This is a genomic window from Parasphingorhabdus sp. (assembly GCF_039968395.1).
In the GTDB taxonomy this organism is placed as follows: domain Bacteria; phylum Pseudomonadota; class Alphaproteobacteria; order Sphingomonadales; family Sphingomonadaceae; genus Parasphingorhabdus.
On sequence record NZ_JBDVPV010000001.1, the window covers coordinates 570320 to 685662 of the forward strand.

99 protein-coding genes and 1 tRNA gene (1 of these 100 cut by a window edge) are annotated in these 115343 nt (G+C 54.2%); 48 read left to right on the forward strand and 52 right to left on the reverse strand.

The features are described from left to right. Positions 1 to 51: 51 nt before the first annotated feature. Positions 52 to 417, forward strand: a complete 366-nt coding sequence (locus ABJI30_RS02800) for a hypothetical protein (RefSeq protein ID WP_348015386.1) — start codon at positions 52 to 54, stop codon at positions 415 to 417. Between the two features lie 78 nt (positions 418 to 495). Further along, positions 496 to 735: a hypothetical protein gene (locus ABJI30_RS02805; protein WP_348025367.1), complete on the forward strand. Its 240-nt coding sequence runs from the start codon at positions 496 to 498 to the stop codon at positions 733 to 735. 13 nt (positions 736 to 748) lie between these two features. Here ABJI30_RS02805 and ABJI30_RS02810 read toward each other — a convergent pair whose 3' ends face one another. Both ABJI30_RS02810 and ABJI30_RS02815 read right to left on the reverse strand, forming a co-directional pair. Beyond that, positions 749 to 1849 carry a serine hydrolase gene (locus tag ABJI30_RS02810; protein ID WP_348015388.1) on the reverse strand — a complete coding sequence of 367 codons (1101 nt, stop codon included), beginning with the start codon at positions 1847 to 1849 and terminating at the stop codon, positions 749 to 751. A gap of 151 nt (positions 1850 to 2000) precedes the next feature. Next, positions 2001 to 3242, reverse strand: coding sequence for a phosphatidylserine/phosphatidylglycerophosphate/cardiolipin synthase family protein (locus ABJI30_RS02815; RefSeq protein ID WP_348015641.1), 1242 nt, complete (start codon positions 3240 to 3242; stop codon positions 2001 to 2003). Between the two features lie 145 nt (positions 3243 to 3387). Here ABJI30_RS02815 and rpoZ point away from each other — a divergent pair, with 145 nt between their 5' ends. Then, positions 3388 to 3738 (forward strand): DNA-directed RNA polymerase subunit omega, encoded by a 351-nt coding sequence (rpoZ, locus tag ABJI30_RS02820; protein WP_348015389.1) that lies wholly within the window; start codon positions 3388 to 3390, stop codon positions 3736 to 3738. Between the two features lie 36 nt (positions 3739 to 3774). Here rpoZ and ABJI30_RS02825 read toward each other — a convergent pair whose 3' ends face one another. The 8 genes from ABJI30_RS02825 to ABJI30_RS02860 form a co-directional block, all read right to left on the reverse strand. Then, positions 3775 to 4611, reverse strand: a complete 837-nt coding sequence (locus tag ABJI30_RS02825; RefSeq protein WP_348015390.1) for a sterol desaturase family protein — start codon at positions 4609 to 4611, stop codon at positions 3775 to 3777. Positions 4612 to 4675: 64 nt separating this feature from the next. Continuing rightward, positions 4676 to 5047, reverse strand: coding sequence for a hypothetical protein (locus ABJI30_RS02830; RefSeq protein ID WP_348015391.1), 372 nt, complete (start codon positions 5045 to 5047; stop codon positions 4676 to 4678). Positions 5048 to 5119: 72 nt separating this feature from the next. After that, positions 5120 to 7075 carry an ATP-dependent zinc metalloprotease FtsH gene (gene ftsH, locus ABJI30_RS02835; protein WP_348015392.1) on the reverse strand — a complete coding sequence of 652 codons (1956 nt, stop codon included), beginning with the start codon at positions 7073 to 7075 and terminating at the stop codon, positions 5120 to 5122. 168 nt (positions 7076 to 7243) lie between these two features. Then, on the reverse strand, positions 7244 to 8191 hold the full coding sequence (tilS, locus tag ABJI30_RS02840) for a tRNA lysidine(34) synthetase TilS (RefSeq protein WP_348015393.1): 948 nt from the start codon (positions 8189 to 8191) through the stop codon (positions 7244 to 7246). Positions 8192 to 8218: 27 nt separating this feature from the next. Further along, the gene (locus ABJI30_RS02845; RefSeq protein WP_348015394.1) at positions 8219 to 9097 is read right to left on the reverse strand and encodes a hypothetical protein; all 879 of its coding nucleotides are present in this window, start codon (positions 9095 to 9097) and stop codon (positions 8219 to 8221) included. A gap of 120 nt (positions 9098 to 9217) precedes the next feature. After that, the gene (locus tag ABJI30_RS02850) at positions 9218 to 10090 is read right to left on the reverse strand and encodes a RodZ domain-containing protein (protein ID WP_348015395.1); all 873 of its coding nucleotides are present in this window, start codon (positions 10088 to 10090) and stop codon (positions 9218 to 9220) included. Positions 10091 to 10215: 125 nt separating this feature from the next. Then, a complete protein-coding gene (gene ptsP, locus ABJI30_RS02855; RefSeq protein WP_348015396.1) occupies positions 10216 to 12498 on the reverse strand; it encodes a phosphoenolpyruvate--protein phosphotransferase in 2283 nt (760 codons plus the stop codon). A gap of 94 nt (positions 12499 to 12592) precedes the next feature. Beyond that, a complete protein-coding gene (locus ABJI30_RS02860) occupies positions 12593 to 12751 on the reverse strand; it encodes a YdcH family protein (protein WP_348015397.1) in 159 nt (52 codons plus the stop codon). Positions 12752 to 12947: 196 nt separating this feature from the next. On the opposite strand from ABJI30_RS02860, the gene ABJI30_RS02865 reads away from it, so the two are divergent. Next, positions 12948 to 13145 carry a DUF465 domain-containing protein gene (locus ABJI30_RS02865; protein ID WP_348015398.1) on the forward strand — a complete coding sequence of 66 codons (198 nt, stop codon included), beginning with the start codon at positions 12948 to 12950 and terminating at the stop codon, positions 13143 to 13145. Between the two features lie 183 nt (positions 13146 to 13328). Beyond that, on the forward strand, positions 13329 to 13784 hold the full coding sequence (locus ABJI30_RS02870) for a DUF1465 family protein (RefSeq protein ID WP_348015399.1): 456 nt from the start codon (positions 13329 to 13331) through the stop codon (positions 13782 to 13784). A gap of 29 nt (positions 13785 to 13813) precedes the next feature. On the opposite strand, the gene ABJI30_RS02875 is transcribed toward ABJI30_RS02870, so the two are convergent. After that, positions 13814 to 14917, reverse strand: coding sequence for an alkene reductase (locus ABJI30_RS02875; protein WP_348015400.1), 1104 nt, complete (start codon positions 14915 to 14917; stop codon positions 13814 to 13816). A 151-nt stretch (positions 14918 to 15068) separates the two neighbouring features. Here ABJI30_RS02875 and ABJI30_RS02880 point away from each other — a divergent pair, with 151 nt between their 5' ends. The 4 genes from ABJI30_RS02880 (at position 15069) to ssb (ending at position 18557) form a co-directional block, all read left to right on the forward strand. Beyond that, positions 15069 to 15734 carry a COQ9 family protein gene (locus ABJI30_RS02880; protein WP_348015401.1) on the forward strand — a complete coding sequence of 222 codons (666 nt, stop codon included), beginning with the start codon at positions 15069 to 15071 and terminating at the stop codon, positions 15732 to 15734. Positions 15735 to 15821: 87 nt separating this feature from the next. Continuing rightward, positions 15822 to 16088, forward strand: a complete 267-nt coding sequence (locus tag ABJI30_RS02885) for a FeoA family protein (protein ID WP_348015402.1) — start codon at positions 15822 to 15824, stop codon at positions 16086 to 16088. Between the two features lie 2 nt (positions 16089 to 16090). After that, positions 16091 to 17950, forward strand: a complete 1860-nt coding sequence (locus ABJI30_RS02890; protein ID WP_348015403.1) for a ferrous iron transporter B — start codon at positions 16091 to 16093, stop codon at positions 17948 to 17950. Positions 17951 to 18023: 73 nt separating this feature from the next. After that, positions 18024 to 18557: a single-stranded DNA-binding protein gene (ssb, locus tag ABJI30_RS02895; RefSeq protein WP_348015404.1), complete on the forward strand. Its 534-nt coding sequence runs from the start codon at positions 18024 to 18026 to the stop codon at positions 18555 to 18557. A gap of 65 nt (positions 18558 to 18622) precedes the next feature. On the opposite strand, the gene ABJI30_RS02900 is transcribed toward ssb, so the two are convergent. From ABJI30_RS02900 to ABJI30_RS02930, 7 genes are all read right to left on the reverse strand, one after another. Then, positions 18623 to 19900 (reverse strand): alpha/beta hydrolase, encoded by a 1278-nt coding sequence (locus ABJI30_RS02900; RefSeq protein WP_348015405.1) that lies wholly within the window; start codon positions 19898 to 19900, stop codon positions 18623 to 18625. Further along, positions 19893 to 20417 carry a hypothetical protein gene (locus ABJI30_RS02905; protein ID WP_348015406.1) on the reverse strand — a complete coding sequence of 175 codons (525 nt, stop codon included), beginning with the start codon at positions 20415 to 20417 and terminating at the stop codon, positions 19893 to 19895. The genes ABJI30_RS02900 and ABJI30_RS02905 overlap by 8 nt, the downstream gene beginning before the upstream one ends. A 137-nt stretch (positions 20418 to 20554) precedes the next feature. After that, positions 20555 to 21061, reverse strand: coding sequence for a L,D-transpeptidase family protein (locus ABJI30_RS02910; protein WP_348015407.1), 507 nt, complete (start codon positions 21059 to 21061; stop codon positions 20555 to 20557). Then, on the reverse strand, positions 21058 to 22134 hold the full coding sequence (ribA, locus tag ABJI30_RS02915; protein WP_348015408.1) for a GTP cyclohydrolase II: 1077 nt from the start codon (positions 22132 to 22134) through the stop codon (positions 21058 to 21060). The genes ABJI30_RS02910 and ribA overlap by 4 nt, the downstream gene beginning before the upstream one ends. After that, entirely contained in the window at positions 22135 to 22929 is a 795-nt protein-coding gene (gene xth / locus ABJI30_RS02920) for an exodeoxyribonuclease III (protein ID WP_348015409.1), read from the reverse strand. It abuts the gene before it with no gap. Between the two features lie 288 nt (positions 22930 to 23217). Further along, entirely contained in the window at positions 23218 to 23847 is a 630-nt protein-coding gene (locus ABJI30_RS02925; protein ID WP_348015410.1) for an outer membrane lipoprotein carrier protein LolA, read from the reverse strand. A 69-nt stretch (positions 23848 to 23916) separates the two neighbouring features. Next, positions 23917 to 26217, reverse strand: coding sequence for a DNA translocase FtsK 4TM domain-containing protein (locus ABJI30_RS02930; protein ID WP_348015411.1), 2301 nt, complete (start codon positions 26215 to 26217; stop codon positions 23917 to 23919). Between the two features lie 206 nt (positions 26218 to 26423). Between ABJI30_RS02930 and ABJI30_RS02935 the strand changes: the two genes are divergently transcribed. Further along, the gene (locus tag ABJI30_RS02935) at positions 26424 to 27656 is read left to right on the forward strand and encodes a UbiH/UbiF/VisC/COQ6 family ubiquinone biosynthesis hydroxylase (RefSeq protein ID WP_348015412.1); all 1233 of its coding nucleotides are present in this window, start codon (positions 26424 to 26426) and stop codon (positions 27654 to 27656) included. Positions 27657 to 27685: 29 nt separating this feature from the next. On the opposite strand, the gene ABJI30_RS02940 is transcribed toward ABJI30_RS02935, so the two are convergent. Further along, positions 27686 to 28285: a TetR/AcrR family transcriptional regulator gene (locus ABJI30_RS02940; RefSeq protein WP_348015413.1), complete on the reverse strand. Its 600-nt coding sequence runs from the start codon at positions 28283 to 28285 to the stop codon at positions 27686 to 27688. A gap of 75 nt (positions 28286 to 28360) precedes the next feature. On the opposite strand from ABJI30_RS02940, the gene ABJI30_RS02945 reads away from it, so the two are divergent. After that, positions 28361 to 29317, forward strand: coding sequence for an MBL fold metallo-hydrolase (locus ABJI30_RS02945; RefSeq protein WP_348015414.1), 957 nt, complete (start codon positions 28361 to 28363; stop codon positions 29315 to 29317). A gap of 79 nt (positions 29318 to 29396) precedes the next feature. Here ABJI30_RS02945 and ABJI30_RS02950 read toward each other — a convergent pair whose 3' ends face one another. Together ABJI30_RS02950 and ABJI30_RS02955 are read right to left on the reverse strand one after the other, a co-directional pair. Continuing rightward, positions 29397 to 30164 (reverse strand): SDR family NAD(P)-dependent oxidoreductase, encoded by a 768-nt coding sequence (locus tag ABJI30_RS02950; protein WP_348015415.1) that lies wholly within the window; start codon positions 30162 to 30164, stop codon positions 29397 to 29399. 84 nt (positions 30165 to 30248) lie between these two features. Next, the gene (locus ABJI30_RS02955) at positions 30249 to 30929 is read right to left on the reverse strand and encodes an OmpA family protein (RefSeq protein WP_348015416.1); all 681 of its coding nucleotides are present in this window, start codon (positions 30927 to 30929) and stop codon (positions 30249 to 30251) included. Positions 30930 to 31109: 180 nt separating this feature from the next. Here ABJI30_RS02955 and ABJI30_RS02960 point away from each other — a divergent pair, with 180 nt between their 5' ends. Further along, a complete protein-coding gene (locus ABJI30_RS02960) occupies positions 31110 to 32408 on the forward strand; it encodes a hemolysin family protein (RefSeq protein WP_348015417.1) in 1299 nt (432 codons plus the stop codon). Positions 32409 to 32435: 27 nt separating this feature from the next. Here the strand turns inward: ABJI30_RS02960 and ABJI30_RS02965 are convergent, their stop codons facing one another. The 4 genes from ABJI30_RS02965 to purD all read right to left on the reverse strand — a co-directional run bounded on the left by ABJI30_RS02965 (position 32436) and on the right by purD (position 37388). After that, positions 32436 to 33080 (reverse strand): hypothetical protein, encoded by a 645-nt coding sequence (locus tag ABJI30_RS02965; RefSeq protein ID WP_348015418.1) that lies wholly within the window; start codon positions 33078 to 33080, stop codon positions 32436 to 32438. Between the two features lie 172 nt (positions 33081 to 33252). Further along, positions 33253 to 33987 carry an OmpA family protein gene (locus ABJI30_RS02970; RefSeq protein ID WP_348015419.1) on the reverse strand — a complete coding sequence of 245 codons (735 nt, stop codon included), beginning with the start codon at positions 33985 to 33987 and terminating at the stop codon, positions 33253 to 33255. 210 nt (positions 33988 to 34197) lie between these two features. After that, the gene (locus ABJI30_RS02975) at positions 34198 to 35985 is read right to left on the reverse strand and encodes a von Willebrand factor type A domain-containing protein (protein ID WP_348015420.1); all 1788 of its coding nucleotides are present in this window, start codon (positions 35983 to 35985) and stop codon (positions 34198 to 34200) included. A 113-nt stretch (positions 35986 to 36098) separates the two neighbouring features. Continuing rightward, entirely contained in the window at positions 36099 to 37388 is a 1290-nt protein-coding gene (gene purD / locus ABJI30_RS02980) for a phosphoribosylamine--glycine ligase (protein WP_348015421.1), read from the reverse strand. Between purD and xseA the strand changes: the two genes are divergently transcribed. The 3 genes from xseA to ABJI30_RS02995 all read left to right on the forward strand — a co-directional run bounded on the left by xseA (position 37387) and on the right by ABJI30_RS02995 (position 40087). Further along, positions 37387 to 38877, forward strand: a complete 1491-nt coding sequence (gene xseA / locus ABJI30_RS02985) for an exodeoxyribonuclease VII large subunit (protein WP_348015422.1) — start codon at positions 37387 to 37389, stop codon at positions 38875 to 38877. The genes purD and xseA overlap by 2 nt on opposite strands. Positions 38878 to 38955: 78 nt before the next feature. Further along, a complete protein-coding gene (locus ABJI30_RS02990; RefSeq protein WP_348015423.1) occupies positions 38956 to 39162 on the forward strand; it encodes a DUF2093 domain-containing protein in 207 nt (68 codons plus the stop codon). Between the two features lie 4 nt (positions 39163 to 39166). After that, positions 39167 to 40087, forward strand: coding sequence for a M23 family metallopeptidase (locus tag ABJI30_RS02995; protein ID WP_348015424.1), 921 nt, complete (start codon positions 39167 to 39169; stop codon positions 40085 to 40087). Between the two features lie 28 nt (positions 40088 to 40115). Here the strand turns inward: ABJI30_RS02995 and ABJI30_RS03000 are convergent, their stop codons facing one another. Beyond that, positions 40116 to 40682 carry a hypothetical protein gene (locus ABJI30_RS03000; RefSeq protein ID WP_348015425.1) on the reverse strand — a complete coding sequence of 189 codons (567 nt, stop codon included), beginning with the start codon at positions 40680 to 40682 and terminating at the stop codon, positions 40116 to 40118. Positions 40683 to 41071: 389 nt separating this feature from the next. Here ABJI30_RS03000 and ABJI30_RS03005 point away from each other — a divergent pair, with 389 nt between their 5' ends. The 3 genes from ABJI30_RS03005 to ABJI30_RS03015 all read left to right on the forward strand — a co-directional run bounded on the left by ABJI30_RS03005 (position 41072) and on the right by ABJI30_RS03015 (position 44977). Then, positions 41072 to 44059: a TonB-dependent receptor gene (locus ABJI30_RS03005; protein ID WP_348025289.1), complete on the forward strand. Its 2988-nt coding sequence runs from the start codon at positions 41072 to 41074 to the stop codon at positions 44057 to 44059. A gap of 180 nt (positions 44060 to 44239) precedes the next feature. After that, positions 44240 to 44548, forward strand: coding sequence for a hypothetical protein (locus ABJI30_RS03010; RefSeq protein WP_348015427.1), 309 nt, complete (start codon positions 44240 to 44242; stop codon positions 44546 to 44548). 102 nt (positions 44549 to 44650) lie between these two features. Further along, positions 44651 to 44977 (forward strand): hypothetical protein, encoded by a 327-nt coding sequence (locus ABJI30_RS03015; protein WP_348015428.1) that lies wholly within the window; start codon positions 44651 to 44653, stop codon positions 44975 to 44977. An 81-nt stretch (positions 44978 to 45058) separates the two neighbouring features. Here the strand turns inward: ABJI30_RS03015 and ABJI30_RS03020 are convergent, their stop codons facing one another. Both ABJI30_RS03020 and clpB read right to left on the reverse strand, forming a co-directional pair. Continuing rightward, positions 45059 to 46105 (reverse strand): hypothetical protein, encoded by a 1047-nt coding sequence (locus tag ABJI30_RS03020; RefSeq protein ID WP_348015429.1) that lies wholly within the window; start codon positions 46103 to 46105, stop codon positions 45059 to 45061. Between the two features lie 37 nt (positions 46106 to 46142). After that, positions 46143 to 48737 carry an ATP-dependent chaperone ClpB gene (gene clpB / locus ABJI30_RS03025; RefSeq protein WP_348015430.1) on the reverse strand — a complete coding sequence of 865 codons (2595 nt, stop codon included), beginning with the start codon at positions 48735 to 48737 and terminating at the stop codon, positions 46143 to 46145. Positions 48738 to 48897: 160 nt separating this feature from the next. Here clpB and ABJI30_RS03030 point away from each other — a divergent pair, with 160 nt between their 5' ends. The 3 genes from ABJI30_RS03030 to ABJI30_RS03040 all read left to right on the forward strand — a co-directional run bounded on the left by ABJI30_RS03030 (position 48898) and on the right by ABJI30_RS03040 (position 53461). Then, positions 48898 to 51087, forward strand: coding sequence for an acylase (locus ABJI30_RS03030; RefSeq protein WP_348015431.1), 2190 nt, complete (start codon positions 48898 to 48900; stop codon positions 51085 to 51087). A gap of 213 nt (positions 51088 to 51300) precedes the next feature. After that, positions 51301 to 51915 carry a PEPxxWA-CTERM sorting domain-containing protein gene (locus ABJI30_RS03035; protein ID WP_348015432.1) on the forward strand — a complete coding sequence of 205 codons (615 nt, stop codon included), beginning with the start codon at positions 51301 to 51303 and terminating at the stop codon, positions 51913 to 51915. 208 nt (positions 51916 to 52123) lie between these two features. Continuing rightward, positions 52124 to 53461, forward strand: a complete 1338-nt coding sequence (locus tag ABJI30_RS03040; RefSeq protein WP_348015433.1) for a serine hydrolase domain-containing protein — start codon at positions 52124 to 52126, stop codon at positions 53459 to 53461. Positions 53462 to 53498: 37 nt separating this feature from the next. Here the strand turns inward: ABJI30_RS03040 and nadB are convergent, their stop codons facing one another. Further along, positions 53499 to 55091, reverse strand: coding sequence for an L-aspartate oxidase (nadB, locus tag ABJI30_RS03045; protein ID WP_348015434.1), 1593 nt, complete (start codon positions 55089 to 55091; stop codon positions 53499 to 53501). Then, on the reverse strand, positions 55088 to 56023 hold the full coding sequence (locus ABJI30_RS03050) for an ABC transporter ATP-binding protein (protein WP_348015435.1): 936 nt from the start codon (positions 56021 to 56023) through the stop codon (positions 55088 to 55090). Before ABJI30_RS03050 ends, nadB begins: the two co-directional genes overlap by 4 nt. Positions 56024 to 56194: 171 nt before the next feature. Between ABJI30_RS03050 and ABJI30_RS03055 the strand changes: the two genes are divergently transcribed. The 11 genes from ABJI30_RS03055 to ABJI30_RS03105 all read left to right on the forward strand — a co-directional run bounded on the left by ABJI30_RS03055 (position 56195) and on the right by ABJI30_RS03105 (position 63641). Further along, positions 56195 to 56719 carry a DUF4402 domain-containing protein gene (locus tag ABJI30_RS03055; RefSeq protein WP_348015436.1) on the forward strand — a complete coding sequence of 175 codons (525 nt, stop codon included), beginning with the start codon at positions 56195 to 56197 and terminating at the stop codon, positions 56717 to 56719. 90 nt (positions 56720 to 56809) lie between these two features. Further along, on the forward strand, positions 56810 to 57334 hold the full coding sequence (locus ABJI30_RS03060; protein WP_348015437.1) for a DUF4402 domain-containing protein: 525 nt from the start codon (positions 56810 to 56812) through the stop codon (positions 57332 to 57334). 71 nt (positions 57335 to 57405) lie between these two features. Further along, entirely contained in the window at positions 57406 to 57618 is a 213-nt protein-coding gene (locus ABJI30_RS03065; RefSeq protein WP_348015438.1) for a zinc-finger domain-containing protein, read from the forward strand. An 80-nt stretch (positions 57619 to 57698) separates the two neighbouring features. Beyond that, positions 57699 to 59126: a metalloprotease TldD gene (gene tldD / locus ABJI30_RS03070; protein ID WP_348015439.1), complete on the forward strand. Its 1428-nt coding sequence runs from the start codon at positions 57699 to 57701 to the stop codon at positions 59124 to 59126. A gap of 22 nt (positions 59127 to 59148) precedes the next feature. Next, complete coding sequence (locus ABJI30_RS03075; protein ID WP_348015440.1) at positions 59149 to 59682, forward strand: DUF924 family protein; 534 nt, start codon at positions 59149 to 59151, stop codon at positions 59680 to 59682. 1 nt (position 59683) lies between these two features. Continuing rightward, positions 59684 to 60187: a CPBP family glutamic-type intramembrane protease gene (locus ABJI30_RS03080; RefSeq protein ID WP_348015441.1), complete on the forward strand. Its 504-nt coding sequence runs from the start codon at positions 59684 to 59686 to the stop codon at positions 60185 to 60187. Between the two features lie 14 nt (positions 60188 to 60201). Continuing rightward, a complete protein-coding gene (locus tag ABJI30_RS03085) occupies positions 60202 to 60762 on the forward strand; it encodes a pyridoxamine 5'-phosphate oxidase family protein (RefSeq protein WP_348015442.1) in 561 nt (186 codons plus the stop codon). Positions 60763 to 60768: 6 nt separating this feature from the next. Then, positions 60769 to 60987: a DUF2007 domain-containing protein gene (locus ABJI30_RS03090; RefSeq protein ID WP_348015443.1), complete on the forward strand. Its 219-nt coding sequence runs from the start codon at positions 60769 to 60771 to the stop codon at positions 60985 to 60987. 19 nt (positions 60988 to 61006) lie between these two features. Continuing rightward, positions 61007 to 61831 carry a patatin-like phospholipase family protein gene (locus ABJI30_RS03095; protein WP_348015444.1) on the forward strand — a complete coding sequence of 275 codons (825 nt, stop codon included), beginning with the start codon at positions 61007 to 61009 and terminating at the stop codon, positions 61829 to 61831. 133 nt (positions 61832 to 61964) lie between these two features. After that, positions 61965 to 62303, forward strand: a complete 339-nt coding sequence (locus ABJI30_RS03100; protein ID WP_348015445.1) for a P-II family nitrogen regulator — start codon at positions 61965 to 61967, stop codon at positions 62301 to 62303. Between the two features lie 18 nt (positions 62304 to 62321). Continuing rightward, complete coding sequence (locus ABJI30_RS03105) at positions 62322 to 63641, forward strand: ammonium transporter (RefSeq protein ID WP_348015446.1); 1320 nt, start codon at positions 62322 to 62324, stop codon at positions 63639 to 63641. A 200-nt stretch (positions 63642 to 63841) separates the two neighbouring features. Here the strand turns inward: ABJI30_RS03105 and ABJI30_RS03110 are convergent, their stop codons facing one another. Both ABJI30_RS03110 and ABJI30_RS03115 read right to left on the reverse strand, forming a co-directional pair. Then, complete coding sequence (locus ABJI30_RS03110; protein WP_348015447.1) at positions 63842 to 64048, reverse strand: helix-turn-helix transcriptional regulator; 207 nt, start codon at positions 64046 to 64048, stop codon at positions 63842 to 63844. 2 nt (positions 64049 to 64050) lie between these two features. Then, entirely contained in the window at positions 64051 to 64575 is a 525-nt protein-coding gene (locus tag ABJI30_RS03115; RefSeq protein ID WP_348015448.1) for a hypothetical protein, read from the reverse strand. 129 nt (positions 64576 to 64704) lie between these two features. Between ABJI30_RS03115 and ABJI30_RS03120 the strand changes: the two genes are divergently transcribed. Further along, the gene (locus tag ABJI30_RS03120; RefSeq protein WP_348015449.1) at positions 64705 to 65433 is read left to right on the forward strand and encodes a CPBP family intramembrane glutamic endopeptidase; all 729 of its coding nucleotides are present in this window, start codon (positions 64705 to 64707) and stop codon (positions 65431 to 65433) included. A gap of 188 nt (positions 65434 to 65621) precedes the next feature. On the opposite strand, the gene ABJI30_RS03125 is transcribed toward ABJI30_RS03120, so the two are convergent. The 7 genes from ABJI30_RS03125 to recQ all read right to left on the reverse strand — a co-directional run bounded on the left by ABJI30_RS03125 (position 65622) and on the right by recQ (position 73800). Beyond that, positions 65622 to 66950, reverse strand: a complete 1329-nt coding sequence (locus tag ABJI30_RS03125) for a cytochrome P450 (protein WP_348015450.1) — start codon at positions 66948 to 66950, stop codon at positions 65622 to 65624. Between the two features lie 155 nt (positions 66951 to 67105). Next, complete coding sequence (locus ABJI30_RS03130) at positions 67106 to 68698, reverse strand: GMC family oxidoreductase N-terminal domain-containing protein (protein ID WP_348015451.1); 1593 nt, start codon at positions 68696 to 68698, stop codon at positions 67106 to 67108. 26 nt (positions 68699 to 68724) lie between these two features. Continuing rightward, positions 68725 to 69627 (reverse strand): sterol desaturase family protein, encoded by a 903-nt coding sequence (locus tag ABJI30_RS03135; RefSeq protein WP_348015452.1) that lies wholly within the window; start codon positions 69625 to 69627, stop codon positions 68725 to 68727. Between the two features lie 76 nt (positions 69628 to 69703). Continuing rightward, positions 69704 to 71032 carry an energy transducer TonB gene (locus ABJI30_RS03140; protein ID WP_348015453.1) on the reverse strand — a complete coding sequence of 443 codons (1329 nt, stop codon included), beginning with the start codon at positions 71030 to 71032 and terminating at the stop codon, positions 69704 to 69706. A 65-nt stretch (positions 71033 to 71097) separates the two neighbouring features. Further along, positions 71098 to 71643, reverse strand: coding sequence for a TIGR01244 family sulfur transferase (locus tag ABJI30_RS03145; protein WP_348015454.1), 546 nt, complete (start codon positions 71641 to 71643; stop codon positions 71098 to 71100). 1 nt (position 71644) lies between these two features. Further along, a complete protein-coding gene (locus ABJI30_RS03150) occupies positions 71645 to 72013 on the reverse strand; it encodes a hypothetical protein (protein ID WP_348015455.1) in 369 nt (122 codons plus the stop codon). Further along, positions 72010 to 73800, reverse strand: coding sequence for a DNA helicase RecQ (gene recQ / locus ABJI30_RS03155; protein ID WP_348015456.1), 1791 nt, complete (start codon positions 73798 to 73800; stop codon positions 72010 to 72012). Before recQ ends, ABJI30_RS03150 begins: the two co-directional genes overlap by 4 nt. A 171-nt stretch (positions 73801 to 73971) precedes the next feature. Between recQ and ABJI30_RS03160 the strand changes: the two genes are divergently transcribed. Both ABJI30_RS03160 and ABJI30_RS03165 read left to right on the forward strand, forming a co-directional pair. Then, positions 73972 to 75252: an SDR family oxidoreductase gene (locus ABJI30_RS03160; RefSeq protein WP_348015457.1), complete on the forward strand. Its 1281-nt coding sequence runs from the start codon at positions 73972 to 73974 to the stop codon at positions 75250 to 75252. A 17-nt stretch (positions 75253 to 75269) separates the two neighbouring features. Then, positions 75270 to 75728, forward strand: a complete 459-nt coding sequence (locus tag ABJI30_RS03165; protein WP_348015458.1) for a DUF2269 domain-containing protein — start codon at positions 75270 to 75272, stop codon at positions 75726 to 75728. Between the two features lie 62 nt (positions 75729 to 75790). Here the strand turns inward: ABJI30_RS03165 and ABJI30_RS03170 are convergent, their stop codons facing one another. From ABJI30_RS03170 to ABJI30_RS03185, 4 genes are all read right to left on the reverse strand, one after another. Next, positions 75791 to 76543, reverse strand: a complete 753-nt coding sequence (locus ABJI30_RS03170) for a DUF1036 domain-containing protein (protein WP_348025290.1) — start codon at positions 76541 to 76543, stop codon at positions 75791 to 75793. A 56-nt stretch (positions 76544 to 76599) separates the two neighbouring features. Beyond that, positions 76600 to 76959: a hypothetical protein gene (locus ABJI30_RS03175; protein WP_348015460.1), complete on the reverse strand. Its 360-nt coding sequence runs from the start codon at positions 76957 to 76959 to the stop codon at positions 76600 to 76602. A gap of 65 nt (positions 76960 to 77024) precedes the next feature. Next, a complete protein-coding gene (locus tag ABJI30_RS03180; protein WP_348015461.1) occupies positions 77025 to 78362 on the reverse strand; it encodes a hypothetical protein in 1338 nt (445 codons plus the stop codon). Between the two features lie 176 nt (positions 78363 to 78538). Beyond that, positions 78539 to 79207: a hypothetical protein gene (locus ABJI30_RS03185; RefSeq protein WP_348015462.1), complete on the reverse strand. Its 669-nt coding sequence runs from the start codon at positions 79205 to 79207 to the stop codon at positions 78539 to 78541. 138 nt (positions 79208 to 79345) lie between these two features. Between ABJI30_RS03185 and ABJI30_RS03190 the strand changes: the two genes are divergently transcribed. Then, a complete protein-coding gene (locus ABJI30_RS03190; protein WP_348015463.1) occupies positions 79346 to 80365 on the forward strand; it encodes a hypothetical protein in 1020 nt (339 codons plus the stop codon). Positions 80366 to 80409: 44 nt separating this feature from the next. Then, on the forward strand, positions 80410 to 80814 hold the full coding sequence (locus ABJI30_RS03195) for an MliC family protein (RefSeq protein ID WP_348015464.1): 405 nt from the start codon (positions 80410 to 80412) through the stop codon (positions 80812 to 80814). A 6-nt stretch (positions 80815 to 80820) separates the two neighbouring features. Here the strand turns inward: ABJI30_RS03195 and ABJI30_RS03200 are convergent, their stop codons facing one another. Then, a complete protein-coding gene (locus ABJI30_RS03200) occupies positions 80821 to 82830 on the reverse strand; it encodes a sensor histidine kinase (protein ID WP_348025368.1) in 2010 nt (669 codons plus the stop codon). Between ABJI30_RS03200 and ABJI30_RS03205 the strand changes: the two genes are divergently transcribed. The 7 genes from ABJI30_RS03205 (at position 82830) to ABJI30_RS03235 (ending at position 104966) form a co-directional block, all read left to right on the forward strand. Further along, on the forward strand, positions 82830 to 83486 hold the full coding sequence (locus ABJI30_RS03205; protein ID WP_348015465.1) for a response regulator transcription factor: 657 nt from the start codon (positions 82830 to 82832) through the stop codon (positions 83484 to 83486). The genes ABJI30_RS03200 and ABJI30_RS03205 overlap by 1 nt on opposite strands. Before the next feature lie 447 nt (positions 83487 to 83933). Then, entirely contained in the window at positions 83934 to 98342 is a 14409-nt protein-coding gene (locus ABJI30_RS03210; protein WP_348015466.1) for an Ig-like domain-containing protein, read from the forward strand. A 15-nt stretch (positions 98343 to 98357) separates the two neighbouring features. After that, positions 98358 to 99851 (forward strand): TolC family protein, encoded by a 1494-nt coding sequence (locus tag ABJI30_RS03215; protein WP_348015467.1) that lies wholly within the window; start codon positions 98358 to 98360, stop codon positions 99849 to 99851. Positions 99852 to 99870: 19 nt separating this feature from the next. Further along, positions 99871 to 100833, forward strand: a complete 963-nt coding sequence (locus tag ABJI30_RS03220; RefSeq protein ID WP_348015468.1) for an efflux RND transporter periplasmic adaptor subunit — start codon at positions 99871 to 99873, stop codon at positions 100831 to 100833. Next, positions 100814 to 102208, forward strand: coding sequence for an HlyD family efflux transporter periplasmic adaptor subunit (locus ABJI30_RS03225; RefSeq protein WP_348015469.1), 1395 nt, complete (start codon positions 100814 to 100816; stop codon positions 102206 to 102208). Before ABJI30_RS03220 ends, ABJI30_RS03225 begins: the two co-directional genes overlap by 20 nt. Then, a complete protein-coding gene (locus ABJI30_RS03230) occupies positions 102205 to 104355 on the forward strand; it encodes a biotin/lipoyl-binding protein (RefSeq protein WP_348015470.1) in 2151 nt (716 codons plus the stop codon). Before ABJI30_RS03225 ends, ABJI30_RS03230 begins: the two co-directional genes overlap by 4 nt. 179 nt (positions 104356 to 104534) lie before the next feature. Continuing rightward, positions 104535 to 104966, forward strand: coding sequence for a hypothetical protein (locus tag ABJI30_RS03235; protein WP_348015471.1), 432 nt, complete (start codon positions 104535 to 104537; stop codon positions 104964 to 104966). A 258-nt stretch (positions 104967 to 105224) separates the two neighbouring features. On the opposite strand, the gene ABJI30_RS03240 is transcribed toward ABJI30_RS03235, so the two are convergent. The 3 genes from ABJI30_RS03240 to recJ all read right to left on the reverse strand — a co-directional run bounded on the left by ABJI30_RS03240 (position 105225) and on the right by recJ (position 107596). Beyond that, positions 105225 to 105299: transfer RNA gene (locus ABJI30_RS03240), tRNA-Glu, on the reverse strand. A 131-nt stretch (positions 105300 to 105430) separates the two neighbouring features. Beyond that, a complete protein-coding gene (locus ABJI30_RS03245; protein ID WP_348015472.1) occupies positions 105431 to 105814 on the reverse strand; it encodes a VOC family protein in 384 nt (127 codons plus the stop codon). 15 nt (positions 105815 to 105829) lie between these two features. Beyond that, complete coding sequence (recJ, locus tag ABJI30_RS03250; RefSeq protein WP_348015473.1) at positions 105830 to 107596, reverse strand: single-stranded-DNA-specific exonuclease RecJ; 1767 nt, start codon at positions 107594 to 107596, stop codon at positions 105830 to 105832. A 102-nt stretch (positions 107597 to 107698) separates the two neighbouring features. On the opposite strand from recJ, the gene ABJI30_RS03255 reads away from it, so the two are divergent. Together ABJI30_RS03255 and ABJI30_RS03260 are read left to right on the forward strand one after the other, a co-directional pair. Next, entirely contained in the window at positions 107699 to 108649 is a 951-nt protein-coding gene (locus ABJI30_RS03255) for an MBL fold metallo-hydrolase (protein ID WP_348015474.1), read from the forward strand. Positions 108650 to 108672: 23 nt separating this feature from the next. After that, the gene (locus tag ABJI30_RS03260; RefSeq protein ID WP_348015475.1) at positions 108673 to 109164 is read left to right on the forward strand and encodes an NAD(P)H-dependent oxidoreductase; all 492 of its coding nucleotides are present in this window, start codon (positions 108673 to 108675) and stop codon (positions 109162 to 109164) included. Here the strand turns inward: ABJI30_RS03260 and ABJI30_RS03265 are convergent. The 3 genes from ABJI30_RS03265 to glpX are packed head-to-tail and all read right to left on the reverse strand — an operon-like array spanning position 109161 to position 111968. Then, a complete protein-coding gene (locus ABJI30_RS03265) occupies positions 109161 to 109745 on the reverse strand; it encodes a uracil-DNA glycosylase family protein (RefSeq protein WP_348015476.1) in 585 nt (194 codons plus the stop codon). The two genes, ABJI30_RS03260 and ABJI30_RS03265, sit on opposite strands and share 4 nt — an antisense overlap. Further along, entirely contained in the window at positions 109745 to 110968 is a 1224-nt protein-coding gene (locus ABJI30_RS03270) for an alpha/beta hydrolase (protein ID WP_348015477.1), read from the reverse strand. Before ABJI30_RS03270 ends, ABJI30_RS03265 begins: the two co-directional genes overlap by 1 nt. Before the next feature lie 25 nt (positions 110969 to 110993). After that, positions 110994 to 111968, reverse strand: coding sequence for a class II fructose-bisphosphatase (glpX, locus tag ABJI30_RS03275; RefSeq protein WP_348015478.1), 975 nt, complete (start codon positions 111966 to 111968; stop codon positions 110994 to 110996). 63 nt (positions 111969 to 112031) lie between these two features. Here glpX and ABJI30_RS03280 point away from each other — a divergent pair, with 63 nt between their 5' ends. After that, positions 112032 to 112511: a hypothetical protein gene (locus ABJI30_RS03280; protein WP_348015479.1), complete on the forward strand. Its 480-nt coding sequence runs from the start codon at positions 112032 to 112034 to the stop codon at positions 112509 to 112511. 17 nt (positions 112512 to 112528) lie between these two features. Here the strand turns inward: ABJI30_RS03280 and ABJI30_RS03285 are convergent, their stop codons facing one another. Next, entirely contained in the window at positions 112529 to 113827 is a 1299-nt protein-coding gene (locus ABJI30_RS03285; protein ID WP_348015480.1) for a homoserine dehydrogenase, read from the reverse strand. 131 nt (positions 113828 to 113958) lie between these two features. Further along, positions 113959 to 114807 (reverse strand): hypothetical protein, encoded by an 849-nt coding sequence (locus ABJI30_RS03290; RefSeq protein WP_348015481.1) that lies wholly within the window; start codon positions 114805 to 114807, stop codon positions 113959 to 113961. A 263-nt stretch (positions 114808 to 115070) separates the two neighbouring features. On the opposite strand from ABJI30_RS03290, the gene ABJI30_RS03295 reads away from it, so the two are divergent. After that, a protein-coding gene (locus tag ABJI30_RS03295) for an energy transducer TonB (RefSeq protein WP_348015482.1) crosses the window boundary here: on the forward strand, positions 115071 to 115343 show its beginning. 384 nt of this gene lie beyond the right edge of the window; only the first 273 of its 657 coding nucleotides appear in the window; it begins with the start codon at positions 115071 to 115073; its stop codon lies off the right edge, out of view.

Genomic DNA, 115343 nt, shown 5'->3' on the forward strand with positions numbered 1-115343 from the left:
TTTTCTTCTCCGTACGTTTGGTTTTTTGAGGAATATTAGAGGGTTTACCCAATGAAAAAAGTTACAACATCAATCGTTCTTGCTGCGGCTCTCGGCCTGGTAGCATGTTCTGGCGCAGAAAATGCTGAAGCCGGTGCTGAAGAAGCTGTAGAAGGCACGGAAGCAACTGCTGAAGAAGCTGCTGAAGATGCCATGGACGCTGCTGAAGGTTCTGCAGACGCCATGGGCGAAGCTGCTGCTGAAGCAACCGAAGAAGCTGGCGAAGCAGCCGGTGAAGCTGCTGAAGGTGCTGAAGGCGCCATGACAGACGCTGCTGACAAAGCCAAAGGCGTTGCAGAAAAAGCTGGTGAAGCTGCTGAAGCTGCCGGTGAAGCTGCTGACAAAGTTAAAGCTGCTGCCGACAAAATTGGCGGCTAATCGCTTTTAGAGTTTATGAAAAAGGGCTGCCTTCGGGTGGCCCTTTTTTTGTGCGCAACAGGAATAGATGGAAAAGCGTTGAAAATTGTCTATTTTCACAAAATGACCAGTCTTGGAGCAAAGTTTGTGACCTTCGCGCTGCCGGTGTTCGGCGCGTTACTGCTTTCCGCTTGTGGTCCGGCCGAGAATGATCCGGGACCCGGCGGTGTGACGGTTGGTGAAGCAAGGGCGCTTGATGAAGCAGCGGAAATGCTTGATGAGCAGAACGCGCTGCTGACGGAACCGGGCCCTCAGGCAACTGACAGTCCGGTCGAGTAGGCGTTATTTCAGATCAGGGCCGATGATATCGTGCAACGGCGCGGGTCACGGACTGCATAAGGCGCATGCGCTCTGGAATGGGGGCAGTCGTATTACCTAGCATGACAGCAACCGCATAGCGCGTACCATCCGGAGCGGTCATGATTCCAACATCATTATAGCCGGTTGAAACCGCGCCAAGAATCTGCCCCGTTCCGGTCTTGTGCAAAAACTCCCATCCATCAGGGACGCCGGCCTTCAAACGGTTTGGTCCGCTGCGCGTGCGCGACAATATCGATTGCAGCAGACGCGTCGAATTGCTCGAAAGCAGTTTACCGCGTGCCAATTTGTCAAATGCGCTGACAATCGCTCCGGGGCTTGCCCCGTCAATCGGATCAGCAAGATAGTCCGCAAGCGCCTGTTTGCGCCGTTCCAGCGGCAAATTGGCGCGGGCAGTGTAGAATTTCCGGCCTTTTGACAGGTCCTGATTCCACTTCAGGCCAGCGATCTGGCTTTGCATCAAGCGTTCACCCGGGCCAAATTTGATTTTTCCCAGCCGGCTGCGACGAATAAAATCATTTACCGCATCTGGTCCGCCCGCATGTCGGAGCAGCGCATCATTTGCCGTGTTGTCGCTAAACGCCAGTGCTCTTTCGAGTAAAGTGTAGACGGATTTGGTCACGGTGCCATTTTGCGCGACTTCTTTTGCAAGCGGTTGATAAAACAGCGTCAGATCATCTGGTCCAATGCGGATCGGATCGGAAAGCGAAACGCGACCCTGGTCAACTTTATGGAGAACCGTCATGGCGACCCAAAGTTTCGAGACGCTTTGTTGCGGGAAGTTCTCATCGATGCGATGACCTATTTCCCAATTTCCATCTATGCGTTTCACCGCAATTCCGGTTTTACCCGGAAAACTCTTCCACAGGTTGAAAAGCTCGCGTTCCAGCGCCGGGTCCGCGCGGCTTTTTGAAGCAATTACGGCAGGCTGTGGTCGCGGTGTGGAAGTCCGGGGCGCGGGAGGCAAGGTTCTGGGACGCTCAACAACGACCGGCGCGCCATTTTGGGAAGGTGCCACACAACCGGCCATTGTGCCGAGTAAAACCATCATCATCAGAGTTCGAATATATGTCATAACTGCCAAATCATTCCCTGCTCGGGCTACCCACTTGTGGCTGGCAACCCATACTACGCAACCCGGATGCTATCCTACGTACGATGAGAACGGTTAACAGAGCCAAAACGCGGGTTTGCGATGAACGATTCCCCGCGTGCGACAAACCGGTTCAAGACTGCTGATCAGGCGCTTTTGCTTCGGCAATGCGATCCGTCTTGCGCAAACCGAAATTAAATCTTCGGCTCACCGAATAATCCAGCGTGTTCACAAGGAAATAAGAGAGGACCCAGCGAATGCGATTTAACAGAGATTTTCGGGATTGATGGAGGTCATTGGTAATGGGCTCGGCTTCTTCGATCATGCCGCCGACAAGTTGCCGCGCGTGCGCCGCAAAAGCACTGTCTTCGATTCTGACCATCATTTCGACATTGATAAACAGGCTTCTGATGTCAAAATTGGCAGATCCGACATAGACCGCATCATCGATAATCACCATTTTCGCATGCAGACGCTTGGCCCCATATTCAAATATCGAGGCATTGCGTTTCAGAAGATAGCCGTAGAGTAATCTGCTGGCGCCGATTGTTGCTGCATTGTCCGTTTTGCCCGGCAGCAGCAATTGACTTTCTCCACCCAGCTTCGACACACGTGCAATCCGGCGCAGCAATCCCTGCCCAGGAGAAAAATAGGCAGAAACCAGATGCAGGCGAGATCCTGCTTCAATGTCTTTTTTGATAGACCATGCCCAACGGCTCAATCGGTTGCTTGGCCCGCCAAGGAGCCAGCGAAAACTGCCCTGGCCCGGATCCCATTTGCGAACCATCCGCTGAAGAGCCAATATGTTGCCATTATCGTTGCGCACCCAATCAGACAGTTTTTCATACCAGGCTGTCAGCGTCTGTGTTTCCGGACCTTCGATGACGATCCCGATATCCTCCCAGTCAGCGTCATGATCCTTGTCGCTGTCTTCCGCTTTCAGCTGATCAAAGTAATTTTTGGTGAGATTGAATCCGCCGATAATGGCTCGACGATTGTCAGCTATGGTCATTTTTTGATGGTTGCGAACAAGATAGCTGGTGGAAAAACGGGGGCTGAAAACGCCGAATTTTACTCCGGCACCGATCAGGGGGTCAAAGAAGCTCTGCGGGCTGCCGTTCGATCCAAAGCTATCGACCATTAACTCGACAGCCACGCCGCGCTGGCAGGCCTCTATCAGCTTTGTGAGGACCAGCCTGCCAATCGCATCATCGTCCACCATGTAATAATAGAGCTGCAGTGACTGTTCTGCGTGGTCGATCAGTTCGATCAGCGCATCGAGCCGATCCCCGGCCTGATGCACAAGTTTCAGTCTGTTTTCTCCAACCGTGAACCATTGCGGCCGGTGATCTGTTGGTGAAATGACAGCATCCATATTCACGGCTTAAAAGATTCCCCGTAAAGCCGCAATTGTGCAGGCACAAAGGACCTCAGACCACGATCAGTTTGTTGACAAAACGAGAGGTAAACTCTAGACGCAGGCCTCATTTTCAAGAATTTTAGAGAATCAGGAGCGCCTTATGGCTCGCGTTACCGTCGAAGATTGCGTGGATAAAGTCACCAACCGGTTTGATTTGGTCCTTTTTGCTTCCCAGCGCGCACGGGAAATTTCCGGTGGTGCGGAACTGACGATCGACCGCGATCGCGACAAAAACCCTGTGGTATCGCTGCGGGAAATTGCAGAGGAAACGGTGAACCCTGGCGATCTCGAAGAAAGCCTCGTTCAATCTTTGCGCAAGGTGCAGATTGATGACGATGATACGCCGGATGAAATCGGTTCGATCAGCCAGTCAGCAGAAGCACTTCGCCTGACAGCAGCAGCGCCGCCGCGCAGCGCCGGTGTCCCGGGTGATTATAACGGACGCAGATAAGCTTTTATCCAGATTGGATCGAAATGGGCGACACTCTTACGAGCTGTCGCCCTTTTCTTTGGCAGTGGGCCGTTCTTCGGGCAGAAATGGAACCACCATCGCCCAGCCAAGATTTGCTGGTTTTTCCGTCTGATATTCGTTCAGTCCAAGCACCATGTCGCGATGCCCGTCCCGGGGTTGGGCGACATAGGTCCCGAACAGGCGATCCCAAAGCGTCAGGAAGAAACTGTAATTGCTGTTCGTTTCCGCAACCCGGACCGAATGGTGCACACGGTGCATATCGGGGGTAACGATCCCCCATCGAACCAGTCTGTCTACGTTTTGGGGAAGCCGGATATTGGCATGATGGAACATGGATGAGGCATTGAGTATGACTTCAAACAGGAACACCGCAAAGGCCGCCGGACCGACAAGGACAACACACAGCAATTTGTAAGCCATGGACAAGACGGCTTCGACGGGATGAAAACGGGCGCCGCTGGTGACGTCAAGATCGCGATCTGCATGATGAACCTTGTGAAAACGCCACAAAATCGGAACTTTGTGGAATGCGACATGCTGCGCGTAAATCATCATGTCCAAAAGCACGAAGGCGATGATGATTTCGGCCCAGACAGGTAATTCGACCCAAGCCAGCAGGCCCCAGCCGCGTCCGGCTGCATAGTCTGCCATCCCGACTGCCAGTATCGGCATGACCAGACGCAATGCCAGCGTGTTTACGACAACCAGAGAAATGTTGGTGAACCAACGCATCCCTTTTGGCACGACGCGTTTTTTGCGGGGGAAGGCGATTTCGAGAACGGCCATGAGCAGGAATATGCCGGCAAATGCGCTTAGTCTGACAATGGCTTCATATTGATCCAGAAAGGACATTGGCTTTTGTCGCAGCTAAGACAGGCTGAGGCAAGGGACGAAGTCAATCGGTCCCATATACATCTCAACAGGGGTATTTTATCTTCATGAAGTCGTGAAAGGCTCTTTCAACCTCGATACCCCTGTTTGCCGCGGGGATCGTTTTGAGATGAGCAAGAAACTCTTTGCCATTGAGTTTTCCTTTGCCCTTTGGCGGCGGGCAGCTGGGTGGAGTTTTTCCAGCCGCTCGCGCCGCCAGGATATCGGTTCGGTAATTTCGGGTGACCTTTTTCATTTCCGCCATCACCGGCTTGCGGTGTTTTGAAAACATCGCTCCCATCCCGGCGTTCATCAGTTTGTCGGCCTTGGGCAGGAATTCTGATACCGGCATTGCAGAAAGAGGTGTCGCGGCTAGCAGCATCGCCAGGCCCGTCAGAAATTGGACGGAATGTTTCATAAAAAAGGCCTCTTTTCCATATAGGTTAGAGGCCTTTTGTAATCAGTTTAATGAACCGAAATTGAACTGCGCTCAGGCGCCCTGCGGTTTGGGGTCGCCGCTGAACGGACCTTTGCGGTTTTTCCCGGCTTTCGGGATCGAAGTTCCGACCGAGGGGACAGCAGAAGGTTTGATGACATCGCCATCAGCCCGCTCGAATTTGCCTGTTTCGATCAGCTCGTCAATTTCTTCACCCGACAGGGTTTCATATTCCAGCAGTGCATTGGCTAGCAGGTGCAGCTGCTTTTCGAATTTGGTCAATACATCTTTGGCGCGGTCATATCCGGCATCGACGATCCCGCGAATTTCCGCATCAATCAGTTTCGCCGTTTCATTGGACATGTGAACGCGCTGGGACTGCGAGTAGCCAAGGAATGTTTCACCCTGTTCCTCTTCATATTGCAACGGACCCATCTTGTCCGACATTCCCCATTGGGTCACCATATCGCGCGCCAGCTTGGTGGCATACTGGATGTCGCCAGAAGCGCCCGATGATACTTTCTCGTAACCGAAGATGATTTCTTCCGCGACGCGGCCACCCATGGAAACGGCCATATTGGCGTGCATCTTGTCACGGTGGTAGCTGTAATTGTCACGTTCCGGCAGACGCATGACCATGCCGAGCGCGCGTCCGCGCGGAATGATTGTCGCCTTGTGGATGGGATCAGAAGCCGGTTCATGAACAGCAACCAGCGCGTGTCCTGCCTCGTGATAGGCGGTCATTTTCTTCTCGTCTTCGGTCATGACCATCGACTTGCGTTCCGTACCCATCATGACTTTGTCTTTGGCGGCCTCGAACTCATCCATGGCAACCATGCGTTTGCCCCGCCGTGCAGCCATCAACGCGGCTTCATTGACGAGGTTGGCAAGGTCTGCGCCGGAGAAACCGGGCGTACCGCGAGCGATCGTCCGGGTGTTGACGTCGGGTGCGATCGGCACCTTTTTCATATGCACTTCAAGGATCTTCTCGCGACCTTCAATATCGGGGCGCGGGACCACGACCTGTCGATCAAAACGACCCGGACGCAGCAAGGCGGGATCGAGAACATCCGGACGGTTGGTTGCGGCAATGATGATGATACCTTCATTGGCTTCAAAACCGTCCATTTCGACCAGCAACTGGTTCAACGTCTGTTCGCGTTCGTCATTGCCGTTGCCAAGACCGGCACCGCGATGGCGACCGACGGCATCAATTTCGTCGATGAACACGATGCATGGCGCGTTTTTCTTGGCCTGCTCAAACATGTCGCGAACACGGCTCGCACCAACACCCACAAACATTTCGACAAAATCAGAACCGGAAATGGTGAAAAACGGCACACCGGCTTCCCCGGCAATTGCCCGTGCAAGCAAGGTCTTGCCGGTACCGGGAGAACCGACGAGCAGCGCGCCCTTTGGAATCTGCCCGCCAAGCTTGGCAAAGCGGCCGGGGTTTTTCAGAAACTCGACGATTTCTTCCAGCTCTTCGCGCGCTTCATCAATACCGGCGACATCTTCAAATGTGACTTTGCCTTGTTTTTCGGTCAGCATCTTGGCTTTGGACTTCCCAAAACCCATCGCCCCGGAACCACTTCCTTTTTGCATCTGGCGCAGCACGAAAAATGCGATACCCAGAATGAGAATGAAGGGCAGGGACTGAATGAGGAGATATTGCCAGATGCTCGGTGTTTCTTCTGCCTGGCCGCTGTAATCCACGCCGTTTTCATCGAGCAGTTTGACAAGACCCGTGTCGTTTCCGACCGGAGTGGTTGTGAACTTGTCGCCGTTGGTCAGTTCGCCGGAAATCTGATCGGGAGCGATGGCGACGCTTTTCACGCTGCCTTCTGCAACCTGTGCGCGGAATGAAGAGTAGCTCATCGCAGTTCCGGCTTCGGCTGTGGTTCCGGCTCCAAACATCGAGACCGTCAACAACAGGGCAATGATGACGCCCGCCCAGATGAGCATGCTTTTCATCCACGGATTATCCTTGGGATCCTGTTCGTCATTCATGATTGTTCGCGTCCTGTTGTTCAAACGGACCAGTGCCTGTGTCAGACTTCTGGCAGGGGTTATATCTTATAAAGATAAGTGTTTTGCGCATAATGACAATGTCATTAGCTATGTTTTTAACCGATTGGCCGGGAAATCAGCGATCTTGTGGTAAAAAAACTACGGATTTCATCTATCCCGGCGCTTTGGCGCGGGCGAGAAAGTCCATGTTTTGCCACCCTGACACAAGACATCGCCGATTGTGATCTTCTCATTATGTTGCAGCGCCAATATCGTGCGCTCCAGTTGTGCGCCGCGCGGAGAAACGGCTGGCTGGCAAATATGCAGGCATTTCAGAACCAGGCGGCGGATTATCTCATGCGGAAAATCAGTGCGATCAAGCGTACATCCGGCATCCGTCTTGTGCACATGCTGGAGGCTGAGTTCGTCAATCATCCATTGCAAGGCTGTTCGGGCATCATCCAGTGCAGCTGCGCTCTGGCTGGCTAGGCTGACATCAAATCCGTTCAATTCCGACAATGCCTTGCGAATGCGCACCCGGTCAAAGCTGTTGTCCGCATTGGAAGGATCTTCCACCGGAATGATGTTTTGAGACTTTACGAAATCTGCCAGCATGGTCTTGGGAAAGTGCAGCAAAGGCCTGACTATATTGCCGCGTCTCGACCGGATAGCCGACATTCCGTCGATGCCGCTGCCCCGCAAAATTCGCATGATCAACGTTTCCAGCTGATCATCGGCGTGATGCGCAGTGGCCAGCCAGCCAATCGCATTATTTTCTGCCCACTTGTTGAGCAGGGCATAGCGGACTTTGCGCGCTTCTGATTGAATGCTGCCGCGAATGGGAATGGTCGGTTTGAGTATCTGGTGCCGAATATTCTTGTCGGCGCAGATGGCGGCTACAAATTCACACTCCTGATGTGCCGCCGGACGCAATCCGTGATCTACACTGGCCGCTGCGATCCGGTCCGGGAATGTGGCATTTGCCAGTAGCAGCAGCGCGAGACTGTCGGGTCCGCCGGAAACGGCCAGCCCCAACTTTTCATCATTATCAAAAAATCCGGGAATCAGTTGCGCGATTGCATCGCTAAATCGCGCGATGATGTCCGGGTCAGGCATGACCGGCAATGCGCAAGACGGGCTGAATCATTTGCAATTGGCTGCCTTTTTGCCGCTTGCAATCCGGCTGCTGAGCCGCCCGGCGGCCTGATCCGGATATACATCCTGCAATTCCGCCAATACCCGGCATGCATCATCCTTCTTGTCGAGTTGCACCAGCGCGGTGCTCAGAAAATACAGACTGTCAGCAGCACGGCCACCGCGCGGTTTTTTCTGATAGTTTTCATAAAGCGCTACGGAGGCGAGTGCAGGCTTGCCGTCATCGAGATAGGCTCTGCCCAGAAGATTCTGGGCGAAGCTGGCCCGCCGATGATCGGGATGATCTGCTGCAGCTTTTTTTAGCTGGGTTTGGGCTTCGGGATAAAATTTGGCCTCCCATAGGCGATATCCATAAATATAGGCATCTTCGCCCGCGTCTCCGGTATCAGGCATGACAATCGCAGCCACTCCGTCAACCCGTTCGGGGTCCGGCGCTGCAGTCGCGCTGTTTTGTACCGGCGTGCTTTCGGACACCGCGCTTGTTGCGCCAGATGCCGTAGCTCCAGCAGCTGGTGCCGCGGAACTGGCTTCGATTGCCGACAAGCGGTTTTGCATTTTTGTCAGTTCAAAACCGTTTTGTTCCACCTGATTTGTGAGTGAAGCCAGGCTGCGTTCAAGCGCATCCACGCGGGTGATCAAATCGGAAACTGCCGATGTCGTATTCGAAGCCGCAGTTGTCGCTTCGCCGTCCGGTGCGATGTCAGGTTCGAAAAACCGGGATGTACCGCCGGGAAAGACCTTGCGCTGAACCGCGCGCATTTCCTGCTCAAGTCGGTCCACACGTTTGTCGACACCATTATTTTGTGCCGCTGCCGGCGCAGACACCAGCAGACTTGAAGCTAATAGGGACAGAATAACGGACTTCATGCTGAGCCTCCTGGATGACAAGCGAGTATTTGGTTTCTGTTAACCATATATGATGTTGAAAAGTAAAGTGGCTTGGCCGGGCTTGATAACCCTGGACACCGAAATTTTGGACGATCTTTCCTATTCGTTCGAAGTCGATCCCGGATTTGCGCTGTCCGATTGATCGCCAGTATCGGTTGAACTGGTGTTGGCACGCGCGACAAGCGCAGCTGCGCTGATCCCGACATCCTTGATCGTCCGTTCTGCGGTTCCCAGTGCAGGCACGACATTGCCGTCAATGGTTACGGTCAATGCATCGGGCCGTCCCGTCAAAATTTGAGGGCCGGCAGCATCTGCCGGAACAGTATAGGTTTCGCCGGCGGCCATTTCCTTTTCGAACATGCGTTCGCCATTTTCATCGTAAATTTTGAGCCAGACCGTTTCGGTTGCGGTCAGAACCACTGTTCCCGTGGCTGAGGGCTGTGTTCCGCCCACGGTCTGGGCATTTCCATCCTCGCGAACCTCAGCTGTGTTATCCTCTGCAAATTCAGTTGGGCCGGAAATGTCATCGAAATCAGCTGGCTGCAAAATAACCGTCCGCCAAATCACATATCCGACCAGAATGACGCCGCCGAGGCCTGCTGCCACGAGAGCGAGCGTCCGCGGCGGGATGCTGCTGGGATTGGCAGGAGAATATCCCGAGGTTTCCGGCTGATAGGCGGCATGCCCCTGATTATCCATTTCTTCACGCAATTGCGTGCCGATGGTCGCATCACTCAGTCCAACCGCGCGCGCATAGGATTTGCCGAAACCAATTGCATATGTGCGTCCCGGCAGGGCATCAAAATCACCAACTTCGATCGAAGATAAATGACGCTGCGGAATCCGTGTTGTCTTCGCAACTTCTTCAATGGAAAGGTTTTTCTGCTCGCGTGCCTGGCGCAACAACTCACCCGCGCTATGCAGACTCAATTCCGCGCCGTCGCCCGTGTTTTCTTCTGTATCTTCGGCCATAAAACTCTCCGACGGCCGGTTCGCTGTGCGACCCTATCCCTCAACTGCCCTTAGAAAAGCCATCTGGACGCCCAAATGTCAATCACTATCAACTGGCGACGGAATCTGTTTATGTAAAATCGGGTCTAACCGAGGTCGATTTGCTGTTCGCGGGCCCATGTTTCCAGTGTGGAGCGTGAATTCTTGGATGGTTGCGCAATCAGAGTCTGCATGAGTGCGGTAATGTCCGCCAGATTGGTCGAGCGGATCATTGCCTTGATCGGACCAACCGATGCCGGAGTGATGGAAAGACTTGTTATGCCGAGGCCCAGCAGTGCCAGCGCCTCCAGCGGTCTGCCGCCCATTTCCCCGCATACGCCCAGTTGAATGTCCAGCGAGTCCGCCTCGCGGGAGAGGCGCCCCAGAAACCGCAAAATGGCAGGGCTGAGCCAATCGAAGCGTTCGGCCAGTTTGGGATTGCTGCGATCTGCCGCGAACAGAAACTGGGTGAGGTCGTTGGTGCCAACCGACAGGAAATCCAGGCGAGGTGCGATCAGGTCCAGGCATTCAGCAAGTGCAGGTACTTCCAGCATGGCGCCATAGCGAATGGACACCGGAAGCTGCTTTTTGCGCTTCTTGAGGAATTCCAGCTGTTTTTCGAAAACCGCTCTCGCTTCGTCAAATTCCCAAGGTTCGGCGATCAGCGGAAACATGACATTCAATTTGCGACCAGCCGAGGCTTCGAGCAACGCCCGGGCCTGCACCTTCATCAACGCATCACGCTCCAGTCCAATCCGAACCGCGCGCCAGCCCATTGCCGGGTTTTCTTCTTTTTGTTCGCTCGCCTGAAAATAAGCCAGCGGCTTGTCGCCGCCAATATCGACTGTTCGAAAAACAACCGGCTTGTCGCCAGCTGCATCGAGGACATCACGATAGAGACGCAGCTGACCGGAGCGCCCGGGCATTGCAGCGGCCACCAGAAACTGGAATTCCGTGCGGAACAGCCCAATGCCGTCGGCGCCGGTCAGTTTCAGCATGCCGACATCATCACGTAGTCCGGCATTGATATTCAGATCGATCCGCGTCCCATCGAGTGTGACTGGCTCCTTGTCGCGCAGCGCCATATAGGTTGCGCGTTTTTTCTGGCTCAACTCCACCTGCGCCTCGAAGGATTCCTCCATCGACTGATTGGGACGGACGAACAGAATATTGTCATCCACGTTAAGCAGCAGGTGATCATTCTCGCGGACGTTCTGACGAATATTCTGAACCTGACCCAGAATCGGAATGCCCATTGCGCGCGCGATAATCGTGACATGGGCGGTCAGAGAACCTTCTTCGAGCACCACGCCTTTCAGTCGGCGGCGATCATATTCGAGAAGCTCGGCAGGCCCCAGATTGCGCGCCAGCAGGATCGTGTCTTGCCGCAGTCCAAGCGTCGCTGCGGTTCCCATCTGTCCGGAAACAATGCGCAGCAGACGGTTCGCCAGATCTTCCAGATCATGCATGCGATCGGCGAGCAACGGGTCATCAATCTGGCGCATGCGCATCCGCGTATGCTGCTGCACGCGTTCAATCGCGGCTTCGGCGGTAAGACCGCTATCAATTGCCTCGTTGATGCGTCGACTCCAGCCTTCATCATAAGCAAACATCTTGTACGTTTCGAGCACTTCTTCATGTTCGCCGCCGACCCCGAATTCGGCCTGGTTGGTCATCAGGTCAATCTGCAGACGCATTTTGTCGAACGCAGAGTAAACCCGGTGGCGCTCCGCTTCGGTATCTTCCGCAACCGTATGTTCAATTTTTACCCGCGGCTGGTGGAAGACAGCATAGCCACTTGCCTTGCCCTTCACCAATTGTAGTCCGCTTAATCGAATGGCACCGCTGTCCGTTGCTTCGGTCGCCTCCACGGAATTTTCGTCAATCAGTTCGGCATTGGAGATGAGTTCTGACAATACCATGGCAGCCGTCTGAAAAGCCTCGATTTCTTCTTCAAGATATTTGCGCGGCTCGATATGTTGGGCGCACAGGACGCCAACCGCCTTCTGATTGCGTATGATCGGAACGCCTGCAAAACTGTGAAATTTTTCCTCGCCGGTTTCAGGCCGGTACTGGAAATCGGGATGAGCGGCCGCTTCGTCGAGGTTCAGCGTTTCTACATTTTTTGCGATGTAGCCGGTCAGGCCCTGTCCCAATGCCAGTTTTGTCAAATGGACTGCTTCCTGATTCAATCCGTGTGTCGCATAAAGTTCGAGCACCCCTTCACGGCGCAAATAAATCGAACAGACTTCGCTGCTCACCGCATCGGCAATGGTATCGACGACCTGGTTCAGCTTCGACTGTGCATTGGTCGAAGAGGCCATGATCTCTCTCAGGCCGGTGAGGATGTTGCGCGCAGTAACGGGATCGGGGGTGGGATTAACGTCCATCGGCAAAGCCTAGCAGAAACCAATCGGTCAAGCGACACGCAATAGCTGCAGCAAGGGTGATTTTATTGCCGCCAAAGCGGCACGAGTTTGAAGTTCAGGCCTCGGCCAGCATTTCTTCCTTCAATCGGAGCTTTTCTTTTTTCAGGCTGTGGATGCGAATCGTATCTGGGACGGGTCTTGCTTCTTCATCACTAATTTTACGGTCAAGAGCTTCGTGTTTTCCGCGCAAGGCTGACACATGATTCTTATCCATTATATTCTCCAAGATAGATGAAAATTAGGGTGATGAAAGTGGTTGCGGGTGTCCCTTTCTGCGTTCCGGCCAGATTTATGAATCCAGTCCGGTTGTTCACGATCCGATTTGTCTTGGTTTCGACAACGACCGTGAATAGAGTGAAGATGACAAATTTATTGCAGACAGGCAAGGGTGAATTAGGTCCAATATGGGGATGAGCGATGAAGAGTTGCGGCAACGGCTTGAGCTGCTGAGAATTGAACATCGCGACCTCGACGAAGCCGTCAGGGCGCTGCTGGAATCCGGCAATCAGGATCAGCTTCGGGTTGCCCGGCTGAAAAAGCGGAAGCTGCAACTGCGGGACCGCATCATTCTGATTGAGAACCAGCTGATCCCGGATATACTTGCCTGACCTCAGAGGCCTGGTTCGGGTCAACTAAAAGCCGTGTTTCCCAACCAATGCCGATTAACCGTTTTCGTCAACCCGTTAACCTGCTGTGCCTTGGCGTGTCACATTGAAACAACCAGATAATTAACCTTATTCGCTTCACATTTTAACTGTCCTTCCAGGCAGGATAGTTGCTATGACGCTTTCATGTCGGACAGCGAAACACTTCTTACGCCCAAACTTCTGGACGCACTTTATACCGAAGCCATGGTGCTTGCGGACGAAGCGCGCTCCTATTTCGAATCGGGGCGCTTCAATGACGAATGTCCGGACGACGCCGAATTGTCGGTTTCATTTTCCTGTGAGTCGCTCAAAGTCACAACGCGTCTGATGCATTGTATTGCCTGGTTGTTGAATCAGAGAGCCTTGCATGGCGGAGAATTGACGGAAGGTGAGGCGTGGCATCATGACCGCGCACTGGGTTATGCTGCGGCCAGTGACGATGGCATGGTCGCCTATTTTCCGGAAGAGGCACGCCAGATTGTGATGGCCAGCGAAGAACTTTTCTATCGGCTGGAACGGCTTTCTGCAAAACTTCAAACCGAAATGGAAGAAGAACCGGCGGTCCACAATCTGTTCCGCCGGCTTGAAAGTTCATTTTAGATCAGGCTGTTTGAGCCGAATCGAGATCGTCAGGCCGACGCGCTCGTCTTCTGCTGCTCCATCGTCGGATAATCGATATAGCCTTCTTCGCCCTGGCTGTACCAGCTCGGGGTAAAGTCGATCGGATTCAGTTCGGCGCCTGCGCGGAATCTTGCCGGCAAATCAGGATTGGTCATGAACGTGCGGCCAAAGCTGATGGCGTCGGCATTGTTTTCGGCCAGTGCTTCAGTCGCATTGTCATAAAAATAGTCGCTGTTCAGAACGAGCGGCTTGTTGAACACCGGCCGGATGTCGGGGCTGACGCGCGGCACATCTGTATTTCCGTAAGTGCCATGTGCCGGCGGTTCGCGCAGTTCAAGAAACGCTATCCCGATATTGTCGAGCAATTTTGCGGCGGCGGTGAAAGTTTCAATCGGAGTCGCATCATCAGCGCCCTGGGAATCTCCATTGGGGGACAGGCGAACAGCAACATGATCACTGTCCCAGACGTCGACCAGACGCTGAGTGACCTCGCCAAGCAAGCGGATCCGGTTTTCGATGGAGCCACCATATTCGTCTTCGCGGAAGTTACAGCCAGAGCGAATGAACTGATCGATCAGATAGCCGTTGGCGCTGTGCAGTTGCACTCCGTCAAAACCGGCCTTTTTCGCGTTTTCTGCTGCATTGGCATAATCATCCAGCAGACCCGGAATCTCGTCTTTTTCCAGTGGGCGTGCTTCTTCGTAATCCCGTTTGCCCTGATACGTGCGCACGCTTCCCGGTGCGGTCGTCGCCGAAGAGGAAACGGGCTTTTCACCGTTCAGAAAGTCAGGATGAACGATCCGGCCCATGTGCCAGAGCTGGCATATAATCCGTCCGCCAGCCTGATGAACCTGTTCGATAATCGGTTTCCACGCTTCAGTCTGGGCGTCGTTCCAGATTCCGGGTGCGAAGGGGGTGCCGAGGCCTTGCTGGCTGATACCGGTGGCTTCTGAAATAATCAGCCCCGCTCCGGCGCGCTGGGAATAATATTCGCCCATCATTGGTGTCGGGACAAAATCCATGGTGGAACGGCAACGGGTCAAAGGAGCCATCAGCATCCGGTTCGGAGCTTCGATAGCCCCCAGCTTGATGGGGTCGAATAATGTTGTCATGAAAATGTCCCTGAATGGAGTTTGATTGTTAACTGCACAGTTAAGAGGACCGGTATCGAAATGCAATGCTTTGAAAGCGCATATATTCTGCCTATATTGATAGCCCCCGATTGATGGCTTATTCACAGCCAAGCCAAAACAGGAGTCGCTAATGTCTGCCAGTCTGCCTGAAGATCCTACACTGGATGAAGTCCGCGTCTGTCTCGCGCCTTCTCTCGCCGCACAAGCCGCCTTTGATGGCTGGAACGAAAAGGCAGTCGCGTCGGCGGCTGATCAGGCAGGGGTAGACAAGGATCTTGCAAAACTGGCGTTTAACGATGGCATGGTCGACATGATCGCGGCCTGGTTCAATTCAGTCGATGAGCGCATGGCTGAAAAATATTCGACCGAAGAGCTGGGTGCGATGAAGATTCGGGAACGGATTACCAATCTGGTTCTCGCCCGCCTTGAAATTCTGGAACCCGATCGGGAAGGATTGCGCAGGGCACTCGCCATTCTTGCCGCGCCGCCCAATGTTCCGCTGGCCGCAAAACTGGGGTGGGGGGCTGCCGACAAGATGTGGCGACTGGCCGGCGATACGGCGACTGACTATAATCACTACACAAAACGGACGTTGCTATCCGCAGTCTATGGTAGCACGATCAGTGTTTTCCTTGACGATGAAAGCGAAGAATATTCGGAAACGAAGGCCTTTCTTGACCGGCGGATCGAAAATGTGATGCAGTTTGAAAAGATCAAGGCCAGGATTACCCGTCCGGGAGCGGAGCGGTTCAGCATGGCAAGATTTTTCGGTCGATTGCGCTATCGGAATTTGTGAACTTTATAGAAACCCGTTCAATAAAAGACTCGCAAGCCGCTTCCTATAATGATAATCACTCGCAACTAATATGTTCCGAGTTCGATCATGACCACATCAACATCTACCCGTATCACTCTCGATCGCCTGTCCATGCGTCAGTCAGCGGAGATTTCGGCGATTGACTGGCACTCCATGTCAGAAACGGAAGGGCGTCGGTTGCGAGCGCTTGGTCTTGATGAGGGCGTTGCAGTTGAAAAACTGCACAAGGGCATGTTCGGATTTAACGACCCCATTGCCCTGAAAGTCGGACGAATGATGATTGCTGTGCGCAAATCACATGCCATGGCCATTTCGGTCACCATATCGGCCTGACCATGACAGAAGCAGCTCCCCTCATTGTCCTCGCGGGCAACCCCAATGCAGGCAAAAGTGCGCTGTTCAATGCCCTGACCGGTGCGCGCCAGAAGATTGCAAACTATCCCGGCGTGACCGTCGAGCGCAAATCCGGGCATTTCGCATTGCCCGATGGCCGGCCCGCAGAACTGGTGGATTTGCCCGGCAGCTACAGCCTGGATCCGACCAGCCCCGACGAAGCCGTGACCCGCAGTGTGATCATGGGAATGCAGGATGGCGAACGCCAGCCCGATGCCATTGTCGTTGTGCTGGATGCGGCCAATCTCGACAATCATCTGCGTTTCGCACTTGAGATCATTGCCCTTGGCAAGCCCGTCGTCGTGGCGCTGAACATGATGGACCTGGCGGAACGTGATGGTCTGACGCTGGACCCGGCGAAGCTGGAAGAGGCGCTGGGTGTTCCCGTTGTGCCAACGGTGGCCGTGCGGCGGCGAGGACTGGAAGAATTGTCGAGCGCGGTAGAAGCGCGGGTGACACTGGGCAGACAGGATGAAAATGTCGTTGTCGCCAAAGAACGCGATCATGGCCTGCGCAAACAGGCCCAAAAAATTGCCGGTCAGGCGATTGTTTCGGAAACTGCGGGGCGCCGCTGGTCAGAGCGGGCGGATGCGATATTCCTGCATCCGATCGCCGGTCCGCTGATCCTGCTCGCGACCATGTTCGTCATGTTTCAGGCAGTCTTTGCCTGGTCCGAAGCCCCGATCGGCTGGATCGAAGGCGCGAGCGAGTGGGCTGCAGCTGGTGTCGAAGCCAATCTCGGTGAAGGATTTCTGCGCGATTTTATCATTGAAGGCGCGATTGGAGGCGTTGGTTCGGTCGTGGTCTTCCTCCCGCAAATCCTCATTCTGTTCCTGTTCATTTTATTGCTGGAAGCCAGCGGCTATATGACCCGTGCCGCCTTTATCATGGATCGGTTGATGGCCAGCGTCGGCCTTTCCGGTCGTAGCTTCATTCCGTTGCTCTCTTCCTTTGCCTGCGCCATTCCCGGCATCATGGCGACACGCAGCATTGCTGATCCGAAGGATCGGCTGACCACCATATTGGTCGCGCCATTGATGACCTGTGCTGCCCGGCTTCCGGTTTATGCGATCATTATCGGCGCGTTCATTCCGGCACGCGATGTTGGTCTGGGTGTCGGACTACAGGGACTGGTTCTGTTCGGTCTTTACATTTTCGGTATTGTCGGCGCGATGCTTGTCGCGCTGGTGTTGCGCAGCACCGTCGCCAAGGGACCGAATAGCGGTTTCCTGATGGAGATGCCGAAATATCAGTTACCCCGCATCCGGGACATCCTGCTGGGCCTGTGGCAGCGCGCTTGGATATTCCTGCGCCGGGCCGGTACGATCATCTTTGCGGCAACTGTCGTGCTGTGGCTGATGCTGACCTATCCCAAGGTTCCGCTCGACAGTCCGGTAAGCCAGGTCGATTATTCCGCTGCGGGACGGATCGCCAATGTCATCGAACCGGTGGTGGCGCCGATCGGTTTCAATCGCGATATTGCGCTCGCCCTGATCCCGGCCATGGCGGCGCGCGAAGTGGCTGTGGCAGCACTTGCCACGACTTACGCCATCGATGCTCCGGATGAAGAAGCCGAAGCCAGATCGCTGACCGAACGCCTGCAAAGCCGCTGGTCATTGCCGACCGCTCTGGCCTTTCTTGCATGGTTTGTTTTTGCGCCGCAATGCATCTCGACCATCGCGGTGACCAAACGGGAAACCAATGGCTGGAAATGGCCGATGTTCATGCTCGGCTATCTTTTTGCGCTCGCTTATGTTGCGGCCGGGATTACATATTGGAGTGCCGTCGCGCTCGGTCTGTAAAGTCCTCTTTGATTGCCAAGATGCTCGGTCTATAGAGTCCCCGAGAATCGAAAAATCACTTGAGGAATTTGAAATGGCCGGCGGCATCAACAAAGTAATCATCGTAGGCAATCTGGGCAAAGATCCCGAAGTCCGCACGTTCAATAATGGCGGCAAAGTCTGCAATTTCAGCGTCGCAACGTCCGAAAGCTGGAAAGACCGGCAGACCGGAGAGCGCAAGGAAAAGACCGAGTGGCACAATATCTCGATCTATAATGAAGGCCTGGCCGGTGTCGCGGAAAAATATCTGCGCAAAGGCAGCAAGGTTTACCTCGAAGGCAAATTGCAAACCCGCAAATGGCAGGATCAATCCGGCAATGACCGCTATTCAACCGATGTTGTGCTGCAGGGTTTCGACGCAAAAATGGAAATGCTCGATAGCCGTCAGGGCGGCGGCCAGGGCGGCCAGGGCGGCGGTTCCAACGATGGCTGGGGCGGCGGCGGATCATCCGGTGGCGGCCAGGGTGGTGGTTCCAATGACGGCTGGGGCAATACCGGCGGCGGATCTGGCGGCGGCCAGGGCGGCGGCGCATTTGACAGCGATCTGGACGACGACGTTCCGTTCTAGGGGGTAGCGTCATGTCCGCTTGGGCGCAAAAAAGGACACGTCCCAATAGCGCGATTGCCGTCCATTTATTGTAAAAAATCTCGAACCAACCTTAAGTACTCATCTGGGTTCTCTCCATAAATCATGTGGCCTGTACCTTCCACTGCAATGAATTTGGAATTAGGAAAAACCGAAGCATATTGTTTGGCAACAGCCTCTTTTTTGTAGTCGCACGTACCTCTGAGAACGAGCACAGGTAAGTTGGTTTTCTTCAAAACGGGTTTCGGGTCATCAGTTCGATTGATCAACGTTTTTCCTGTCATTCGGCTTGACCAGAAACCATAGCCATTAGAAGTTGCTTTAACTTTGGTTGGATCGCACATTGTCAGCGGCAAGTAATGTTCATTGGCGATCTTGTCGAAAAAAGAGCCCATTTCCTGCTCTGGCGCAAATCGAGCCGCTGCCTCCGGATTAATGTCGGCCAAGATTAATGCTGTGAAGAGTCGAGGTTTCTCAATTGTTGAGTCAAACCTCTTCTTCTGTTCCTTATTCATTTTTTCATCCAAGTTTCCATCAGCGATTTCGGTCCAATCGGGGCGATAGATCGGGCCTGGACCCGAGAATATGATCCGAGAAACATCATTTGGATATTTCGCCAAGTAATTGGCCGCAAGGGTAGCGCCCCATGATGATCCAATAAGTATAACTTGATCAGAGCCAATTCTATCGCGGATAGCTTTCAGATCATCAATATGCCGGTCTAGTGAATATTCTGAAATATCGTTCAAGCGTGCCGAGAGACCTCCGCCAATTTGATCATAAAAATATACATCATGACCGTTGGCGGTGAGTTTGGAATAGACGTCCACCATCGGTTCGAAGGAGACGCTATATGCACCGGGTCCGCCATGCAAGATGATGATCGGACGCTTTGTCTCGCTTGTTTGAGCACTATATTTCCGCACAACTATCTTTGAACCAGTCGGCAAATCCCAAAATTCGGCACCTTTAACACTGGCCGCAACAAACTGATCTGCTTTGGGCACGAGTGGCTGCAAGATGAAACAAACCACCAGTCCGCCAAGCGCCATGGTCAATATACCTGTTTGTATAATCATGTAGAGTTTTGGCTTTTCAAGCTTGAATAGTTTGCCGGACATATAGGAGCCTAGTGCGATGGTTCCTGCAGCGAATAATAGTCCTAAAACCATCATTACAATCGGCGAATTTAGCATCAATGCACTAGCGAAAAATGCTGCAGCAAGTGCGAAGAGGCCCAGAATATATGCTATGATCTGTAACAGGCCTGCTCCGGCAAAACGAGCGAACCCCACTTTGGTAGTTTTCTGTGATGATTCACCCATGTGCTGTTTCCAACTTTGCTTCGTCGGAAGTTGTTTTAAGCCGTTCCATCATGGAACGCTGTGACAAGGCTTTTTGAGCGGCATCAAGCGCCACTCCGAGGTTAAAGCCAAGCTCATTGTTGAGGTCATCGAAGACATTAATCGCTTCGCGGCATCGCGCTTCAATCAAAACGACTTCTGCCGCACCGCGTTTTGTGAGATGAAAAATTTTGCGCCTCTGATCATTGGGATCTGGCTTGCGTTTGATGATTGAAAGGTCTTCAAGCAATGTCGTACGTTGCGCAGTCAATTGATGCTGCTCACCAAGCCCTCTGGCAATCTCAACCAAAGAAGATGGACCATTGTGATCGATAAACAATATGGTTGATGTGGTGCGAGAAGGTGCTGTTAGTCCCACATCCTGGAAAAACTCATCGCCCTGCCTGCCGATAAGTTCAGTCAGTCTAAGTGCTCTTGCACCAACAAAGGCCTCATCGAATGACAGCCGTTCATAAAACGGGCGATTTTTCAGTTCCATAAACGACTCCATATATTATGTTTATAATTGCGCAATTAATTGCATAAATTCACATATGTCAATATGTGCTGCAGGAACTCTAGCGTCTGCTTTCAGGTTGAAGCAGCCTTCCCGCTAAATCTCATGCAAACACCTGCCTAAACAATCTCCATGACATCACCCGCCTTGAGCCTCGGCAACAAGATATCCATCGCGTCACGCGCTATCGCCACACAACCTTCTGTCGGCTTTGCTTCATTCCAGATGTGAAAGAAAATCGCGCTGCCTGATCCCGGCACCGACGGTGCATCATTATGGCCGAGGATCACGATAATATCGTAAAGCGGATCATCGCGGACAAGGGCTTCGGCGCTGAATCGGTGGGGCAGGGCTATGGGCCGATTATAGGCCGGATCTGCCGGGTCATCGGACCAGCCATCCTGCGCGCCTGTCCATCGCCAGGGCAGGCTGATATTTTGCACAGGCCTGGAGCGACCAGGCCGGAACAATATCGTGCGCAGGGGCCATCGGCCAAGTGGTGTGTATCCATCGCCCTCGCGTTTGTTCGCGGCTGGACAGGCCCCGCTTCTGCCGATGCTGCAAGGGATGGTCATGTCTTCGAAAGTCAATGTGAGCGCAGCGGTATCGACCTTGATTACGCTCAAAGCTTGTGGCCCGTCCGATCCCGTTTGGTGTCGAGATAAAATTCATTATGCGGATTGGCTGCGATCTTCACCGGCAGCCGTTCTTCAACGGCAATGCCGCTGGCTTCGAGACCCTGCACTTTTTCCGGATTGTTGGTCAGCAATTTGACCTTGGGTATGTTCAGCAAGTCGAGCATGCGCGCTGCCGTCGAAAAATCGCGCGCATCAATCGCAAATCCGAGTCGCTGGTTGGCATCAACGGTATCAAATCCCTGATCCTGCAACGCATAGGCGCGCAGTTTGTTGATCAGGCCAATGCCGCGCCCTTCCTGACGAAGATATAGCAGCACGCCCCAACTGGCTTCGCCCATCTGGCCCAGAGCCGCATGGAGCTGTGGCCCGCAATCACATTTAAGGCTGCCCAGTACATCGCCCGTCAGACATTCACTATGGAGCCGCACAACCGGAGTTGAGGCATCGCGCTCGCCAATGACCAGTGCGATATGATCGGTGGCGTCGGCATCGCTGCGAAATCCGTAAATATGGGCATTGGCATTGGCGGCAACCGGCAGCTTTGCATGGGTGCTGATCGTCAAGGCATCCGAATCCGCAAAAGCCGCCACGTCATCGGGAGACACGCAGTCTTCTGCAGGCTGGTCGACGATCATGAAGGCGGGCAATATCGCGCCATGCCGCGCGAGTTCCATCGCGGCGATAGCGGCTTGTGCGTTCTGCAGCTCTTCGCTGCGGAATGGCCCCTTCATCGGATATTGCATGTCGAGGACCGGATCGACAATCGCCGTGATTTCGGCGGCGGTGACCGGTGTGTTCAGGCTGATCTGTACCGGCAATTCCGGATCACCTGCTGCGCGCTGGTTCAACAGTTTGAGAGTCGCTGCCCGACTGGAAGATATCAGTAATCTGACTTCGTTTTGCCCGGTCAGGTGACTGCTCAGATCAACCGTCTCGACCGGAAGCAGATTCAACGTTTCGTCGCCGACTTCAATCGTGATCGGCCACCCGCGGCGTAGGGCATCAATGGCCCGCGCGGCGCGTCTCGCCGCCTTGTTGTCAGGGACAGCCGTTCCCGCCATTCAAAATTTGAATTCGGTGATGAGCGGCGCATGGTCCGAAGGCTTGGTCCATCCCCGGCTATCCTCGTGCACGACATGGCTCACGGCTTTGTCTTCCAGCTCCGGACTGACCCAAACATGGTCGAGCCGGCGCCCCTTGTCCGATGCGCGCCAGTCACGGGCCCGATAGCTCCACCAGGTGTAGAGGCGTTCTGGATCAGGAATGAACTTGCGTCCGATGTCCACCCAGCCATGCGCATCTTGCAGTTTTTTCATGACATCAATTTCAATCTGGGTGTGGCTGACGACATTGACCAGCTGTTTGTGACTCCAGACGTCGGATTCAAGCGGGGCAATGTTGAAATCCCCCAGCAAGACGGTTGGCGTTTTCAATTGGCCTGACCAGTCTGTCATGCGCTGATAGAAATCCAGCTTCTGACCAAATTTGGGATTTTGTTCGCGGTCCGGAATTTCGCCGCCGGCCGGTATATAGACATTTTCAATGCGGACGCCGTTTTCGAGTATTGCGCCGACGTGCCGTGCCTCACCGTTATTCTGCCAGTCAAACCGGTTATGTTCGTGCATCGGCACCCGGCTGATCATCGCGACACCGTGGTGCATGGGCTGCCCGCATAATATCTGGTGATTATATCCCAGCCGGCGGAACATTCCCTCGGGAAACTGCTCGTCGCGGACCTTGGTTTCCTGCAGGCACAGAACGTCGGGTGATTCTTCGGTCAGAAAGCGTTCGACCAAATCGATTCGCGCACGGACGCTGTTAATATTCCAGCTCACAATTTTCAGGGTCTCACTCATAGTGAATGTCCTAGCCATGCTTGCACGGAAACCCAAGCCTAAAGGCATGATGAACCATTGATATTTTTGATGATTTTGAACGAAAAACCCCCACCTCCGGGGGCATTTAGGAGGTGGGGGCTAACTCGCGTTCGTCACGCTTAGGATGCTCTGAAGTTTGTAAAGCCAGGTAACAGGGGGAAAACCTGACCGCCTCATCTCATCCTGTTTCCCTTATACGGGGCCGTTTCTGTCGCTTAGATGAACGAAAGATAACCTGCTTTCGCCTTATCGGGGCGGGGCCTCAGTTCATCGCCTGCGGCCACGATTCTTTCTGGGATCGGTCCATCTGAAGGTACTATTGGCGACAGGAACGCCAAATTTTTGATCCGAAAGCCGGATCGATGTCCGGTTATTCTTCGAATCGAGCGATACCCAGCCATCCAGTCGCAGCCCGCCCGGTGATCCGGGAGACTTCACAAAGACCATTGTAATTATGCCATATTCCGGGCGCTTGGGATCCCGTACTTCTACGCTGAGAACATCGGGATTTCGCGTCGAGATCATCTTGCCGTATTTCGACAGATCCCGTTCGGGGTTCAGCAAAGCGCCCAGCGGACTGTTCCTGATCGGCCAGCGCTGGACCTGATTTACATCATAGTCGATCATGGTCAGCGACTTGCCGTTACCGACAATCAGCAGATTGGCTTCCTTGCCATATTGAAAGCGAATGCGGCCGGGCTGTTTCAGGGTCAGTTTGCCGGACAGGCTTTGACCCGAGCGGTCTGTCTGGGTGAAATTGGCGGTCATTGTTGTCATCGCCCGCAAATGAGCGGATATCTTGTCGAGATTGTCTGACGGGCTTTGCTGTGCCGCAACGGGCAGGCTTGCAGTCATAGCCAAAGGCGCGGCCGCAATTGCAAAAGCATATTTCAACATGTTGATAACTCCTGAAAAACTGACTGCCAGCCTATACAAAACTGATTGAACAGCGCCTGAATTGCCGAATTACAGCATTTCGCCATTTTGATCGCGCAACACTTCCCGGCGGCCGATATGATTGGGCGGGCTGATGAATTGATCGTCTTCCATCCGGTCAATGATCCGGGCAGCCGTGTTGTAACCGATCCGCAATTGGCGTTGCAGCCAGCTCGTGGACACTTTCTGGCTTTCAAAGACTATCTGGCAGGCCTGCGCATATTGGCGGTCTTCCTTGTTGTCTGACAGATCGGCCCCGTCCAGAGCAAAACTTCCATCTTCCGGTTCTTCGGTTACGGCCTGGATATATTCAGGCGATCCCTGCGCCCGCCAGTGGTCGGCGATCATCCGGACCTCGTCATCCGACACAAACGGACCATGCACACGGGTGAGCTGTTTTCCGCCTGGCATGTAAAGCATGTCGCCCTTGCCCAGCAGTTGCTCTGCGCCTTGTTCGCCCAAAATCGTACGGGAGTCGATTTTGGATGTGACGTGGAAGGATATCCGGGTTGGCAGATTGGCCTTGATGACACCAGTGATGACATCGACGGATGGTCGTTGGGTTGCCATGATCAGGTGGATACCAGCTGCACGGGCTTTCTGTGCCAGCCGCTGGATGAGAAACTCGACTTCCTTGCCTGCTGTCATCATCAGATCCGCCAGCTCGTCAACGATGATGACAATTTGCGGCATCACCTCATATTCCAGCGTTTCTTCTTCATAGATCGGACGTGACGTTTCGGGGTCGTAGCCGGTCTGGACCTTGCGTCCCAAAGGCTGGCCCTTGGCTTTTGCCGTTTTGACCTTTTCATTGAAATTGGCGAGATTGCGGACCGAGATGGAAGACATCATCCGGTAGCGTTCTTCCATTTGTTCCACGGCCCATTTCAACGCCCGGATGGCTTTGGCCGGTTCGGTGACGACGGGCGCCAGCAAATGCGGGATATCGTCATAGGTGCTGAGCTCCAGCATCTTGGGATCGATCATGATCATTTTGCACTGATCGGGGGTCAGCCGATAGAGCAGCGACACGATCATGCAATTGAGACCAACGGATTTACCCGAACCAGTCGTACCCGCGATCAGCAGATGCGGCATGGGGGCGAGGTCGGCGATAACCGGATCGCCAGAGATATTCTTGCCCAATATGATCGGCAATTGCCCCGATTGATCGGCAAAGCTGTCGCTGCCGATCATTTCGTGGAGAGACACCATCTCCCGGTCTTTGTTCGGCAATTCGATACCCATGACCGTCCGTCCGGGAATGGCTGCTACCCGGGCCGACAAGGCGGACATGTTGCGCGCGATATCTTCGGCGAGCTGGATAACCCGGCTGGCTTTGATGCCCGGAGCCGGTTCGAGCTCGTACATGGTCACAACAGGGCCGGGGCGGACGGCGTTGATCGTGCCCTTGACGTGAAAATCGTCGAGTACCGATTCCAGCAAACGCGCATTACGTTCCAGACCCGCTTTGTCGATAACGTTATTGGGCTGTTCTTCGGCCGGCGTCAGCAGGTCGATCGAAGGCAGGGAATAGGGACCAAAAAAGTCGCCCTGTTTGCCTTTGCCCAGGCTCGCTTTTTTCGGCGGCAATGCACGATCGCTGATTTCCGGTGGCGGCCGGTTGTCAGGCTCGACCGATTTGCGCGGTTCGGGCGCTTTCTTGGGTTTGGCGGGTGCATTGGCTTCCGGCTCAATTACAAGGCCACTGTCCGAATTGCTCTTCAGGCGGGGCAGCTTGAATTCAGGCATCGAGAATAGCGGCCGGTCGAGGCGCAGGCTGAAATAGCTGAGTACCAGACCGCCGGTCAACGTGACAGCCGTCAGCAGGCCCGATACAAGTCCGCTCCAGCTGGTTGAAATGGCGTTTAATCCAGCCATTGTAAGCTTGGCGGTCAGCAATCCTGCCAGCCCGCCCGGACCGGACGGGAGCTCCGCCTGACTATCCGGGAACCAGAGAGACAGCGCGCTCGCAACCAGAAATATGCCCAACAGACACCATAGAAACTGTTTTCCCCATTCCGGCTGCGCCACATCGCGCCACAGGCGATGAGCAAAAACCAGAATGAGTGGAAGAAAAATGACCACAGGTATGCCGAAAAGCGACAGGAGCAAATCGGATGAATAGGAGCCGATCACGCCCATCCAGTTATGTTCCACACTTCCTGCAGATGTGTTGAATGAGGGATCGCTCGGGGAAAAGCTGACGAGCGCGAGGAACAATATCATTGCAAGCAATACCAGAAGCACCGCCCCGATCAGCGCAGTGCTCCGCAAAAGGCTGGACCGCATGATTTCGCGCCAATTTGCTTCTTTTGCTTTGCCGGCCATAATCTACTCCCGGGGCTGCTCGACCGGGCGCGAACTGCCGCGCCCGTGTTAACCACATGTTCCTTTGCGCGAATCGGGGAGTCCCCGTCAAGTTTTGTCGCTGTTCTTTCCTGTTATTTTGACTCGCAACATCCGGTATTTGCATCTGGCTATTGCGCGGTGTCGGGGTTATCTTCAGCCGATGATAGGTCAAAGCGGGATGAGTTATGAACACGGCTGATAAAATGAGCGATGTGGTTATCCTGGGTGCGGGATTGATTGGCCTCACTCAGGCTTTGACTCTCGCAGCTCACGATTTGCGTATCATTGTTGTTGATCGTGCTGATCCCGCGGACTTGCTCGACCCCCGGCAGGATGCCCGTGTATCTGCGATTAACAGCGCCAGCTGGAAAATGTTTGAAGCGATTGGCCTGACAGATGAACTTGCACCGCATGGCTGTCCAATCAATCAGATCATAATCAATGATGGCCTGAAGCCCGGCAGACTGGACTTCACTCCGGACGAAAGTGATGGACCACTGGGCAACATGCTTGAAAACGGTCTTTTGCGGCGGGTTTTATTCGCAGCCGCTCAGGCTGATCGCCGGATTGAATTGATAATGTCTTCGCAGGTCAATTCGGTTGAACGGACTGAATATGGGGTTTCGCTGGTTCTCGACAGCGGCGATACAATCCGTGCGCCTCTGCTGATCGCTGCGGACGGCCGGGGTAGTGCCATGCGCGAGCAGGCCGGAATTGTAATGGCCAAATGGCAATATGATCACAGCGCCATTATCTGCACGGTTGCGCACGAGCAGCCGCATGGCAACACCGCGTACGAGATTTTCTATCCATCAGGGCCATTTGCGATCCTGCCTATGCGCGACAATGACGCCGGTCAGCATCAGTCAGCGATCGTCTGGACCGTGGCGCGCAAGGATGGACCGGCTCTGGCCAAAATCAGCGCGCGGGCTTTTCAGGCTGAATTGATGAAAAAGTCGGGCGGGTTTCTAGGTGAAATGTCGATATTGTCAGACAGGGCGACTTATCCGTTGGGATTTCATCACAGCGCCGATTTGACCGCCGAACGACTGGCTCTGGTCGGTGATGCCGGTCATGGTATCCATCCCATAGCGGGGCAGGGCTTGAATCTGGGTTTGCGCGATGTTGCAGCCCTGACTGAATGTTTGGTTGATGGCGCGCGATCAGGCCTGGATCTTGGTGATGCACAAATTCTCGCCCGATATGACCGCTGGCGGGGACTGGACAATCTGATGGTGTCGGCTGCGACCGATATATTGACCCGCCTGTTTGGATTGCCAGGAGATACTTCGTCTGCGATCCGTCGCATGGGTATCGGTTTGGTCCAGCGCATTCCGCCGCTGAAATCCCAGTTCATGGCCGAAGCACGCGGTGAAAGTGGTGACCTGCCCAAATTGCTGATGGGCGACCTGGTCTGACTGCCGAAAATTGCGCTTGCCTGATTGGCTCAATGGATCAGCGCGGCGAGCTTCTTTGCAATATCCGATAGTTGCTCTCGTGACAGGCCCATTCTGGCGCGCACGGCCAGAGCGAATATCAGGCTGCTGATGTGCGTGGCGATCTCTGTTGGGGACTTTCCAATTTTCTTTGCGTCGCGTTCGTAGCGGGATGACACCACTTCTTCGAGCGACGTCTCCAGAGACAGGGTGAAGCTGGTGAGCGTATCTCGAATATTTGCATATTGAGACGTTGCCGGAAGCGCGGTTCCGATCAGCAAACAGCCAATGGACGGGTCTTCAGGGCGGGAGTAAAATTGGGCCGCTCCCTGAAACAGGTCTTCTACCGCTTGGTCCAGCGATTTCGCATTTGAAAAGCTTGCGACGATAAATTTGTGCGCCTGGTCGGCATATTCACTTACAACACGTTCAAATAGTGCAGTCTTGTTGCCAAATGCGTTGTACAAACTGGGCTTGGAGAGACCCATGGCCGCCGCAATATGTTCATAGCTGGCCGCTTCGAACCCGTCTTGCAGAAAGGCCTGAGCGGCACGATGCAGGACATCTGCATCATCAAATTTTCGGGGTCGACCTACCATTTTATTCGCCATCGTACAAAATCCTTGACTCCATTTTTTATTTATGTACGCTAAAGTACATAATAACAAGTGCGAAGGATTTTTATCATGAAAGGTCGCTGGATTGGTTTGGGTGTCGCACTGGCTGCAATAGCTCTCGTGGCAATTGGCATGTCGCTGGGATCAAAGGGCATTCGCAAAGAGATTTTTGCGCAGGCAATGCCGGAAAGTTACTTCGCGGAATTTGTCCGGATCAAGCCCGACCTCTATCAGGTTTCCGGATCAACCTATGCTTTCGAGAGAGAATTCGCCCGGTCGATGATTTTGCGAACTCCCGAAGGTGTGGCGGTGTTTGACACATTTGATACCCCGCACATGACAGCGCTCAAAACCACACTTGAGGCTGAATTTCCCGGTGAACCGGTGCGTTGGATCATCCTGTCTCACAATCATCTTGATCACACCCGCGGATCGGATGTCTTCCCGGAAGCCGAAATCATCGGGCACAAGGACGTAAACACGCTGGTTTCCGATTGGCCAAAGGTGAACAAGGATGTCGCGAAGGTAACGCGCGAAATCTCCGGTGATCAGACATTGACGCTTGGAGGAATAGCAGTCGAAGCGCTCTATATGCCATTTTCCCATTCATCCACGATGTACGGTTTTCACATTCCTTCGGACAGCACGGTTTTCGCGCCTGACATGATGTTTGTAAATGCGGTGCCACCATTTGGTTTTCCGGACTTTTACTATCCGGGTTATGTTCGCGCACTGGATCGGCTGATCGCCATCGATGCCAAAAAATACATCCCCAGTCACATGGATCGGGGGACGCGTGATGACTTGATCGCTTTTCGCAATATGACGGTCGAATTTCAGGACGTGGTCGAAGATGAATTCAACAAAATCGATCCTGAAGACTTTATCAGAGGTGAGGGCCTGCGCGTTGCAATTCGATCAGCTTATGACCGGCTGGAACCCAAATATGGAGAGATTCACGGATTTAATGACATGTTCGTTCCGAAATTCGGGCGGCACCTTGCCGGAACATATCTCGGATATTAGCTTTTGGCCGAAATTTTGGGTTTTGGCGAACCGCTGTAATCATGGCTCATGTCAAAGAGTGCGGGGAACTTGTAAATTTCTACCGTGGCCCCTGTCCGTCATCGACCTTGATCACCGTTCCCGTTACCGCTTCGGATGCGGGTGAGACCAGATAGAGCAATGTGCTGTCCATCTGATCAGTCTGGCACATCCGTTTGCGCGGGAAGTATCGTTCAATGTCTCCCATGCGATCAACCATGCCATCCATCATTTCGGTTGAAAATGCGCCGGGCGCGATGCCGTTGACGTTGATGAAGAATCGCGACCATTCTACTGCCAGCGCTTCTGTCATTCTGGCCAGTCCGGCTTTTGTAGTCGAGTATAGAGCCGCGCCATTGCCGTCATAGTGAAAGGCTAGTGTGGATGCGATATTGACGATGCGTCCAGGTTTTTTGGCCTTGATCAGCGGCCGTGCGACTTCGTTAGAAAGAATATAGGCGCTGCGCAAATTTGTATCGAACACATTGTCGATCAGTTCGCTCGACATGTTGATGGCGCGCTGGGCGTCGGGAATGCCGGCATTGTTGATCAGGATATCCGGCTGGCCGAGGGCCTCCGCCACGGCCGGCACAATGGCCTTGAGTTGATCCGCGTCCCGCACGTCGAGATCAAAAGCCTGCGCGGTTCCGCCATCGGCTGTGATCTGTTCCACCAGCTTGTCCAGCTTTTCCCGCCGCCGCGCCGTGCAAGCCACTTTCGCTCCGCAGGCAGCCAGCACACTGGCAAACCGATGGCCGAAACCGGATGAAGCACCGGTGACAATCGCGGTACTGCCGGTGAGGTCAATGGAGAAATTTGGCGTGGTCATTATCGGGCATCCTTGTCCTGTTCAACAAGGGGGATGCCCGATGGACCATTGCTATTGCAAGTGGAGAGTCAACCAAACCGGGATTTAGCTGTCCAGATCCTGTTGCTGGATGGGAACCACCTTCAGCTCCACCCTGCGATTGGCAGACCGGCCTTCTTCGGTGCTGTTGGTCGCGATTGGCTGGCTCTCGCCATAGCCACGCGTTTCCATCCGCGCACGCTGCACGCCGCTGTTGGAAAGAAAATTCGCAACCGAGCCTGCCCGGCGCTCCGACAGGGATTGATTATACTCGTCAGTCCCGGTGCTGTCCGTGTGGCCATAGACGTCGATATAGCTCTTTTCATATTCGGACAATGTGTTGGCCACGGTCAGCAGTGTTTCCTGAAATTGAGGCTGGATCGCCGCGCTGTTGACCGGAAAGGTCACGTTGGCCGGCATGTTGAGGATCAGATTGTCGCCATCGCGCGTAACGTCAATGCCGGTTCCTGCCGTTTGCTCACGCAATTTCTTCTCTTGCTCGTCCATGTAATAGCCGACGCCAGCTCCGGCGAGACCACCCAGGCCCGCACCAACAATTTTGGCCGTCCGATCATTGCGTCCGCCGATAATGTCACCGAGCAGGTAACCACCCAAAGCGCCGCCAATTCCGCCCAGGGCAGCTTTGGAAATCCGCTGATTGCCGGTTTCGGGATTTGTGACACAGCCGCTTGTGAGTGTCAGTGCGCTGGCAGACAGGGCGGCGGTTATGATGTGTTTCATATTCATAATCTGTACTTTCTCAGTTACTTGCGTCAAAGGGATCAAGCTGATTTCGCGAGTTATTTCCTTATATCGCCAGATAAATGAACCAGAAATGATGAACCGGAACTGACAGCAAGTTTGATATTTTGTAAAACATGTGCCTAAAGAGCTGTTCGCGCTCTTTTCGCTTTTCAATTGGACAATATGACTCCTTTTCCCTGGTTTGATGTCGCAATCATTGTCGCACTGGTGCTCGTCAATGGCGTGTTCGCCATGTCCGAGCTGGCGATTGTTTCTGCACGCAAAGCGTCTCTGCACAGTCTGGCGGACAAGGGCAGTCGCGGCGCACGTGTGGCCCTGCGGTTGGCCAGCGATCCAGGCAAGTTTCTGTCGACGGTGCAGATCGGCATTACCCTGATCGGTATCGTCGCTGGCGCATTTTCAGGTGCAAGTCTTGGCGGGCCCGTTGCAGAGCGTCTCGCCGGACTGGGACTGGAACCAGATTTGGCGGCCACGGTTGGATTCGCTTTGGTGATCGGCCTGACAACTTACGCGTCTCTGGTTATCGGCGAATTGGTACCGAAGCAGTTTGCCCTGCGCTCATCGGAAAAAATCGCGGTCATCATGGCGCCTTCGATGGATTTGCTGGCACGGATCGCCGCGCCGCTTGTCTGGCTGCTGGATGGCACCAGCGCGCTAATTTTCCGCATGATGGGCTTGAAACGAAACCAGACCAATCATGTGACGGCGGACGAGTTACAAATGGTTTTCGCAGAGGCGACGCAATCGGGCGTCATTGAAGAACATGAGCGCGCTGTGATTGCCGGTGTTGTGCGCATGGCTGACCGTCCGATTCGCGAGGTCATGACGCCGCGAACCGAAGTCGACTGGCTCGACATATCTGCGACGCGGGAAGATATTTACAACATGCTGATTGAATCGCAGCATAGCCGCTTTCCCGTGGCGGAGGGCTCTGTCGACGAGATCATGGGCGTCGTTGTCGCACGCGATATTGTCGCGGCACTTCTGAGCGGCGAGGTTCTGGATCTGCGGCAACTCATGCACTCACTGGAAAAGGTTCCGGATCAGCTGGATGCTCTCGATGCTCTGGATATCTTGCGGGAAGCTGATGTTCCGATGATATTGGTGCATGACGAATACGGGCATCTCGAAGGCATTGTGACGCCCAATGACCTGTTGAGTTCGATTGCGGGCGAGTTTGTTTCGGATCAGGATGAAAAGACCCAGCGCAGTCTGATAGAACGCGCGGATGGCAGCTTCCTTGTCGCCGGTGCCATGTCAATCGATGCGCTGGCGGAACGGCTAGGGATCAAGCTGCCGGATGATCGGGACTATGCGACCGCTGCCGGACATGCGCTGGCACAGCTGCGACATTTGCCGGAAGAGGGCGAAACGTTCGAAGATCAGGGCTGGGCATTCGAGATTATCGATATGGACGGCCGGAAAATTGACAAGATGATTGTTCAGATGGTGAAAGCCTGATCCGAGAATCGTGCTGTCTGATCCGGTTTAAAGCTTGCCGTATTTCTTCTCGAAACCGGCAATGTCATCCTTTGCCAGATATTTGGCCTGATCAATCCATGCATCCCGGGTAATTCGGCCGCTGAACGTCTCCAGATACTGGTCAACCTCCGCAATTTCAGGTGCTTTCCAAGCGGCTATCTGATCAAAACGGGTGACACCCAGATTGTTGAGCAACTTGTTGAGTTTTGGTCCGACACCCTTGATCAGTCGCAGATTATCCGGTGCGCCCGCGGCTTCCGGAATTTTTGGTTTCCCGGCTGGCGGCGGGGAAACTGCTGCTACTGCGGCAGGTTTCTTTGTCCGTGGTTTTGGCGCTGGTTTTGCCGCTGCTGCAGCCACTGGTTTTGCTGCCGGTTTGGCTGGTGGCTTCGGCGCGGCTTTGGCAACGGGTGCAGGGGCCGGGGCTGGTTTGGCCTCCGGCGCAGGTTCCGCTGCTACTGGAGCAACTGGTGCCGGAGCGGATTCGGCGGGCACGGCTTCACCGGCCCTTTCGAGCAGTCCGTCATCGGAATCAAAGCGATCCGCTCTTTGCTCGCGTCCGGATGCGGCCCAGGCCCAAAAAGCAGTCGCCACGCCAATCAGCAGAGCAATCAGAAACAGCAGCCAGTTTGCGGATATCAGCGATATCATTATTCTAAATCCCTATTTTCAAACACGTATAATCACATGGCCTGACCCGGACGAGACAGGTTATTGTTCAGATATCGTCCCGTTGACGACCCCAGATGGCCCAGCCAATACCGAGGCCAATTGCAAAAGTAATCAGCAGGAGCAACAGATTTTCAAGTAGAAGTGGCATGGTTTATTTCCCCTGTTGCGCGTTGGCATCATTACCCGAGGTCGAAACCTTGAACTCGATTCGGCGATTGCGGGCATCCGCTTCTGGTCCGCTGCCTTCGGCCAGAGGTTGCTCCGAGCCATAACCCGTTGCAGTGACCTGACTTTCTGAAATTCCGCGCTCGATCAGGCCGGACCGTACACGGTCGGCGCGTTCCTGCGACATGCTCTTGTTGATTTCGGCATTGCCGTTGCTGTCGGTATGTCCGCCAATTGCAACGGAAAAATCGGAACAGGTTTTTAGCGCAGCTGCAACGGAATCTATGATCTTGTTAGAAGCAGGTGATACATAAGCGCTGCCGGAACGAAAATTGAGCTTCTCGCCGGCAATGGCGTTATCAACGCTGGCCTGGCAGGCGTTCGCGCCATCGTTGCTCGTCAGAGCAGGGGCACCGCCTCCCGAAGCCGCCAACGGCGCAGCACCCTTCCAATTTGCTCTAGAAACGCCCGCAATTGCTGAAACAGTGCCGAGAGCCTTCTGCTTGATTTCATCTCTGACATCGCCGTCCAGAGTTGCACGCCGGGAGAGTGGATCGCGCGAGAAACTCGCCGTAACCCCCTCAACCCCTTGAGCTGCGAGCTCGGTATTTACGGATTCTTCCAGACCGGAAATATAGGACTCACCAGATATCGCATGCCCGACCAGCGCCAATAGCGCGGTTGCAGCTGCTCCCGTGAGTATCTTGCCGCCAACTTCCATTCCCGAACCCCTGTGTCTGTTCGCACCGTCATATGTACAAGGTCATTTGTACAATCGCGTAAAATGGAGGATTATGCCGGACGAGTCCAGTTCCGAGAACCTGATTCAGAACGAATTTTGGGACGAGGCGAGACTATTCTGTCCCCATATGAGACAACTCATTAGTAAATATGGTTAACCGGTCTTTGGCGAGCGGCAATTCCGGACCAGTCAACTTCTCGTCTGACCCGCAGCCAGGGAGTTGAGTTGGCGAAATTCCTGCCGCCAGTAATCACCACCAGATCCGGTTAACAGATTGATATTTTTATGGCCATAACTCCCGAGATATTTATCCCCGCGCAGCTTCTGGCCGAACGCAGCAACTGCAATTGCAAAAGCCATGTCGCCGCGCGGCGCTGATGCTGCCCGCAGCTCGGCAGAATCAATTTGGCGCGTGATCAGTTTTGAATTCTTGCGGTTGGGCAGCTTGTAGCGCAGTTTGATGTTCGCCATTTCTCCGTTCAGGCCCGGGCGCCGCTGCTCCGTCCGGTTGCCGGGATAACGGCGCTCGGGAAGCCAGCCCGATGCACCGGTCGGCATGATTTCGTACAGCGCAGTAACCTGATGCCCGGCTCCGATATCACCTGCATCAATCAGATCATTGTCAAAATCTTCCTCGGCCAGCAAACGGTTTTCATAACCGATCAGGCGATATTCCTTCACATGTGCCGGGTTAAACTCGATCTGGATTTTTACGTCCTGGGCGATGGTGAACAGGGTTGAACTCAGTTCATCAGCGAGCACTTTTTTCGCTTCCATGGCACTGTCGATATAAGCGTAATTTCCATTGCCGACATTGGCGATGCCTTCCATCAATTCGTCACGTATGTTGCCGGTGCCGTAGCCCAGCATGGTCAAAGTCACGCCGGTTTTACGCTGTTCCGAGACATATTTCTTTAACTGTTCGGTGTTTGAAGTGCCGACATTAAAGTCGCCATCAGTGGCCATGATAATGCGATTGATACCATTGCTCAGAAAATTGTCCCGCGCCGTCGCATAAGCCAGCTTCAGAGCATCGCCGCCTGCTGTCGAGCCCGATGCATAAAGACAATCCACGGCCTGTTTGACATGTGCCTTGTTGGACGTTGGAGCCAGTAACAGACCTACAGTTCCGGAATAAACGACAATTGATACACGATCATCACGCCGCAGTTCATTGGACAGGGCCGTCAGCGTGGATTTCACCAGAGGCAATTTGTCCCGGCTTCCCATCGATCCGGAAACATCCACCAGAAAAACAAGATTGGCACGGGGGCGCTCATTGCTGCCGACATCATAACCGCGCAGGCCAATTCTCAGTAATTTGCTGCTGTCATTCCAAGGGGTTTTGGCCATGTCGGTGGTGATGCTGAATGGCGTGTCGCGATTCCGGGGCTTTGGATAGTCATAGCGGAAATAGTTGATCATTTCCTCGGTCCGGACTGCTGCTTCGGGCGGCATTTGTCCATCATTCAGAAAACGGCGGACGTTCGAATAGCTTCCGGTGTCGACGTCGACTCCAAATGTCGACACGGGTTCGTCAGCCACCCGTTTTATGCTCGCGACATTCTTGCCGTCATAGCGCTCGCGATCCTCAAGCTGCGGGCGTGGCCGAGGCAGGGGATAGGGGGCAATGCGCGTTTCAGCCGCGACTGCACCGCGCGCGATTGATTTCGATACGCCGGATGCGGGCGGAGGTGACGGTGCAACCGGAGGCGGAGGGGCGGGAACAACCGAGACGGGTGATGACTGCCGCATCGTATTTGAAACCCTGCTGCCGGTGACACCAATCTGACCGCGCCGCGCCCTGTCATTCCGGTCTGAAAAAATGCTGCAATTCACGGGATGTGGACGTTGCAGCAATTTGGTCTCGGGTTGTGCAATAGTTCTGGCATTTAGCGGGAGCGCCGATGGGCTTCCGATCAATCCGAGTACCACCAGACTACAAAGGCCCTTCGAAACAAAATTGAAGCGGTGCATGATCATTCTCCCACAATGCTCGACCCGGACAAAACGTGCCTGAGCCAAGCTGACTGGAAAATGAACCAATGATATAAAGTTACATTATGTTGATCGTGTTCGTCCGCGCAGAATTACTGTTCGCGGGCAACTTGTCGCCAACCAATATCGCGGCGGCAGAAGCCCGATTCGAAATCGATTTTGTCGACTGCCGCATAGGCGTTTTTCTGCGCTTCTACGGTATTTTTCCCAAGCGCGGTGACGTTGAGAACTCTTCCCCCGTTTGCGACGAGTGTCCCATCAATTTCTGCGGTTCCGGCATGGAAGATTTTTGCACCGTCACGCCCGGATTCTCCACGTTCCGCGCGACCAAGATTGCGAATCTGTCCGCCTTTTTCTGCTGTACCGGGATAGCCCCTGGCAGCCATAACAACGGTCAGCGCAGTCTGTTCTGAAAATTCAGGCATTGCTTGCTGTCCCAGCCCGCCCCGGGCCGTCGCCATCATGAGCTTGGCCAGATCGGATTCCAGTCGCATCATCAAAACCTGGCATTCGGGATCGCCGAAGCGCGCATTATATTCGATGAGCTGGGGACCTGTTTCGGTCAGCATCAAACCGGCAAACAAGACCCCACTATAAGGCGTGCCTTCTGCAGCCAGTGTATCAACGGTTGGCTGGATGATTGTGTCGAGAACCTGCTGCTGGAGATCATCCGACAGAACCGGAGCCGGGCTATAGGCACCCATGCCGCCGGTATTCAGACCAACATCGCCTTCGCCAACACGTTTGTGGTCTTGCGCTGTGCCAAACGGGATTACAGTTTTGCCGTCGGTAATGGCAAAAAAACTGGCTTCTTCACCGGTCAGGAATTCCTCGATCACAACTTCGGCCCCGGCTTCACCAAACCCGCCGTCAAACATCATGGTAATCGCCTCTTGGGCCTGATCGCGGGTCTCCGCGATGATCACGCCCTTTCCGGCGGCAAGCCCGTCGGCCTTGATCACAACCGGAATGGAAAAATCGTCCAACGCGGCCTGGGCATCGGTTTCGTTTGTGGTGCGCACATAGGCGGCCGTGGGAATATTGGCGCGCGCGCAAAGATCTTTGGTGAATCCCTTGGACCCTTCCAGCTGGGCCGGCGCCCGATCCGGACCGAAGACAGGAATATTCGCTGCACGCAAACTGTCAGCCAGGCCATCGACCAGCGGCGCTTCCGGTCCGACCACGACCAGATCTATCTGGCGTTCCCCGCAAAAACGAGCGATCGCAGAGTGATCTGAGACATCGAGAGACACGCAATCCGCGTGATGGGCGATTCCCGGATTGCCAGGGGATGCAAAAAATTTCTGTACAGACGGGGATTGCGCGAGCTTCCATGCCAAGGCATGTTCACGGCCTCCAGACCCGAGCAACAGGATATTCATGAACGATTCCCTTTCTTTGGATGCGAAGCTGTTAGCCGAGAGTGGTGACGGCGACAATGCCCCGCCGCTCAGTGTTTCGGAAATTTCCGGTTCACTGAAACGGGTCGTTGAAGATCGTTTTGGCTATGTCCGGATCCGCGGTGAAATATCCGGGTTCAAACGTGCTGCCTCGGGCCATGTCTATATGGCGCTGAAAGATGACAAGGCCGTGCTTGATGGCGTGATGTGGAAGGGGAATGCTGCCCGTCTGGCTTTTGCAGCTGAAGACGGAATCGAAGTGGTTGTTTCGGGCAAGCTCACAACTTATCCCGGGCGGTCAAAATATCAGGTTGTTATCGACAAAATGGAACTCGCCGGCGAAGGCGCGCTGATGCAGCTGTTTGAAAAGCTGAAGGCGAAGCTGCAAGGCGAGGGACTATTCGATGCAGATCGCAAAAGGAACACGCCATTCCTGCCGAAAACAATTGGCGTTGTGACATCACCGACCGGGTCAGTGATTCGCGATATTCTTCACCGGCTGGCAGATCGCTGTCCCAGTCATGTCATTGTGTGGCCGGTTCTGGTGCAGGGTGAAGGAGCCGCCAAACAGATCGCCAATGCGGTGAATGGATTTTCGAACATGGAAAGTGGCGGAGGCCTGAGACGACCTGACCTTGTCATTGTCGCGCGCGGGGGCGGCTCGATCGAAGACCTCTGGAGCTTCAACGAAGAAGAAGTTGTCCGTGCGATTGCCGGATGCACGATTCCGGTAATTTCGGCAGTGGGCCACGAAACCGACACAACATTGAGTGATTTTGCTGCCGATCTGCGGGCACCAACGCCCACAGCAGCAGCGGAAATGGCTGTGCCGGTCCGTGCCGACTGGCTGGCGACGCTGTCGGATGCCAAGGCGCGCATGGCGCGCGCGGTGCAGCGCGGCTTTACCACCGCGCAAGAGCGACTTGAAGCGCAGCGCCGGTTGATGCCCGCCTTGAATGACCTCTTGCGACCGCATCAGCAGCGGGTTGACGAACTGTCGGATGCCTTGAACTACGCCTTGAGCCAGCAAGTTGGCCAGGCACGCAACAATTTTGCAGCAACGGAAGGGAGTTTGCGACCTGCGCTGCTGAAACAGAAGCTGGAGAGCGGGCAGAAAAATCTGGCACGATTTGATTTGCCTGTCGCTCTCATTCGCCGGCCGCTGGACGATGCACGGCAGAGACTGGATTCTTTGTGGCGACTGGCGCAGCAAGTTTCGCCAGACGGCCCTTTGAAGCGCGGCTATGCCCGAATCTCGTCTCAGGATGGCAGTTTTGTAGGCGGGCGCGAAGACGCAATCCGGCAAGGACGTGTCAATTTGCATTTCCATGACGGCAAGGTCGGGGCGCTGATTGAGGATGAATCCGGCAATTCAGCTATTTCAAGTGCCCAAAAAGCAAAAGCGAAGCCTGTTCCAAAACGACCAAAGGTCAAAAAGCCTGCAGATGACAGGCAGCAGGATTTGTTCTAGCGGCGATATTTGTTATATTAAGATAAAGAAATTACCTGTAAATCATGGGTAAATCGCAGATAAGGTAGGTTCCACCACATGTTAATGTCCAATCGCAACAAGACAGCAAAGCTATATTACATGCCAAACGGATTTCGTCTGCTGTCTTCTGGTGATCATGTTTTCTGTTCGGTATCCGGAGAGAAAATCATGCTTGAAGATCTGCGATACTGGAGCGTTGAAAAACAGGAACCCTATGCCACAGCCCAGCTGTCGGCGCAGGCACATGTCAGGGAGGCAGAATAAACCAATGCGGGGCATCAGAAAGTTTCATGGCGCGGCGACGCTTGCCTGTGCCTTAATGCTGGCAGGTCCGGCGTCTGCGGTGATCGATGAAACCGGAACCAGCGAAACGGGAACGAGTGAAACCGGGACAGATTCGTCCACAGCAACGGATTCGGCATTTCGCCAGGCAATCAAATTTGGTTTTTCCGGGGATGCAATTCAAGGCGGTGTCATGTTGGGCGATGCGCCCGCAGGCACGAGCAAGCTGACATTTGACGGGCAGCCGGTCCCGATCGATCAGGATGGCAAGTTTCTGATCGCGTTCAATCGCGATGCCGGGCAGGCCGCGCAACTGGTCGCCACACTGGAAAATGGCGAAAAAGTCAAAAAATTCTTCAGTGTCGCTCCGCGCAAGTGGAAAATCGAACATGTGGCCATAAACCGTCGTGGCAGAACCGCCAGCGCGGCGTTCAAGGCACGCAGAAGCGGCGAGCTGGCACAAATCAACGCGGCCAGAACTACGGTCAGCGAAAGCAAGGGCTGGCGCCAGACTTTTGTCTGGCCGGTCAAGGGGCGGATTTCCGGAATGTTCGGCAATCAGCGCGTTTATAACGGATCTCCCGGCAGCTATCACAGCGGCATAGATATCGCGGCACCGCGCGGCACCTATTATGTGGCACCGGCAGATGGTGTCGTTACGCTGGCAGCGACAAGTCCGTTTTCGCTGGAAGGCAATCTGCTGATGATTGATCACGGCATGGGACTGAACAGTGCATTCTTGCACAGTTCTGCAATTCTCGTGAAACCCGGGCAGGTCGTTAAACGCGGTGAACCGATTGGTCGGATCGGCGCAACCGGCAGTGCAACCGGACCTCATCTGCACTGGTCCATGAAATGGAACCGGGCGCGAATTGATCCGATTTTGCTGACCGGACCGATGAGTTAATCAGTTCTTATTTGGCAGTGTCCAAAGACTAGTTCACCACTCTCTTCACTTTGAAGCCACGGCGTTTGTTATTCACAAAGGCAGTAAAGCTTCCCAGCGAGCCGCGTTTAATCCGAATGTCATCGCCTTTTCTGGGGCTTCGTGACGTGCTGCGCGATGGCTCTGTCGATTGCCATGTCGCACCATCTTCCAGTTTGATCAGCCACTTGCCGCCACGCAAGGATCGTACCGAAGCAATTTTGACTTCAATTTCCTTGATCTCTGCGCCTTCGTCCTTGTCGCCACCAAACAGTTTGATTCTGGGCAATGAAAGGCCGAACAGGCCGCGCCGCGCTTCCTTGACCTGCTCGCGGTCTGCAATGACAACCTGTTTGCTTTCCGTGGCACTTTCCAGCGCCGCGACTTTTTCATCAAAGCAGGCGAGCCGCCGGGTTGGATCGCTAATGGTTTTGCATCCCACCAACTCAGTATAGATTGCAGGTGGAGCGGTGATCGCGTCTTCCTTGTCCTGCGCACTTGCCGTCGTTCCCACAACCATTGTCGATACCGCAACGCCGGCAAATAACATTCCGATCGTCTTGTTTTGTTTGATCATCTATTCTGCTCCATTGAATTCGGAAGACTGTTCAACCTCGGCGTCTTCGAAAGGCGCACCGGTTTATCGAGCAGGGTTTAGAAGTAACCGCACTGCGATGCAATCACTGGAATCTTGCGAGCGAGATCTACTGCCTGAAATAAATAGGTTATTTCATCGATGGTTTGACCTGAAGATACACCCTCGCTGCACTGTGACAAAATAGTAACATTCTATACAAAAACCGCGCATTTTCATGAACTGACGCTTTACAGAGAGGCGGCCATGTTGCATCCGCTCCGCATTCGATGGACCAATCTGCGCGTTTGGGGCGTGCTGATTCTCATCGGTCAACTCTCGAGGGCCGGTCATTTTGGCCAATCCTCTCCAGAATAAGGGACTGGAATAACATGAAAAAATTTACGAAGCTGATGAGCGGAACGGCACCTATGGTGCTCGGCCTCGCCATGATCTCAGCACCTGCCTATGCGCAGGATCAAGACGCTCAGGAAGCTGATGCGGCTGACGAAAGCGTAATCGTTGTTACGGGTTCGCGTATTACCAACCCTAACCTTGAGCTTTCCAGCCCAGTTGGCGTTGTGACCTCTGAAGAACTGGAACTGCGTCAGACCAACGTTGCTGAGCAATTCCTGCGGGAACTGCCAAGTGCAATTCCTTCAGTGGGTTCTGCGGTGAACAACGGTAACGGCGGTTCTTCCTTCGTTAACCTTCGCGGTATTGGTTCGGTTCGTAACCTGGTTCTTCTCGACGGACGTCGTTTTGTTCCTGCTGATACAACCGGTCGTGTCGATCTTAACAGTATCCCACTTGCAGTTATTGAACGTACCGAAGTTTTGACCGGTGGTGCAACGACTACATATGGTGCAGACGCTATCTCTGGTGTTGTCAACTTCATCACCAAGCAGGATTTTGCTGGCGTTGAAGCTAACTTCTCACAGCAGATCACTGAAGAAGGTGACGGAAACGTTTTCCGGACCGACCTGACCATTGGTGCCAATTTTGACGATGGACGCGGTAACGCAGTTCTGAGTGTTGGTTACCTCGACCAGGATCCTGTTCTTCAGGGCGATCGTCCTTTTGGCGTGTTTAACGTGAGCTCGTTCTCTGGTAACGCTGGCGGTTCTTCGAACGCTGTTCCTGCGAACATCGTTTTTGTTGGTCCGGTCTCCAATGTTATTGGTCAGATCAACAATGAAGGTACGGATATCTCACCAGGCGTAAACAGTGCTGCTGGACCGTTCAACTTCAACCCCTTCAACTTGTATCAGACTCCAATCGAGCGTTTTAACGTATTCGGTTCGGCTCGTTACGAAATCTCCGAAGCTGTTGAAGTCTACTCGCAGGCTGCTTTCTCGAAGCAGACTGTTGCAACGAAAATTGCACCGGGCGGCTCGTTCTTCAACACCTATCAGTTGAACTTGAACAACCCTTATCTGCCTGTAGCTATCGCAAACCGGTTCTGTACCGCTTTGGGTCTTACAGCAGCTCAGTGTACCGCAGGTATCAACACACCTGATGGCGCAACAACTGCAGCTGGCGCTGTAAACCCAGACTATGTCGAATTTGGTACGCAAGTTCGTCGTCGTTCGGTTGAAGCCGGTACACGTGATTCGGCGTTTACTTCTACGCTGTTCAACCTCGTTGTAGGTGCACGTGGTGCTATCACAGACACGATCAACTGGGACGTTTCGGGTACCTACGGTGAATCAGAGCGTATTCAACGTCAGAGCGGCTTTGCTCGCTTCCAGCGTTTGCAGAATGCTTTGATCGCTACCGACGTTAACACCTGTGCTCAGTCAGCTACGGCCGGCACAAGCGTTGATGCCAACTGTGTTCCAATCAACCTGTTTGGACCATTGGGTACGTTGACGCAGGATCAGATCGATTATTCTTTCGCTCTGACGCAGCAAGTGATCACCGCAACTTCAATCGCAACAGTTAACGGCACCGTCAGCGGTGACTTTGGCTGGGGCATTGCAGAATCGCCAATCAGCTTTGCTGTTGGTGGTGAATATCGTCGTTTCACTTCAACCCGTCAGTCTGATGAAGCATCTCAGACCCCTGGCGCAGTTGTTGGCGGCGGCGGTGCTGCTCCGGACATTAACGGTCAATACAGCGTTTATGACGCATTTGGCGAAGTTAATATCCCGGTACTCGAAGGAATGCCTTTCGCTGAAAGCCTGACCCTTGAACTGGGTGCTCGCTATTCTGACTATTCAACTGCTGGTACAGAATTTACCTGGAAAGCAGGCGGTAGCTGGGAGCCAGTAATCGGTCTGAAGATTCGCGGTAACTACCAGCGTTCTTCACGTGCACCGAATATCGGTGAGCTGTTCACCCCGGTCACAACCGGTCTGAGCAACTTGCAGGTTGATCCATGTCAGCTCGCACTGCCAGTTGGCAATGCAAACCTGACAGCAGTATGTATCGCTCAAGGTGCACCTGCCGGTTCAATCGGTAGCATTCAGCCACCACCAGCTGGTCAGATCAACGTCACAACTGGCGGTAACCTGAACCTGGGAACAGAAACCGCGAAAACGTGGACGGTTGGCTTCATTGCTCAGCCAGAAGCAATTCCTGGCCTGACTTTCTCTGTCGACTACTGGAACATCGAAGTAACGGACGCTATTACCATTCCAACACCTGGTGACATCATCACCGGTTGTTATGGTAACATCACCGCTGCTAGCGCAACTGACCCAGCTTGTACTCAGTTGGTACAACGTAGTACCACAACGGGTGCTATCGCTGGTTCGGCGGCTGAAGTTCCTGGTTTGATCCTTCAGCTCTCCAATCTGGGTCTGATCCAGACGGATGGTATTGATGTGAACATGACCTATCGGACGGATTTGTCGGATGACATCAATTTGAGCCTGTCTTTCGATGGTACTTGGACCAACGAAAACATTTTCAACACCAATCCGGCGAACCCGGCTTCAGTCAATCGTGACTGTGTTTCGTTCTACAGTGTGAACTGTAGCTCGATCCAGCCAGAGTTCTCGTTCAGTCAACGGACAACGGTTTCGTTCTATGACGAATTCAACTTGTCTCTGCGCTGGCGTTACCTGAGTGAAACGACTCAGGAGCCTTTGGATATCGCCAATGGTAACGGTCCTGCATTCCAGGGTAATTCACCATTGTTCGGTCAGGTTGATTTCCAGAATATTCCATCAGAAAGCTATTTCGATCTTTCTGGTCAATGGGATATCAGTGAAAACGTACTGTTGACGGTTACGATCCAGAACCTGTTGGACAACAAACCAACAGTTGTTGGTAACAACATTGGTTCGACCGCGTTTAACAGTGGTAACACCTATCCTTCATCATATGACGCCCTCGGCCGTCGCTATGGTGCAAGCGTGAAATTCAAGTTCTAGAATCTTGATCTGGAATTGAAGAAAAAAGGGCGGGCCGCAAGGTCCGCCCTTTTTTTGTTGACCGGAGTTCAGAGCGACTATTCTGACTGAGTTTGCAAAACCGCTATCCGCATTAAATATTTACAGTCCGGGTGCATTCTGGCATTAACCGCCGTAATTCGAAACAGGGGAGTTTACTTGATGAAATCGAAATTAATACTTGCCGCTGCAGTCACCGCATTTATCGCGAGCCCAGCTATTGCCGCTGAGGCCGCATATGGCGAAGATACCGCTATTGAAAATGCAAAAGCGAAGAAGCCAAAAAAAATCACTGATCGGCGGCATCCGGATTATGTCCGTTGCCGTTCGCAGCCCATTATTGGGACATTGGCCCGCAAGCGCCGGGTCTGCATGACCAACCGCGAATGGGTAGCATTCAACAAGAAGGGCAATGACCGCGCCCGCGAGATGGTTGATGATTTGCAATCTGGAACGAATGCAAGCAACTGACGACGGATTGGACTGGTGAAAGGCGCAGCGACAAATCTGCGCCTTTCATCTTCCTCGATCATTCGAGTGCTCCTCACTTCAATAGTATGAAGGGAAATGCCTTTGGCCAAAAAGACATTTGGAGTACTAGTGATTACGACGATGATGCTGGCATCCCCGGCATCCAAAGCGCAGGAAAGTGCACCTGCCGCGCCGACAGAAACTGGCGATACCGCTGAACAGACGACCGGCGGCAAGGCTCCGAAAAAAATCAAGGATCGTCGCCATCCGGACTATGTCCGCTGCCGGAGCCAGTCCGTTATCGGTTCGCTGGCCAAAAAACGGCGAGTTTGCATGACCAACAAGGAATGGGTTGCACATCACCAGGAAGGAAACCGCCGAGCTGGTGAGTTTATCCAGGAAATCCAGGGTGGAATGAAAGTTGAGTGATCTGTCTCTCGTTTGTTTGCTGTAGACTGTCCCGATATTTTGTGCATTTTGCGCTACATCATGGCCGTTCCAATGTCGGCGCTATCCCAACAAGTTGGCACCGATATCCATTTTGATATTCTGACTTTGCGCCACGGCCCTCGCCCAGGTTGCAACCATATCAATTTCGTTTCCGTGTAGTGCGGCAACATCGTCCTGCTCGGATTGACGCGCCTTTGCATCAAAAACTTCACCGGGCTTGTTCTGATCCAGTTTCGAATGGCTGTTGAAAGCAGGTCCGTCGAGGACTGTATTTTGCTGGCTGTCATCAAGGTTCAGACCGAATAGCTCTGACAATGCAGCAATGGTTTCCGGTGATCTGGCGAGAAAACTGTCACTGTCGAGGGTCCGGATTCGCCCCAGCCCGAAGGTTTCGACAATTTTGGCAAATGCCGCATGCTGAGAGAGCCAGCCAATAGCTGCGACCTGAAGATCGGTTAGTTTGAGCAGTTCATCCTGGTCAAAGCCCTGGATGAGGTAACCATCCTGACGGGTTCCGATCAAAACGTCTCTCACCCAGATCCGACCCCACATTTCCTTCTTTGCGATAGAACGCAAAAATGATTCAATCGGCGCGTATAACAGCAACGCTTTTGCATCTGGCCGCATGGACAGCATGGGAAGCGCGAGTGGTGTGCAAATATTGGATGGCTTGATGACGATGGACTCACCGGAAGAAAACGGCCTGGACAGCAAATCAAGCGCCTGATCCAGAACCTGTTCGAACTTTTGACCACTGGACCCGCGCCGGCGCCAGCCGATCATGTCGTTCAACACAACGGGTTCTTTGAGACCCATGGATGTGCCCTCGATATCAAAGGCACGTGCCATCATCGTCGAACAGCAATAGGCTGAATGAAATATGAAGTGGAGCGGGGCTGCGGGCAGGGATTGCTGTGCAACATCTGCCCGTTTGTGCAGGCTGTAATTCTCAATGTCCGGCAAATGCTCGTCCGTTATGAACGTACATTTGCGATGCACATCCCGCGGTACTGGCACAAACCGGAATGCATCGGCCATTTCATCATAACGATGCGCCAGATAGGAGGCGTCGTCGATGATGTCGGTCAGGTTTCGGGTCACACTCATATCACATGTCTGCCCAATGCCGGACCGCCGCGCAAGTTCAACCTTCCGATTGCGAAACTGCATCCATTTGCAGCGCACCGTCACCTTCGTCGATGCGGACTTTGCTGTTGTCCGGGACATCCCCGCGGAGGATGAGATCGGCCAGCGGATCCTGCAGATATTTCTGGATCGCACGTTTTAGCGGTCGTGCACCATATACGGGATCATAGCCCACCCGGCCGAGCCAGCGTTTCGCCGCATCGGACAGATCCAGCTCGATCTTGCGATCCTTGAGCAGCTTCTGCACCCGCGCCACCTGAATTTCGACAATCGGAGCCATATGTTCTTCGGCCAGTCGGTGGAAGAGAATGATCTCGTCCAGCCGGTTGAGAAATTCGGGCCGAAAATGAGCGCGCACAACGTCCATGACTTGGGGTTCGACATCCTTGACCTTCTGACCGTCCTCAAGATTGGCCATATGCTGGCTGCCGAGATTTGACGTCAGAATGATCAGGGTATTGGAAAAGTCCACCTTGCGGCCCTGCCCGTCGGTAAGATGACCATCGTCGAGTACCTGCAGCAGGACATTGAATACATCGCCATGGGCCTTTTCGACTTCGTCAAACAGGATGACCTGATAGGGTCGCCGGCGCACGGCTTCGGTGAGTACGCCGCCTTCTTCATAGCCGACATAGCCGGGAGGTGCGCCAATCAGGCGCGCAACGCTGTGTTTTTCCATGAATTCCGACATGTCGATGCGGACCATCGCTTGGTCATCGTCAAACAGGAAACCGGCCAGTGCCTTGGTCAGTTCGGTCTTGCCGACGCCAGTGGGGCCGAGGAACAAGAAGCTTCCCAGAGGCCTGTTGGGATCTTGCAGCCCGGCCCGGGAGCGCCGTACGGCGGCTGATACCGCCTCGATGGCGTCTTTCTGGCCAATAACACGTTTGCCAATCAGCTCTTCCATCGCCAGCAGTTTCTCACGCTCGCCTTCGAGCATCTTGTCGATCGGGATGCCGGTCCAGCGCGATACAACCGAAGCAATATCTTCGCTGACGACTTCCTCGCGCAACATTGCGCCTTCGGTCGCGCCCGCGGCTTCTTCCAGTTTCTTTTCCAGATCCGGAATTTTGCCGTAGCTGAGTTCACCCGCTTTGCCGAGGTCTCCGGCCCGTTCCGCCTGTTCCAGTTCCAGCCGAGCAGCATCCAGTTCTTCTTTCAGATGCGCTTCAGCGTGAATCTTGTCTTTCTCGCCCTGCCAGCGTGTCGTCAGTTCTGCTGATTCCTGCTCCAGCTCTGCCAGATCTTTTTCCAAAGCCTCCAGACGGCTTTTGGACGCGTCATCGCTTTCCTTTGAAAGCGCCTCGCGTTCGATCTTCAACTGGATGATACGCCGGTCGAGCGTTTCAATTTCTTCCGGCTTGGATTCGACCTCCATGCGGATGCGGGACGCTGCTTCATCCATCAGATCAATGGCTTTATCGGGAAGGAACCGGTCGCTGATATAACGGTGTGAAAGAGTTGCCGCACTGACCAGAGCACCATCGGTAATGCGCACTCCGTGATGCAATTCGTATTTCTCTTTCAACCCGCGCAGGATTGAAATCGTGTCTTCCACAGTCGGCTCGCCGATGACCACCGGCTGGAACCGGCGTTGCAGAGCGGGATCTTTTTCGACATGCTTTTGATATTCGTCGAGTGTTGTGGCTCCGATACAGTGTAACTCACCGCGAGCCAGCGCAGGTTTCAGAAGATTACTGGCATCCATTGCACCTTCGGAAGCGCCTGCGCCGATCAGCGTGTGCATCTCGTCAATAAACAGGATAATCTCGCCGTCGGCGCCGCGCACTTCGTCGAGTACGCCTTTCAGCCGTTCTTCAAACTCACCGCGATATTTTGCGCCGGCGATTAATGCGCCCATGTCGAGTGACATGAGACGCCGGTCTTTCAGGCTATCGGGCACGTCGCCATTGGCAATACGCAAGGCCATGCCTTCGGCAATCGCTGTTTTACCAACCCCGGGCTCCCCGATCAGGACTGGGTTGTTTTTGGTACGGCGGGCGAGAATCTGGATCGTCCGGCGAATTTCCTCATCGCGACCGATGACCGGATCCAGCTTGCCTTCGCGGGCGGCTTCGGTGAGATCGCGCGCAAATTTCTTCATCGCCTCATAGCGATCTTCGGCAGAAGCCGTATCAGCTGTCCTGCCGCCGCGCAGATCATTAATCGCTGCGTTTAAAGCATCCGCTTTGACAGCCGCGTCGGCCAGCGCTTTGCCAGCCGCTGTATCTTTGGACACAACCAGCGCGAGCAACAGTCGTTCCACTGTAACAAAACTATCGCCTGCTTTCTCGGCTATCTGTTCGGCCTGATCGAGAACCCGGACCGCGTCGTTGTTGAGCCCGGGGGTTTGCTGTGCGCCGCTGCCAGACACGGCCGGTATCTTGTCCAGTGCCGCATCAATGGCAACATGAGCCTGCTTGGCATTGCCACCAGCCTTGGCGATCAGACCGGACGCCATGCCCTGATCATCTTCCAGCAAGGCTTTCAGCAAATGGGCTGCCGTGATCTGTTGATGATTCATGCGAATGGCTACTGTTTGAGCCGATTGCAAAAAACCTTTCGCGCGATCTGTAAATTTTTCGAGATTCATAAACCGGTCCTGCTCGTTTTCATTTTCTCCTACACGATATGGTGTTGTACATATGTAACACAACCGTTGCAGGAGACTTTTTCTCTTCAATTTATATGGTAAGCCTGCCTAAGAGATAAAGGGGCGTGCAAATTGGACGGCCCCGGGGAAGGAAAAATACGTGAAACTATTGAAGCGGCTTGGGCTGGGTGTTGTTGTGTTGTCTGCCATCTTGCTCGTGGCGCTGATGGCTTGGGATCCCTTGACTGTCAGCAGTTCTCCGCCGCCGCCGGTTCGGGACTATGAAGCCCGGATAGTGCGCGATGAATTTGGTGTGCCTCATATATTTGGCAAGACCGATGCCGATGTCGCATATGGTGTTGCTTACGCTCATGCCGAGGATGATTTTGACACATTGCAGGAAGTTTCCGCCATGGCGCGGGGGCGGATGGCTACCCTGAACGGTGCCAGCAGTGCACCGATCGACTATGTCAGAGCGTTGCTGGATATCGACGGGATCGTAAAGCGGAAATATGACGCTCTTCCCGACGATGTGAAAGCGGTGCTGGACGGATATGCAACGGGATTGAATGCCTATGCTGAAGACCATCCCGATGAAGTGGCGCTATCCGGTCTTTTTCCGGTAAATGGACGTGACATTGCCGCCGGTTTTGTGCTCCGGTCACCCTTCTTCTTTGGTCTGAATGGACCGATTCAGGCGCTAGTGGAAAATCGTGATCCGCCCAGAGAAGGTGGTCCGGTCCTGCAAGGGCTGCCAAAAGAGAAATCGATCCACCCGCTCAGCGAAGACAAGCTGATTACGCCGGTCGGACCCAATCCGGACGAGAATGGATCCAACGCTTTCGCAATTTCACCCGAACGGACACCGGATGACAAGACCCGGTTGATTTCAAACGCGCATCAACCATTGCGCGGGAATGTCGCCTGGTATGAACTGGTCGTGCACAGCGAAGAAGGCTGGGACTTTGCCGGAGCCAATTTTCCGGGATCGCCATTCCCGTTTCTCGGCCACAACAAATATCTCGGCTGGACCAACACCGTAAACCGTCCCGACCTGATCGACATTTACAAGCTCACGCTGAACCAGACACGCAATCAATATCAGTTTGACGGAGAGTGGAAGCCGCTTGAGAAAAAACGGGTGTGGTTGAAGATCAAATATGGTCCGTTTGTCATTCCCTATCCACAGATGGTTTATCGATCCATCCACGGCCCCGTGATCATGAACGACAAGGGCGCTTTCGCAATCCGCTATGCGGGGATGGACCAGCTGGATATGCTGACTCAGTATTTCCGTATCAACAAGGCGACCAATTTTGAGGAATGGCAGGCGGCGATGGCGGGGCAGGGCGTTCCCGCCACCAATTTTGTCTATGCCGATGCCAAGGGCAATATAGGATTATTCTACAATGCCATGTTCCCTGACCGTGCACCGGGCTTTGACTGGCGCGGGGTGTTGCCCGGAGATCAATCAGCGGCCGTCTGGCAACAGACCCTGCCATTCACGCGGGTTCCGGCCTTGATCAACCCAGCATCCGGTTATGTCATGAACGCTAACAATACGCCCTATACGGCTGCCGGTCCGGGCGACGAGCTGGAGCCTGCAAATTATTCGCCGCTGATGGGCATAGAAGAGGATGAAACCAACCGCTCGCTGAGGTCGATTGTCCTGTTTGAAGAGGCCATCAAAAATGGTGGAAAAATCGGTGAAGCTGAAATTCGGCGAATCAAATATGACACTGCCTATGAGCGAGCGGGCTATGCCGAGGACTGGTTTGACAAGATTGCTGCCCTTGATCTTGAGAACGATCCGAAACTGGCTGAAGCGCAAGCTTTGCTGGCGAAATGGGACTGGAACCTCGATGGCGAGGGGGCCGCTGATGCCTTGGCTCTGATGGTGCTCCGCCCAGCGAACAAGGCGCATTATCAACGCGGAAAAATTCCTGATCCACAACAGATCCTGCAGGAAACAGTAGATCATCTGACGGAATATTTCGGTGCTATCGATCCGCCGATGAAGGATGTTCTGCGATTGCGTCAAGGTGATGTCGATCTGCCGTTGGATGGCGGGAATGACACCATTCGGGCGTCTACATTGTGGGATGTTGAGGATGACGGGCGGTTATCGGTCCGCCACGGCGACAGCTTCATCATGTTTGTGGAATGGGCGAGGGACGGCGCTGTGACATCTCGTTCTATCCAGCCTTTCGGCGCTGCAACAACGCGGCCCGACAGTCCGCATTACACCGATCAAATGCAGCTATTTGTCGATCACAAGCTGAAGACCGTGTATTTTGACCCGGCGGAACTGGAGAAGCACAAGACGAGCGACAAGGTGGTTGGCAATTAGGGGTTGAATCTGGTTCTCGGAAGTTATTGGTTAAGGTGTCGACTCGAACCTTGCGAAGATGCGTAAACTGGTATACAAAAAGTTAAGTTTTGCAGCTTTTCCAACGCGGAAGATGCCGTGAAAATCAGGGTCAGCAATAGCATTTGAGAGTATGGGTTCGATGTGAGCCATTGCTCGCAACACTATCCTGCTTGGTTGGGGAAGGTATTTTTCATGGGTATCAAAACGAGTTTACTTGGCGCCGCTTCGATCATGATGGTCGCAATGCCGGCAAATGCCGCAGTGCTTTCGATCGCAGGCGATGACGATTGTTTTGGTCTGACCGGACCATGCGAAGTTGGTTCACTTTGGCGTGACGATTTGGGTGGAGTTTTCTTCACCAGCAACGCGACCGGCGCTGATCCGGCATTTACCGATGAGTGGGATTCGTTCACAAACCCATCCTATGATCTTGCCTATACGGGCGGAACAAATGTGTTCCTCGAAATCAAGATCGCTGGTATCGGTGATACCAACAGTGCTTATGATGTTCTTTTCAATGGCGATATTGTTGGCCAAATTACCGAAAATATGGGTGTGAACGGATTTCAGGAAGTCCGTTTGTTTAACTTTGCAATTGCAGATTCGGCCCTTTTGGCAAACAACACCGTCATAATCGGAGCCTCTGGAGGCGATGGTTACAGTGTTGATTATCTGAGTCTGGTTGGAGACGTGGCAGGAGCCGTTCCAGAGCCGGCAACATGGGCATTCATGATCTTTGGTTTTGGTGCTGTTGGCGGCGCGATGCGGCGTCAGCGCAAAGCCAATGTCAAGGTCAGCTACGCTTAAGCGATAGCTTGCAAAATAATATTCAAAGCCCCGTCAGAAATTCTGGCGGGGCTTTTTTGTTTCCCGAGACAGCTGAATAATAGCGTGCCGCTCCTTATCTCGTCGGGTTAGCGGAAGCGGCAATGTGATTTCCCGCGGGTAGGAATTTCTGTCGCAATGCGCTAGCGATCAGAACAATCGATAGAGTCAACACGGGAACATTTTAAAGATGACCAAATATTACAAGTCACTTTTCGTTGCAGCAGTTGGTGCGCTGGCACTGTCCACAGGTGCTGTCGCCCAGTCATCAGGTGCCACGGCGGTTGAAGCCAACGCGTTTCCGAATTTTGCCGAAGAATCAGCGGGCGAAGATTTTGATCCTGCGAAGATTGAAGCGCTGGAAGCGCGGATGGCGCAATTTGTCGCTGACGGTGACACCAAGGGCATTGCCACCTTGCTGGTCAAGGACGGCAAGGTGATCAGCCAGATGAAAGCCGGGATCAGAAGGCTTTCAGACAATGCTCCCATTACCGAGGACACAATTTATCGCATCTATTCAATGACCAAGCCGGTCACCGGCGTGGCTTTGATGGCCCTGTACGAGGAGGGCAAGTTTTCGCTGGATGACCCGGTTTCCAAATATATTCCTGAATTTGAAAATCTGAAAGTGGTCAAAAGCTTTGACGAGAACGGGTCCAATGTTGTGCTCGAACCGCTCGAGGCTCAACCCACAATGCGCCAGCTGATGAGCCACACGGCGGGATTTGCATATGGACTGGTTGGCGATGATCCTGCCAACAAGGCGTTTCGCGATCAGAACATTCTTGCATCGCCGGACATGCAGTCATTCATCGACGGCGTTGCGAAAATTCCCTTGATGCATCAGCCGGGAAAGAGCTGGTTCTATTCTGCTTCGGTGGATGTACAGGGCGCGATTGTCGAGCGGCTTTCCGGCATGAAGTTCGGCGCGTTTCTGAAAACCCGCATATTTGATCCGCTGGGCATGGACGATACCGGCTTTGCTGTCCCGGCAGATGATTATGACCGTTTTTCTGACGTTTTTGGATATCACCCAGTGACAAAGGATTTCATTCGCGTTCCCTTTCCCCGGGTAGCGTTCAAACCCGAAACAATTGGTATGGAGTCTGGGGGCGGTGGTCTTGTTTCTACGATGAGCGACTATGCCCGGTTTTGCCAGATGCTCGCCAATGGCGGTGAGTTCCGGGGCGCGCGTATCCTGAAGGCGGAAACTGTCAAACTGATGCGCACAAATGTTCTGACCGGGGATCAAAAAGTCAACATTGCCGGTACTTTGTCCGAGGCTGTCGTCAAAACGCTTGGTTTTGGGCTAGACTTCGGAATCATCCGGAATGACGGCGTAAATGGCACAGTGCAAGGCGATGGTACATATTTCTGGGGTGGCGCCGCCGGAACATGGTTCTGGATCGACCCGGTACATGATCTCTTTTTCATTGGCATGATACAACGGTTCGGTCAAAATGGTCCGGATACTGATTTCCGGGGCATATCCCGCGATCTCGTCTATGATGCCCTGAAAAACGACTAACGGCGAAAACCCCTGGCGATCTGACCGTCAGATTGACTTAAGGCGCGAGAACCGTATCTCGCGCGTCCGGGAGCAGCTTGGGATAGTCTGTAATATAGTGCAGGCCGCGGCTTTCCTTGCGAGCGAGCGCTGACTTTACGATCAGGTCCGCGACCTCGATCAGGTTTCTCAGTTCGATCAGGTCCTGGGTCACGCGGAAATTGCTGTAATATTCCTCGACTTCTTCCCGCAGCAAGTCGATGCGGTTTTGCGCGCGTTCCAGACGTTTGGTGGTGCGGACAATGCCGACATAATTCCACATGAAGCGCCTGATTTCGGTCCAGGTCTGCTTGATCACGACTTCCTCGTCGCTGTCCGTCACCCGGCTTTCATCCCATGGCTGGATTGCTGGTGGTACGGGCATATCATCCCAATGTGCCACAATGTCCCGTGCGGCAGCATCACCAAAGACGAAACATTCCAGCAGACTGTTCGATGCCAGGCGATTGGCGCCGTGGAGACCGCTCTCGCTCGCTTCCCCGGCTGCATATAGTCCGGGCAGACCGGTACGACCGTCGAGATCAATCAGAATCCCGCCGCAAGTATAGTGCTGAGCCGGAACCACCGGGATCGGCTCTTTGGTCATATCGATGTCCAGGCCGATCAGCTTGTCATAGATATTGGGGAAATGCTCTTTCACAAATTCGGGCTTTTGGTGGGATATGTCGAGATGCACATAATCGAGACCCAGCCGTTTGATTTCATGGTCATTGGCGCGGGCGACAATATCACGCGGTGCCAGTTCCATCCGCTCGGCATCAAAACGCTGCATATAGCGCTCGCCGCCATCCTGTACGCCGGGAGGCAGTTTGAGATGTCCTCCTTCACCGCGCACGGCTTCGGTGATCAGAAAATTTTTGACTTCGAGATTGTACAAACAGGTTGGGTGAAATTGCATCATTTCCATGTTGGAAACCTGCGCGCCCGCACGCCAGGCCATGGCAATGCCGTCACCGGTGGCGCCGCGCGGTGCCGTCGAAAACAGATAGGTGCGTCCGGCGCCGCCGCTGGCCATGATCGTGGCCCGTGCAGTCAGCGTCTCTACATGCCCGGTTTCGTTGTTCAGCGCATAGACGCCCCAGATGTTTTTTGACCCGTCGGGCGATACGGCGTGGCGGTCCGCGACGAGATCAATCGCCACCATATGCGGCTTCATCGTGATATTGGGATTGGCCGCAGCGGTTTTCTGCAAGGCCTCCTGCACCGCCCAGCCTGTCGCATCATCGACATGGACAATCCGGCGATGGCTGTGACCGCCTTCACGCGTCAGGTGCAGAGCCTCGGCTTCCTTGTTGAACGGCACCCCCATGTCGACCAATCGCTCGATCGCAGCAGGTGCATTTTCAACAACAAATTCAACCGTTTCCCGGCGGTTCAGGCCTCCGCCAGCGACCATCGTATCGTCAATATGATTGTCAAATGTATCGCCGGCATCAAGCACAGCAGCAATGCCGCCCTGCGCCCAGGCAGTGGAACCGCCTGCCAGATCGCCTTTTGCCAGAACCAGAACCTTGTGGGTGCGCGCCAGCGTGATCGCCGCGCTCAGACCGGCCGCACCGGAACCAACAATGATGACGTCATGCAAACTCATGCGGCTTTACGAGTGAGGTTCAGGAAGACATCTTCCAGATCGGCTTCCCGGGTTGTCACTTCAACGATTTCATAGCCGCGTTTCTGGATGGCACGCATGACACCGCCCGCATTTGTCCGGTCCTTGTTATATGTGACCGCCACCGTACGCGGACCAGTGATCTCTGCTTTGAGGAAAAGGTCATCGGCAAAGGATACCGCGTCGGAAGTTTCGGAAATGTCGCGATCCAGTGTCAGTTCGACCAGCTTTTCACGGGCCATGCCGACCAGCTCCGGAGTGTTCTTGAGAGCGATTAGCTGGCCGTGGTTGATAATGGCAATCCGGTCGCAGAGATTTTCGGCTTCTTCCAGATAGTGGGTTGTCAGAACAATTGTCACGCCCGATCGGTTGAGCAATTCTACATATTCCCAGAGCTGTTGGCGCAGTTCGATATCAACCCCGGCGGTGGGCTCGTCGAGAACCAGTATCGGGGGAGAATGGACCATCGCCTTGGCCACCAGCAATCGCCGCTTCATGCCCCCTGACAATGTCCGGGAATAGGCGTGCGCCTTGTCTTCGAGATGGACGGCGCGGAGCAACTCCATGGTTCGCCGTTCGGATTTCTTGATACCGTACAGCCCTGCAACCACTTCCAGTGATTCGGCCGGCGTAAAAAACGGGTCGAACATGATCTCCTGGGGAACAATGCCTATGGATGCTTTGGCATTGCGGTGATCCTGATCAATATCAAAACCCCAGATGCTCGCCGAACCGCTGGTTTTGCTGACCATTCCGGACAATATGTTGATCAACGTGGATTTGCCCGCTCCATTGGGGCCCAGCAAGCCGAAAATCTCGCCGCGCTTTACGTCGAACGAGACGTTGTCGAGCGCTTTTTTGCCCCCGGCATAGGTTTTGGACAATTGATCTATGGAGATAGCAGCTTCAGTCATGTGCTTCGCATAACCATGTTGCGCACCACAATCAAAGGCTTTGCGCACGAGCTGGAATGACCCGCTCGGCGCATGGCCAAAAGGTTAACGTGATTTTAGGCATGTCATTCAATGTTTCTTTCTCCTCTCCACCCTAGAGAAGGCCTCGTGGGAAATAACAGGGACCAGAAAATGACCAAAAAGTCTGTATTTGCGCGTGCGTCGCTTGTGCTGCCGGTAGCAGCCGGATTCGCAATTGCACAGCCAGCACATGCTGCTGATGCCAATGCGCAGTCCAATGCCAATATCAATCAGAGCGTTACCATCGTCAAAGATGCTGATCTCGATTTTGGGGATTTCATCGCCGGGACTGCAAACAGCATTTTTCGCATGAATCCCAATAACGGTAATCTTAACCAGCGGAGCGGAGATGCCGTGGCCTTTGGCGGCGTGCCTACTCCTGCGGCTTTTACGGCTTCTGGAACGCCCCTGTTGCGCGTCCGGATTTCCAGTAATCAAAACCGGATCTTTATCGTGCGCGATGGCGGAACCGAAACCATGCGCGTCAATCGGTTTCGTTTTGACGGTGCCCGCAACCGGTTTTTAAACGCTGCGGGTGAAGTGACCTATCAGGTCGGCGGTCAGCTTCGCGTCGGCGCAAATCAGGTCCCAGGTACGTATCGCGGCGCATTTAACGTTACGATTGACTATTTCTAAACGTTATCTGGGTATCAAGGTTTCTGGTTAATATCGATTAACCATGAACACTGTCAGCTTTGTTTTTGTTTTGCGGGTAGTTTTTTGCGTATGAGCTTACATGACCAATATATCACACGCCTGATCGGCGGTCTGCTTTTCACACTTGCAGCACTGACCAGCGCACCAGCCGCTTTTGCACAAAATGCCAGCTCGGATTCGCGGGCTATTGCATTGGCACCGCTGTCGCTTGTGAATGTAACAGATCTTGAATTTGGCACGATGATATCGGGACCGACGGCCGGAACTGCAACGGTGAATGCGTTTACCGGCGGGCGGACAACCACCGGCGGCGTAACCGGCGTAACAAATGACAGTTCCGCGGCACGTTTTGTGACATATGGCGGGCCCCTGCAGTTTATCTTCGTCACCCGCGGTCCTTTGCCGGTGTTGACGAGAGATGGTGGAACCGAAACGATGAATGTCAGCGGCCTGACCCTTGATGGTGCAACTTTCCGCTTTCTGAATGCCGCAGGCGTGGTCGATTTGAACGTCGGCGGCACCTTGCAGGTCGGTGCGGATCAGGAGCCGGGTACCTATAGCGGCACCTTCGACATTACCGTCACCTATTTTTAAAGGGCCGGTTTTTCAAGTCATCAGTGCTTTAGCCCATTGCCTCGCACCGCAAGCATTGCTAGTCGCGGAGCATGACAAGCACACCCGATATTGTAAGAACGTCCAGCAAACGCAACGCCTGTGATGGTGCATCCAGCATTCCCGGTGGTGCTGCTCTCGGTCACCCGCGCGTGTGGCTCGAAATCGACGAAAAAGGCTATGTCGACTGCGGTTATTGTGACCGGCGGTTTATATTGGCTGGCGGACCCGCTGATATCTCACCGGATGATTCCGATAGCGCCTGATCGGCCTTTTATTGGGGTTTAATTGGGCAATGTCCCACTAAAGGGGTGCGCAGGGCCGAATTCGTTTCTATATAAACGAAATGACACAAAATCCTGATCCCCGCTCATTCCTCTATCGCCCCGATGGTCTCGACCCGGAACGCGCCAAGGCCCTGGTTTCCGGTTCGCTGGAATCCTGTGATGATGGCGAACTCTATTTGCAATATAGTGCGGTTGAAAGCTTTGGCTTCGACGATGGTCGCCTGAAGACTGCTGATTACAGCACGGACAGCGGTTTTGGCTTGCGCGGTGTATCCGGCGAGATGACCGGCTTCTCGCACAGCAATGAAATCAGCGAGGCCGCAATCAAACGGGCGGCCCAGACCTTGCAGCTGCTGGATCCCGCAAAAGGGGAACCCGCGCCGCCGCCGCGCGGTTCCAATCAGCATCTTTATGGCGAGATTAATCCGCTTGAGACGATTCCCTTCGCCCGCAAGGTGGCGCTTTGCCAGAAAATTGATGAGGCTGCACGTGCGCGCGATCCCCGCGTTGCACAAGTGTCGGTCGGTCTGTCCGGTAGCTGGAGTGTGGTTGAAATTGTTCGGCCAGATGGGTTTACGGCAACTGATGTCCGGCCGCTGGTGCGACTTAACGTATCCATCGTAGCGGAACAAAATGGTCGCCGCGAAACCGGCAGTTTCGGGATGGGTGGTCGATATCTTTACGACCAGCTATTTGAAGAAAATCGCTGGAACCGGGCAATTGACGAGGCTTTGAATCAGGCGCTGGTTAATCTGGAAAGCGTTGATGCTCCTGCCGGAGAACAAACCGTTTTACTTGGCCCTGGCTGGCCCGGGATCATTCTGCACGAAGCCATCGGACACGGCCTTGAAGGGGACTTTAACCGCAAGGGGACCAGCGCGTTCTCCGGCCGGATTGGTGAGCGTGTGGCCGCGCCGGGCGTTACCGTCGTGGACGATGGTTCGATCAGCGAACGCCGGGGTTCTCTGAGCATCGATGACGAAGGTACGCCGACACAGGAAAATGTCCTGATCGAGGACGGTATCCTGAAATGTTACATGCAGGATCGGCTCAACGCCCGTCTCATGGGTGTTCCGGCAACCGGCAATGGCCGCCGCGAAAGCTATGCCCATGCCCCTATGCCGCGGATGACCAATACGTTCATGCGTGGTGGTCAGGATGATCCGGATGAGCTGATGAGCCGCGTGAAGAACGGGATTTACGCCAAAAGCTTCGGCGGCGGCCAGGTGGACATAGTCTCCGGCAAGTTCGTCTTCTCGTGCACCGAGGCCTACAAGATCGAAAATGGCAAGCTGGGCGCACCGATCAAGGGCGCAACCCTGATCGGTGACGGTCCGACCGCGCTGACCAAGGTTACCGGCATTGGCAATGACATGGCGCTTGATGAAGGCATCGGCATTTGCGGCAAAGGCGGACAGTCCGTGCCTGCAGGTGTTGGACAGCCAACGTTGCTGGTCGATGGACTGACCGTCGGAGGAACGGCTTGAACAGCGTTGCCGCGTCCGCCTTATGAACTGGGCTACGGACATCCTCCAATTCTGGTTCGAAGAACTGGCGCCCAAAGACTGGTGGACGAAAAGCGATGCTTTGGACAACCGGATCAAGGAACGCTTTTTTGAGCTTTGGGAAGAGCAAAAGTCTGGCGTCGCGGATGATTTTCTGGGTTCGGCGGATACGGCACTGGCGGCAATCATTCTGTTCGATCAATTCCCGCGCAATATGTTTCGGGGCGAGGCGGATGCTTTTTCCACCGACCATTTCGCCGTGCAGATAGCGGATAAGGCGGTTGCTCTGGAACTCGATCAGCAATTGAACGAGGAGCAACGGGCTTTTGTCTATATGCCGTTCATGCACAGCGAAGACCTGCAAGATCAGAATAAATGTGTGACACTGTTCACCCGGCTGGGCAGCAATGAAAGGCATGCCAATGCGCATCGCGATGTGATTGCCAAATTCGGCCGTTTTCCGCATCGTAATTCTTTACTTGGGCGGGCGATGCGGCCGGGAGAACAGGACGCCATTGATGCCGGAGCAGGGTGGTAACATGGCTTACACCCTGACACAGACCTGGCTCGCACTAAAGGCCTGGCCAGAGATGAAGCGCTGGCGCTCGGCGTTCGGACTGGCGGTACCGACTTTGCTGTTTATCGCAGGGATCGGATATTTGTCCGGCTGGATCACATTCGCACCGGTCAGTGACGCGGCAACGATTTTCACGGCCGTTGGCATTTTGTTTTTTCTGCCCGCGCTTTTCGAAGAGCTTGTTTTTCGGGGGTTTTTGCTGGCCTGGCTGACCACCAAAACGGCGCGCTGGTCTGCATGGATTTCGACTCTTCTGTTTGTGCTTTGGCATCCCTTGCAAGCTTTGACGATCGGTCCGCCATGGGCTTCGGTTTTTCTGCAGCCTTCTTTTCTGTTTGCCACCTTCCTGTTGGGTATCATATTAAGCCATATCCGGATCGTTTCCGGCTCGTTGTGGCCGGTTGTTATGATACACTGGTTCGCAGCGGTGGTCTGGAAGCTGGTGCTCGGCGGACCCTTTTACTGAAGCGAGGAAATGATATGGCCGAATTTTTTGAAGCTCTGAATGACGATCATCGCGCGTTTATTGCCAAGCAGCCCATGTTCTTCGTGGCAACGGCGGCGGAAGATAGCCGGATCAATCTGTCGCCCAAGGGGTATGACGCGTTTCGGGTGCTCGGGGAAAAACGGGTCGCCTATCTCGATCTGGCGGGCTCCGGCAATGAAACCCATGCTCATCTGATCGCGGATGGCCGGGTGACGATCATGTTCAACAATTTTGCCAATCCCGCTTTGATTATGCGGCTCTATGGCACGGGCAAACCTGTTTTGCCGCAAGATGACGGATGGGCAGAACTGGCCGCTCATTTCGAGATGTTGCCCGGTACCCGGCAGATTTTTGATATTGCTGTCGATACAATTCAGACCAGTTGCGGTTGGGGCGTTCCGCAAATGGAACTCAAGTCTGAACGCGAAACCCTGGTCAAATATCACCGCCAGTCTGATCCGGAAAAATGGATGGAGAAAACTGCCGGCCGCGTGCAGAGTATTGATGGATTGCCGACCCGCGCAACAGATCGCTATTTTGCGGGAAACGAGTGAACCGAAATGAGCCTGGTCGAACTTTCCCGTCACATGCACGGCATTGAAGCGGAAATTATCCGTGGCCGGCTGGAAGCGGCCGGTATTGGCGCGGTTTGCTTCGACAGCGGCGTGAATATTGTCGAAGGCGCCGGGATTGCCTTGCCTGCGCGCGTGATGGTGCTGGATGAGGATCTGGACGAAGCGAGGGCCATTTTGGCTGAAGATGTGGCACTAAAGGAATGAAGTTCCCGGACATGAAATCATGAAACTTTCTCTTGCTCTGGGTGGCGGTGCCGGTTTGGGCTGGACCCATATTGGTGTCTTGCGCGCGCTCGATGCATCTCCGCTTGAAATTGCGGCAATCTCGGGAACGTCCATTGGCGCCATTGCCGGAGCAAGTTTTGCGGCGGGTAAGCTCGACTATCTCGAAGAAACAGCACGCACCGCAAATTTCAGGACATTGCTGCGCTTCATGGACCCTCATTTCAAGCGCGGCGCGGTCATGGGCGCGCGGACAATTGAAAAGGAACTGGATGCGCAATTGGGCGCATTGACGTTCGAAGATCTCGATATTCCGGTAGCAGCGGTTGCTGCTGACCTGCGGACCGGCGATACGATCATCATGAAAACTGGCCGGCTAGTGCCCGCGATCCGGGCATCCATGTCCTTGCCCGGAATATTCAAGCCGGTGGAATATGACGGTCGCTTGCTGGTGGATGGCGGTGCAGCCTTGCCCGTCCCGGTCTCGCCAGCACGCCAGTTGGCACCAGATGCGCTCTGCCTGTCGATCAATTTACAGGACGATTTCGTCAATCGCGCTGAAATGGCAGGCATTGCCCGATCCGATGGCAAAGAGCCCAACAGTATCGCCATTGTGCGCGCTTCTGTCGGCCTGTCCCTGCGCAATCTCGGTAAATATTCCCTAGCTCTGGATCCCCCGGATTTCGCCATGTCGCCGCCGGTCGGCCATATCGACATGCAGAATTTCACCAAGGCGGATGAGCTGATCGAGATCGGCCGCCGGGAAACCGAGGCAATGATCCCGGACATCCTTGCCCGCCTTGAACAAGACCTGCCCAAAAAGTAGGCACTCGTGCTGCGATGCACAAGATTTATACTTTGTTGAGAGTTTGAGAATCAGATAAACGTTTGATTCCAGTAGCTTGTGATTCTGGCACAGGCTTTGCGACGTGTTCCCCGGACATAATCAAGGGGGCGTAATGAAGTTTATCATAGCCATAATCAAACCATTCAAACTGGACGATGTGCGGGATGCGCTGACGGAAGTTGGCGTGACCGGCATGACGGTTTCGGAAGTCAAGGGCTTCGGACGTCAGAAGGGCCAGACCGAAGTGTATCGGGGAGCCGAGTACACGACCAACATGGTTCCAAAACTCAAGCTGGAAATTGCGTGCAGCGGCGCGCTGGCAGACCAGGCAGTTGAAGCAATCCAGAGTGCAGCTGGCACAGAAGCGATCGGGGACGGCAAAATCTTTGTCATGGGCCTGGAAAATGCAGTGCGCATTCGTACCGGTGAAGCCGGCGATACAGCGATCTAAACGGGGAATAATAATCACATGAAACGAACTTTAAAACTTTTGGGAATAATTGCTGCGGCTGGCAGCTCTGTTCCCGCTTTCGCGCAGGAAGCAGCTGAAACGGTAGCTGCTGTACCCAATCCCGGCAATAATGCCTGGATGATGACGGCCACGATTTTGGTGCTGTTGATGATCCTGCCTGGCCTGGCACTTTTCTATGGCGGTCTGACCCGTTCCAAGAACATGCTCTCGACAATGACGCAGATCGGCTCAGCTGCCTGTCTGGCGATGCTGATCTGGGTAATGTACGGATATGGCCTGGCCTTTGGTCCGGAAGGCAATGCGTTTATCAGTTGGGGCAAGTTCTTCCTCGCTGGTGTAGATGCATCGTCCACCGCGGCGACGTTCACCGATGAAGTCATTTCGGAATATGTGTTTATCTCGTTCCAGATGACATTTGCGGCGATTACTCTGGCGCTCGTGCTGGGTTCGGTCGTGGAGCGGATGAAGTTCTCGGCCGTCATGGTCTTTGGTGCGATCTGGCTGACCATCGTCTATTTCCCGATTGCCCACATGGTATGGGCAGGCGGCGGACTGCTGTTCGAAGCGGGCGCACTTGATTTTGCCGGCGGGACGGTTGTTCACATCAATGCTGGTGTTTCCGCACTGGTCGCCGCTCTTATCCTTGGAAACCGCATGGGTTATCCGAAAGAGAAAATGGCTCCTCATAACCTGACGCTGACTATGGTCGGTACCGGAATGCTGTGGGTTGGCTGGTTTGGCTTCAACGCTGGTTCTGCTCTCGAAGCAGATGGCAGTGCGGCTCTGGCGATGATCAACACGTTTGTTGCCACGGCATCAGGTGCGCTGTTCTGGATGCTGATGGAACGCATCAGCGGCCACAAGGGATCTGCTCTTGGCTTCTGTTCGGGCGTGATTGCCGGTCTTGTGGCGGTAACGCCAGCCGCAGGCAATAGTGGCCCGTTCGGCGCCATCGTGCTCGGCGCGGTCGCTTCGATCGTTTGCTACTATGCCGTGTCCTTCCTGAAACCAAAGCTTGGTTATGACGATTCTCTGGACGCATTCGGCATCCACGGAATTGGCGGCATGGTCGGGGCCATCGGCACAGGCATTGTCTATCAGCCTGTCTTCGGCGGACCCGGCGATGGTTCAACCGGTATGGCCGCGCAATTATGGATCCAGACAGAAGGCGTACTAGTTACGATCGTCTGGGCCGCTGTCGGTACCGCGATTGCCATCTCCATAGCAAAATTGGTCACCGGTCTGCGGGTCAACGAGGAAGTAGAGCGCGAAGGCCTCGACCTCGGTGAGCACGGAGAGCGCGCTTACGATCTGTAATTAATTTGAGTTTGGTGCCGGCTTCCCTCTCCCAACACTGAGGTCGGCACCTAAATTTGTTCCTCCTGCGAACAACCAACTTTATGGCCGGTGGTGGAAACGCCCCGGCCTTTTTTTGGGACCGTTCGGATGGGGGTGTCCGCTTTGGGCGCAAAAGCGGACATTAGCAGCATAAAAGAATCTGCCCTGGCCAAGCTTATTTAGTCAGGAAGGAAATCAATAAGATCTGCAGGCTTGCAATCCAAAACTGTGCAGATCCTGTTCAACGTCTCTAGTTTGACACCCTTAACATTTCCCGATTTCAGTTTCGAAAGATTGGCCTCAGTCACACCAATTGCGGCTGCCAATTCCTTGGATTTCATTTTCCGACGAGCAAGCATCACATCAAGAGTAATAACAACGGCCATGCTTACACATACTCTTGGATTTCTTGCCCGTGCCGATACCCCTCCTCGATCAAATATGTGGCGATGTATATGATGGCTGAAGAAAATAGCATGACCAAATGTGTGATGGAAAATCCCAAATGTGTCCAGAGGGGGGCATCATCAAAAACTCCCATAGCCCATCTCATAACACCACTAAGCAGAAAAGCGGAGATAACGGTCAGCAACGAATATTTTGCAAAGGCTCGAAGATGACTGATTGTCCGCAGTGCAACGAGCTTCGTCTGACTATATTGCCGGAACATCATGAATAGATGCCACAGTGCAATCTGTACAAATATGGTCGGGACAGAGGATGCCAGAAATCCAAAAACCCTGCGTTCTTCGATCGGAACAACACCAGAAAATACAATGAAGTTACCTCCCAATCGATCTACTCCAAAACCCCAATAGGTAATCAGACCAGCCAGAATTATCGTGGCCAAGAGCGGGATTGTTGCCAGGAAACACCAACAGGCGAACTTTAAAAGAGGCTTCGAATCGAGCATATGGAAACCTTTTAGTTGATTTATTATCTAAAACAGATAATTTATTGTCGAATCAATGCTATTTCAATCAGCCTGATCATTCAAGGTGTTTTAGCATTGCTCAACAGCAATTGACTTGGAGTTATCGCTATGCACACCTTCGAAAGTCTATTGATCTGGAACGGCATATTTCTAGTAGCGAGTATGATTGCCAGATATTTTGCCGGTGATAATTTCAATGTTAAATGGCTCGCGGCAGCGTTTACGCTGTTTAACATCAACGTTGCCCTTGTCCTCAATATCTTTGGACTCAATGGTCTAATCGACAGTTTTATTGGCGTTGAAGATCTTCAATTTAACTGGGCTGGAAAGGTATTTGCACTAGCAGCCTCTTTAATAATTTTGGCAAGCGGTGTTATTGACCGCGGAAAATCAGGCGTTACGTTCAAACAATCAGAACAAGCGCACTGGGGTTGGGGGCTGTTCATTCTCCTCCTGATCCTGTCTATCATAGTTGCATCGTTTATACCGGATGAAGCACATACATCTGAAGCGATAACCTATCAATTAACTATGCCCAGCATAGAGGAGGAACTCTTCTATCGCGGTATTTTCCTATATTGCCTTGTAAGGGCATTTGGCGACGGTCGTTCCATCTTGTGGTCAAACTTTGGGATTGCTGCTCTGATATCGACTCTGATGTTTACAATTATCCATGGCATCTACTGGAGCGACCAAGGACTCTTCGTTTCGATCGAAGCTATATTGTTTGCGGGAATATTTGGTTTTTTGCTTACATGGCTACGCCTAAACACGGGTAGCATAATCGCCCCCATCCTTCTCCATTCGGTCGTAAATACAGTTTGGAGGTTGCTTTGATAGCGTCCGCTTTCGGGATATTGCGGAAGCAGGAGTCAAGTTGCATCACTCCGGGCTTGGCAGGGTGGTAAGTAGTGGAAACAGCGATGTCGCGTCGGTGCAGAACCTAAAAAAGAAATACTTGTGACCAGGCACATATCCGAAACATCCATCGAGCATCCGATCATTCTGACGGGTTGTCTCGCTGTCTAGGCTTTGCGATGGCAGATGACCGGCAACCAGGTGTAACCGTGCACAAAGGCGCTGGACGTTCGGCTTGGTTCGTCGATCACTTCGATATGCTCGAAACGTTTCAGGATTTCTTCCCACAGGATACGCAACTGAAGTTCGGCGACGCGATTGCCGTAGCAGCGGTGGACGCCGAAACCGAAAGAGATGTGGCGACTTGCCTGTTTGCGATCGATGATCAGCGCGTTCGGGTCCTGCTCCCAAAAGTTTTCATCGCGATTGGCGGAAATGTACCACATCGCGACCTGGTCACCTTTTTTGATGGTCTTGCCGTGCATTGATACGTCTTCAAGCGCTGTTCGCCGCATATAGGCAAGCGGTGTTTGCCAGCGGATCATTTCCGATACCATATTGGGGATCAGACCGGGGTCAGCCTTCAGCTTGGCATATTCATCCGGAAATTTGTTCAGCGCATAGAGACCGCCGGACATTGTGTTGCGAGTGGTGTCATTGCCGCCAATGATCAGCAGCAGCACATTGCCGAGCAACTCCTGGGCGGTCAGGTTTTGGGTGGCCGGTCCATGGGCAAGCAGGCTCATCAGGTCACTTGCCGGCGGCGCGGCTTGGCGCTCGGCATAGATTTTCGAAAACGTGCCCAGGCATTCATTCAATTCCCGCAGCCATTGCTCGCGCCCACCGGGACATATATCCGGATCGAAGGGGTTGGTTGTAACATCTGACCAGCGGGTCAGCTCTCGCCGGTGGCTCTGGGGATAGTTAAGCAATGTCGCGAGCATCATTGCGGTCAGTTCGGTTGATACCGCCTCGACCCAGTCAAACGGCTTGCCGTCAGGCAGCGAATCCAGCACGGCGCCGGTTCTCTTTCTGATCAATGGTTCAAATTCATGACGCAGCAGTGACGGTGCAACGGCGGCCTGCATCGGTTTGCGCTGGGCCCAATGATCGGGCTCGTCAGCCGCAATAAAGCTCTCACCGGTGAACTCATCCAGTGGTTTCCCCAGAGTAATTCCTCCGTAACCAGCGTCGGATGAAAATCGCTTATTGTCGACATCAACTGCTTTCACATCCTCATAGCGGGTGATTGACCAATAGGGGCCAACCAGGCTGTCAGGCGTATAATGAACCGGGTCTTCCTTGCGCAGACGCTCAAACCGGTCCCACATCTTGTCCTGTCGCCATTGTTCAACATCGATAAAATCAACCGCGGCCAGATCAATTTCACTGACCGGTTTCACATAGTCATCGCGCTCCAGATAATGTGGACGAGCAGGTTTCCGATAGCTAACCTTGGGGCGTGACAATTGCTGTACGGAGCTGGTTTCGGCCATAATCTTCCTCCAAAAGGTCGCGTAACATAGTATTTATCGATTCGTGGTCTTGAGGTCTACGGGCGAAACATTTGTGACTTCTCGCAGCATCCTGATCGTACAATCCATTTCCATAAGGCACAAATCAGACATTCCCCTTACTTGATGCGACCCGATTAGGCCGCAGCTAGATCCACCTTGATAAAGTCCGCCGCACGCTCGCCGATCATGATGCTCGGGGCATTGGTATTGCCGCTGACAATCTCGGGCATGATCGAGGCATCTGCCACATAGAGCCCTTCGAGTCCGCGGAATTTCAGGCGATTGTCGACCACCGCCTCTGCATCACCACCCATTCGGCAGGTGCCAACCGGATGGTAGACGGTATCCGCGCGTTCCCGGATCAGAGTGTCCAGTGCACCATCATCGCTCATGTCGATAGGATGGCGATCCGTGGGTTTGAAATCGGTCAGGGGAGGGGATTCCATGATCCGCTGCATATTGCGCACGCCTTTGCGCAGGACGGCGATATCGCGATCGTCATCCAGGAAATTCGGATCGATCCGCGGTGCAGCTTCCGGGTCGGTAGAGTTCAGGCGAACTGATCCCTTGCTGTGCGGACGCAGGACGCAGGCATGGCAGCTGAAGCCGTGGCCCTTGACCTTTTCCCGGCCATGATCTTCCAGCATTGCCGGGACGAAGTGATATTGCACATCTGGCGCGGGTACATCCGGGGCGCTGCTCCAGAACCCGCCGGCTTCGGCATAGGGAGATGTCATGATGCCCGTGCGTTTCATTCGGTGTTCGATAATCGCCTTGCCCATGCGAACCGTACCTTCGAGCGAATCTCCGATCAGGGCTTTGGACTCGGTTTTATAGCCGGAGACAAAGTCGATATGATCTTTCAGATTGGAACCCACTTCCGGTTTGTCCAGAACGATATCAGCGCCTTGTTCCTGGAGATGGGCCGCCGGTCCAATGCCGGACAGTTGCAAAATATGGGGCGAACCAAAAGCTCCTGCGGAAAGCACGACGGCGCCGCGTGCGTTCAATATTTCCTGCCCGCGCCCACGCTTGATCTGCACGCCGGTCACCCGGCCGTCCTTGACGATCAGCTTCTCGACGAGCGATTTGGTTTTGATCTCCAGATTGGAACGATCCCGCGCAGGTTCCACATAAGCGCGCGCCGCCGACCAGCGCTCGCCGCCCTTTTGCGTGACCTGATAAATTCCAATGCCTTCCTGCTTTTCGCCATTAAAATCGTCGAGAATCGGCATTTGCAGATTGCGCGCGGCTTCGACAAAGGCGACACTTCCGGGATTCAGCCACTTCTGGTCTGAAACGGAAAGCGGTCCGTCGCCGCCGTGGTAGGCATCGCCACCACGCTCGTTGCTTTCAGATTTCTTGAAATAGGGAAGTACATCGTCATAGCTCCAGCCATCACAACCCAGTTCCGCCCAATTGTCATAATCCCACTTGTTGCCGCGAATATAGACCATGGCATTGATCGCGCTTGATCCACCCAGGCCGCGCCCGCGAGGTTGATAGCCGACGCGGCCATTCAGCCCTTTTTGCGGTACGGTATCAAATTGCCAGTTCGCGTTCTTGAGCAGAAACGGCATCATGCCCGGTGTTTTGACGAGGAAATTGTCATTATTCCCGCCCGCTTCGATAAGGCAAACGCTACGCTTGCCGTCTTCGCTCAGCCGCCCTGCCGCTGCGCTGCCGGCTGATCCGCCACCGATGACGATAATATCAAATTCTGTCATTTATTTTTTCCTGTCCTCTGCCTTCGTCATCCTGAATTGATATCAGGTTCTTTTTGGTTCGCCCAACGCGCCTTGATCGTCTCGCTGCTGTCGCGCGATCCGTCATGGCTCCAGCCGGGCGGTTTGATCAGATAGTTCAACTTGTAGCGCCACGGTGCGCTCCACAGATCTTTGGCCATGCCGACCCATTCGTGAAATGCCGCCCAGAATATGTTGTGACCCTTCAAATTCTTGATGATGCCATATTCAATCTTTTCATCCTGTCGTTCCGCCTCAAACGTGCCGAACATCTTGTCCCAGATGATCAATATGCCGGCATAGTTGCGGTCAAGATAACGCGGGTTGGTCGCGTGATGCACCCGGTGGTGGGAAGGGGTGTTCATCACCGCTTCAAACCAGCGCGGCATCCGGTCGATCGCTTCGGTGTGGATCCAGTATTGGTAAAGCAGGTTGATGCCGCCAACAAAGGCGATCATCGCTGGATGGAATCCGATCAGGAACATCGGTAGCGAGAATATCCAGGTCAGCGCGAACGTGCTGGTCCACGGCTGTCGCAGGGCTGTGGAAAGATTGTAATACTGGCTGCTGTGATGATTGACATGGGCTGCCCAGACCCAGCGGATCCGGTGTGCGCCGCGGTGAAATACATAATAAAAAAAATCATCAACGAAGAAAGCGATTATCCATGCCCACCAGGTGAAAGGCACGTCGAATATCCGAAATTGATAGACCCAGAAGATGGCAGCCACCGCCAGCCCGCCGGTCAATATGCCGGCAACCACACTGCCGGTTCCCAGTGTCAGAGATGTCACCATGTCTTTGGTATCATATTTCCCATCAGCCCGTTTGCGGCTGGTCAGAAAACCAAAGGCAACGGTCAGCACGAAAAACGGAATCGCGTAGATTGTGGGATCGGGAAGGCTTTCCATGCGTAGAGTATTTACATGAATGTCAGTGACTGTCGAGGGGGCAGTGCTTGTGTTTCCATTGGAGCTGATCCAAAAGTCAATATTGGATCAACGGGGTCACTCTACTCTCGTAGACTTTTGTGATTCCATCAGATTCAAATACGCCAGTCTCACCAGCCGCCATTTCATTGAGCAAATGCCATTCAACTATTGGCATCGGAATTTTCACATATTGCCCTTCATAGCCCAAAAGTGTTTTCGACTTTAGCTGATTGTATCGCTCGAATTCCCTTTTTGTGGCTCTGTCGAGGTCCGGTCTCCCACTAGACGCTGTGATTGCCATTCCGCCGTACGTTCCATCCGGGTTGAACAAGGCTGCAAGCTCCACCCGACCTCCAACCCGTTCGGAAATTGCGCGAGATGAATAGCTGTTGGGTGAACGTATGGTCTGGACAGCACCAAATTGCTCTGGCCATGAGATAACGGTAGCCGAATTCCCGTCATACGGGTCAACAGGGGGCGCTTGCCCGCCCACTTGCGCATGGGGATTACCGGTTTGTTGAATAGCCTTGCTTCTTGCCTGCAAGTCCGGATCATTACTTTCAGCCATAAGACGAACAAGCTTTTCGAAGATTGACCGTGCGGCATCGACTTCGCTTTCCGAAACCTCCTGATGCACGAACGGCGAATACCAATGCATCAGCTTAAAAGCGGTGCGCACGTCGGCGGCGTTGCGATTTCGGTCTGCAAGCTGCTCTGCGACGCGCGTTCGATAGCCAAAACGCGATGAATCCGAAACCAGTTCGACCGCTTCTACCAGATTGTAGATGGGCGATGCCGGGTCGATCAGATTCTTGATCAGCAGATCATCTCTGAGTTTGTTGCGGACATAGTTTTTGTCTTTCCGGAATATTTCTGCCGCCAGCTTCCAGTTGGAGTTCGCAAGCAGTAGTTTCTCCAGTCCGGCGATTGTCCAGTGTTTGGGGACTGCATTGGCGCCCGAACGAGTTCTTGCAAACAAGGTCCCCCCTAGATCTTTGACACGCTGCTGGGTAAGTGCTTCACCGTCACTGGCAAGCAGTCGCCGATAGTCATCTGCATAGACATTTATCCGGATCGGATCTCCCACGTGACGATCGAGTATTTGATATGCGAATTCCGGATTTTTCGGGCAGCCATATCTACCGTGATTCAGGCCGTCCAGATAATCATGGACCAACGGATCAGGATATTTGAGGCGCGCTACCCGTGAGAGAAATCGCTTTTTGTTGGCGAGGGCTTTGGCACATTCTCTTGACAGGTTTGTCTCTTTTTTGGGCGGGAGGTTCTCTACGTCAAACGCAACAGGCATGAATGCAGAAGCGGAGCCAGATGCAAAGGTGAGTGACAGTGCAGTCACGAAACTGAAGGCTTTTCTACTTGTCATCTTCCCTATTGTGAATCAGCGACCGGCTGCGACAAACACACCGTCACTGCTTCCCCTCTCCAAACTTATTGCGCTCCAGCGGACAGCGCATCGACCATCGCTCGGATTGGTGTGATGTCATAACCGGCATTGCCGGCCAGGCGGGCGATTTCGTCTCCGTCGACGCCTTTCTTCGCTTGTGCCAGAGACCACAGCAATGTCGACCGGGTGCCGGACCGGCAATAGGCGAGTGTTTTGCCTTTCGCGCCCTCCAGAGCCGTGATCATCGCGTCCACTTGCGGAGCGGAAAACCCGCTATGGGTGATCGGGATCGCCAGATATTCGATGCCGGCTGCTTTGGCCGCAGCTTCGATATCCGCGCTTTGCGGTGCGGCCGGGTCTTCACCGTCAGGACGGTTATTGACAATCAGGGTTACGCCCTCCGCCTTTGCGGCGGTCACATCTTCCAGAGTGATTTGCGGCGAGACGCTGATATACTCGTTGATTTTGCGGAACATGGACTGTTTTTCCTTTTTCTCAATCGCAGACGAAGCGCCCTGCCTGGCGTCATCAGCACAAGCCGACAGGCTACCGATCACAAGCAAGGGGGCATATGCCGCCAGAATTTTCACATCAATTCTCCCGTCGAACGGTTGAACAGGGACTTTCATATTCGATGCAATCTTCAAATTCTGCAAGCGCTTTGATCGTGGCGGCATGATTGGTATATTTTTCGCGCAACCGGGTTAACTCTTCGTCAGTGCCGGTGCAGAGTTTTTTGGTTTGCGCGTTCAGGAATTTTTGCCGTTCATCATCATAGCCGGGCTCGCCGCGAAAATGGTCGCAGCCCTGGCGCTGGATGATGAAGCCGCGGGCTTCTGTCACGATTGCCGGATCACGCGACTGATTAAAATTATCGGTCCACGGTTCGAGCGGCAACGCCGTGGTTGTACAAGCAGCAAGCAAACCGAGCGGCAACAGCAGAGCGAGTAAAAGCTTCACGCACTTTCCTCCATGGCTCCGGTAACTTCCTGAATGATAGCAAGAAAATCATCACCATATTTCTCCAGCTTGGTCGCACCAATGCCGGGAAGCTCGCCCAGTGCCATCAGTGTGCGCGGCTTGAAACCGGTCATGTCGCGCAGCACGCTGTCATGGAAAATCACATAAGGCGGAACGCCCTGTTCCTTGGCCAAAGCAGTTCGTCTGGATCGCAGTGCATCAAATAACGGGTCGCCCACCGGATTGGGAGAGGCATTGCTGCCGCGCCTTTTGCGGCGTTCGCGTTTCGGTGGTTCGACAATCGCGACTTCTTCCTCGCCCTTCAATATCGCCTTGGCTTCCGGCCCGAACATCAATCCGCCATATTCATTGTTGCGCAGCGCATCGCGCAGCAACAAGGAGCGCGATACCGGTTTGATCAGCGGCGCTTCCTCGGCATCGACAATGTCATAGACGGACAGTTTGTCATGACCCCGCGACAATATTTTCTCGTCCTGCCGACCGGTAAGCACCGCTTCGAGATGAGTGACTCCAAAACTCTGTCCGGTCCGATAAACGGCGGAGAGAAATTTACGGGCCAGTTCCGTGACATCACGCGTTGCGGGCGCGTTCAAACAATTATCGCAATTTCCACAACTTGCAGGTGGTTCTTCGCCAAAATGCTTTAACAGGATCGCCCGGCGGCAACCGGCAGCTTCTACGAGTCCGCCGAGCGCCGCCAGTCGGGTGCGCTCGCTGTCGAGCCGCTTTTCATCAACTTCAGACAATCTCTGACGTGCGCGGGCAAAATCTTCTGCGCCCCAAAACAGAAGCGCTTCTGCGGGATCACCGTCGCGGCCTGCGCGTCCGGTTTCCTGATAATAGGCCTCGATCGACTTGGGCAGACCGGCATGGGCGACAAAGCGCACATCCGGTTTGTCGATGCCCATGCCAAAGGCGATGGTCGCCACCATCACCATGTCCTCGGATGCCACGAAATCGGCCTGGTTTCGCTGGCGGACTTCCGGTGGCAGTCCCGCATGATAGGCCCGCGCGCTGCGCCCGGTTTTGGCGATCTGATCGGCCATTTTTTCGGTCGCATTGCGAGTCTGGGCATAGATGATCCCGGGGCCCGGTATGCGATCCACCAGATCCTTGATTTGCCCGGTGAGCCCTTTGCGCGGCGCGATGCCATAGCGAATATTGGGCCGGTCGAAACCGGCAATGATCAGGCCTTCTTGCCGGATGCCAAGCTGAAGCAGGATGTCTTCGCGTGTATGCGCATCGGCGGTCGCCGTCAGCGCGAGCCGGGGGACATCGGGAAAATGATCGAGTAGCGGGCGCAGCAAGCGATAATCCGGCCGGAAATCATGGCCCCATTCGGATACGCAATGCGCTTCGTCGATCGCGAACAGCGAGATATTGGTCTGTTCCAGCAATTCCCGAAAATGCTGGCCGGATGCGCGCTCCGGTGCAGCGTAGAGCAAGTCCAGTTCCCCCGCTTTCAATCGCGCAATTGTCTCTGCCCGATTATCATCCGCAGAGGTGAGGGTGGCCGCCCGTATGCCCACTGCCTCAGCGCTTCGCAACTGGTCATGCATTAACGCGATCAGAGGAGAAATGACGACGACGGTGCCGCTGTTGGCGGTCGCAGGTAGCTGATAGCAAAGCGATTTACCGGCGCCGGTCGGCATCACCGCCAGCGTGTTTTGCCGATCCATAACTCTCGCGAGCACCTGATCCTGAACCCCGCGAAAGGCGCTAAAGCCAAATGTGGATTTAAGGATGGGGAGAAGCGCTTCGGTCATTGCGCTGTCCTAGCCAGAGGTCAGGCGAAGGGAAACTGTTAATGCCGGAAATGTCCAGTTTGTTTGTCTTGGTTCCTGATCTTGCATGGATATTCGTAATATCCTGAATGTGGACGTTTCCCAACCCGTCCTGGCCATGCTATCTGAACAGCGAAACCACGAAGGATCGGGATGAAAATTTTACTGCTTGGCGCCGGAGGTTTCGTGGGACGATATTTGCTGGCTGACCTTCTTGCGGCAGGACATGAAGTAACTGGAATTGTCAGGCAAGAGAAAGGGCTTGGCGACGCTTTTCCAAAAGCAAATATTCGTTCGCTCGATCTTGATAATATGACGGATAGCACTCGTTGGAGCGCATATCTTCACGAAATCGACATGGTGATTAATGCAGCGGGCATATTGCGCGGCCCATCGATGCAGGCAATTCATGTTGAAATGCCAAAAGCCCTGCATGTTGCCTGTGAAAAAGCGGGTGTGCAGCATGTTCTCCTAATATCTGCAATCAGTGCGCGGGAGGATGTCGATTCAGACTATTCCCAGTCGAAACTGGCTGGTGAGGCGTCGCTGAAGCAGAGCTCCCTCCACTGGACCATATTGCGACCGTCGCTGATTTACGGGGAAGGTTCCTACGGGGGTACATCGCTGATGCGCGGCATGTCGGCCTTGCCTTTTGTTATCCCGCTCCCGGTGGATGGCGACTATTTGTTCACGCCAATTCACGTGGAAGATCTGGCCAGGACCGTTTCTGAAATTTGCGGCCGCACAACCGGGGAGAATGTTGTTCTTGAACCGGTTGGACCAGATACGATCTCGCTTCGCAGCTTGCTGCAGCGGTACCGCCGCTGGTTAAATTTTCCGGAAGCGCGGTTTTTGAGCATACCTATGCCTTTGATGCGATTTTTGGGCCGTGTGGGAGATTTTTTCGGCACCGGTCCGATCTCGAGTAACAGCCTGAAACAGATGGTCGCCGGCAATGCAGGTGACAGTGCGAAATTTGAAAATCAGATCGGCTTTCAACCGCGAAGTCTGGACCAAGCCCTAAACAACCATCCGGCGCAGGTGCAGGACAGGTGGCACGCACGTTTATTTTTTGTCGCACCCGCGTTAAAAGCTGTGCTGGTTACCCTCTGGCTAGCATCTGCACTATTGGGCATTTTTTTTGGAGAAACGCAAACAATTGCCTTTCTGGACAGGTTCGACCTCTCCCGTGAACTGGCATGGCCAATTCAGACCGGAACATGTTTGCTGGACCTGGTTGTTGCGGCCCTGTTGTTATTCGAGAAGGGTACCAAATGGTCCACGCTGATTCAGTTGCTTGTTGTCGGCGGATACACGTTGATTATCGGCATCGCCTTGCCGCAACTTTGGCTGGACCCGCTTGGACCTTTGCTCAAGAACTTGCCGATCATAATGGCGATATTGGTCTATGGGGTAATTGGAGACAAGCGCTGATCGAAACTTACCTCATCGTGAAGTGGGTTCATATATTGAGCTCCACCATTTTGTTCGGCTTCGGTGCGGGGACGGCCTGGTATATGCTCAACGCGCATCTGACACGCGATCCGGTCACGATTGCTTCCATCGGGCGTATGGTGGTGCGGGCGGACTGGATATTCACCGGTACGAGTGGAATCATCCAGCCTGCGAGCGGACTCTATCTCGCCTTTCTTTTGGGCTATGATCTTTTGGAACCGTGGCTGGTACTGACTTATATTCTTTATGGCGTCGCTTTTGTTTGCTGGGTTCCAGTGGTTAGTTTGCAAATCAAGGCGCAGTCACTGGCAGCGGCTGCTGTCGAACAGAGCAAGCCGCTGGGACCGGACTATTTTTCTGCAATGCGCCTTTGGTTTATCCTCGGGTGGCCGGCGTTTCTGGCATTGATTGGCGTGTTCTGGCTGATGATCGCAAGGCCGGTGCTCTTTACGTGAAGTGGGCTAAATTGCGGTGAACTGGTTGGAATTCTTGGCGAGTGTCGGCAGGCCGTCTCTGTTCAATTGAAGTTGAACGTATTCTCCGCTCCCGCCTCCAGATCGAATTCGAACGTTTCCGCCAGCCTTTCATCCCTTGCGGTACAGGCCATTTTGTCGCTGTCGACATGATCGAAATCAGACCTTCGGACACAGAAACTATATTCGCCGCGTCCCCAGTTTACACTGTCTGACGTTGCATGGAGATAGACCGTGTCTTCATACGGGTCGCCATTGCGATAATGCGGGAATTCTATCTGTTCACATTGGCCTCGAGACAGTTTGATCCAGCCTTGCGCACGCCAGTTCTTGGGGCGCCTGTTCTCTCCCCAGTCATGCCAGACCCAGGCGGCGTAGATCGTGTCTGTCCGCGACCGGTTGCACATTCTGAGCGCCGTATACTGAGCGTCGCCGCTGCCATAGCCATCGGCTGGTGGTGCGGGGGGAGGCTGGCGCGGCGGTGCAGGGGGTTTGACATTGTTCCGACCGCAATGGAATGTCCGGCCATGCAGGTGATATTGCGACGTGCCGCGCATTTTCCGGCAGGCTTCCGCATATCCCAAAGGCTTAAATCCCCCGATCGTCATTATGTTGAAGCCGGTGCTTCCTGGAATCCAGCACTGCCAGCGGTTCTTTTTCGGGTTCCACTTAGCCTTGATTTTCGTCCGCAACCCTTTCAGCAGTCCGTTGCGATATTTGCCATCGCAAAACTTGTTGAGACTGATTGACGATCCTCCGGCTTGTGCGGCGGACGGCATCAGGATGCCCGATGTCATCAACAAGGCGCAAACAAGCGCCAGACCCCACAGAATCCGGTTGCACGAGCAAATCATTATCTGTGATTGTCCGGACCGCAGGCGACACGTCCTGCACCGTGCCAGTGAAAGTCTGGACGGCCAGTTGAGAACTGACACAGGTCGTTCAGATTGATCCAGAAGCTGCGCCCCCTGACGGTTTTCCCGAGACCCATTGAATCCTTTTCCTTGCACTCCATCCTTTTGGTGCGTTCATTGTACCGATAGCTCCACCGCGGTTTGGCACCCCTTAACGGACCGGTCCGATATTTCGCTTCACAATAAGCGCGATAATTGGGCGTTGCGCCGCTTGCTTCGGCTGGCGAGGCCATGAAAACACCGGTAGCCGAAGTGAGGAGCAGCGACGCTGTAGCGGCGAATACTGGAAATTTGGTCATGTGGTTTCTCCCCTGTTCAGTTGATCATTTCCGGTGGGCCGACGCGTTGTCACCCGCGTCCGCCGCTATTTGCACTTCTTTTTGTTGAGCCCGAGCAGCGTGGAAAAGCCCTTGCACGTTGACTTGCCGATATTGTTGATGGTTTTCGCGGTTTTCCGGGCGCCGTAATTTATCTGCCTGTTGGCATAATTGGGATCGGTCATGAACCGTGCCCCGTCGCGCGTGGTTTTGACGGCGGTTCTCCCGACATAGTCAACCGCACTGACTCCGGCTCTGGCCGTGCCTGTTACCGCTCGGCCGACATTGCCCGGAATTCTGCGCGGATCGCGAATGGATTCACCGATACCGCGAGCGGCTCCGTTCAGGTTTCGACCAAAGCGCTGTGTTGCCCGGCCAGCGGCAACGACAGGATCATCGCCTCTGGCGAAGGTGCCGAACTGACCCACTGTCATATCCGCACCATATTCGCCGATGCCGCTGCTGCGTCCGCCAAAGGCCTCGGTTCCGAAGTCTACACCTGCTGCCTTGTTGTGAACAGATGTCGCCGTGAAACCTGTTCTGGCGGCTGTTCCGGCCCGATATCCACGTGCTGCCTGACCTCTGACGGGTTGTCGTCCTGCACCGGGATAATGATTTCCACGGGCGACTGACCGCGATTGATACTGGGGCCCATTGCCGGCAACGGGCCGAAAGCCCTGGCGGTTGCCGCGTGTTACCTGTGCCTGGCGACCCCGTTGCTGAAGGTTGCGGCGTTCTTCTGGGGTATAGTCAAATTCGTCCCGAATCTGGTGCCCCGGACGTGCCCGGCGCGCGTCATAGCCGCGCTGTTCCAGTTGCTGCAAATTGCCATTGGCCGCCAAGTTGCCGACATGTTGGCGATATTCCGGCCCGTTGAAATTTCCGCCGCGCGGCAATTGCGCCGCACCGCGCCGGACTTTGCGGTTGGTACGCTGTGTCGCGGGGTGCCCGCTATTCTGAAAGCCCGGTCTGACACCACGCGCAACCTGGGCGTTTTTACCGCGACGCTGGAGGTCCCGGCGTTCAGCTGGTGTGAGGTCATTTTCGGTCCGGATATCCTGTTCCGGCCTCGCCCTGCGTGCGTCATAACCGCGCTGTTCAAGCTCTTGAAGATCGGAATTCGCGGCCAGATCGGCTGCATGTGCGCGATATTCGGGGCCGTCAAAATCCGGCGCATCCGGAGAATTTGTGTTCGCCCGGCGTTGACGGGCCTGATCGCCTCTGCGTTCCAGATCACTTGCATTGCCATTGTTCTTCTTGAACAGATCGGCAAATGCGTTTGCGGAAGATTGCTGAGCGAGAACAGGCTGTGTGCCGACACATGTCAGCGCCACAAATGCGATGGCAGCAACTGACCGTCCTGAATGTGTTTTTGATATTCTCACAGTCTTTCTCCCTTGTCTGACGATGGTCCAATCATGTTGGAAAGCGAGGCATCTGCCCATAGTGGATTCACACTATATTCTGCGGAAATTCGTTCATCCAAAGTTCATTAAAAAAACTAAAAACCCTTTATAATCAGAGTAGTACGGCAATATGGGTTGATGCTTTCCAAAGTTGCTCAGCAATCGACACCCCCGGTCTTGACCTTGCCGGAATATCCGGATTTGCGATCAAATCGCTTTTCGATTGCTTTCATGAATCTGGGCATCAGACTGGGAATGCTTCCACACCATCCACTGCTTTGCAGACGTAGTTCGTAGACCGGAGTGGTTCGCGCACCGGCATTGGCCTGTAAAATGTCGATGTTGACGAACCGGGCATATTCCGTCGAGTTTCGCGTTTCCCGTGTGTAACCGGTAACCCCATAAGTGGGGTCGGTGCCACGGACAGTACTGTTCACAATTTGCCCGCTGGCTGTTTCATCCACCACGGTGGTTGTTGTCTGGCTGTTGTAAGTCGTGCCCCATTGCGGAACATTGTAACTATAAGTGACGGGCCGCCCATCATCGATTCCATAGTCCAGATAAGCGACATAATCAGCTTTCCGGCCGGGTTGGACGACACGAAGTCCGGCATCGCGCATGATTTCTGTAAGGCGCAGGGCATAGTTATTGAATTGCAAGGAATTCTCCAGTTCCGGTCGCCACGATACCACCGTGAACGTTGCCGTCGCCGGGACTGATTCAAGGGTGTTGAATTGTGATACATTGCTGTTGACCCGGCCGCCGAGGCAACCGCCAAGTCCCAGACTTGTCAAGGTAACGAACAAAACTGTCTTCTGCCGCATGAGCTTTCTCCTGTTATGTCAGGAGCGATAATTACGGGCGATCCGCGACGTGGGAAATAGTGCAATCGCACCATTTAGAGTGGGCGCGGGTTCCTCTATTTACAGGGAAAGGTTCAGATAATTTGAAAGGAATCCCCGATGATGATCAGGACAGGCGGACGGAATCTACTTGTCGCAGCAATCGCTGTGGCGGCCACGGGCCTGCTTTCAGCAACAGCCGGACAGGCTGCCAGTTTACCGAAAAATCAAAACGGTTTTTATCTGATGCAGGGCAAGTCTGACGATCAATCGCGCTATTTTGCCGTTGATGCGCTGTGCGTTGCAGAAAAACACAATGTGTTTATCGCATTCAAGGAAGACGGAGCTGGTCTGGTTGACTTTCTCAGCCTGAACCGGGCCGGAAATTTGAACAGGGAAACGTTGCGTCTCGGCGAAGCTGATGCGGGGGTCAGCCAGATATATTACAGCCTGAGCGAACCTGAAACCGGTGAGGATGTTGGTCGATTGCACTATATCAATCCCGGCGCGTTGGGTGATCCGGCCAAAATTGCGATGAATACACTCTCCAGCATTACGATAGATGACGCCAGGGGCGAATGCATGGTGCAGCCGGATGTGGTCTATGTTGGTGTCACGAACCAGCGCAGGTTGATGGTAACCGCCAACGCGCAAGGCAAATTGGTGCTCAGCGAATTTTCACGGGTTGGCGGCGAACTTCTCTCGACAAAAACCGGGGGATATTGGTCCACCGGAAAGGCAGATGAGATTGTCTTCTCGTTCATCGAAGGCGATGAGCTAACTTCCCTAAAAGCCTCGCCGCACGAGCGGATTGCCTATCCGGCCTGGCGAAAGACCAGAGCCGGAACACGTGAATTTTCGGCGAGCCCCCAGAGTTTTTTCGTTGCAGACATGGAAAAGTTCGGCAGCAGGGAGAACAGAATGCCATATGGTTTGGCTCTTCATTTCGAGCGACTTGAAATCTGTCGTCATCTGGCTGGAGAAGCCAGCGGTGATCCGGGGCGCGATGCGCAGCTTGCCAAAAGCATTGAACGATCCGGTTGCAGCGCGGCAAAAGCAAATCATTCTGAATATGTGAAACAGTCCGGCAATGACGAGAAGCTGTCGAAAATGCTGACCCTGCTGAAACCAGATTTTTGAAGTGATTGCCGGTGTCAATACGCCTCTGGAAAAAGGATACTCCCATGAAATTGTTTCTCAAGGCAGCTATCGTCGCGATTACTTTCGGCTGTGTGGGAAACGCCGGCCCGGTTTCTGCCCAGCCTGACAACGACCAGCCTGGCAACGATCAAGTGCCGGTATTTCAGGCAGACAATGCGGCAACAGTATATGTCTGTGAAAATGACATGCGCCTGGAAGTGACTTTCATGGCGATTGCTGACAACTCCCTCATTTCGGTAAAAATCCCTTCGTCGCGGGCTCCGGAAAAGAGCCGGTTGTTGCTTCTCCCACTGTCCCAGAGCGGAAGTGGTGTCCGATATGCGACCGACCTTGCCAGCTTTCATCTCAAGGGCAAAGAAGCGACTTTCACTTCAGTTGAATCTGCGATGTCTGACCTGGTGAAAAGAACAGGCTGCAAACAAGAGTGACCGTTTTTAATCCGGGGCGGTCGATTTCTGGGATCGCAGGACGGGTATGTTGGCCACGCGCCAGCGTGCACCATTTTGATCGCCCAGATATTCCAGTTCGAAACCTTCCTTGGCGGCAATCGCGCGCACGATATTCAATCCATATCCGCGTTCCAGTCCGGTGTCCCGTTCTGGGGATTCCGGCGCACCTGTTTCCGGAATACCGTCGCCGCCGTCACAAATCTCTATCCATGCCGAGCCGCCATCCTCGCCGGTGCTGATGTTGATCAATGTTCCCGGCGCGTATTGAATAGCATTGTCTATGAGGTTGCTTAAAATGCGCAGCAGAGCGACCGGAGAGGCCATGACCTTGGAATCTGTTTCAGCGAATTCCAGTTTGTTGCCGGATGCAGCGGCTTCCGCTCCAAACATCTGCTTGAGCGTGGCAAAATGCTGAGCCAGTTTTAGCCCCGATGTCTCCGTTTTTTGGACGCTGCTTCTGTGCTTGTCCGATTGATCGCTGCTCCCGAACATCGTTCCCTTCAGAAGTGCGTCAATATAGTCCACGCTCGCTCCAACTGCTCGCCGCAATTCCTGATTTTCGGGATCGATCCCGGACAGCGCGCTACGCAATCCGACCAGCGGTTGGCGCAAGTCATGTCTGGTTTCCGCCAATTGCTGGCGACTCTGGATGATTTTCTCGCGAGCTTCATCGCGGTCCACATAGGCCTGGGCAAGGCGATCCGCCGCTGCGGCTCGTTCCATCGATGCAGCCAGCTCGGCATCGCGCGCCGCATCACGCTCGTTCATTATGCCTTTGACCTGCGCGATGATCGCAGCGGCAAAAACCAGACTGTCCACGACCAGCAGGCCCAAAGCGATGGCGTCGACCAGATCATTATGCTCGGCCATATCCGGAAACCCGGCGCGAATGGTCACAAATGCATAGCTCAGAAGAATCAGGAAGCCGATCAGGAAAAGCCGTGCACCGATGACCCGCTGCCGCACGGCATTCCCGACAAGAACACCAGTGGTGATTAAAAAGGCACCGCCCAATATGACCATCAGAACTGCAGAGATCGGCGGCGCAATAGTGATCCCGATAATCCCGTTGATGAAGGCGGCAATCGCAACCGCGATACCGAAACGGTAAACGCGAGGTGCGTTTTTGGCGGCTTGCGTAAAATTTGCCGCGAACAGGAAATAGAAAAGTACCCAGAATTGCCGCAACATGCGCTTTATTGCGTCATGATAAGTCTGAACGAATTCAGGCAGATAGCTTGCAGCATAGCCATAAGTGTGCAGATTGAGCAGGACCAGCGTGCCCGTATAGAGCGCGAAAAACATGATGATGCGCGAGCGAAGCAACATGGCAAAACCGGAAGCGATGGCGACGACAAACAATGCTGCCCCAAAATAGACTCCATGCGTCGACGCGATTTCCACCTTGCTCGTGACAAAGTCGGCTTCGCTGATCAGCGTAATCGGGAAGGGTGTATCACCGCGTGCCGCGCGGGCCGTAATGTCGAGGGTTAAGGTTTCGCTGGCTGCAACCGAGATGGGCCTGCTGGCCAGCTGCTGATTTTGGCTGCTCAGGGATTCGATATCGCGAAAGCGCGGGCGGCTTTGGATGAGCTGCTCTTCGAGCTCGCCTTGTCGCAGGACAACCAATATGCCGACCCGCGCAGCTTCTTCCGTTTTTAGACGGATGATCGCCGTTTCGGTTCCACTATTGTGAATTTCCAGTGCGTATTTGGCAGTGACAATATCGCCGGACAAGCTCCGATCAATGGGTGCCGTCCGGTCAAGCAGATTCGGGACTTCGCGTTCCGCGCCCAGGTCAATGACAGCTTGTGCGGAACCACTGGCGGGAAAAGCAAATAGCAACATCGTCACGAGGAGTGTCGGTACAATAATCAGGATCTTCTGCAAGCTTCCGAGAAAGACGAGAAATCCTCTCACAGAATGTTCGATTGCGGTTGTGCGCGCACTGATATAATCTCGACGGACTGTCTTGTTGCAAAGGATCTTTTGCATTGTCGTTTGCCCACTCCAACATCAGCCTGACGGTTGTCATAGCAGATGATCATACGGTTGTCCGCGCCGGACTTCATGGCGTTCTGATAGCGGACGGGCGCTTCACAATCGTGGCGGAAGCTGGTGATGGTCTCGAAGCAATTGCCGCAGCAAAGCACTATAAACCAGGCATATTGCTTGTCGATATTGCGATGCCAGTCATCACCGGACTCGAAGTGGTGGAAGAAGTGCGGCGATGGAGCCCGGATACGAAAATTGCGGTTATGACCGGATTGCAGAACCGGAATATCCTTAAATTCGCTATCGCAAGCGGCGCCGATGGCCTTTTTCTCAAAGGCGATGACCTTGCCGGACTTCCGGATCATCTGGTTGCGATTTCGCAAGGGGAGACCCGTCTGTCGCCCAGCGTTCAGTCTGTTATTAGCGAACCCTCCGTCCATGACGACCTGACCCGAAGAGAGCGCCAGATCATGTTTGGCCTCATTCATGGCGGGAGCACATCTGAACTGGCAGCCAGACTTGGTATTAGCGTCAATACGATCAACAATCATCGCAACAGCCTGATGCAAAAGCTCGGCGTGCACTCGCTGGCCGAACTGATGACACTGGCCGTTCGCGATGGTCTTCTGGAATCGATCAGTCACAGCGAAAAATGAAGTTGAGCCGTGCGCTGGCAAATAATGCCTGAAAACGTTTTGCCGACCCAATCGCAAATGCTTCAATTGTCATCACCTGTTGTTGATAAGAGACATCAGAAGACCTGCGCATCTCTGCCGACAGGTTTTCGTTTGATCTGATTTATCGGAAACCGATGCCGGGCAACATAGTATCACGACACTATTCCGGCTTGGTCTGAACGGCCCGGGAGCAAAACGGCTGTCCGGTTTTCCAGAATCATTGTCATTCTTGATAGTATTGCTGCGGAAATGTTGTCAGATTTTACAAAACGCCCGAAAACTACGGTTTTTGTGGGTTGCGACTGCAATCGGTTTTCTGTTAACCATGATGCTTAAGAAATAGCCTCGGGGCTTTGGCTATGTGTTGAGATTCAAACTGTTAGCTCGATTAAAGCTATCGTTGCCGATATCCCGGGAGTAAAGCAAATGGCTAAACCTGATCGCCCTGTACAAAGCCATTTGATCGCCCTTGAACCGCGAATGATGTTCGATGGCGCGGCGATTGCGACGGCTGCCACGGTGGTCGAAGGCTCGACACATCACCCTGCTGCCGCCGGTCTCTCGGCATTTGTTGAAAGCGGTCCCGCTGCGGCACTCATTTCCAGTGATAATCGGCAAAACCTTGCGTCTTTCGCGGGCGCTGGCGCCATGCCGGTTAACCTCCGTGATCTGTCACCAGAATTGCTGCCACCCAATTGGGTGAGCGCTGGCAATCCGGATTGGTCGGGCGAGAGCTCTGGTCAGAATTTTGATATCGCCAGTGACAGAAATGGTTGGCAGTGGACAGCGACAACCGCGGGAGCGTCAGATTCTCCTGTTACAAACGAAGAACGGTTTTCGATCATCTCGACGCAAGTTGGTCAGATTGAAGTTTCGGGTTGGAATATCGGTGTCGCGGATGATCAAGTCATCGAAGAAGGCGGACAGAAAGCTGACATTGCGGCAAAGGAGGTGCTGGAAACTGCTCTTCCCGACTATCTTTCTGCTCAGCATATCGCCGAGAAGCCGCTGGCGATTTCAGCGCAAACCCAGAATTTGCGGGAAACCCAGATCCTGGCGGAGGCATTGCCGGCAACCGGTGAACTTGTTGATCGGTTTGTCATTGACGACAATGACGACCGTTTCAAAGCAACCGCGATATCGTACAGCACATCGGTTGATCCGGCTGACGGAGTTATTGCGGGATCACTTCCCGCTGCTGCTGCGCAGGATTACATATTTATCGACACCAATGTTGAGGGCTATCAGGAACTGGCCGAAACATGGGCGAGCAAAGGCATTGTCGTTCTGATCGACGGCAACCGGGACGGCATTGATCAGATCATGACCGCGCTGGCTGGTGCAAATGATATTGGCGCGATCCATATCATCAGTCATGGCGATGAAGGTGTTTTCTGGCTGGGGACAACGCAAGTTGACAGTGCTTCGGTGTCGGGGGCGTTGTCATCCTCGCTGGCATCAATAGGCGCGAAGCTGTCGACCAATGGCGACATATTGATTTACGGCTGTGATGTCGGTGCGGATGATGCGGGCCGGCAATTGATGAACGCATTGGCGGCAACAACCGGTGCAGATGTCGCGGCATCGATCGACGATACGGGCAGCATATTGCGCGGCGGTGACTGGACGCTGGAAAATCGACTGGGCCAGGTCGAAACTGCGTCACTGGTCGCCCGTGACTGGGATGGATTGCTGGCGCCAACTTCTATTTCGGCACCGAACAACTCACTGACCGTGCGCGATGCCAATGGCACTGTCATTTCAACCGGTACATCCAATTTTCCGGGAGGCCGCTCGCCTGGCCAGACTACAGGCGCAACAGCGACATGGGACAATGTCGGTTCGGTCGCCGGTCAATCGATCTCGATTCGTGCCACGATTGTTTCCATTACAGCCGGTGACAATATCCAGTTCGATCGACCGACAGGAACCAACGACGATCCTGGATTCTTGTTGAACAGCAACGGGGGGCCACTTGCTACCGCCGAAGTGCGCTGGGATATCTTCTTTACCGCAAGCGGTGCGCCGGTTGAAATTGATGTATCATACACGGTCGCTGACATTGACGGTACCGCAGGACAGCCCCGTAGCCGCGAATTTGTCACGGTGAGCACAGACACACTGTCATCATTCCAGAATGCCGGAACATCAAATATCGAATTTGATACCTCCATTGTCGGTGAGGTTACGGCTTCTGGTACACAAAGCGAAAATTCCTTTCCGCCCCAGGCTGGTTCGGCGGCTCGTTTTAACTGGCTGGATACCAGCAATTTCACGATCACTTATAATATTGATCCTGCCTCCGGGGTTCCTCGGGCGGGCTTCAGTCATGATGGCGATCTGGATTTCAATCTGGGAACAGGCGGCACAACGGTTTCGATCCCGCGACTGGATCTCGACCGAAATGACAGCACAGCGAGCGGATCTGCCTATAAGGGAACTTATGTAGAAAACCGCAATGGTGTTGGGATCGTAGATCGGGATGTACGGATTACAAATCCCGACGGCAGTGTTGAAAGTGCAAGCGTAACGCTGACCAATGCGCAGACTGGTGACCGCTTGCTAGTCAATGGTTCTGCAGCGGCATCGGGCATTGTTCGCGGGATCAGTTATACCCGCACCGATACCGGCGTGGAATTGACAGGAGCAGATAGTGCCAGAGATTATCGTCTGGCATTGCGCGCGATCACATTTGAAAATACAACCGAGCGGCCATCCGAGATCGATCGCAACATCACCATCAGCTTTGCCAATGCGGTGTTGAGTTCCAACGTCGCAACCTCGACCATCAGTGTCCTCGAAATCAATGATCCGCCAACCGCGGTGAACGATGCTGACCAGACGACGCCCGAAAACACGACGATAAGCAATATCAACGTACTCGCCAATGATTTTGATGGGGATGGAGACACGTTGACAGTCGTTTCCGCCAGTGCATCCAACGGCATGGTTGTCATCAACGGTGATGGTACGCTGAACTACACGCCCAATAACCAGTTTTCCGGCACGGACACGATTACCTACACGATCAGCGATGGTCGTGGCGGTACATCAACTGCGACCGTTGACATCACGGTTACGCCGGTAAATGAAGCGCCGAGGCCGGTCGGAAATCTACCTTCACAGAGCAATGTGGATGCGGCGCAGGGCATTTTTGTCGGTACATCACAGGGTTTTAGTGACCCGGATAATCAGAATTCGGATCTTACATTTTCGGCAACCGGTTTGCCGCCAGGTCTGTCGATTAATGCCAATACCGGTGCGATCACTGGGACGATCGACAATAGCGCCAGTCAGGGCGGCTCCGGCGGGGTGTACGATATTGTTGTAACAGCGACGGATCCGGACGGCCTGTCTGCGACCCAAAGCTTCGCATGGGCGATTACCAATCCGCCGCCACAAGCCAATAATGATGGCGGTGCGACCAACGAAGATACGGCAGCCATTATAGATGTGCTGGCAAATGACCGCGACCCCGATGGCGATGCCCCGTTAACGGTCATTGCAGCGAGCGCGCCAAATGGTTCGGTCGTTATTAATCCCGATGGTACGTTGACCTACACACCAAATGCCAATTTCAATGGTAATGATGTGATCACCTATACCATCAGTGACGGTGAAGGTGGCACGGATACGGCGGTCTATAGCATGACAGTCGTTGCGGTGAATGACGGGCCGGAAGCGGTCGGGACGTTGCAGCCCCAGACGAATGTAGATGCAGATACCGGCGTCAGCGTTGCCACAGCTTCGGGTTTTGTCGATGTGGATGGTCCAACAATCAGCTACAGCGCAACCGGTCTGCCGCCCGGACTTTCGATCAATTCCAATAGCGGTGAAATCACCGGAACGATCGACAACAGCGCCAGTCAAGGCGGGACCAATGGTGTCTATATGGTCACGATCACCGCGACCGATTTTCAGGGAGCACCCGCGATCCAGACATTTGCCTGGACGGTCACCAATCCCGGCCCGACAGCAACTGATGATGTCACGTCCACCGATGAAGATACCGCGGTTACCGTCAATGTGCTTGGCAATGACAATGACCCCGATGGCGACGACCTGTCTGTGACAGCGGCGAGTGCCGCCAGCGGAATTGTCGTGATCAATCCCGACGGCACACTGACCTACACGCCAAACGCCGGTTTTAATGGCACAGATACGATCACTTACACGATTAGTGATGGAGAAGGCGGGACAGCGACAGCAACAGTCGAAGTCACCGTTGCTGCGGTCAATGATGCGCCAACACCCGTGGGTTCGCTTCCACCGCAAACCAATTTGGATGCGGATAGCGGTATCAGCATCTCGACTGCCGGTGGCTTCACGGATAGCGATGATGCATCGTTGAACTATTCCGTATCGGGCCTTCCAGCTGGCCTGGGGATTGATGCGAATACCGGTGAAATCACCGGAACCATTGATCGTTCTGCCAGTCAGGGCGGATCAAACGGCATTTATACCGTCACAGTGACGGCTACCGATGCCGGTGGGCTGGACGCTACGCAGACATTCAGCTGGACCGTAACCAATCCGGGGCCGATTGCAGTCGACGATACGGCGACAACCAATGAAGACACGCCGGTCCTGATAGATGTGCTGCCCAATGACAGCGATCCGGATGGTGATCCGATCACGTTGATCGCTGCGGCGGCTTCGGTGGGTCAGGCCACGGTTGTTGGCAATCAGGTCAACTATGTCCCGCCTGCGAATTTCAATGGGACCGCAACCATCACCTATACGATCAGTGATGGCGAAGGGGGAACCGCAACAGCGACGATTACGGTTACAGTAAATCCGGAAAATGACGCGCCTGTCGGGACAGCCCTGCCACCCCAAGATACGCAGGACGGGGCGGTTATATCCGTTCCGATTGCAGGTAATTTTTCGGATGTTGATGGTGATACGTTGACATTTGCGGCAGCGGATCTGCCGCCTGGACTGTCGATTGATCCCGACAGCGGCGTGATATCCGGCACGATCGACAACAGCGCCAGCCAAACGGATGGCGGTGTGTATACCGCAACGATAACTGTTTCGGATGGCAATGGCGGGACCGCGACCGAGACAATCACTTTCAATGTTACCAATCCCGGTCCGACGGCAGTTGACGACGGCGCATCTACCGATGAAGACACGGCGGTTACGATTTCACCCCTGGCCAATGACAGCGACCCGGATGGCGATGATCTCACTATCACTGCAGCCAGCGCGGTGAACGGTAGCGTGGTGATCAATCCCGATGGCACGGTAACCTATACCCCCAATTCCGGCTTCAACGGTACCGATACGATCACCTATGAGATTTCAGATGGCGAGGGTGGTACCTCAATGGCCGAAATCCTTGTCTCGGTTGCGGATGTCAATGACACGCCGACATCCAATGGCAGTATCGGTGATCAGACCAATCTCGACAGTCAGGTGATCAGTCTGCCGGTTGCGGGCGCGTTCAGCGACCCAGACGGCGATATGTTGAATTACGCCGCAACCGGACTGCCTGCCGGATTGACTATTGATCCCGCTACAGGTGTGATCTCAGGTACGATTGATCGCAGTGCCAGTCAGGTGAACGGCGGTGTATACACCGTTACCGTCACCGCCGATGATGGGCGCGGCGGCAGTGTTTCCACGAGCTTTGATTGGACAGTGACCAATCCGGCTCCGGTGGCCACCAATGATGCGGTGACAACAGACGAAGATACTGCCGTTAACGTCGCGGTGCTGACCAATGATGTTGATGCAGATGGTGATCCATTGACGGTTACCGAGGCGGAGGCAGGCAACGGCACCGTCACGATCAATCCCGATGGTAGTCTGGCCTATAGTCCCGATGCCAATTTTAACGGCGAAGACACGATCATCTATACGATTAGCGATGGCGAAGGCGGTTTCTCGACAGCAACTGTCACCGTTACGGTTACGCCGGTAAACGATGGGCCAACTACAGTCGGGCTGGCCAATCAAAATGGCGAAGATGGAGCGGATGTCTCGATTCCTACGGCGCAGGGATTTAATGACATAGATGGCGATGATCTGACGTTTTCTGCCTCGGGTCTGCCGCCGGCACTGACGATTGACCCGGATACGGGACTGATAACCGGCACACTGGCTTCCGACAGTTCCGTCAATGGACCGTTTGTTGTGACCGTCACGGCCACCGATCCTTCCGGCGAATCCGTATCGACAACCTTTGTCTACTCGATCCAGAATATTCCGCCGATAGCAGTCAATGACGTGGCGAGTACGCCTGAAGACACGCCAGTAACAGTTGCTGTACTGGCGAATGACAGCGATCCGGATGGTGATCCTTTGACGATCACCGCAGCCAGCACTTCAGACGGTACGGTCGTCGTCAATCCGGACGGCACATTGACCTTCACCCCGGCTGATAATTTCAACGGTACTGCGGTCGTTACTTACACGGTTTCCGATGGTCAGGGTGGTACGGCCACGGCAACGCTGACGGTGGATGTGGCTGCGGTCAATGACGCGCCGGAGTCGCTAACGATACCGGATGTCACCCATGAGGATAACCAATCGATTTCAGTTGATACGGGAAGTTTCTTTAGCGATCTGGATGGCGATACGCTGAGCTTTGGCGTTACCGGTCTGCCCGCCGGATTGAGCATGGATCCCGCAACGGGCATTATCAGCGGCACGATTGATCGCAATGCCAGCCAGCCCAATGGCGGCGTCTATTCTGTCACTGTGACTGGCACAGACCCGGATGGTCTGACCTCCAGTGAGACGTTCACCTGGACCGTGACCAACCCTGCACCAACTGCAGTGAATGATTCGGCCGTGACGGATGAAGACACAGCGGTTGATGTCACCGTTCTGACCAATGACACTGATCCGGACGGAGACCCGCTGACGGTCACCATGGCGACGGCTTTGAACGGTACCGTGACGATAGCGACAGACGGGACATTGACCTACGTACCGGATGCGAACTTCAACGGAACCGACACGATCACTTATACGATCAGTGACGGCAATGGCGGCACTTCTACCGCTGCCGTGGACGTGACGGTCAATGCGGTCAACGATCCGCCCGTTGCGGTGGATGATGTTGCGACTACCAACGAAGATACACCAGTGGTTATTGGCGTGCTCGGCAATGATACGGACATCGACGGTGACCCTTTGACAGTAACCGCTGCGACATCGCCCGATGGCACGGTGACGATCAATCCGGACGGCACGATCACTTTCACACCGAACCCGAATTTCAACGGTCCGACAACGATCAGCTATACGATTAGTGACGGCAATGGTGGTACGTCTACCGCCACAGTTGCTGTCACCGTTGATGCAGTCAATGACCCGCCGGTCGCGAATATGGACAGCGCAACCACCGATGAGGACACACCGGTGGATATTGCCGTATTGGCCAATGACACGGATATTGATGGTGATACGCTAACTGTAACGGCGGTTGATGCGCCCAATGGCACGGTAACGATTAATCCTGATGGTACAGTGACTTATGTCCCCGATCCGGATTTTAATGGTGTCGACACCATCACCTACACGATCAGTGACGGGCAGGGCGGTTTCTCCACCTCCACTGTTGAAGTGACGGTCAATGCAGTCAATGACGCGCCTGTCGCTACGCCAATTGCACCGCAAAATGACAATGATGCGGATGTCATCGCGGTTGATGTCAGTGGCAATTTTACCGATGTTGACGGCGATAGTCTTACCTTCTCCGCCATTGGACTTCCATCCGGTCTGGTGATCGATTCAGCGGGGAATATTACCGGTACGATCGATCCCGATGCGTCGCAAGGTGGTCCCGATGGCGATGGTATCTACAGCGTTACAGTCACCGCCGATGATGGCAATGGCGGAACGGTGAGCCAGGTATTCGTCTGGGAAGTGAATAATCCGGCTCCGGTTGCCACCGATGATATGGCAACAACAGATGAAGATGTACCGGTCATCATCCCGGTCCTTGACAATGACAATGATCCGGATGGCGATGCCCTGTCCGTGACATCAGCGACCGCTGCCAATGGCCTCGTTACCATCAATCCAGACGGGACGATTACTTACACGCCCAATCAGGATTTTAACGGCACCGACACCATCACCTACACGATCAGTGACGGGAATGGCGGGACTTCGACTGCGATGGTCGAAATCATTGTAACGCCGGTTAATGATGCACCCGTTGCCGATAGCCCGCTGCCGAACGTTGTTGGCATTGATGGGGAAATGGCTTCGATTCCGACGGCCGGAAACTTCAGTGATGTTGATGGTGACACATTGACGTTTACGGCTGCAGGTCTTCCTGCGGGTCTCTCGATTGATCAGGATACCGGCCTGATTACCGGGACGATTGATAACCAGGCCAGTCAGGTCAATGGCGGTATCTATACGGTGACTGTCACTGCCGATGACGGCAATGGTGGTACGGTCGACTCCGTCTTCACCTACACAGTCACAAATCCGGCTCCGACCGCGACCAACGATATCGCTTCGACCGATGAAGACACACCGGTTACTGTCGATGTGCTCGCCAACGACAACGATCCCGACGGCGATGATCTGACCGTCACAATAGCCACCGCACCCAATGGCACGGTGATGATCAATCCCGATGGCACCATCACCTACACGCCCGATCAGGATTTCAACGGTACCGATACGATTACCTACACGATCAGCGACGGCAATGGTGGTACCTCGACCGCCACGGTGGAAGTCACCATAACGCCAGTTAACGACCCGCCCGAAGTCGATATTCCGATCTCTGATCTCAGCAATGAAGATGCTGATGTTGTCTCGGTGGATATCAGCGACAAGTTCAGCGATCTGGACGGCGACACGCTGACCTTTACCGCCATCGGCCTGCCCGCCGGCCTGTCGATTGATGCAAATGGCGTGATCACCGGGACGATTGATAATCAGGCGAGTCAGCTAAATGGCGGCGTCTATATGGTGACTGTCACTGCTGATGACGGCAATGGCGGAACAGTGGATGGCACCTTTGCGTGGTTTGTCACCAATCCGGCGCCGACGGCGACAAACGACTTGGCAACGACAAATGAAGATACGCCGAGTGCGCCGATTGCCGTACTGGCCAATGACACTGATCCGGATGGAGACGATCTGACGGTGATCAGCGCCACCGCGCCCAACGGGGTTGTCACTATCAATCCCGACGGCACACTTATTTACACCCCTGCGGCCAATTTTAACGGCACCGACACGATTACCTATTCAATCAGTGACGGCAATGGCGGCACCTCGACCGCAACCGTTGAAGTCACGGTTGTCGCCGTCAACGACGCGCCAACTGCGGATCCTCCGCTCAACAACCAGACCAACGACGATGCGGATGTTGTTTCTGTTGACGTTAGTGGCAGCTTTGAAGACCTCGATGGTGACATGCTGACTTTTACCGCCAGCGGACTGCCGGCCGGTCTGTCGATTGATGCAAATGGTGTAATCACGGGGACGATTGATAATCAGGCGAGTCAGCTGAATGGCGGTGTCTATACGGTCACAATCACTGCTGATGATGGCAATGGCGGCATGGTGGATTCGATCTTTACGTGGACAGTGAACAACCCTCCACCAACCGCAGCCGATGATGTCGCCACAACTGCCGAAGATACCGCGGTCAATATTTCGGTGCTGGCAAATGACAACGATCCCGACGGGGATGATTTGACGGTGATTTCTGCCGACAGCGCCAATGGTGTGATTGTATTGGAAGCCGACGGAACAATTACCTATCAGCCGGATCCCAATTTCACCGGTGTTGACACGATTGTCTACACGATCAGTGACGGCAATGGCGGCACCGCGACCGCGACGGTTGAAGTGACAGTGACGGCGGTGAACGATGCACCGGAAACAGTCGGTCTGCCAGATCTGTTTGACTCAAACAACGAAGCCATAACAGTTCCGCTGGGATCGGCCTTTAGCGATGTCGATGATGCGACGCTCACATACAATATCACCGGCCTGCCGACGGGACTGACTTTTAATCCGATGACCGGCGAAGTGTCCGGAACGACAGGTGCAACGGCTTCTTCCGACGTGCCGGGCGGTGCTTATACGGTGACGGTTACTGCAACAGACGCGGCCGGGTTGATGGTCAGCACTGTCTTTACCTGGACGATCACCAACGAACCGCCTCGGGCAATCAATGACAATTATGTTGGTACGGAAGACACGTTGATCAATCTTGATGTCCTGACCAATGATGTCGATCCCGACGGCGATCCGATGACGCCAATTGTGATAATATCGGCTGTGGCGACAAACGGCACAGCGGTTATTCTTGCAGACGGCACGATCGATTTTACGCCGGAGCCGGATTTCAACGGTACAGCAACCGTGACCTATACGATTCAAGATGCCAATGGCGAGTTTGCAACCGCCGTCGCCACCATCGTCATTGATCCTGTCAACGATGAGCCGGATGGAACTATCCTGCCCAACCGCGATAGCGAGGACGGTGACGCTGTCAGCGCTGATTTTGGACCGCTGTTCAGCGATCCGGAAGGTGGTGTGCTTACATTCACGGCCACCAATCTGCCAGACGGTCTGTCGATGGATGCCGCCGGAAATATCACCGGAACCATTGATGCCGATGCCAGCCAGACAGATAACGGCGTTTATCAGGTTGAGATAACCGCGACCGATGATGGCGGGCTGGAAACTGTCCAGAGTTTCATCTGGACCATCACTAATCCCGGGCCAACGGCGGTAATGGATAGCGCATCTACAACAGAGGACACGCCGACGGCGCCGATTGATGTCCTGACCAATGACACTGATCCAGATGGCGATACCCTCACGGTTACCGCTGCGAGCGCTCCCAATGGAACGGTTGTGATCAATCCGGATGGCACTCTTACCTATACGCCAGATGCCAATTTCAACGGTGTCGATACGATCACCTACGCGATCAGCGATGGACAGGGTGGCAGCTCTACATCGACCGTGACAGTGACCGTCGGTGCTGAAAACGATGCGCCAACGGTTGCGCCACTGGCCGCGCTGGGCAATGCGGATGCGGATGTCATTGCAATTGATGTCAGCGGCAGCTTTGACGACCTTGACGGTGACATGCTCACCTTCACCCAAATGGGCCTGCCGCCGGGACTGTCAATTGACACAGCGGGGAATATTACCGGTACGATTGATCCATCGGCATCGCTGGGCGGACCTGATGGCGATGGTATATATATCGTCACGATTACAGCGGATGATGGAAATGGTGGAATGGTTTCGAGCACCTTCAACTGGACCGTGACCAACCCGCCACCTGTTGCCGTCAATGACGGACCGATTGCGGTGACCGAAGATACACCGCTGGACATAAATGTGCTCGGCAATGATACGGATCCCGATGGCGACATATTGACGGTAACTTTGGCAACTGCGGGCAATGGTGACGTGACCATCAATCCCGACGGCACGATCAACTATGTGCCCAACCCGGATTATAACGGACCAGATACGATCACCTACACGATCAGTGACGGCAATGGTGGCACGTCCACCGCGACGGTCGAGATCAACGTTGGCGAGGTCAATGACGCACCGGTGGCAAGTCCGATTGCGCCGCGGAACGACATCGATAGCGCGACCGTTTCCGTTTCGGTTGCTGCCAATTTCTCTGATGTTGACGGCGATGGACTGACCTTCTCGGCGAACGGGCTGCCTGCTGGTCTGTCGATCGATGCAAACGGCCTGATCACCGGTACGATTGATAACGGCGCGAGCCAGATTGGCGGCGGTGTTTATACGGTTGTTGTTACCGTTGATGATGGCCGTGGCGGCACAGTAGACCAGAGCTTTACGTGGACGATTACCAATCCTCCGCCAGTTGCAGTGAACGATATTGCAGCAACATCCGAAGACCTGCCGGTAAATATCCCGGTACTGACCAATGACAATGATCCCGATGGCGATCCGCTGACCGTCACAACGGCCAGCGCGGCCAACGGAACGGTGGTTATCCGGCCGGACGGGACGATTGACTATACCCCCAACCCGGATTTCAACGGTACTGACACGATCACTTATACAATCAGTGACGGCAATGGCGGCACGTCCACCGCCACGGTTGAAGTGACCGTGGGCGCCGTCAATGATCCGCCTGTAGCGGTTGATGATGCGACGGTGACCGATGAAGAAACCCCGGTCACCATAGCGGTTCTCGCCAATGACAGCGACGTGGACGGTGATCCGCTGACCGTCATCTCGGCCAGCGCGCCCAATGGCACCGTGGTTATCAATCCGGATGGCACGGTGACCTACACGCCTGATCCCGATTTCAATGGCAGCGATACGATTACCTACGTGATCAGTGATGGTCAGGGTGGCACTGCCATGGCTACGGTCGATGTCACCGTTAATCCGGTCAATGATGCGCCGGTTGCCGTTGATGACGTGGCGGCGACACCGGAAGATACGCCCATTACCCTCAATGTGCTCGGCAACGATAGCGACGTGGACGGCGATCCGCTGACGGTAACGGGCGCAACATCGCCCGATGGTCAGGTGACGATCAACCCGGATGGCACAGTAACCTTCGCGCCAAATCCAGATTTCAATGGCACGACCACGGTGACCTACACAATCAGCGATGGCAATGGTGGTACCGCGACCGCAACCGTCACATTGACAGTTGATCCGGCGAATGACGCACCGGTTGCGACCCCTGATGTCGAGCAGACCGATGAAGATACGCCGGTAACTGTTTCTATCCTGGACAATGATACCGACGCAGATGGTGATCCGTTGACGGTGACAGCCGCAACGGCGCCTAATGGCACGGTCACTATCAATCCGGATGGTACCGTGACCTACGCGCCGAACCCGAATTTCAACGGCACAGACATAATCACCTATACGGTCTCGGACGGCAATGGCGGTTTCGCGGCAACGACCGCTACGATCACCGTCAATCCGGTGAACGACGTGCCAGTGGCTGTGAACGACAATGTCTCGACGCCCGAAGATGCACCTGTGACGATACCCGTGCTCGGTAACGACACGGACGCCGACGGCGATCCGCTGACCGTGATCGAAGCAACTTCGCCCAACGGTACGGTGGTGATCAATCCTGACGGCACCATCACCTTCACACCTGATCCCGATTTCAACGGCCCGACAACAATCACATATATGGTTAGCGATGGTCAGGGGGGGACATCCACTGCGACGGTCACTGTCGACGTCACACCGGTCAACGATCCGCCAGTGGTTGTTCCCGATGTTGCAGTCACTCCCGAAGATACGCCGGTCACCCTGTCGCCGCTCGACGATGCCAGTGACGTTGATGGCGATCCGCTGATCATTTCCAGTGCGACTTCACCCAATGGCACCGTGATGATCAACCCGGATGGAACGATAACCTACACACCCGATCCGAATTTCAACGGTACGGATGTGATCACCTATCAGGTCAGTGACGGCAATGGCGGTTTAACGACTGCGACCATCACCGTGACCGTCAGCCCGGTCAACGATCCGCCGCTGGCTGCCAATGACATTGCCGACACGGATGAAGAGCGCCCGGTTGTCATTCCGGTGCTGGCAAATGATGTTGATCTGGATGGCGATCCGCTGACCGTCGCCGCGGCTTCCGCAGCTAATGGCACGGTGACGATCAACCCGGATGGAACGGTCACCTATACGCCCAATGTCGACTTTTTTGGTACAGATACAATTACTTATACGATCAGCGATGGCAATGGCAGTACGTCCACTGCGACTGTTGCTGTCACCGTTCGTAACGTCAATGAAGTGCCGGTAGATGGCGATGAACAAGTGTTCGGCATTGGCGGCGCGGAAACGATTATCGACGTACTCGCCAATGGCAGCGATCCTGATGGTGATCCATTGAGCGTGTTTACGGCCAAGGTCGATATCGGCACCGTGGTGATCAATACCGATGGTACAATTTCGCATTTTGCCGACCCCGAGTTTCAGGGTGTTGCGACAATCACCTATATCGTCAGCGACGGGCAGGGCGGCTTTGTTGAATCCATTGCGACCGTGATTGTCACACAGGCCAATGCCAATGTGGATGACCTGCTCGGCAATCCCGGCATCGGTTTCCCTGACAGCCAGTTACCAAGCACGATCGTGGTTCCCGTGAATCGGTTTATCTCCACACCGTTGATCATTGACGATACAGTCAACAGCTTCCGTTCCCTCAACAACACGCCCGATTTGAATGGAAACCGGCCGCTGTTGACCGCGGTGAACGGATTGCGTTCGCTCAATGGCATCGGCGAACTGGATATTGACGGCAACCCCGTCAGCGATGTGGTCAGCCAACTCGACAAAATCCGGGATCTGCGCTTTGGCGCCGATCGCCTGTTTGATCCGCGCTTCGGAGACTTTCTGGTCGAAGGCCTGACCGGCTTCTCGGTCCGCCAGCTGTCAACGGGCAGTGATCAGGTGATGATTGAATCGGTTGTTCGCGACCGTGTGATCTATATGGAAATCCGCGATGTTGGTGCGGAGAGGGATCCGCGCATGGTCGAGTATCAATTGCGCACCCGCGATGGCAGCCCGCTGCCGGGCTGGATTCGCATGGATGCACGCGGTCTGGCGATCATCGAACGGCCAGTGGACGCGGAAACCGTTCGTTTGATCGTAAGGGCGATACGTGCCGATGGACAGGTTATCGAAATTCCGGTCCTCATCCAGGGTGCGACCGGCGAAATCCAGATTGATGAGGAACTGAAACTTTCTCAGAACACAAACGGTGCTGCTCCCCTGGGCAGTGCCATGGCAATGGCAGACGCCAGCGCTGCAGATGAAACAGCGCAGCTGCTTGCTGCGTTCCAGGTCTAGATAGGGAAGCAGACTATGTACAAGAAACTTGCTCTGAGTTGCTCGGCACTCGCCTTGTTGGCCGGTTGCGCGGTTAATCCCAAACCGCTCACGCCTTCACAAATCGATACCACCGCACGCGAAAATATCGTCGCGGTGGATGCCGATCAGGAACCGGTTACAGCACCGATAAATCTGTACGAAGCGATGGCGCGCGCACTGAAATATAATCTCGATTACAAAGTCGAGTTGATGGAAGAGGCGCTCAAAAACCGTGAGCTCAATCTGTCACGCTATGACATGTTGCCGCAACTGGTTGCCAATGCAGGTTATGCGGGACGAAACAATTTTTCCGGTGCCAGCTCGCTTTCACTGATCACGCGTCGTCAGTCACTGGAACCATCAACTTCATCCGAACGTGATATCTTTACCGGCGATCTGTCGCTGAGCTGGGACGTCCTCGACTTCGGCCTGTCCTATGTCCGTTCGCAGCAAAAAGCGGACGAGTTTCTGATTTCCCAGGAACGCCGTCGCAAGGTGGCCAACCGGATCATCGAAGATGTCCGCACCTCTTACTGGCGCGCAGTTAGCGCAGAGCGGCTGCTGACCAAGTTGAAGGAACTGGAGGGCAATGTCAGTACAACGCTCGATAATAGTGAGAGACTGGCCGAGCGCCGTCTGTCTGCTCCGTTGACAGCGTTGACCTATCAGCGTGAGTTGGTCCAGATTCAGGCGGAGATTCGTAAATTGCAACGCGAACTGGTGGTTGCCAAGGCACAACTCGCAGCTCTGATGAACCTGCGTCCCGGCACCAGGTTTGCGCTCGTCCTGCCAGATCGTACCGAGAATCTTCCCGCCGTGAAATATTCGGGCGAGGACATGATGATGACCGCCCTGAAAAACCGCGCTGAACTGCGCGAGGTCAGCTATCGCCAGCGCATCAACAGCAAGGAACTGGATGCGGCACTATTGTCTGCGCTGCCCAGTTTTCGCGGAATTCTGGGTGTGAATGTCGATTCCAATGACTTCCTGTTCAACAATAACTGGTTCCAATATGGTGCACGGGCGAGCTGGAATGTGCTGAACCTGTTCAAACTCGGTCCTAAGAAAAAGGCAGTGCGTGCACAGGATGACTTGCTGCGACAACGCGAGCTGGCGTTGACCATGGCGGTGATGACCCAAGTCCATGTGTCACGGGCGCGCTTTGGCCATTTGCAGGAAGAATTACAGACTGCAGAGCACCAGAACCGGGTACAGGACAAGATTCTCTATCAGATCCGGTCTGGTCACAAAGCCGGTGCGATCAGCCAGCAGACCCTGCTGCGGGAGGAAATGAACACGCTGGTTGCAGAGGTCAAATATGACATCGCTTATGCCGAGGCGCAAAATGCCTATGCCAATCTGTTTGCATCGATGGGCATAGATGATTTCGCACCAGACCTGACCGGTCGTGAGGATGTCGGAACGTTGACTGCGTCGCTCGCTACTCTATGGCAAGAGCGCGAAGCGGCGATGAAGCTCGACAAATAGGCGATAGAAAGCTTTTTTCATGAGCGACGAAACTCCGGACATCGAGAATAAATCAATTGCCCCCTGGATATGGGGCGGCGGCATAGCGATTGTTGCGGCTATCGGCGTCGGTCTGGCGACTGGCGGCGACGGGCCCAACTGGTCGAGCAATGAGGCCGCGTCAGGCGCCTCGGAAGAAACGGCGCAAGCTAGTGCTGAGGCAGAAGTAAAAACATCCGCGCCCAAGCCCGATCCCGACGTGCGCGGTGTTATCAAGCCCAAGCGGGAATCGACGATCGCCTCGAGAATGACTGCCCGCATCACCTCCATGCCGTTTGGCAAGGGGCGCAGTTTTCGCAAAGGTGCTTTGCTCGCGAAATTCGACTGCTCTGCCATTCGGGCTGAACTCAAAGCGGCACAGGCTGCTGCCAATGCTTATGACGTGACTTACAAAACCAATGTTGAACTCGATCAATATGAAGCTATCGGCAAGAACGAGGTTGCGGTGGCCAAGGCCAATCTGGGTAAGGCGAATGCAGAGGCCAGCGCGATCAAGGCAAATCTTTCCGATTGTGCGGTATATGCACCTTTTTCGGGAACAGTTGTCGAACAAATCGGCCATAGCGGAGAGATTGCGGCGAGTGGCCAGCCGTTGCTGACCATTCAAAGCGGCGGTGATCTCGAGGTCGAGCTGATTGTGCCCAGTAACTGGCTGACATGGCTGCGCCCCGGTGCGGATTTTACCTTCAAGATTGACGAAACCGGTGCGGATGTGACGGGGCAGATTGTCCGGCTGGGCGCTTCGGTGGATCCGGTGAGCAAGACCATCCGGGTTACGGGCAATGTGGATGAAACCGAAAGTCTGGTTCTGCCCGGCATGAGCGGTACCGGCATATTTGTGAAGCCATCCGACAAACCAGCGCAGAGCGCGGCAGAAAAAACACCGGCCAGCGGGCCGACCAAGTCAGAGGTAGTAAAGGCCGATGGCCGTCCACCCTCCTGATCCCGAGCCGGCACCTATTGCTATCTTGCCTGTGGCTGCGGGCGCTGCACCCATATCCGGTGACGCGAATATGCTCGCCAGTCTGCTGCAATTTGAGGCTGAAGTGCGCCGTCAGCCGGGCGTGGCTGAACTTCATTATCATGTCGCCAACGAAATGCGTCGCATCCTGCCCTATGAGCAGATGTTTATTATGCGCCAGCCGCGCTTCGGCGATGACTATCATATCGTTTGTGCCTCGAGCATATCCTCAGTGGACCGCAACGCTCCGCTGATTCAGGCTATGGAAAAGCTGATAGCGAAACTGTCCGAAAATAGCGGTCTGGATCGCGCGCATGATTTTACCCTTGAGGGAATGAGTGTTGATTCCGCGCTGACAGAATATCCTTATGGAGAATGTCGCTGGCAACCATTGCTCGACAGCGAGGAAAAGGTTTTTGGCGGGCTTCTGGTTATGCGGGAAGCACCGTTTCGCGATAGCGAAGGTTATCGACTGACGCGCTTGTCGGAAACTGTCTCGCATAGCTGGCGGGCGTTGACCGGTGACAAGCCGGTGAAACGACTGGGCCGGTTTGGCCGCAAGGAGAAAATCGGCGTGATGGTCGCGCTGTTGGTAATTGCCCTGTTTCCGGTCCGGATGACGGCGCTCGCTCCCATGGAGGTTGTGGCAGCACGCCCGTTCATGGTCGCAGCGCCGCTTTCGGGGGTGATTTCGCGCATTCACGTTGCGCCCAATGCGGCTGTGGAAGAAGGCGCTCTGCTGATATCCTTTGATGATGTTAAGCTGTCCAACGAACTCAAGCTTGCGCAGGAAAAGCTGGCGGTTGCGAAGGCGCGGGTGGACCGCTCGACCAGTACTGCTTTTGGAAAAGATGACGAAACCCGCGAAATTGCAACGCTGCGGGCGGAATATGATCTGGCGCAGGCCGATTATAATTTTGCCAATGATGTCATGAGCCTGTCGCAGATAAAAGCACCGCGTGCGGGAATGGCTATTTACAGCGACCGGCGCGACTGGGAAGGGCGCGCTGTCAATGTAGGTGACCCGATATTGCAGGTCGCAGATCCAGGTGAGATTGCATTGCGGATTGATTTGCCGGCGGCCGAGCAAATGGCGCTGGAAAGCGGATCGCGTGTGAAAATCTGGCTCGATGCCCAACCGCTTTGGGCCGTTGAAGGCAAGGTGGAACATGCCAGCTATCAGGCCCGGCAAACAGCTGAAGGCATTTTGGCCTTTGCGGTTACCGCCAAGCCGACATCCGGAAATCCGCGGATCGGCTCACGCGGTACTGCCAAACTTTATGGCGAGTGGGTGCCGCTTGCTTATTCCTTGCTCAAACGACCGATCGCGAGCTTCAGACAAACAGTCGGTCTGTGACTGCCGCTCTGTCTGGGGAGCCGGAACGGCCTTTACTGCCTCCGCTTCGGCAAGAGCTGCGAATCGAACCGGGTGCGGCATTGGTCAACGGCGCGCCAAGCTGGACGTTGTTTGATCCGGTACGACACCTGTTCTTTCAACTGGGCCGGATTGAATATCGTATTCTCGCGCGCTGGGCCTCCGGTGATCTGGCGAAAGTTAATGACGATCTGGTAGAGGAAGGACTGGACGAGGAAGAAATCAACAATACCTTTGGTCAGGTGGTCGACTTTTCGCTGAGCAACAGTCTCACCGTAACTCCCATCGGAGACACGGTTTCCAGTTTCACGGAACAGCGAGAAACGGCCAGGAAAGCCTGGTGGAAATGGATGCTGGATAATTACCTGTTCATCCGCATCCCGATTGTCAAACCCGCAGCTTTCCTCGAACGGACGATCGACAAAGTTGCACCCCTCTGGTCCTATCCGGCCTTGACTTTCTTTGCATTGCTGGCGCTCATCGGCCTGTTCCTGGTCGCCCGTCAATGGGATAGTTTCCTGGCGTCCTTCCTCTATTTCTTCAGCTGGCAGGGTCTGATCGCCTATGGCCTCGGTCTTTTCGCAATCAAGATCCTCCACGAGCTTGGCCACGCTTACACCGCTACCCGATTTGGTTGCCGCATTCCCAGCATGGGGATCAGCTTTCTGGTCATGATGCCGGTTTTGTATACTGATACATCCGGCGCGTGGCGACTGACCTCGCGCAAGCAACGGCTGATGATTGATTGTGCCGGTGTCACAGTGGAACTGATGATCGCCGGTCTCGCGACCATGGCCTGGGTGTTACTGCCAGATGGCATGTTGCGCAGCGTTGCCTTTGTCCTTGCGACAACAAGCTGGGTCATGAGCCTGGCAATTAATCTCAATCCGTTCATGCGCTTTGACGGCTATTATGTTCTGTCGGACTGGCTGGGCGTGCCCAATCTGCAACCTCGTGCCTTTGCGCTGGGACGTTGGCGATTGCGTGAGTTGCTATTCTCTCTAGGCGACGATGCTCCCGAACGGGTGCCCGATCCGTTGCGGCGCGGGATGATCGTCTACGCCTGGATGACCTGGCTTTATCGGCTGATATTGTTCATCGGAATCGCGCTACTGGTCTATACGCTTTTTTTCAAGCTGCTGGGGGTGATCCTGTTCGTGGTCGAGATTGCTGTTTTTGTCGCTCGCCCGGTGATGTCCGAATTCAAGGTTTGGGCGAGTATGAAAGACCGGATAGCGGCGACATCACGGACCCGATTATTATTGATCGGGACCGGTATCACGCTGCTGCTGTGTCTGCTGCCACTCGATCGCCACATCAGTGCACCGGCTGTACTGACACCCATCGGCGCCTCCCCGATTGTCGCCGGTGATCCGGGAAAGATAGAGAAGATCTTCGTGCAAAATGGTGCCCGAGTGAAAGCAGGAACACCATTGCTGCAACTTTCAGCTCCCGATCTGGAAAAGGAGATATCTGCGACAAAGGTACGGATTTCCAATCTGCAACTCCAGATTGGCCGCGGTGCTGCAGATGATATTGACCTATCCAATCGCACAATTCTTGATCGCGAATTGAAGCGTGAGCAGGATCGGCTGACCGGTCTCGAGCTCAGAAATGCACGATTGATTCTGAGTGCACCGATCTCGGGGATCGTTACGGACTTGAAACCGGATGTTCATTCCGGGCGCTGGCTGGGCGGCGCCGAGGTGATTGCCTATGTTGTCACGCCGGATGATTTTGACGTTCAGGCTTATGTCAGCGAAGATGATATCTGGCGTGTTGAAAGCGAGGCTTACGGCCGGTTTATTCCGGATGATGCGACACAATTGTCGAGGGCCGTAAAGCTTGTTGATCGATCTGCAAATGCGGTGGAGAGACTGAACCAGCCAATATTGTCATCAATCAATGGCGGTTCCATTGCATCTGATCGGGACGAGGATATCCTGCGGCCGCGGGAGGCTCTCTACCGGGTGCGTCTGATCGCGGAAAAAAGCACACATGATACAGGGGCCGTGCTGCAGCCGGTTCCCGGCCGTGTGCAAATCGCGGCGCAACCACGTTCGGTTGCCGGCTATGTGCTGGACAATATGGTGCGCCTTGTCCGGCAGGAAGCGTCCTTGACCAACTAAAATGCACGTTGCTGGTTCAGAGCATCGGCAAAATCGACGTCGAGCGATGTACTTTTTCACGAGCATGAATGTTTGATGTCGAGCCCCTGGCGAACTGGAAACAAGCGGAAGGCTTGCATACAGCTTCCGGCAGATTTACATATCAAGAGGATCAATAGTCAGCATGCTGGATTCTTGTTTTGCGGAAAGCCGCCATATTTCTTTATTTCGGTGTTGGAATAGTCAGCATCATACTTGGACTGATTTACATCTTTTCTCCCACGTTCATGCCGTATCACGCGGTTGCAATTGGCCGTGAGTGGGTGGAACTGACAACCTCGGAACAAATTTTGTTCTCCGCGCTTTTGGATTTGGCAGGCGCTGGATGGATTGCGGTTGGTGTCGCTGTGATATGCCTGATCCTGATTCCCGCTCGGCGCGGAGAGATTTGGGCGCGCTACCTGATCCCGGCTCTTGTCTTCATTTCTTACATACCAACGCTTTTGGCTACGCTCTCTGTGTTGAACGCGACACCAGCTTCTCCTCCATGGTGGGGTACTATGATTGTTTTGATCGCAACCATGGCTGCATTTCTAATCGATCGGCCTTATTCGAAAGATAAAGGCAGCTAAACCATTTATGTCTGACGCCTCCTTTGGGTTGTCACGGCAGTGATGCCAACGCCGGCCTTGACCGCAAAAACGGACAGTCAGCTTTGAAAACACGCTTCTGCCAGTTTGAGATTGCAGCGGTTATGTTTGTCCAAAGTCTAGCGCAATTCAACATGTGAACTTGAAACACGAGTTCTCAGGAGTGCAAGTCCCCGAAATGACGCAAAAACATGGTGCCCAAACGGGATTTAAGTTTCTGACATGAAAGAGAAAACTGCGTGGTGACCCCTACGGGAATCGAACCCGTGTTTCAGCCGTGAAAGGGCCGCGTCCTAACCGCTAGACGAAGGGGCCGTACCAGTGCCCGAAGGCATCACCGATTGGCGAGCCCCGGCAATTAGGGATGTCGGGGGCTTTGGTCAACCCCAATCATGAGGCTTTTTCACCTTTTTGTCTTTTGGGCTTTCCGCAGGAAAAATGCGGTTTTAGCCGGCCGCACTGTGGCAGACAGCCTGCAGCTTGTTTCCTTCCGGATCACGAACATATGCGCCATAATAATTGGGGTGATAATGCGGGCGCAATCCCGGTGCGCCTTCGCCGCTTCCGCCGTTTGCCAGCGCTGCGGCATGAAATGCATCAACCTGCGCCCTGCTTGCGGCGATGAAGGCTGCATGATTGCCGTTGCCAGCGCGGGCAGGGGCGCCGTCAAAGGCCGGACCGATGAACAATTTTGGTCCGGTGAGCTCGCCCCAGGCCTTGCCTTGCGGGTGCTGCATCAGCACCGGATGACCAAGTACCGCCATGATGGCATCGTAAAATGGTTCGGCTTTGGCAAAATCATCAATGCCGAGAGTGATATGGCTAAACATGAGGGCTCCCTGTTTCTAGTCTGCCCAGGCAGCATCTTCGAGATGTATTTCTGCTGCCGGACGACTGCCCCAGTCGTCAATCTTGGCGCGACCCGCGATCCACAATTTGCGATTTTTTGGTGCGGTGAGCAAGGCTTGACCCAAATCCGTTTCCGCGGCCCGAAATGCGATGGTCTTGATCGAGCCGCCGTCATCGCCCGCGACAATCATGCGAACATGGTCCTTGCCGACAATGTCGCATTTGATAATCCGAACCGGGCCCGCGGCAATACGGGGGGCGGGCCATCCCATGCCATAAGGCCCCGCGCCATCCATGGCTTCGACGAACAGCGGGTTCACGCCCTTGGGCGACAATATTGCGTCCAACAACAGGGCCCTTCCTGATTGGGCTGCGCTGATATTTTCGGCCAGATGGTCGTTTAAAAATTCTGCAAAAGCTGCAATCTTTGCGGACTCGATCGTTATGCCAGCCGCCATCGCGTGCCCCCCGCCAGCGACGAGCAACCCGCTGTCCTTGGCGGCAATAATGGCGGCTCCAAGATCGACGCCGGTTATCGAACGCCCGGAACCCTTGCCGATGCCATCTTCATCTTCGGCAATGATGATCGCCGGTTTCCCCAGTTTTTCCTTGATGCGGCTGGCGACAATACCGATCACGCCGGGATGCCAGCCTTTTGAAGACAACACGGCGACGGCCTGATTTTCCTGCCCCGCACACATGGCCTCGGCTTCTTCCAGCACATGGGCTTCGATCGCTCGCCGCTCTTCATTGAGATGGTTGAGTTCAGCCGCGATGGATTGCGCCTCATCACGATCCTGGGTGGTTAGCAGACGAACGCCCAGATCAGATTTGCCAACCCGACCACCGGCGTTGATGCGTGGCCCCAGAGCGAAGCCGAGATCGGAACAGATCGGAGCGCGCTTGAGACGGCTGGCATCTATCAGGGCGGACATGCCGGGATTTTGCCGACCGGACAGTACCTTCAGCCCCTGCGCAACGAAGGCTCTGTTCAATCCGCGGAGCTGAGCCACATCTGCGACCGTGCCCAGTGCAACAATATCCAGCAGTTCCAGCAATTTTGGTTCTGCGCGCTGTTTGAAAAAGTCGCGCTGGCGCAATGTGCGGATGATGGCCGCGCCCAGCAGAAAGGCCATGCCGACCGCAGCGAGATGACCGTGCTCCGCACCAGCGTCGCTCTCGTCCAGCCGGTTGGGGTTCACCAGCGCCAGAGCTTTCGGCAATTCTGCAGCGCATTTGTGATGATCGACCACAATGACTTCAACACCGGCCTTGCTCGCCATATCAAGCGCTTCAAACGCCATCGCTCCGCAATCAACCGTCACCACCAGATCGGAGCCTTGTTCGCCCAGTTTGACCAGAGCTTCGCCGGACGGTCCATAACCTTCCATCAGCCGGTCGGGGATATAATATCCGGCATCTAGCCCCAGATCGCGCAGCAGCCGGATCAGCAGCGCTGCACTGGTGGCGCCATCGACGTCATAGTCGCCGAAAATCACAACCTTTTGCTGTGTAGCAACTGCGTCGGCGATACGTTCTGCCGCCCTGTCCATATCCTGAAAAACCGAAGGATCGGGCATGAAGCCGCGAATGGTGGGATCGCGATTAATCTCCAGTGTTTCGCGTGTGGCTCCGCGCGCCAGCAGGAGCTGGGTGACCAGATCATCGGGCTTGAATCCCGGATCGCGGGCATCGGCGCTGGTACTGCGCCAGCGCCATTCTTGACCGGAAAGGGATTGGGTGACATCTAGAACTGCAGACATGGCCCGGATGTATAGCATTGCTTCAATCTGACAAGCGGCAATATTTCGCAGTCAGGCTGGTCCGTGGGAAATTGTGCAACAATCTCAGGCGGAGTGCCCCGAATGACTATAATTGATGACAGCCAGAACCCGCCGATGGTGGAGGCTTTTTTCGATCAGACGTCCAACACCGTGAGTTATCTGATCCACGATGCAGCAACCGGAGCGGCGGCGATAATCGATCCGGTGCTGGATTTTGATCATAACAGCGGGCGGCTTGCCACGGCCAGTGCCGATCACCTTTTGGCGCGAGTGGAAGAGCTGAACCTGCAGCTGGCCTATGTTCTGGAAACTCACGCTCATGCCGATCATATGAGTGCAGGGCATTATCTTCGTGTCAAAACGGGCGCGAAACTGGCAATTGGCGAGAAGATTACCGAGGTCCAGCAGGTTTTTGCTCCGATATTTGAAGCAGATGATGTTTCGTTTGACGGTGTTGCATTTGACCGGTTGCTCAGTGATGGCGAAACCTTGCCGCTGGGCACAAATACCATTCAGGTAGTGCATACACCCGGCCATACTCCGGCATGTGTCTGCTACAAAATTGGTGATGCGATTTTTGTGGGAGATACGTTGTTCATGCCGGACTTCGGCACGGCACGGTGTGATTTTCCCGGGGGAGATGCAGCTACGCTATATGCTTCCATCCAGAAAATTCTCGCGTTCCCCGACAACATGCGGGTATTCACCTGCCATGACTATCTGCCAAAGGGTCGTGATGAATATATCTGGGAAAGCTCCATTGCCGAACAAAGGCGCAGCAATATTCATATTGGCGGCAAGAGCGAAGAAGAGTTCGTGGCCATGCGTTCCACTCGCGACAAAACTCTGGCAGCTCCAAAATTGATATTGCCCTCCCTGCAGGTCAATATCCGGGCTGGTACCTTGCCCCCGGCCGAAGCCTCGGGAGCGGTGTTCCTGCGATTACCGGTCAATGCATTCCCGGGGTTTGAACATACCAGCGACGCGTTGCAGGCAAAAGTCGAAGATTTTCAGCCGGACTGGCATATCTGAGATATGTGCTCAGTGAGATTCCGGTGAAAAAACTTCTTGTCGTTTATTACAGCTATACCGGCGGCACGCATCAGATGGCTGATGCGGCAACAGGCGGTGCCCGGTGTGCCGGCGCAGTGGATGTAATATTGATGAAAGCGGAAGAATGTCAGCCTGAGGATATGTTGGCAGCCGACGGATATATTTTTGCAACTCCGGAAAACCTTGCTGCCATGGCTGGAGTGATGAAAGCGTTTTTTGATCGTTGCTATTATCCGTTGCTCGGCAAGATCGAGGGGCGGCCTTATGCCGCGATGATTTGTGCCGGTTCAGATGGCGAAAATGCGCGGGCACAGCTTGAACGAATTGCAACCGGCTGGCGGCTGAAAAAAGTTGTGGATACGCCGATCATCTGTACCCATGCACAGAGCGAAGAAGACATATTGGCTCGCAAGACAATCGGCGTGGCAGATTTGGAAACATGCAAGGAAACAGGTGGAGTTTTGGCTGCTGGTCTGGAAATGCGGATTTTCTAGCTCAATTCGGCAATCCGTGCTTGCAATATCGGGACAACATCCGCCTCAAACCATGGATTGGCTTTGAACCAGCGTATGTTGCGCGGGCTCGGATGGGGCAGGGGCAGGATGCCGGGCCAGAATTCCTGCCATCGTTCAACCGTTCGGGTCAGTGTGCGAGATTTCGTATCACCGAGGTGCCAGTCCATTGCATATTGACCGAGGATCAGTGTGAGTTCGAGATTTGGCAATCTGTCGAGAAGCGGCTGGCGCCATTGGGGCGCGCATTCCGGGCGGGGCGGCAAATCACCGCCTTTTCCGGTACCGGGGAAACAAAAACCCATCGGGATGATGGCGAACAGGTCAGGATCGTAAAACTGTTCTTCGGTCACACCCAGCCATTTGCGCAGTCTTTTGCCGCTGGGATCATCGAAAGGTCTGCCTTTCGCATGGGTTTTGCTGCCTGGCGCCTGACCTGCGATAAGAATTCTTGAATTCTTACTGGCTTGGAGCAACGGACTTGGGCCGAGGGGGAGGCCTGAGCAGATTGAGCAGCTGCGTACGTCCTGCAGCAAATCATCAAGTGATGTTGCCTCGCTCATCAATCGAACGGCCGGCGTCGGCAGATCGTGTCATGTTCGGGTTCTTCATCCTTGGGCACAGCGTCCAGCGTGAAAACATGCGGCAGGTGCGTTGGGCTGCGACCCTGTCTGCGGTTACGTTCCCCGTTTACCACTGACGCGAAATCAAGACAGGCCGCCGCACTCCGCAGAAAATCGCTGTGGCCCGTCGCTCCCTCGCTGATTGCGGAGGTATCGATCAACGTCAGACCGCTTTTCTCCGGTTTCATATCTGCACTGCTCAGGGTCGCATAACAGCGGCCCGGATGACCCATTTGCTCCAGCGCTGCTTTTTTAAAGGGATCAAAACAGTCGGGTGAGCCGAGTCTTGGATACCCGTGAATGCGGTATGACAATCCAATCGCCTTGTCTTTCGCTGATGCATAAACAACGATCCGGCGATTGTTCCTGATCCGACGTTCGGACAAAATCTCTTCGGCAATCTCGCGTTCAAAAATCTGTCGATCGATATCCGGTGCTGCCAGAATGATATTTGAAATATTGCTGGAATCTGCATTGGTTGAATTCTTGTCGACATATTCCACCGCCGGAATGATAAGCCGGGCGCCCAGCGAATGCGATATAAGTACAATTTCCCGGGTCCAGCTCTGTTCAGCCAGACGCATCAGAAACCGGCGGAAATTTCGTTCGTCCCAATACATGTTGGTTTCATCCACAGCATATTTCAGCAGTGCGCCCTGTGATGGCCAGCTATATTGGATGACCGGGCCGGTAAAGCCTGTCAGACGGGCAATTTGGGTGGTATCTTTGGAAGTTATCCGAAATGTCTCGCGATAGCCATGGACATAGACAAGTGCTCTGCCTTCTCGATTGTCCATGGATTTCGAAAGAGCCGACCACCATTGGTCTTCATTCGAAATCGTAAACGGCACGGGCAGCTTGTCATTACCGGTTTGCTTTTCACCAATTCGCGGGTCACCAAAACGACCGTAGCGAGTCTTGTCGCCGCGATGGTTTGTCAGCGTGATTGTCGAATTTTGGCAATCCGGCAAGCGGGTGGTTACAACAAAATATGGCGTTTCGTCCGACCCAGTGGCCTCTGAAGGCTCGGGATCGCACCTCTTGTCTTCAACATATTGTGAATGCGGGATTGGCCCATAATCAACAGGCGAAATGCAGGCGGTGGCTAATAATGTGAGCCCGAGGATGATAGCCCTCGTGCGAAGAACCGCCGGCATGGTCATCTGATCATTGCGATAAAGCGCCGGATCATTTTGCCCGCTGTTCGCTTTTCACCCATCTGACCGTGCCCGAAGATGCGCGCATCACGACACTTTCGGTTGTCATCATTCCGCTACGCAGTTTTTTGACGCCCTGCAGCAGGGAACCATCCGTCACGCCGGTTGCCGCAAAAATCACATCCCCTTTTGCAAGTTCCTTCAGATCATAGACCTTGTCGAGATCTTCAATGCCCCATTTATAGGCGCGCTGACGTTCGTCGTCATTGCGGAATGTCAGCCGGCCCTTGAACTGTCCGCCGACACAGCGCAAAGCTGCTGCCGCCAGAACGCCCTCGGGTGCACCGCCACTGCCCATATAAATGTCGACTGTTGTTTCTTCATCAGTCGTCGCGATCACGCCGGCAACATCGCCATCGGGAATAAGCATGATGCCGCAGCCGATTTCACGCAGCTCGGTAATGATCTTTTCGTGGCGCGGGCGATCCAGAACACAGACGATAATATCTGCAGGCTGCACGCCTTTTTCCTTGGCCACTGCACTGACATTTTCCAGTACGGACTTGTTGAGATCAATAATGTCCGGGGAATAGCCAGGGCCAACCGCCAGCTTGTCCATATAGACGTCAGGCGCGTTAAGCAGATTGCCTTTTTCTGCAATCGCGAGCACCGCCAGCGCATTGGGGCCGGCTTTGGCAGTAATCGTTGTTCCTTCGAGCGGATCCAGAGCGATATCAATTTCCGGGGATTCGCCTTCACAGCCGTGACCGACTTTTTCGCCGATAAACAGCATTGGCGCTTCGTCTCGCTCGCCTTCGCCAATAACCACGGTTCCGCAGATATCGAGACCGTTCAGAGCTTCGCGCATCGCTTCGACAGCAGCGGCATCCGCCGCTTTCTCATCGCCGCGGCCGATCAGATTGGCTGCGGAAATTGCAGCAGCTTCCGTGACTCGTACCATTTCCATAACCAGTACGCGTTCCAAAATATCACTTGATTCAGGCATCCGAATGTCTAGTCCTCTTCTAAGGGGCAGAATTTTCACTCTCGATAGGGGAGGCGAATCACAATGTCGAGAAGCCTTGTTCTGCTTTTGCTGATTTTATGTCCGGGAATTGGACACGCCCAGAATCCGGAACCTGATGAACGTACGCTTCAACTCTTGGCCAATGCCAGGAAACTTGTTGCGGTTGATGCTGATGGTTGTCTGATAAACAGCAATCCCGATGAGATTATCGTCTGCGCCGGTTTCGACCCCAATCGCGCCCATCGCCTGCCGTTTCCAGAGCTGGCGGTTGATCCGACACTTCGTGTCAGCGACCCTTTGCCCAAAGGAAATGCGCAGATTGTTCAGCAGACCCGCTGCTATGTAACTTACAGCGAACGCAATTGTTTCAAGGGATTGCCTTTGGTTTCCATTTCATTTGGCGGAGCAGGGGGAGGCGTAGACCGATCTGAGGGGAACTTGTGGTCGACGATCCAACCTCAAAGTCCGGACGAAGATTATATAAAGCGTGCACTGACAAAGCCCCTCGATCAGACGCCTTGATATGTGCAGGCCGCTGGTCAGTCGGTCTCGCTCAAAAGATGCATGACCATGGGCGAGCCCTGTATGTTGCTCGAACTCGATAGCTTCTCGAGACTTTCCGCAACGTCTCGTTCCAGACTGTTATGCGTCACCATGGATATCAAGACCGAACCATCATCCGTTTTCTGTGTCTGAATCAGACTTTCAATCGAGACATTTGCATCCCGCATGGCGGCAGTAATTTCTGCCAGAACACCGGGTTTGTCGGCGACAACAAAGCGAATGTAGCTTTTGCCTTCCCGATTGCCGCTTTCTGCTCGTTCCGCCGAAGGCATGCTTTCAGCAGGCATGGCGAAGACCGCTCCGGAATCGCCGCGGGCAATATCGACAAGATCTGCAACCACTGCTGAAGCCGTTGGTCCGTCACCGGCCCCCGCGCCTTGAAACATCAACCGTCCCGAGAAATTGCCCTCTGCAACCACTGCATTGGTGGAACCGCTAATATGTGCCAGCGGATGATCTTCCGGAACCAGGTAGGGATTGACGCGCTGGAACAGTTTCCCGTCGTCAATCCGTGCCATGCCAAGCAGGCGGATGCGATATCCCAGCGATTTGGCCTGTCCGATATCTGCCGCCATGATGCTTCTTATACCTGCTGTTTCGACACCGCCGAAATCAAGCGACTTGCCAAAGCAGAGTGCCGCCAGAATGGCCAGCTTGTGTGCAGCATCGACTCCATCAATATCGAATCCGGGATCCGCTTCTGCATAGCCAAGTTCTTGCGCCTTTTTCAGGACCTCTTCGAAATCACTGCCATGCTGCTCCATTGTCGAGAGGATATAATTGCAGGTACCGTTGAGGATGCCATAGACGCGCTCAATGCGATTGGCGGATGCGCCCTCCCGCAATCCTTTGATTACCGGAATGCCGCCTGCGACTGCAGCTTCATATTTCAGGGAAACGGATTTGCTTTCGGCAAGACCGGCCAGTTCCATACCATGGTGTGCGATCATGGCCTTGTTGGCTGTCACAAATGACTTGCCATTGTTCAGACTGTTTCGGGCAAGGTCAACAGCGACGCCTTCGGAACCGCCGATCATTTCAACCACACAATCGACGTCGGATATGGCCGCAAGGTCCAGAGCGTTGTCGGACCATATATAAGGGCTGAGATCCAGTCCCCGATCACGGTTTTTGTCCCGCGCGGAAACAGCGATCACTTCTATCGGCCGCCCGGCACGGTCAGCGATCATTTGACTGTTTTCGTTCAACAGCTCAATCACGCCGGAACCAACGGTGCCAAGTCCAGCCAGAGCGATGCGGAGGGGAGAAGTCATAGGCAATTCCAGAATAGCTGTTGTCAAACAGGTCAGACATTGAGACGAGCAGCACCGCTTGCGGCACGTGCATACGAGTGGTGCTTATTAACGCGGCTTTGCAATATTGCCAGCGAATGTCGCGTGGTAGCTCAGTTGCTGTTTATTGGTCTGCGAGATCGCGGACAATTGCCCAGGTCCTGAATCACCATGCGATAGTCAAGGCGTGCGCGATTGGAATCTGTTGGATTGGTACCGTTCAGTGCTTCCTCGGGAAGATCGCGCGGCAGAAAACAAGCCAGCCGATACCATAATAGCGAATTCCTGATTGGTGCCCGGGCTGCTTCATCGACAATTTCACTGAGAGAAACGGCCCATCGTTTTTTCTGTCCCGCCCGGCTCAATATCGTGATCGATACTGGCTGGCCGCTTTCCGATTCCAGAAATATCTGGGTTTCGCCTTCACCGATAATCGTGCCCGGGACATGAAACGCGTTTCCGATTCGCTTGATTGGCGGAGGACTATCCTGTGCGACAACTTCTTTGACGATATCCCGAATCCGGGAGGCTCGTGCAGGCGTCCAGGCGATTTGGGCATCTCCCGCAACCAGCTGGATTTCACCCGGTCTGCCTGGCACTCGTCGCCCGAAAACGATCATTTCGCGCTTCTTCAGCTTTGGTGTGCGACCACGAGCATCCATCGGGATGTCGATGATGTAGCGAATCGTATCGGCGATCCCGCCACGACCCCGAATCAATGCGTTTGTAGCACCGATTATATAGAATCGACGGGTTCCAGTTGGTGCACCAATGGACCTTTCAGGGTCGACTTTGATCGCTTTGTTAACTGTTATTCGCGCAATTACCGGAGCCTGGACAGCAAGGTCTGCGAGATCGGCATATTGCAGCGGATCCACCGGTTGCCGTTCTTGTGAAAAAGCTGGAAATTCAGCGGCTAATGCAATGATGAAGCTGATCAGAAACAGGCTGGTTCGGGGCATTGATTTTCCATAAAAAGGGACAGTGACGGCTTGACTGTTACGCGCTATTTTGTGTTTTTTACAGGTTAATCAATGCTGAATTAACAAACCGATTGCCTGCATCCAACTAGCGCGTTAAAACATTCGGAAGGCGGCTTTCACTCGAACGAAAAGCTGCCATGGGGAATCTAGGGATCGCGATGGTTAACTTGCCATTTGTCCTTTTGGAGTCGTCTTTCGGGGCGATTTGCATTCCTAGGGTAGAAAAGGAGTTACATTTCTGAATGGCTTATGCTGACCAACAGATGAGTTCGAGCAAGATCGTATCAATCGGCCTTGTCGTTCTGATTCACGTGTTGCTTGGATATGCTCTTGTAACTGGACTGGCCTATAATGCGGTCAAGAAAGTAGCGTCGGAGCTCGATATGATCGATATCCAGGAAGAGGAACCACCTGAAGAGCCGGAGGAGCCACCTCCACCACCGCCAGATCAGCCGATTGAACCACCACCTGTGGTAACGCCTCCACCGATCGTGACGCCGCCCGCGGCTCCAAGA

Coding starts and splice junctions, on each gene's coding strand:
- ABJI30_RS02800 (WP_348015386.1), top strand. CDS start 52: ATGAAAAAAGTTACAACATCAATCGTTCTTGCTGCGGCTCTCGGCCTG.
- ABJI30_RS02810 (WP_348015388.1), bottom strand. CDS start 1,849: ATGACATATATTCGAACTCTGATGATGATGGTTTTACTCGGCACAATG.
- ABJI30_RS02815 (WP_348015641.1), bottom strand. CDS start 3,242: ATGGATGCTGTCATTTCACCAACAGATCACCGGCCGCAATGGTTCACG.
- rpoZ (WP_348015389.1), top strand. CDS start 3,388: ATGGCTCGCGTTACCGTCGAAGATTGCGTGGATAAAGTCACCAACCGG.
- ABJI30_RS02825 (WP_348015390.1), bottom strand. CDS start 4,611: ATGTCCTTTCTGGATCAATATGAAGCCATTGTCAGACTAAGCGCATTT.
- ABJI30_RS02830 (WP_348015391.1), bottom strand. CDS start 5,047: ATGAAACATTCCGTCCAATTTCTGACGGGCCTGGCGATGCTGCTAGCC.
- ftsH (WP_348015392.1), bottom strand. CDS start 7,075: ATGAATGACGAACAGGATCCCAAGGATAATCCGTGGATGAAAAGCATG.
- tilS (WP_348015393.1), bottom strand. CDS start 8,191: ATGCCTGACCCGGACATCATCGCGCGATTTAGCGATGCAATCGCGCAA.
- ABJI30_RS02845 (WP_348015394.1), bottom strand. CDS start 9,097: ATGAAGTCCGTTATTCTGTCCCTATTAGCTTCAAGTCTGCTGGTGTCT.
- ABJI30_RS02850 (WP_348015395.1), bottom strand. CDS start 10,090: ATGGCCGAAGATACAGAAGAAAACACGGGCGACGGCGCGGAATTGAGT.
- ptsP (WP_348015396.1), bottom strand. CDS start 12,498: ATGGACGTTAATCCCACCCCCGATCCCGTTACTGCGCGCAACATCCTC.
- ABJI30_RS02860 (WP_348015397.1), bottom strand. CDS start 12,751: ATGGATAAGAATCATGTGTCAGCCTTGCGCGGAAAACACGAAGCTCTT.
- ABJI30_RS02865 (WP_348015398.1), top strand. CDS start 12,948: ATGAGCGATGAAGAGTTGCGGCAACGGCTTGAGCTGCTGAGAATTGAA.
- ABJI30_RS02870 (WP_348015399.1), top strand. CDS start 13,329: ATGTCGGACAGCGAAACACTTCTTACGCCCAAACTTCTGGACGCACTT.
- ABJI30_RS02875 (WP_348015400.1), bottom strand. CDS start 14,917: ATGACAACATTATTCGACCCCATCAAGCTGGGGGCTATCGAAGCTCCG.
- ABJI30_RS02880 (WP_348015401.1), top strand. CDS start 15,069: ATGTCTGCCAGTCTGCCTGAAGATCCTACACTGGATGAAGTCCGCGTC.
- ABJI30_RS02885 (WP_348015402.1), top strand. CDS start 15,822: ATGACCACATCAACATCTACCCGTATCACTCTCGATCGCCTGTCCATG.
- ABJI30_RS02890 (WP_348015403.1), top strand. CDS start 16,091: ATGACAGAAGCAGCTCCCCTCATTGTCCTCGCGGGCAACCCCAATGCA.
- ssb (WP_348015404.1), top strand. CDS start 18,024: ATGGCCGGCGGCATCAACAAAGTAATCATCGTAGGCAATCTGGGCAAA.
- ABJI30_RS02900 (WP_348015405.1), bottom strand. CDS start 19,900: ATGGGTGAATCATCACAGAAAACTACCAAAGTGGGGTTCGCTCGTTTT.
- ABJI30_RS02905 (WP_348015406.1), bottom strand. CDS start 20,417: ATGGAACTGAAAAATCGCCCGTTTTATGAACGGCTGTCATTCGATGAG.
- ribA (WP_348015408.1), bottom strand. CDS start 22,134: ATGGCGGGAACGGCTGTCCCTGACAACAAGGCGGCGAGACGCGCCGCG.
- xth (WP_348015409.1), bottom strand. CDS start 22,929: ATGAGTGAGACCCTGAAAATTGTGAGCTGGAATATTAACAGCGTCCGT.
- ABJI30_RS02925 (WP_348015410.1), bottom strand. CDS start 23,847: ATGTTGAAATATGCTTTTGCAATTGCGGCCGCGCCTTTGGCTATGACT.
- ABJI30_RS02930 (WP_348015411.1), bottom strand. CDS start 26,217: ATGGCCGGCAAAGCAAAAGAAGCAAATTGGCGCGAAATCATGCGGTCC.
- ABJI30_RS02935 (WP_348015412.1), top strand. CDS start 26,424: ATGAACACGGCTGATAAAATGAGCGATGTGGTTATCCTGGGTGCGGGA.
- ABJI30_RS02940 (WP_348015413.1), bottom strand. CDS start 28,285: ATGGCGAATAAAATGGTAGGTCGACCCCGAAAATTTGATGATGCAGAT.
- ABJI30_RS02945 (WP_348015414.1), top strand. CDS start 28,361: ATGAAAGGTCGCTGGATTGGTTTGGGTGTCGCACTGGCTGCAATAGCT.
- ABJI30_RS02950 (WP_348015415.1), bottom strand. CDS start 30,164: ATGACCACGCCAAATTTCTCCATTGACCTCACCGGCAGTACCGCGATT.
- ABJI30_RS02955 (WP_348015416.1), bottom strand. CDS start 30,929: ATGAATATGAAACACATCATAACCGCCGCCCTGTCTGCCAGCGCACTG.
- ABJI30_RS02960 (WP_348015417.1), top strand. CDS start 31,110: ATGACTCCTTTTCCCTGGTTTGATGTCGCAATCATTGTCGCACTGGTG.
- ABJI30_RS02965 (WP_348015418.1), bottom strand. CDS start 33,080: ATGATATCGCTGATATCCGCAAACTGGCTGCTGTTTCTGATTGCTCTG.
- ABJI30_RS02970 (WP_348015419.1), bottom strand. CDS start 33,987: ATGGAAGTTGGCGGCAAGATACTCACGGGAGCAGCTGCAACCGCGCTA.
- ABJI30_RS02975 (WP_348015420.1), bottom strand. CDS start 35,985: ATGCACCGCTTCAATTTTGTTTCGAAGGGCCTTTGTAGTCTGGTGGTA.
- xseA (WP_348015422.1), top strand. CDS start 37,387: ATGAACGATTCCCTTTCTTTGGATGCGAAGCTGTTAGCCGAGAGTGGT.
- purD (WP_348015421.1), bottom strand. CDS start 37,388: ATGAATATCCTGTTGCTCGGGTCTGGAGGCCGTGAACATGCCTTGGCA.
- ABJI30_RS02990 (WP_348015423.1), top strand. CDS start 38,956: ATGTTAATGTCCAATCGCAACAAGACAGCAAAGCTATATTACATGCCA.
- ABJI30_RS02995 (WP_348015424.1), top strand. CDS start 39,167: ATGCGGGGCATCAGAAAGTTTCATGGCGCGGCGACGCTTGCCTGTGCC.
- ABJI30_RS03000 (WP_348015425.1), bottom strand. CDS start 40,682: ATGATCAAACAAAACAAGACGATCGGAATGTTATTTGCCGGCGTTGCG.
- ABJI30_RS03005 (WP_348025289.1), top strand. CDS start 41,072: ATGAAAAAATTTACGAAGCTGATGAGCGGAACGGCACCTATGGTGCTC.
- ABJI30_RS03010 (WP_348015427.1), top strand. CDS start 44,240: ATGAAATCGAAATTAATACTTGCCGCTGCAGTCACCGCATTTATCGCG.
- ABJI30_RS03020 (WP_348015429.1), bottom strand. CDS start 46,105: ATGAGTGTGACCCGAAACCTGACCGACATCATCGACGACGCCTCCTAT.
- clpB (WP_348015430.1), bottom strand. CDS start 48,737: ATGAATCTCGAAAAATTTACAGATCGCGCGAAAGGTTTTTTGCAATCG.
- ABJI30_RS03035 (WP_348015432.1), top strand. CDS start 51,301: ATGGGTATCAAAACGAGTTTACTTGGCGCCGCTTCGATCATGATGGTC.
- ABJI30_RS03040 (WP_348015433.1), top strand. CDS start 52,124: ATGACCAAATATTACAAGTCACTTTTCGTTGCAGCAGTTGGTGCGCTG.
- nadB (WP_348015434.1), bottom strand. CDS start 55,091: ATGAGTTTGCATGACGTCATCATTGTTGGTTCCGGTGCGGCCGGTCTG.
- ABJI30_RS03050 (WP_348015435.1), bottom strand. CDS start 56,023: ATGACTGAAGCTGCTATCTCCATAGATCAATTGTCCAAAACCTATGCC.
- ABJI30_RS03055 (WP_348015436.1), top strand. CDS start 56,195: ATGACCAAAAAGTCTGTATTTGCGCGTGCGTCGCTTGTGCTGCCGGTA.
- ABJI30_RS03060 (WP_348015437.1), top strand. CDS start 56,810: ATGAGCTTACATGACCAATATATCACACGCCTGATCGGCGGTCTGCTT.
- ABJI30_RS03065 (WP_348015438.1), top strand. CDS start 57,406: ATGACAAGCACACCCGATATTGTAAGAACGTCCAGCAAACGCAACGCC.
- tldD (WP_348015439.1), top strand. CDS start 57,699: ATGACACAAAATCCTGATCCCCGCTCATTCCTCTATCGCCCCGATGGT.
- ABJI30_RS03075 (WP_348015440.1), top strand. CDS start 59,149: ATGAACTGGGCTACGGACATCCTCCAATTCTGGTTCGAAGAACTGGCG.
- ABJI30_RS03080 (WP_348015441.1), top strand. CDS start 59,684: ATGGCTTACACCCTGACACAGACCTGGCTCGCACTAAAGGCCTGGCCA.
- ABJI30_RS03085 (WP_348015442.1), top strand. CDS start 60,202: ATGGCCGAATTTTTTGAAGCTCTGAATGACGATCATCGCGCGTTTATT.
- ABJI30_RS03090 (WP_348015443.1), top strand. CDS start 60,769: ATGAGCCTGGTCGAACTTTCCCGTCACATGCACGGCATTGAAGCGGAA.
- ABJI30_RS03095 (WP_348015444.1), top strand. CDS start 61,007: ATGAAACTTTCTCTTGCTCTGGGTGGCGGTGCCGGTTTGGGCTGGACC.
- ABJI30_RS03100 (WP_348015445.1), top strand. CDS start 61,965: ATGAAGTTTATCATAGCCATAATCAAACCATTCAAACTGGACGATGTG.
- ABJI30_RS03105 (WP_348015446.1), top strand. CDS start 62,322: ATGAAACGAACTTTAAAACTTTTGGGAATAATTGCTGCGGCTGGCAGC.
- ABJI30_RS03110 (WP_348015447.1), bottom strand. CDS start 64,048: ATGGCCGTTGTTATTACTCTTGATGTGATGCTTGCTCGTCGGAAAATG.
- ABJI30_RS03115 (WP_348015448.1), bottom strand. CDS start 64,575: ATGCTCGATTCGAAGCCTCTTTTAAAGTTCGCCTGTTGGTGTTTCCTG.
- ABJI30_RS03120 (WP_348015449.1), top strand. CDS start 64,705: ATGCACACCTTCGAAAGTCTATTGATCTGGAACGGCATATTTCTAGTA.
- ABJI30_RS03125 (WP_348015450.1), bottom strand. CDS start 66,950: ATGGCCGAAACCAGCTCCGTACAGCAATTGTCACGCCCCAAGGTTAGC.
- ABJI30_RS03130 (WP_348015451.1), bottom strand. CDS start 68,698: ATGACAGAATTTGATATTATCGTCATCGGTGGCGGATCAGCCGGCAGC.
- ABJI30_RS03135 (WP_348015452.1), bottom strand. CDS start 69,627: ATGGAAAGCCTTCCCGATCCCACAATCTACGCGATTCCGTTTTTCGTG.
- ABJI30_RS03140 (WP_348015453.1), bottom strand. CDS start 71,032: ATGACAAGTAGAAAAGCCTTCAGTTTCGTGACTGCACTGTCACTCACC.
- recQ (WP_348015456.1), bottom strand. CDS start 73,800: ATGACCGAAGCGCTTCTCCCCATCCTTAAATCCACATTTGGCTTTAGC.
- ABJI30_RS03160 (WP_348015457.1), top strand. CDS start 73,972: ATGAAAATTTTACTGCTTGGCGCCGGAGGTTTCGTGGGACGATATTTG.
- ABJI30_RS03170 (WP_348025290.1), bottom strand. CDS start 76,543: ATGACATCGGGCATCCTGATGCCGTCCGCCGCACAAGCCGGAGGATCG.
- ABJI30_RS03175 (WP_348015460.1), bottom strand. CDS start 76,959: ATGACCAAATTTCCAGTATTCGCCGCTACAGCGTCGCTGCTCCTCACT.
- ABJI30_RS03185 (WP_348015462.1), bottom strand. CDS start 79,207: ATGCGGCAGAAGACAGTTTTGTTCGTTACCTTGACAAGTCTGGGACTT.
- ABJI30_RS03190 (WP_348015463.1), top strand. CDS start 79,346: ATGATGATCAGGACAGGCGGACGGAATCTACTTGTCGCAGCAATCGCT.
- ABJI30_RS03195 (WP_348015464.1), top strand. CDS start 80,410: ATGAAATTGTTTCTCAAGGCAGCTATCGTCGCGATTACTTTCGGCTGT.
- ABJI30_RS03200 (WP_348025368.1), bottom strand. CDS start 82,830: ATGCAAAAGATCCTTTGCAACAAGACAGTCCGTCGAGATTATATCAGT.
- ABJI30_RS03210 (WP_348015466.1), top strand. CDS start 83,934: ATGGCTAAACCTGATCGCCCTGTACAAAGCCATTTGATCGCCCTTGAA.
- ABJI30_RS03215 (WP_348015467.1), top strand. CDS start 98,358: ATGTACAAGAAACTTGCTCTGAGTTGCTCGGCACTCGCCTTGTTGGCC.
- ABJI30_RS03220 (WP_348015468.1), top strand. CDS start 99,871: ATGAGCGACGAAACTCCGGACATCGAGAATAAATCAATTGCCCCCTGG.
- ABJI30_RS03225 (WP_348015469.1), top strand. CDS start 100,814: ATGGCCGTCCACCCTCCTGATCCCGAGCCGGCACCTATTGCTATCTTG.
- ABJI30_RS03245 (WP_348015472.1), bottom strand. CDS start 105,814: ATGTTTAGCCATATCACTCTCGGCATTGATGATTTTGCCAAAGCCGAA.
- recJ (WP_348015473.1), bottom strand. CDS start 107,596: ATGTCTGCAGTTCTAGATGTCACCCAATCCCTTTCCGGTCAAGAATGG.
- ABJI30_RS03255 (WP_348015474.1), top strand. CDS start 107,699: ATGACTATAATTGATGACAGCCAGAACCCGCCGATGGTGGAGGCTTTT.
- ABJI30_RS03265 (WP_348015476.1), bottom strand. CDS start 109,745: ATGAGCGAGGCAACATCACTTGATGATTTGCTGCAGGACGTACGCAGC.
- ABJI30_RS03270 (WP_348015477.1), bottom strand. CDS start 110,968: ATGACCATGCCGGCGGTTCTTCGCACGAGGGCTATCATCCTCGGGCTC.
- glpX (WP_348015478.1), bottom strand. CDS start 111,968: ATGCCTGAATCAAGTGATATTTTGGAACGCGTACTGGTTATGGAAATG.
- ABJI30_RS03280 (WP_348015479.1), top strand. CDS start 112,032: ATGTCGAGAAGCCTTGTTCTGCTTTTGCTGATTTTATGTCCGGGAATT.
- ABJI30_RS03285 (WP_348015480.1), bottom strand. CDS start 113,827: ATGACTTCTCCCCTCCGCATCGCTCTGGCTGGACTTGGCACCGTTGGT.
- ABJI30_RS03290 (WP_348015481.1), bottom strand. CDS start 114,807: ATGCCCCGAACCAGCCTGTTTCTGATCAGCTTCATCATTGCATTAGCC.